At 58.4% G+C, this 96,887-nt stretch carries 95 protein-coding genes and 4 tRNA genes (1 of these 99 cut by a window edge); 72 read left to right on the plus strand and 27 right to left on the minus strand.

Annotation, left to right across the window (positions count from 1 at the left end):
• Window positions 1-164 carry the start of a peptide deformylase gene (gene def, locus OKC31_RS13455; protein WP_005357510.1) on the minus strand. 349 nt of this gene lie to the left of the window's left edge, so the window shows 164 of its 513 coding nt (coding positions 1-164); its start codon is at window positions 162-164; the stop codon falls past the left edge of the window.
• Window positions 165-272: 108 nt separating this feature from the next.
• Between def and OKC31_RS13460 the strand changes: the two genes are divergently transcribed.
• The 9 genes from OKC31_RS13460 to OKC31_RS13500 all read left to right on the plus strand — a co-directional run bounded on the left by OKC31_RS13460 (window position 273) and on the right by OKC31_RS13500 (window position 7,037).
• The gene (locus tag OKC31_RS13460; RefSeq protein WP_075116084.1) at window positions 273-1,364 is read left to right on the plus strand and encodes a LysM peptidoglycan-binding domain-containing protein; all 1,092 of its coding nucleotides are present in this window, start codon (window positions 273-275) and stop codon (window positions 1,362-1,364) included.
• A 1-nt stretch (window position 1,365) separates the two neighbouring features.
• Entirely contained in the window at window positions 1,366-2,481 is a 1,116-nt protein-coding gene (gene dprA / locus OKC31_RS13465; RefSeq protein WP_247823782.1) for a DNA-processing protein DprA, read from the plus strand.
• Window positions 2,474-2,947 (plus strand): DUF494 family protein, encoded by a 474-nt coding sequence (locus OKC31_RS13470; RefSeq protein WP_005339699.1) that lies wholly within the window; start codon window positions 2,474-2,476, stop codon window positions 2,945-2,947. The genes dprA and OKC31_RS13470 overlap by 8 nt, the downstream gene beginning before the upstream one ends.
• A 55-nt stretch (window positions 2,948-3,002) precedes the next feature.
• The gene (locus tag OKC31_RS13475; RefSeq protein WP_005339702.1) at window positions 3,003-3,560 is read left to right on the plus strand and encodes a DNA topoisomerase family protein; all 558 of its coding nucleotides are present in this window, start codon (window positions 3,003-3,005) and stop codon (window positions 3,558-3,560) included.
• Between the two features lie 74 nt (window positions 3,561-3,634).
• Window positions 3,635-4,138 (plus strand): 5-(carboxyamino)imidazole ribonucleotide mutase, encoded by a 504-nt coding sequence (gene purE, locus OKC31_RS13480; protein ID WP_005339704.1) that lies wholly within the window; start codon window positions 3,635-3,637, stop codon window positions 4,136-4,138.
• A 135-nt stretch (window positions 4,139-4,273) separates the two neighbouring features.
• On the plus strand, window positions 4,274-4,834 hold the full coding sequence (locus OKC31_RS13485; protein WP_247823783.1) for a Sua5/YciO/YrdC/YwlC family protein: 561 nt from the start codon (window positions 4,274-4,276) through the stop codon (window positions 4,832-4,834).
• A 112-nt stretch (window positions 4,835-4,946) separates the two neighbouring features.
• Window positions 4,947-5,855: an oxygen-dependent coproporphyrinogen oxidase gene (gene hemF / locus OKC31_RS13490; RefSeq protein ID WP_247823784.1), complete on the plus strand. Its 909-nt coding sequence runs from the start codon at window positions 4,947-4,949 to the stop codon at window positions 5,853-5,855.
• A gap of 103 nt (window positions 5,856-5,958) precedes the next feature.
• A complete protein-coding gene (aroE, locus tag OKC31_RS13495; protein WP_247823785.1) occupies window positions 5,959-6,780 on the plus strand; it encodes a shikimate dehydrogenase in 822 nt (273 codons plus the stop codon).
• The gene (locus OKC31_RS13500; RefSeq protein WP_005339708.1) at window positions 6,777-7,037 is read left to right on the plus strand and encodes a DUF1488 domain-containing protein; all 261 of its coding nucleotides are present in this window, start codon (window positions 6,777-6,779) and stop codon (window positions 7,035-7,037) included. The genes aroE and OKC31_RS13500 overlap by 4 nt, the downstream gene beginning before the upstream one ends.
• Window positions 7,038-7,813: 776 nt before the next feature.
• Here the strand turns inward: OKC31_RS13500 and yihA are convergent.
• Window positions 7,814-8,470, minus strand: a complete 657-nt coding sequence (gene yihA / locus OKC31_RS13505; protein ID WP_026034975.1) for a ribosome biogenesis GTP-binding protein YihA/YsxC — start codon at window positions 8,468-8,470, stop codon at window positions 7,814-7,816.
• 142 nt (window positions 8,471-8,612) lie between these two features.
• Between yihA and OKC31_RS13510 the strand changes: the two genes are divergently transcribed.
• The 4 genes from OKC31_RS13510 to hemN all read left to right on the plus strand — a co-directional run bounded on the left by OKC31_RS13510 (window position 8,613) and on the right by hemN (window position 12,583).
• A complete protein-coding gene (locus OKC31_RS13510) occupies window positions 8,613-9,230 on the plus strand; it encodes a c-type cytochrome (protein ID WP_005339710.1) in 618 nt (205 codons plus the stop codon).
• An 836-nt stretch (window positions 9,231-10,066) separates the two neighbouring features.
• Window positions 10,067-10,726, plus strand: coding sequence for a Der GTPase-activating protein YihI (gene yihI, locus OKC31_RS13515; RefSeq protein ID WP_270657079.1), 660 nt, complete (start codon window positions 10,067-10,069; stop codon window positions 10,724-10,726).
• Window positions 10,727-10,737: 11 nt separating this feature from the next.
• Window positions 10,738-11,178 carry a DUF2489 domain-containing protein gene (locus OKC31_RS13520; protein WP_076492627.1) on the plus strand — a complete coding sequence of 147 codons (441 nt, stop codon included), beginning with the start codon at window positions 10,738-10,740 and terminating at the stop codon, window positions 11,176-11,178.
• 31 nt (window positions 11,179-11,209) lie between these two features.
• The gene (gene hemN / locus OKC31_RS13525; RefSeq protein WP_247823787.1) at window positions 11,210-12,583 is read left to right on the plus strand and encodes an oxygen-independent coproporphyrinogen III oxidase; all 1,374 of its coding nucleotides are present in this window, start codon (window positions 11,210-11,212) and stop codon (window positions 12,581-12,583) included.
• 740 nt (window positions 12,584-13,323) lie between these two features.
• Here hemN and OKC31_RS13530 read toward each other — a convergent pair.
• From OKC31_RS13530 to OKC31_RS13540, 3 genes are all read right to left on the minus strand, one after another.
• Entirely contained in the window at window positions 13,324-13,689 is a 366-nt protein-coding gene (locus OKC31_RS13530; RefSeq protein ID WP_139405392.1) for a CopG family transcriptional regulator, read from the minus strand.
• A gap of 1 nt (window position 13,690) precedes the next feature.
• Complete coding sequence (locus OKC31_RS13535) at window positions 13,691-14,338, minus strand: AAA family ATPase (RefSeq protein WP_005339716.1); 648 nt, start codon at window positions 14,336-14,338, stop codon at window positions 13,691-13,693.
• Window positions 14,339-14,435: 97 nt separating this feature from the next.
• Window positions 14,436-14,612 carry a hypothetical protein gene (locus OKC31_RS13540; protein ID WP_005339717.1) on the minus strand — a complete coding sequence of 59 codons (177 nt, stop codon included), beginning with the start codon at window positions 14,610-14,612 and terminating at the stop codon, window positions 14,436-14,438.
• 747 nt (window positions 14,613-15,359) lie between these two features.
• On the opposite strand from OKC31_RS13540, the gene arcA reads away from it, so the two are divergent.
• The 4 genes from arcA to OKC31_RS13560 all read left to right on the plus strand — a co-directional run bounded on the left by arcA (window position 15,360) and on the right by OKC31_RS13560 (window position 20,183).
• Window positions 15,360-16,580 carry an arginine deiminase gene (gene arcA, locus OKC31_RS13545; RefSeq protein WP_005339718.1) on the plus strand — a complete coding sequence of 407 codons (1,221 nt, stop codon included), beginning with the start codon at window positions 15,360-15,362 and terminating at the stop codon, window positions 16,578-16,580.
• A 62-nt stretch (window positions 16,581-16,642) separates the two neighbouring features.
• Entirely contained in the window at window positions 16,643-17,569 is a 927-nt protein-coding gene (gene arcC / locus OKC31_RS13550; protein WP_108613530.1) for a carbamate kinase, read from the plus strand.
• 79 nt (window positions 17,570-17,648) lie between these two features.
• Complete coding sequence (argF, locus tag OKC31_RS13555; RefSeq protein WP_005339721.1) at window positions 17,649-18,653, plus strand: ornithine carbamoyltransferase; 1,005 nt, start codon at window positions 17,649-17,651, stop codon at window positions 18,651-18,653.
• Window positions 18,654-18,776: 123 nt separating this feature from the next.
• The gene (locus OKC31_RS13560; RefSeq protein WP_005339725.1) at window positions 18,777-20,183 is read left to right on the plus strand and encodes a YfcC family protein; all 1,407 of its coding nucleotides are present in this window, start codon (window positions 18,777-18,779) and stop codon (window positions 20,181-20,183) included.
• A 132-nt stretch (window positions 20,184-20,315) separates the two neighbouring features.
• Here the strand turns inward: OKC31_RS13560 and OKC31_RS13565 are convergent, their stop codons facing one another.
• The 5 genes from OKC31_RS13565 to OKC31_RS13585 form a co-directional block, all read right to left on the minus strand.
• The gene (locus OKC31_RS13565; protein WP_005339728.1) at window positions 20,316-20,807 is read right to left on the minus strand and encodes an arginine repressor; all 492 of its coding nucleotides are present in this window, start codon (window positions 20,805-20,807) and stop codon (window positions 20,316-20,318) included.
• Window positions 20,808-21,007: 200 nt separating this feature from the next.
• Window positions 21,008-21,472, minus strand: coding sequence for an aspartate carbamoyltransferase regulatory subunit (pyrI, locus tag OKC31_RS13570; RefSeq protein ID WP_005339730.1), 465 nt, complete (start codon window positions 21,470-21,472; stop codon window positions 21,008-21,010).
• Window positions 21,473-21,487: 15 nt separating this feature from the next.
• The gene (gene pyrB / locus OKC31_RS13575) at window positions 21,488-22,408 is read right to left on the minus strand and encodes an aspartate carbamoyltransferase (RefSeq protein WP_005339735.1); all 921 of its coding nucleotides are present in this window, start codon (window positions 22,406-22,408) and stop codon (window positions 21,488-21,490) included.
• Window positions 22,389-22,583: a hypothetical protein gene (locus OKC31_RS13580; protein ID WP_133249581.1), complete on the minus strand. Its 195-nt coding sequence runs from the start codon at window positions 22,581-22,583 to the stop codon at window positions 22,389-22,391. The genes pyrB and OKC31_RS13580 overlap by 20 nt, the downstream gene beginning before the upstream one ends.
• Before the next feature lie 99 nt (window positions 22,584-22,682).
• Window positions 22,683-23,225, minus strand: coding sequence for a hypothetical protein (locus OKC31_RS13585; RefSeq protein WP_247823788.1), 543 nt, complete (start codon window positions 23,223-23,225; stop codon window positions 22,683-22,685).
• 201 nt (window positions 23,226-23,426) lie between these two features.
• Between OKC31_RS13585 and OKC31_RS13590 the strand changes: the two genes are divergently transcribed.
• Window positions 23,427-23,503, plus strand: a tRNA-Trp gene (locus OKC31_RS13590).
• 144 nt (window positions 23,504-23,647) lie between these two features.
• Here OKC31_RS13590 and OKC31_RS13595 read toward each other — a convergent pair.
• Entirely contained in the window at window positions 23,648-24,520 is an 873-nt protein-coding gene (locus tag OKC31_RS13595) for a LysR family transcriptional regulator (protein ID WP_247823789.1), read from the minus strand.
• A 100-nt stretch (window positions 24,521-24,620) separates the two neighbouring features.
• Between OKC31_RS13595 and OKC31_RS13600 the strand changes: the two genes are divergently transcribed.
• Window positions 24,621-25,118: a lactoylglutathione lyase family protein gene (locus OKC31_RS13600; RefSeq protein ID WP_247823790.1), complete on the plus strand. Its 498-nt coding sequence runs from the start codon at window positions 24,621-24,623 to the stop codon at window positions 25,116-25,118.
• Window positions 25,119-25,325: 207 nt separating this feature from the next.
• Window positions 25,326-27,197, plus strand: a complete 1,872-nt coding sequence (locus OKC31_RS13605) for a methyl-accepting chemotaxis protein (protein ID WP_270657080.1) — start codon at window positions 25,326-25,328, stop codon at window positions 27,195-27,197.
• A 65-nt stretch (window positions 27,198-27,262) separates the two neighbouring features.
• Here OKC31_RS13605 and OKC31_RS13610 read toward each other — a convergent pair whose 3' ends face one another.
• Both OKC31_RS13610 and OKC31_RS13615 read right to left on the minus strand, forming a co-directional pair.
• Window positions 27,263-27,775, minus strand: a complete 513-nt coding sequence (locus OKC31_RS13610) for a lipocalin family protein (protein ID WP_247823792.1) — start codon at window positions 27,773-27,775, stop codon at window positions 27,263-27,265.
• A gap of 17 nt (window positions 27,776-27,792) precedes the next feature.
• Complete coding sequence (locus OKC31_RS13615; RefSeq protein WP_201943568.1) at window positions 27,793-28,695, minus strand: AraC family transcriptional regulator; 903 nt, start codon at window positions 28,693-28,695, stop codon at window positions 27,793-27,795.
• Window positions 28,696-28,852: 157 nt separating this feature from the next.
• Between OKC31_RS13615 and yqhD the strand changes: the two genes are divergently transcribed.
• The 8 genes from yqhD to OKC31_RS13655 all read left to right on the plus strand — a co-directional run bounded on the left by yqhD (window position 28,853) and on the right by OKC31_RS13655 (window position 39,523).
• Window positions 28,853-30,016 (plus strand): alcohol dehydrogenase, encoded by a 1,164-nt coding sequence (gene yqhD / locus OKC31_RS13620; protein WP_201943569.1) that lies wholly within the window; start codon window positions 28,853-28,855, stop codon window positions 30,014-30,016.
• Window positions 30,017-30,523: 507 nt separating this feature from the next.
• Window positions 30,524-32,050, plus strand: a complete 1,527-nt coding sequence (pntA, locus tag OKC31_RS13625; RefSeq protein WP_040070064.1) for a Re/Si-specific NAD(P)(+) transhydrogenase subunit alpha — start codon at window positions 30,524-30,526, stop codon at window positions 32,048-32,050.
• 11 nt (window positions 32,051-32,061) lie between these two features.
• Window positions 32,062-33,546, plus strand: a complete 1,485-nt coding sequence (gene pntB / locus OKC31_RS13630) for a Re/Si-specific NAD(P)(+) transhydrogenase subunit beta (RefSeq protein WP_005339759.1) — start codon at window positions 32,062-32,064, stop codon at window positions 33,544-33,546.
• A gap of 98 nt (window positions 33,547-33,644) precedes the next feature.
• Complete coding sequence (locus OKC31_RS13635; protein WP_139747685.1) at window positions 33,645-34,424, plus strand: substrate-binding periplasmic protein; 780 nt, start codon at window positions 33,645-33,647, stop codon at window positions 34,422-34,424.
• A 147-nt stretch (window positions 34,425-34,571) separates the two neighbouring features.
• Complete coding sequence (locus tag OKC31_RS13640; protein WP_040070061.1) at window positions 34,572-35,240, plus strand: helix-turn-helix transcriptional regulator; 669 nt, start codon at window positions 34,572-34,574, stop codon at window positions 35,238-35,240.
• A gap of 21 nt (window positions 35,241-35,261) precedes the next feature.
• Entirely contained in the window at window positions 35,262-36,563 is a 1,302-nt protein-coding gene (locus OKC31_RS13645) for an L-cysteine desulfidase family protein (protein WP_203119773.1), read from the plus strand.
• Between the two features lie 133 nt (window positions 36,564-36,696).
• The gene (locus OKC31_RS13650; protein ID WP_005356325.1) at window positions 36,697-38,097 is read left to right on the plus strand and encodes an L-cystine transporter; all 1,401 of its coding nucleotides are present in this window, start codon (window positions 36,697-36,699) and stop codon (window positions 38,095-38,097) included.
• A gap of 97 nt (window positions 38,098-38,194) precedes the next feature.
• Complete coding sequence (locus tag OKC31_RS13655) at window positions 38,195-39,523, plus strand: CoA-disulfide reductase (protein ID WP_247823793.1); 1,329 nt, start codon at window positions 38,195-38,197, stop codon at window positions 39,521-39,523.
• 136 nt (window positions 39,524-39,659) lie between these two features.
• Here the strand turns inward: OKC31_RS13655 and OKC31_RS13660 are convergent, their stop codons facing one another.
• On the minus strand, window positions 39,660-40,415 hold the full coding sequence (locus OKC31_RS13660; RefSeq protein ID WP_101530913.1) for an outer membrane protein assembly factor BamD: 756 nt from the start codon (window positions 40,413-40,415) through the stop codon (window positions 39,660-39,662).
• Between the two features lie 117 nt (window positions 40,416-40,532).
• On the opposite strand from OKC31_RS13660, the gene rluD reads away from it, so the two are divergent.
• The 3 genes from rluD to clpB all read left to right on the plus strand — a co-directional run bounded on the left by rluD (window position 40,533) and on the right by clpB (window position 45,111).
• Window positions 40,533-41,513: a 23S rRNA pseudouridine(1911/1915/1917) synthase RluD gene (gene rluD, locus OKC31_RS13665; protein ID WP_005339771.1), complete on the plus strand. Its 981-nt coding sequence runs from the start codon at window positions 40,533-40,535 to the stop codon at window positions 41,511-41,513.
• Window positions 41,514-41,625: 112 nt separating this feature from the next.
• The gene (gene pgeF, locus OKC31_RS13670) at window positions 41,626-42,363 is read left to right on the plus strand and encodes a peptidoglycan editing factor PgeF (RefSeq protein ID WP_247823794.1); all 738 of its coding nucleotides are present in this window, start codon (window positions 41,626-41,628) and stop codon (window positions 42,361-42,363) included.
• A gap of 174 nt (window positions 42,364-42,537) precedes the next feature.
• A complete protein-coding gene (gene clpB, locus OKC31_RS13675) occupies window positions 42,538-45,111 on the plus strand; it encodes an ATP-dependent chaperone ClpB (protein WP_247823795.1) in 2,574 nt (857 codons plus the stop codon).
• A gap of 286 nt (window positions 45,112-45,397) precedes the next feature.
• On the opposite strand, the gene asnA is transcribed toward clpB, so the two are convergent.
• Window positions 45,398-46,390 (minus strand): aspartate--ammonia ligase, encoded by a 993-nt coding sequence (asnA, locus tag OKC31_RS13680; protein ID WP_005339781.1) that lies wholly within the window; start codon window positions 46,388-46,390, stop codon window positions 45,398-45,400.
• Window positions 46,391-46,544: 154 nt separating this feature from the next.
• Between asnA and asnC the strand changes: the two genes are divergently transcribed.
• Entirely contained in the window at window positions 46,545-47,006 is a 462-nt protein-coding gene (gene asnC / locus OKC31_RS13685) for a transcriptional regulator AsnC (protein ID WP_216979927.1), read from the plus strand.
• Between the two features lie 7 nt (window positions 47,007-47,013).
• Here the strand turns inward: asnC and OKC31_RS13690 are convergent, their stop codons facing one another.
• Window positions 47,014-47,790 carry a substrate-binding periplasmic protein gene (locus OKC31_RS13690; protein ID WP_247823796.1) on the minus strand — a complete coding sequence of 259 codons (777 nt, stop codon included), beginning with the start codon at window positions 47,788-47,790 and terminating at the stop codon, window positions 47,014-47,016.
• Window positions 47,791-47,876: 86 nt separating this feature from the next.
• On the opposite strand from OKC31_RS13690, the gene OKC31_RS13695 reads away from it, so the two are divergent.
• Window positions 47,877-48,413 carry a DUF2301 domain-containing membrane protein gene (locus OKC31_RS13695; RefSeq protein ID WP_005357578.1) on the plus strand — a complete coding sequence of 179 codons (537 nt, stop codon included), beginning with the start codon at window positions 47,877-47,879 and terminating at the stop codon, window positions 48,411-48,413.
• On the opposite strand, the gene OKC31_RS13700 is transcribed toward OKC31_RS13695, so the two are convergent.
• Window positions 48,410-48,814 (minus strand): CBS domain-containing protein, encoded by a 405-nt coding sequence (locus tag OKC31_RS13700; protein WP_005356342.1) that lies wholly within the window; start codon window positions 48,812-48,814, stop codon window positions 48,410-48,412. The two genes, OKC31_RS13695 and OKC31_RS13700, sit on opposite strands and share 4 nt — an antisense overlap.
• 166 nt (window positions 48,815-48,980) lie before the next feature.
• On the opposite strand from OKC31_RS13700, the gene OKC31_RS13705 reads away from it, so the two are divergent.
• Entirely contained in the window at window positions 48,981-49,685 is a 705-nt protein-coding gene (locus tag OKC31_RS13705; RefSeq protein ID WP_247823797.1) for an SDR family oxidoreductase, read from the plus strand.
• On the opposite strand, the gene OKC31_RS13710 is transcribed toward OKC31_RS13705, so the two are convergent.
• Window positions 49,611-50,186: a 2-amino-4-hydroxy-6-hydroxymethyldihydropteridine diphosphokinase gene (locus tag OKC31_RS13710; protein ID WP_270657081.1), complete on the minus strand. Its 576-nt coding sequence runs from the start codon at window positions 50,184-50,186 to the stop codon at window positions 49,611-49,613. The genes OKC31_RS13705 and OKC31_RS13710 overlap by 75 nt on opposite strands.
• 124 nt (window positions 50,187-50,310) lie before the next feature.
• Between OKC31_RS13710 and cydH the strand changes: the two genes are divergently transcribed.
• From cydH to OKC31_RS13730, 4 genes are all read left to right on the plus strand, one after another.
• The gene (cydH, locus tag OKC31_RS13715) at window positions 50,311-50,403 is read left to right on the plus strand and encodes a cytochrome bd-I oxidase subunit CydH (RefSeq protein ID WP_005339800.1); all 93 of its coding nucleotides are present in this window, start codon (window positions 50,311-50,313) and stop codon (window positions 50,401-50,403) included.
• Between the two features lie 103 nt (window positions 50,404-50,506).
• Window positions 50,507-51,907 (plus strand): sensor histidine kinase, encoded by a 1,401-nt coding sequence (locus tag OKC31_RS13720; RefSeq protein ID WP_042657344.1) that lies wholly within the window; start codon window positions 50,507-50,509, stop codon window positions 51,905-51,907.
• Entirely contained in the window at window positions 51,904-52,431 is a 528-nt protein-coding gene (locus OKC31_RS13725) for a hypothetical protein (RefSeq protein WP_421298738.1), read from the plus strand. Before OKC31_RS13720 ends, OKC31_RS13725 begins: the two co-directional genes overlap by 4 nt.
• Window positions 52,428-53,708: a sigma 54-interacting transcriptional regulator gene (locus OKC31_RS13730; protein ID WP_005339807.1), complete on the plus strand. Its 1,281-nt coding sequence runs from the start codon at window positions 52,428-52,430 to the stop codon at window positions 53,706-53,708. Before OKC31_RS13725 ends, OKC31_RS13730 begins: the two co-directional genes overlap by 4 nt.
• Before the next feature lies 1 nt (window position 53,709).
• Here OKC31_RS13730 and OKC31_RS13735 read toward each other — a convergent pair whose 3' ends face one another.
• A complete protein-coding gene (locus OKC31_RS13735; RefSeq protein WP_005339809.1) occupies window positions 53,710-54,192 on the minus strand; it encodes a DUF1097 domain-containing protein in 483 nt (160 codons plus the stop codon).
• A 368-nt stretch (window positions 54,193-54,560) separates the two neighbouring features.
• Here OKC31_RS13735 and msrP point away from each other — a divergent pair, with 368 nt between their 5' ends.
• Together msrP and msrQ are read left to right on the plus strand one after the other, a co-directional pair.
• Window positions 54,561-55,562 (plus strand): protein-methionine-sulfoxide reductase catalytic subunit MsrP, encoded by a 1,002-nt coding sequence (gene msrP, locus OKC31_RS13740; protein WP_247823799.1) that lies wholly within the window; start codon window positions 54,561-54,563, stop codon window positions 55,560-55,562.
• The gene (msrQ, locus tag OKC31_RS13745; protein WP_005339821.1) at window positions 55,553-56,179 is read left to right on the plus strand and encodes a protein-methionine-sulfoxide reductase heme-binding subunit MsrQ; all 627 of its coding nucleotides are present in this window, start codon (window positions 55,553-55,555) and stop codon (window positions 56,177-56,179) included. Before msrP ends, msrQ begins: the two co-directional genes overlap by 10 nt.
• On the opposite strand, the gene OKC31_RS13750 is transcribed toward msrQ, so the two are convergent.
• On the minus strand, window positions 56,176-56,424 hold the full coding sequence (locus OKC31_RS13750; protein WP_013724184.1) for a PepSY domain-containing protein: 249 nt from the start codon (window positions 56,422-56,424) through the stop codon (window positions 56,176-56,178). The two genes, msrQ and OKC31_RS13750, sit on opposite strands and share 4 nt — an antisense overlap.
• Before the next feature lie 63 nt (window positions 56,425-56,487).
• On the opposite strand from OKC31_RS13750, the gene OKC31_RS13755 reads away from it, so the two are divergent.
• From OKC31_RS13755 to OKC31_RS13770, 4 genes are read left to right on the plus strand one after another with little or no spacing between them, the layout of a single operon-like run.
• The gene (locus tag OKC31_RS13755; RefSeq protein ID WP_005339825.1) at window positions 56,488-56,826 is read left to right on the plus strand and encodes a PepSY domain-containing protein; all 339 of its coding nucleotides are present in this window, start codon (window positions 56,488-56,490) and stop codon (window positions 56,824-56,826) included.
• 21 nt (window positions 56,827-56,847) lie between these two features.
• The gene (locus tag OKC31_RS13760; RefSeq protein ID WP_005339826.1) at window positions 56,848-57,504 is read left to right on the plus strand and encodes a response regulator transcription factor; all 657 of its coding nucleotides are present in this window, start codon (window positions 56,848-56,850) and stop codon (window positions 57,502-57,504) included.
• Entirely contained in the window at window positions 57,501-58,850 is a 1,350-nt protein-coding gene (locus OKC31_RS13765; RefSeq protein WP_005339828.1) for a sensor histidine kinase, read from the plus strand. Before OKC31_RS13760 ends, OKC31_RS13765 begins: the two co-directional genes overlap by 4 nt.
• A 41-nt stretch (window positions 58,851-58,891) precedes the next feature.
• Window positions 58,892-59,353: a hypothetical protein gene (locus tag OKC31_RS13770; RefSeq protein ID WP_247823800.1), complete on the plus strand. Its 462-nt coding sequence runs from the start codon at window positions 58,892-58,894 to the stop codon at window positions 59,351-59,353.
• Window positions 59,354-59,435: 82 nt separating this feature from the next.
• On the opposite strand, the gene torA is transcribed toward OKC31_RS13770, so the two are convergent.
• Window positions 59,436-61,916, minus strand: a complete 2,481-nt coding sequence (gene torA / locus OKC31_RS13775) for a trimethylamine-N-oxide reductase TorA (protein WP_270657083.1) — start codon at window positions 61,914-61,916, stop codon at window positions 59,436-59,438.
• 23 nt (window positions 61,917-61,939) lie between these two features.
• Window positions 61,940-63,070: a NapC/NirT family cytochrome c gene (locus OKC31_RS13780; RefSeq protein ID WP_005339847.1), complete on the minus strand. Its 1,131-nt coding sequence runs from the start codon at window positions 63,068-63,070 to the stop codon at window positions 61,940-61,942.
• Between the two features lie 276 nt (window positions 63,071-63,346).
• Between OKC31_RS13780 and OKC31_RS13785 the strand changes: the two genes are divergently transcribed.
• The 3 genes from OKC31_RS13785 (at window position 63,347) to OKC31_RS13795 (ending at window position 67,908) form a co-directional block, all read left to right on the plus strand.
• On the plus strand, window positions 63,347-65,314 hold the full coding sequence (locus tag OKC31_RS13785; protein ID WP_247823802.1) for an ATP-binding protein: 1,968 nt from the start codon (window positions 63,347-63,349) through the stop codon (window positions 65,312-65,314).
• Window positions 65,315-65,369: 55 nt separating this feature from the next.
• On the plus strand, window positions 65,370-65,867 hold the full coding sequence (locus OKC31_RS13790; RefSeq protein WP_139710651.1) for a response regulator: 498 nt from the start codon (window positions 65,370-65,372) through the stop codon (window positions 65,865-65,867).
• A gap of 67 nt (window positions 65,868-65,934) precedes the next feature.
• Window positions 65,935-67,908 (plus strand): DNA topoisomerase III, encoded by a 1,974-nt coding sequence (locus OKC31_RS13795; RefSeq protein WP_247823803.1) that lies wholly within the window; start codon window positions 65,935-65,937, stop codon window positions 67,906-67,908.
• 40 nt (window positions 67,909-67,948) lie between these two features.
• Here the strand turns inward: OKC31_RS13795 and OKC31_RS13800 are convergent, their stop codons facing one another.
• Complete coding sequence (locus OKC31_RS13800; protein WP_110304110.1) at window positions 67,949-68,389, minus strand: DUF417 family protein; 441 nt, start codon at window positions 68,387-68,389, stop codon at window positions 67,949-67,951.
• Window positions 68,390-68,402: 13 nt separating this feature from the next.
• The gene (locus OKC31_RS13805; RefSeq protein ID WP_247823804.1) at window positions 68,403-68,936 is read right to left on the minus strand and encodes a carboxymuconolactone decarboxylase family protein; all 534 of its coding nucleotides are present in this window, start codon (window positions 68,934-68,936) and stop codon (window positions 68,403-68,405) included.
• 101 nt (window positions 68,937-69,037) lie between these two features.
• Here OKC31_RS13805 and OKC31_RS13810 point away from each other — a divergent pair, with 101 nt between their 5' ends.
• Complete coding sequence (locus OKC31_RS13810) at window positions 69,038-69,868, plus strand: AraC family transcriptional regulator (protein WP_247823805.1); 831 nt, start codon at window positions 69,038-69,040, stop codon at window positions 69,866-69,868.
• Between the two features lie 40 nt (window positions 69,869-69,908).
• Here OKC31_RS13810 and OKC31_RS13815 read toward each other — a convergent pair whose 3' ends face one another.
• Together OKC31_RS13815 and OKC31_RS13820 are read right to left on the minus strand one after the other, a co-directional pair.
• Window positions 69,909-71,264, minus strand: a complete 1,356-nt coding sequence (locus OKC31_RS13815) for a TrkH family potassium uptake protein (protein ID WP_247823806.1) — start codon at window positions 71,262-71,264, stop codon at window positions 69,909-69,911.
• Complete coding sequence (locus OKC31_RS13820) at window positions 71,261-71,914, minus strand: potassium channel family protein (RefSeq protein ID WP_005339863.1); 654 nt, start codon at window positions 71,912-71,914, stop codon at window positions 71,261-71,263. Before OKC31_RS13820 ends, OKC31_RS13815 begins: the two co-directional genes overlap by 4 nt.
• A 127-nt stretch (window positions 71,915-72,041) precedes the next feature.
• On the opposite strand from OKC31_RS13820, the gene murB reads away from it, so the two are divergent.
• Together murB and birA are read left to right on the plus strand one after the other, a co-directional pair.
• Window positions 72,042-73,079 carry a UDP-N-acetylmuramate dehydrogenase gene (murB, locus tag OKC31_RS13825; RefSeq protein WP_247823807.1) on the plus strand — a complete coding sequence of 346 codons (1,038 nt, stop codon included), beginning with the start codon at window positions 72,042-72,044 and terminating at the stop codon, window positions 73,077-73,079.
• Window positions 73,076-74,041, plus strand: coding sequence for a bifunctional biotin--[acetyl-CoA-carboxylase] ligase/biotin operon repressor BirA (birA, locus tag OKC31_RS13830; protein WP_247823808.1), 966 nt, complete (start codon window positions 73,076-73,078; stop codon window positions 74,039-74,041). The genes murB and birA overlap by 4 nt, the downstream gene beginning before the upstream one ends.
• Before the next feature lie 81 nt (window positions 74,042-74,122).
• On the opposite strand, the gene coaA is transcribed toward birA, so the two are convergent.
• A complete protein-coding gene (gene coaA / locus OKC31_RS13835; RefSeq protein ID WP_005339877.1) occupies window positions 74,123-75,061 on the minus strand; it encodes a type I pantothenate kinase in 939 nt (312 codons plus the stop codon).
• A 263-nt stretch (window positions 75,062-75,324) separates the two neighbouring features.
• On the opposite strand from coaA, the gene OKC31_RS13840 reads away from it, so the two are divergent.
• From OKC31_RS13840 to gmhB, 22 genes are all read left to right on the plus strand, one after another.
• Window positions 75,325-75,409, plus strand: a tRNA-Tyr gene (locus OKC31_RS13840).
• Between the two features lie 38 nt (window positions 75,410-75,447).
• A tRNA-Gly gene (locus OKC31_RS13845) sits at window positions 75,448-75,522 on the plus strand.
• 168 nt (window positions 75,523-75,690) lie between these two features.
• Window positions 75,691-76,875, plus strand: coding sequence for an elongation factor Tu (tuf, locus tag OKC31_RS13850; RefSeq protein WP_005339879.1), 1,185 nt, complete (start codon window positions 75,691-75,693; stop codon window positions 76,873-76,875).
• Between the two features lie 53 nt (window positions 76,876-76,928).
• Window positions 76,929-77,005, plus strand: a tRNA-Trp gene (locus tag OKC31_RS13855).
• Window positions 77,006-77,065: 60 nt separating this feature from the next.
• The gene (gene secE, locus OKC31_RS13860; RefSeq protein WP_005306322.1) at window positions 77,066-77,437 is read left to right on the plus strand and encodes a preprotein translocase subunit SecE; all 372 of its coding nucleotides are present in this window, start codon (window positions 77,066-77,068) and stop codon (window positions 77,435-77,437) included.
• A 9-nt stretch (window positions 77,438-77,446) separates the two neighbouring features.
• Window positions 77,447-77,998: a transcription termination/antitermination protein NusG gene (gene nusG / locus OKC31_RS13865; protein WP_005306318.1), complete on the plus strand. Its 552-nt coding sequence runs from the start codon at window positions 77,447-77,449 to the stop codon at window positions 77,996-77,998.
• A gap of 134 nt (window positions 77,999-78,132) precedes the next feature.
• The gene (gene rplK, locus OKC31_RS13870) at window positions 78,133-78,561 is read left to right on the plus strand and encodes a 50S ribosomal protein L11 (RefSeq protein ID WP_005339887.1); all 429 of its coding nucleotides are present in this window, start codon (window positions 78,133-78,135) and stop codon (window positions 78,559-78,561) included.
• Between the two features lie 4 nt (window positions 78,562-78,565).
• The gene (gene rplA / locus OKC31_RS13875; protein WP_005339888.1) at window positions 78,566-79,267 is read left to right on the plus strand and encodes a 50S ribosomal protein L1; all 702 of its coding nucleotides are present in this window, start codon (window positions 78,566-78,568) and stop codon (window positions 79,265-79,267) included.
• A gap of 256 nt (window positions 79,268-79,523) precedes the next feature.
• Window positions 79,524-80,024 (plus strand): 50S ribosomal protein L10, encoded by a 501-nt coding sequence (gene rplJ, locus OKC31_RS13880; RefSeq protein WP_005339895.1) that lies wholly within the window; start codon window positions 79,524-79,526, stop codon window positions 80,022-80,024.
• Window positions 80,025-80,075: 51 nt separating this feature from the next.
• On the plus strand, window positions 80,076-80,441 hold the full coding sequence (gene rplL / locus OKC31_RS13885) for a 50S ribosomal protein L7/L12 (protein ID WP_005306304.1): 366 nt from the start codon (window positions 80,076-80,078) through the stop codon (window positions 80,439-80,441).
• 224 nt (window positions 80,442-80,665) lie between these two features.
• Window positions 80,666-84,694: a DNA-directed RNA polymerase subunit beta gene (gene rpoB / locus OKC31_RS13890; protein WP_005339897.1), complete on the plus strand. Its 4,029-nt coding sequence runs from the start codon at window positions 80,666-80,668 to the stop codon at window positions 84,692-84,694.
• 91 nt (window positions 84,695-84,785) lie between these two features.
• A complete protein-coding gene (rpoC, locus tag OKC31_RS13895; protein ID WP_005339899.1) occupies window positions 84,786-89,090 on the plus strand; it encodes a DNA-directed RNA polymerase subunit beta' in 4,305 nt (1,434 codons plus the stop codon).
• A 194-nt stretch (window positions 89,091-89,284) separates the two neighbouring features.
• Entirely contained in the window at window positions 89,285-90,001 is a 717-nt protein-coding gene (locus OKC31_RS13900) for a helix-turn-helix transcriptional regulator (protein WP_005339902.1), read from the plus strand.
• A 24-nt stretch (window positions 90,002-90,025) separates the two neighbouring features.
• Window positions 90,026-90,406: a RidA family protein gene (locus OKC31_RS13905; protein ID WP_005339904.1), complete on the plus strand. Its 381-nt coding sequence runs from the start codon at window positions 90,026-90,028 to the stop codon at window positions 90,404-90,406.
• Between the two features lie 84 nt (window positions 90,407-90,490).
• Window positions 90,491-90,883, plus strand: coding sequence for a sulfurtransferase complex subunit TusD (tusD, locus tag OKC31_RS13910; RefSeq protein ID WP_247823809.1), 393 nt, complete (start codon window positions 90,491-90,493; stop codon window positions 90,881-90,883).
• An 8-nt stretch (window positions 90,884-90,891) separates the two neighbouring features.
• On the plus strand, window positions 90,892-91,251 hold the full coding sequence (tusC, locus tag OKC31_RS13915) for a sulfurtransferase complex subunit TusC (protein ID WP_021229316.1): 360 nt from the start codon (window positions 90,892-90,894) through the stop codon (window positions 91,249-91,251).
• Between the two features lie 7 nt (window positions 91,252-91,258).
• On the plus strand, window positions 91,259-91,537 hold the full coding sequence (gene tusB / locus OKC31_RS13920; protein WP_247823810.1) for a sulfurtransferase complex subunit TusB: 279 nt from the start codon (window positions 91,259-91,261) through the stop codon (window positions 91,535-91,537).
• Between the two features lie 182 nt (window positions 91,538-91,719).
• Window positions 91,720-92,094 (plus strand): 30S ribosomal protein S12, encoded by a 375-nt coding sequence (gene rpsL / locus OKC31_RS13925; RefSeq protein WP_005306278.1) that lies wholly within the window; start codon window positions 91,720-91,722, stop codon window positions 92,092-92,094.
• A 93-nt stretch (window positions 92,095-92,187) separates the two neighbouring features.
• Entirely contained in the window at window positions 92,188-92,658 is a 471-nt protein-coding gene (gene rpsG, locus OKC31_RS13930) for a 30S ribosomal protein S7 (RefSeq protein WP_005339911.1), read from the plus strand.
• Window positions 92,659-92,733: 75 nt separating this feature from the next.
• A complete protein-coding gene (fusA, locus tag OKC31_RS13935) occupies window positions 92,734-94,839 on the plus strand; it encodes an elongation factor G (protein ID WP_021229318.1) in 2,106 nt (701 codons plus the stop codon).
• Window positions 94,840-94,893: 54 nt separating this feature from the next.
• Window positions 94,894-96,078, plus strand: a complete 1,185-nt coding sequence (gene tuf / locus OKC31_RS13940; protein ID WP_005339879.1) for an elongation factor Tu — start codon at window positions 94,894-94,896, stop codon at window positions 96,076-96,078.
• Window positions 96,079-96,191: 113 nt separating this feature from the next.
• Window positions 96,192-96,734, plus strand: a complete 543-nt coding sequence (gene gmhB, locus OKC31_RS13945; RefSeq protein WP_216959730.1) for a D-glycero-beta-D-manno-heptose 1,7-bisphosphate 7-phosphatase — start codon at window positions 96,192-96,194, stop codon at window positions 96,732-96,734.
• Window positions 96,735-96,887 lie beyond the last annotated feature (153 nt).

Consider the following 96,887-nt stretch of genomic DNA (forward strand, 5'->3'; position numbering starts at 1 on the left):
TGAATGTCGACCTGAGTCGCGGCCAGGCCAATGCCTTCCTCCGCGTACATGGTTTCGAACATATCATCTACAATCTGTTGTAACTCGGGTGTAAAGGTCTCGACAGGGGCTGCAACGGTGCGCAGGCGCTCATCGGGAAAACGCAATACATCTAGAATGGCCATAGTTTTTTCTTTAGTTTCGTATAAATGCAGTCAATATTGGCGTAATTCTAGTCATTTACGCCGACAAAAAACAGCAACACTTTGCGTACAGAAGTAACAGGGAGTGTTATGTATCTGAAGCAAACCATCCTCGCCTGCCTGCTGGTGACCGTGAGTCAGGCAGCACTGGCCGATCAGCTGAGGCTGAAAGCGGGTTACCCCGAAAGCTATGTAGTGCAAAAAGGCGACACCCTGTGGGATATCTCCGGCAAGTATCTTTCCGAACCCTGGCTCTGGCCCCGTCTCTGGAACATCAATCCGCAGATAGCCAATCCTCACTGGATCTACCCCGGTGATGTACTGCATCTGAGCTGGGTCAATGGTGAACCCCGGCTCGGCAAGGCGATGCAGGGTAGCAAGCAAGTTATCCGTCTCGGCCCGAAAACCCGTTACGAAAACAAAGCCAATCCCATTCCGACCCTGCCTATCAGCGAGATCGGCCCCTTCCTGCAAACCGACCATATTCTGGCTGACAGCCAGCAGCAGAAAACCTTGCCCTATCTGCTGGGGTCGGATCAGAAACATATTGGCATGCTGGAGGGGGACACCCTCTATGTGCAGGGCTCCCTGACGCCGGGGCAGGTTTATGGCATTTATCACCCTGGAGTGGTCTACAAGGATCGCGAAACCGGTGAACTGCTGGGCCAGGAGGCGATCTTTGCCGGTGTGGTGCGGGCCGTGGCGCGTCTTGATGGCGATCGGACCGAAGTGACTCTGACTCATAACCAGCGCGAAGTGCTGCAGGGCGACAAGGTGATGCCGCTGCCCGCTCAGGAGAACATGCCCGCCGTCTTCACACCGAAAGCGGCACCTGCCATCACGCCGGGCTATATCATCGATTTGCCGAACAAGACCCGGGGCGGTGGCAAGTTTGATGTGGTGCTGATCAACCGGGGTGGCCGCGATCAATTGGTCGCCGGGGATGTACTGGATGTCAGACGGCCCGGTGCTGCTCTGGTCACCAAGAATGGCGATGTACAGTACAAGGAACTCTCGTCGGTTTTTAACCGGGTGTTTTACAGCAGTAACAAGAAGGCACCACTGCCCTCTGAAGCGATTGCCCGTGTCATGTTGTTCAAGGTGTATGACAAGCTGAGTTACGGTCTCATCATGCAGAGTAACGACATGGTGAGTGCGGGCTATCAGGTCACTCACTTCTGACGTGAACTACCCCGACGCGCGTCTGGCGCTCTGGCTAACTCTCGATGCGGTCACCGGTATCGGTCCGATGACCGCTGCACGTCTGTTGGAGCGGGCCGGGGGAAGTATTGAGACCCTGTTCCAGAGCGATGAAGCGCAACTGCATGGTATGGGGTTATCGTCAGAGCAGATCAAACAACTGCGCTGGCCCTCGCCAGTGGTTGAGCAGAGCCTGGCTTGGGCCGCTTTGCCTGACAATCTCCTTATTCCGCAAGATCACCCGACTTATCCACCCTTGTTGCGAGAAATTCCCGCGGCCCCCCTGTTGCTCTACTGTCGTGGCGATCTTGCTGCGCTATCGCGACCCCAGCTGGCAATGGTGGGGACACGCCATCCTACCTATGCAGGCAAAGATAATGCCTCCCGCCTCTGTAGCGAGCTGGTTGGATGCGGGTTAGCCATCACTTCGGGCCTTGCGCTCGGTATCGATGGTGTTTGCCATCAGCAGGCGCTGGCTGATGGCGGTATCACTCTTGCCGTGTTGGGGTCCGGGCTGGATTGCCTCTACCCCAAACGCCATCAGGGGCTGGCAGGCCAGATTCTGGAGAAAGGTGGCTTGCTTATCTCCGAGCTGGCGCCGGATAAAGGGCCGCTGGCTGAACATTTTCCTCGTCGCAACCGTATTATCAGTGGTCTGTCGCTGGGAACTCTGGTGGTGGAGGCGACCGAGCAGAGCGGTTCGCTGATCACAGCTCGCTATGCACTTGAGCAGGGGCGCGAAGTGTTTGCGGTACCCGGCGCCCCGCAAAATGCCCAGGCGATAGGGTGTAACAGATTAATTCAGCAGGGGGCCAAACTTGTGCTGAGTGCGGCCGATATAGTGGAAGAGCTGCCAGAGTGGGTCGCACGGCCAGATCCGTCGGTTACATCATCTGAGCAACCGCATAATAGCGAATTGCCTTATGCCGATTTGTTGGATAACGTAGATTATGAGACCACGAGCGTGGATACCGTTGCCGAGCGGGCCCAGCTTCCTGTCGAAGTAGTATTGGGCAGGTTGGTAGAGCTGGAGCTGGCCGGTGCAGTGATGGCGGTAGCCGGTGGATACGTCAGAGCGAGGAGGGCGAATCATGTTTGATGTATTGATGTACCTTTTCGAGACCTACATCCACAGCGATGCAGATGTGATGGTCGAGCAGGATGAGCTCACCGACGAGTTGAGCCGGGCCGGTTTCGATAAAGAAGAGATCGACAAGGCGCTCGACTGGCTGGAGCGACTGGCCAATCTGCACGACAGCGAGCGGGAGGTCTATGTCACCGCCAGCGCGCAAGGTTCGATGCGTATCTATGCTCCGCAAGAGCTGGCACGCCTTAGCACCGAGTGCCGCGGCTTCCTGCTCTTTCTGGAACAGGCCCAGGTGCTGAATGCCGAAACCCGCGAGATCTGTATCGAGCGCCTGCTCGAACTGGACAAGCCGGATATCGAGCTGGATGACCTTAAGTGGGTCGTCATGATGGTGCTGTTCAACGTACCGGGCAGTGAAAATGCCTACCAGCAGATGGAAGAGCTGGTGTTTGATGAGTCAGACGGCGTCATTCACTGACAGTCCGGTGCCGCGCTGGTAGAATTCAGGCCATCTGGATTTCAAGGCGCGGCCCATGTCAAAAATCGATCATCACCTCTTTTCAGCCCACGAACATGCCTTCGAGCGCGAGCCGTGCCCGCAGTGCGGGGCCGAGCTGGTGATCCGCCAGGGCAAGCATGGCCCCTTTCTCGGCTGTTCTGCCTATCCTGCCTGTGATTACATACGCTCCCTGACGCCATCCGGCCGCGACATCGAAAAGGTGCTCGAAGGCTCTGCCTGTCCCGATTGCGGAGAGCCGTTGGCGATCAAGAAGGGGCGTTACGGTCTGTTTGTCGGTTGCACCCAGTATCCGGCCTGCCAGCATATCGAATCCCTGCAGGAGAGCGATGATACCCAGATCCTCTGCCCCGAGTGCGGCAAGGGGCATCTGGTGAGCCGTACCTCCCGCTACGGCAAGCAGTTTTACTCCTGTGATGGCTATCCCCATTGCAAATATGTGGTGAACGACAAGCCGATCCCCATGCCTTGTCCCGCGTGTGGCTGGGGCATCATGGTAGAGAAAAAAGTGAGGGGAACGCTGCGTTGGGTCTGTCCGCAAAAGAAATGCGGCCACCAAAGTGAGCAGGTATAATCCCGCCGCCGCAACCGGATTGAAACGTTTTCGGTGAACTTCAACCCCCCACTTGGAGTAAGGAAATTCCCACCATGAATAAACCCTTTGTTGCCGTATTGATGGGCTCTGATTCTGATTTCCCCGTGATGCAGACCACCCTCGAGGTGCTCAAGTCATTTGATATCGCAGTGGAAGTCAAAGTCACCTCCGCGCACCGCACGCCGGCTGCGACCCATCAGTATGTGACCGATGCCGAGGCCCGTGGCTGCAAGGTCTTTATCTGTGCTGCCGGTCTGGCTGCGCATCTGGCGGGTGCCGTAGCCGGCATCACGACTCGTCCCGTGATTGGGGTGCCCATCGATGGTGGCCCGCTCAAGGGGCTGGATGCGTTGCTCTCCACCGTGCAGATGCCGGGTGGTGTACCGGTGGCGACCGTGGCGATCGGCAAAGCCGGTGCCAAGAACGCAGGTTATCTGGCAGCCCAGATGCTGGCAGTAGCCGATGATGAACTGGCGGCCAAGGTGCGGGCCGAACGCCAGAAGAATGCCGAAGAGGTGATGGCCAAGGATGCCGCCCTGCAGGCTCAACTCAAGTAAGTGAACGGGTGGCGATCCGGATGTGTCGTATTTTTCCTGTGCTACAGCAAAACGTCACTTTGTTGTGGTCGCCGCCGTATGGATTCAACTTGCTACTAAGTGACGAGGCGGCAGCCAGGCTGCCGCATTTTTCCTATGCCAAATGAATTTGAACAGGCAGTTGCCGCCCTCCAACAGGAAGGGGTGATTGCCTATGCGACCGAGGCCGTGTTTGGTCTGGGGTGTGATCCCGACTCCGAAGTGGCGGTGCAGCGACTGCTGGCCATCAAGCAGCGTCCGGTAGAGAAGGGGTTGATCCTGATTGCTGCCGATTTGACGCAATTGCAGGATTACATCGATCTGAGCCAGCTTAGCGGTGAACAACTTGCTCGGGTTGAAGCCAGCTGGCCCGGTCCTTTTACCTGGATCATGCCTGCCCGTGCAACGACGCCGGCCTGGCTGACCGGGCAGTTCGAGACCATCGCGGTACGCGTGACGGCTCATCCTCAGGTGCAGGCGCTGTGTCGCGCCTTTGGCAAGCCGCTAGTCTCTACCAGCGCCAACCTGACTGGTGAGGTGCCTGCCCGTCGGGTAGCCGATATCGGTGAGCGGCTGGCAAGCAAGTTAGCCTATATCCTTCCCGGTGAAGTGGGTGGTCAAGCCAACCCATCAGAGATCAAGGACGCCCGAACCGGCGCCATTATTCGCCCCTCCTGAGCAGGCGGATACGTCATGATTTGCTATCAATCCGCTGAGCGGTGAGCTCGTCTGATTGATTTAACTATAAAAATGGACAGGGCGTTCACGATCCTGCCTGACTGGAGACAAGATGAGCAAACCGGATGTGGCCCAGGTCAAGGCCTTCCTGTTGCAGTTGCAGGACGAGATCTGCCGTGGTCTGGAGCAGGCCGATGGCAGTGGACACTTTGTGGAAGATGCCTGGAGCCGTGAAGGCGGTGGCGGTGGTCGCACCCGTGTGCTGCGCCACGGCGCGGTGATCGAGCAGGGGGGCGTCAACTTCTCCCATGTCTATGGCGATGCCATGCCTGCCTCTGCTACAGCCCATCGGCCAGAGTTGGCCGGTCGCAAGTTCGAGGCGATGGGTGTGTCGCTGGTGATCCATCCGCACAACCCCTATGTGCCGACCAGCCACGCCAACGTCCGTTTCTTCATCGCCGAGAAAGAGGGTGAAGAGCCTATTTGGTGGTTTGGCGGTGGCTTCGATTTGACGCCCTTCTACCCGTTTGCCGAGGATGTCCAGCATTGGCATCAGGTCTCCCGTGATCTCTGCCAGCCCTTTGGTGATGAGATCTACCCCGAGTTCAAATCCTGGTGCGATCGCTACTTCTTCCTCAAGCACCGCAACGAGACGCGAGGGGTGGGCGGTCTCTTCTTCGACGATCTGAATCGCTGGCCTTTTGCCGACTGCTTTGCCTTTATGCAGGCGGTAGGTCGGGGTTATCTCGATGCCTACCTGCCGATCATCGAGCGACGCAAGGCACTGCCCTATGGTGAGCGGGAGCGGGAGTTCCAGCTCTATCGTCGCGGTCGTTATGTGGAGTTCAATCTGGTGTATGACCGTGGCACCCTGTTCGGGCTGCAGACCGGCGGACGTACCGAGTCGATCCTGATGTCGATGCCACCGTTGGCACGTTGGGAGTATGACTGGCAGCCGGAGGCGGGCACTCCTGAAGCCTTGCTCTACACCGATTACCTCAGGCCGCGAGAATGGCTGTGACCCGAGGGACCATGATGGTCCCTTTTTACTGGCCGTTATTCGGCTTGTTCCCGAGAGTGAAAACCCGTTAAATCGGAATATTGCCCTCTGATGGAACTCTTTGATGGATCGTTATCTGGTTTTTGGCCACCCGGTGCGCCACAGCAAGTCCCCCTTCATTCACACCCTGTTTGCCAGACAAACCCAGCAAGAGCTGGAGTATGGGCTGGCTGAACCCGCCGTCGACGAGTTTGCCCAAGCCCTGCGCACCTTCTTTGACCAAGGGGGCAAGGGATGCAATGTCACCGTTCCCTTCAAGGAGCAGGCATTTACTCTGGTCGATCGCTTGAGCCCAAGGGCCAAGCGGGCGGGCGCGGTCAATACCATCAAGCTGACCGATGATGGCGTGTTGCTGGGGGATAATACCGATGGCGCCGGTCTGGTCGCCGATCTCAAGTCCCATGGTGTGACGCTGGCGGATAGCCGGATCCTGCTGCTGGGTGCCGGTGGCGCGGCTCGCGGTGCATTGGCGCCGCTACTGGCCGAGTTGCCGAACGAGCTGGTGATCGCCAACCGCACCCACGCAAAAGCGCAACAGTTGGCTGCCGAATTCTGCGATCTGGGGCATGTGACTGCCCAGACCTATGAGCAGTTGGCAGGGTCATTCGATCTCGTCATCAACTCTACCTCCGCCAGCCTGCAAGGGGAGCTGCCGCCGTTGGCTCCCGCCCTGATCCACACGGATATTGCCATCTACGACATGATGTATGGCGCCTCGGATACGGCCTTTATCAGTTGGGCCAAACAGCATGGGGCCCGTCAAACCATGGATGGACTCGGCATGCTGGTGGAACAGGCCGCCGAAGCGTTTACCGTGTGGCGCGGAATTCGTCCCGGGACTAAACAGGTATTGAGAGAGTTGAAGCGTAACTTGGGGGTGATATGAACCAGGGTATTCTGTTTCCCGACCTGATGGAGTGGCAGGCTGACGAACAGCGGGTGCGTTTTCCTGCCCAGCAGATGGGGGCGCTGATAGATTGTTACATCAGCCAGCGGCGACTGGAGAGAATGACCGGTCTGGCGCTGACGAGGGAGGATGATATCGTCAGAGCCTTTGAAAGTGTGCGTTTTGACATTGAAGATCTGGCTGAAAAACTCATTGAAGAACAAGAGTTTGCTGAAGATGGTGCTATCTACCTCTGATTGTTCAAAGTTTTTTTGTTTTGTAGCGGAACTACTTTGAAATGGCGCTGACTAACTAGATAGTTGAGGAAGTGCTAGCTAGTCACCTTTATAACTCCCCGGTATTCGTACTGGGGATTTTTTTATCTACATGAAAGTAAAGGGTTTTTTATTAGTCTGTAAGTTGTGAAACTAAATTACATAAATTACTTTCACTTTCTGCTGCTTTGCTGTACAGTTGTCTGCGTAGGGTACAGAGGTAAGATGTTCTATCTTTCAGACCTTTTATTTCACGTAATTGAATGTGGCTGAATAGCTGCCCCGATGAGGTTCTCGTCGGGGTGTTTTTTTATGCGCATCATTTAGAGTAAATGCTTTAAATTAGCGATGCATTTGATAGAATGAGGCTGCTTCTTGAGGAATACCTGTCGTCTGGTACTCAAGATTCAGCTTCTTCCCAATTTTTTGAACTTATTATTTCAGGCTGGATGGCATCACTGTCGTCCGGCCTCATTTTTATCCCTTTCGGTTAGAGTTTGTAATTAAATTTCATTCTTGTCTCTTTTTGTAATTCTTGTTCGTTTTGAAAGAACGAATTTGAAAACGCTATCAACGCCTACTTAAGTTAATTATTTTTGTGAATTAACTGCCTATCTATATGAACTTTAAGCAGTCTTGGATATAGCAGGGGAGGCGAATGCGGGGTATTTGTCGTGAGGCAGGTGAAAGCGGCAATCTGAAACCCTTTCAATCAGCGGAGGAGTGCTCCGCCAATTGCAAGGAGAGCGAGGAGTAGATTACTCCTCGGCAGGTTGTTGTTCATCAGCGTCCAGCAGGTCGGTATCGTCACCACTGACGTACCATTCGGTCAGGGTTTGCGCCAGCTTCTCCACACCGATATTGGTGAGGGAGGAGAACGCTTCGACCTGGATCTGGGAACCGAGGTTGGCAACGGCCTGGCGCACCTTGATCACCTGGTTGTTGCGCGGGCCGGGGCTCAATTTGTCAGCCTTGGTCAGCAGCAGCATGACGGGCAACTGACGGTGCGAGCTCCACTCCAGCATGTTCATGTCGGTATCTTTGAGCGGGTGGCGGATGTCCATCAGGATCACCAGACCTTTCAATGACTCACGGCGCTGCAGATACTCTGCCAGTGACTTTTGCCACTTGAGCTTCATTTCCAGCGGAACTTGCGCATAACCATAACCCGGCAAGTCGACCAGACGCTTGCCCGGTTCCAGCTCAAACAGGTTGATCAGCTGGGTACGACCGGGTGTCTTACTGGTGCGTGCCAGGTTCTTGTGTTTGGTTAAGGTGTTCAATGCAGATGACTTACCGGCGTTGGAACGGCCGGCAAACGCGATCTCGACACCCCCATCATTTGGCAGGTGACGGATGTCGGGTGCGCTGGTCACAAAATGCACCTTATTGAAATTCAGAGTTTGTGTATCCAACGTAAATTCCCCATGGAGATAGAGGGTTATAGAGTTACTTTTTTGTAAAATGGTGTAAAATAGCGTCGCTTAAACGCGTTTATTTTAACATGCCTTCAGCGGCATGGGATCTGGAAGCCTAATAACGAAAAGTTGGAACGCCATGAAGAACCTAGTCATTACTCTTGCTCTGATGGTTGGCGTAACGGGGATGGCACAAGCCAAGGGCGATGCCGCTGCGGGACAGACCAAGGCTGCCGTTTGTGCGGCTTGTCATGGACCGGACGGAAACAGCCTGGTTGATATGTACCCCAAAATTGCTGGTCAGCACGCATCATATATCAAAAAGCAGTTAGTTGAACTGAAGGCTGCCGCTTCTGGTCAAATTGGCCGGGTTGCGCCAGTGATGGGGCCGATGGCGTTACCTTTGTCGGAACAGGACATGGATGACCTGGCGGCTTATTTCTCCAGCCTGAAGGTTACCCCTATCGCTGTCCCTGACGACGTGGTCGAAGCGGGCAAGGCACTCTATATGGGTGGTGACATGAGTCGCGGTCTGGCAGCTTGTACGGCTTGCCATGGTCCCCGTGGCTCGGGTGTCGAACAGGCGAAGTATCCAAACCTGTCCGGCCAGCATCCTGCCTATATCAAGGCTCAGCTCACCGCATTTCGTGCCGGGACGCGTGACAACGATCCGAATGGCATGATGCGGGACGTTGCCAAGAAACTGACTGATCAGGATATCGAAGCCCTCTCCAAATATGTGGCGGGTCTGCACTGATATAGTCGATACGGTCGATTTGAGTTGAAACGGGGAGCCTGGGCTCCCCGTTGTTTTTATGGCTTTCAGATAATTCTCGGTTTAATCCCCCCGTTCTGTAAGAGATCTCCCATTCTCAAGGCAGGCCAAGGCTCATAAAATTGCATAAAATATTAAATAATCATTATTTATCAATAGATTATATAAATATTGATATTTTTCGACATGTTGAGAATGTTTTGAGTGGATTGAGCCGCTTTATAGAGTTGGTACAGTAGGCTTAATGGATTCACCCACGGATTGGGTGGCGGTTTCACGACAGGGTATTGTGAGCAGAGGATGGCTGGCGTGGCGGGATGCCATGGGCTCGGATGAGCTGGCAAAGGATTGAAGGATCAGGATGGTGACCATCTCCGGAGCGGGATGGGGTTGCGGGATGCAGACTCCCCGGCACGATGGCAGGATGCGGTCGAGACGGGTCAAACAGGCACACGCACATTCAGGAACGACCAATATAAGGTCAGGATGACCACACAACGATATGATGCGGCGACAAGTTGTCACGGAGAGGACGAAACAGATTGTTTTGCCATTCAGGATGGCGCACGCATGAACATATCAAGGCAGCTTCGGCTGCCTTTTTTCTTTTGGGTCATTAACCCGATTAGCCATTCTGTGTCAAAATACCAGCAACATGCCCAGAGGATACCGATCCTGCGGTGTTCAGTGGCCTGATTGGGCCGGATTGGTGCGGGATCCTGCTCTTGTTCCAGCCTTACTGTTCCTCGCATCGTATCCCACCGGGTGAAATCATCCCGGGTACGGGTCAAACCAGTTATTTTCGGAGTTAGCCATTCATGTCTGCCAAACAACCCACTCGCAAGCCTACTGGCAAGCGCAAAGAATCTGATGTCAGTGCTCAGGAAGGCCGTGAGCGTAAACGGGCTGCCAAGCGCAAAGGCCTGAAGGCTGGTTCTCGTCAGCAAGTTGAACAGCCGAAGAACAAGTCTGGCAACAGCCAGTCCAAAGATCCGCGTATCGGTTCCCGCAAGCCGGTAGTACTGGTGGTTGATGACAAACAGAAGAAGCCGGCAGCCCCCAAGGCGGTGAAAGAGAAGAAGCTGGTGATGACGCCCGAGCAGGAGCTGGCTTCCATCGAAAACGATGACCGCTTGAATGATCTGCTGGATCGTCTTGATGCCGGTGAAACCCTGGAAGCGGCCGAGCAGGCCTGGGTTGATCAGCGCGTCGACCGTTATCAGGAGCTGATGGATGAGCTGGGCATCATCGATAATGACGATAATGACGATAATGACGATAATGACGATAATGACGATAATGACGATAATGACGATAATGACGATAATGACGATGATGAAGATGACGATCTGCCGTTTGATGATGGCGATGATGCCGAGTTCGACGAGCAGAAACCGGCCTCCGAAGAGGAGTTGTGGGACCGTTTCAACCAGGTCGATTTCAAGCCGGAACCCAAGCCTGAGCCGAAGAAAAAGTGATGAGTGGATGGATGCTGGCCGCCCTGTTGGGCGGCCTGATTTTGTCAGGGTTGGCCATCTATGCAGGCATGCTGCTGGCCAGACTGAGACGACAGCAAGCGATGCAGTTGCAGGCTATTACAGCTCGCAATGAACGAATTCTGGAGAGCGTGCGGGTCATTGCCCATGCGGTGCAGGAGGGGCAGTGCGATTACTCCGAAGGCGCCATTCGGCTGACCAATCTGCTGGATGCGTTACAGATCAAGGGGGGGCGGGCGTTCGTTGCCGAGTTCCCGGGTCTGTATGGGTTGTATGAGAAGGTGAAAGATATGCCGACTCATGAGGCCAGACGTGCCCTCAAGCGCAATGAAGTGATGAAGATGGATCTCGAACGCAGCGGCTACGAGGCCGAGCTGGAGGCTCAGATCCTCAAGGATGTGGCCCAGCTGAAGGATTTTCAGTTAGGTCGGTGAGCCAACAATAACAACAAGAGAGGAAGCGAGCGTGCAAGCAGAACAGATTGTGTGGGATCAGGCCCTGATCGAAAAATATAACTACAGTGGCCCGCGATACACCTCTTATCCCACTGCGCTGGAGTTCAACGAGAGCTTCGGCTATCCGGATTTTGTCCGCGCTGCCGGCCAGTATCCCGAGCGCAATCTGTCGCTCTACGTGCACATCCCTTTCTGTCACAAGCTCTGCTACTACTGCGGCTGCAACAAGGTCATTACCCGCCATCAGCACAAGGCTGACGAGTATCTCGACTACCTGGAGCAGGAGATCAAGGCGCAAGCCCCGCTCTTCAAGCACCGTCTGGTCACCCAACTGCACTGGGGTGGCGGTACACCCACCTATCTGGATGAAGCGCAAACGCGCCGCCTGATGGCCATGCTGCGTGAGCATTTCCATTTCGCCGAAGAGGGGGAGTTCAGCATCGAGGTCGATCCGCGCGAGATTGCCATTACCATGCTGGATGTGCTGCGAGACGTCGGCTTCAACCGCATCAGCCTTGGGGTGCAGGATTTCAACAAGGATGTGCAGGTTGCGGTCAACCGCGAGCAGGACAACGACTTTATTAAAGCCATGTTGGAACGGGCCCGTGAACTTGGCTTCCGCTCGACCAACCTCGACCTTATCTATGGCCTGCCGAATCAGGATCGTGCCAGCTTCCACCATACGCTGGAAGAGGTGCTCAAGACGGATCCGGCGCGCCTCTCCATCTTCAACTATGCCCATCTGCCGAGCCGCTTTGCCGCCCAGCGCAAGTTGAAAGAGGTGGATATGCCTGCGCCGCAGGAGAAACTGGCCATGCTGCAGGACACCATCGCCTTCCTCACCGGTCAGGGTTACCAGTTCATCGGCATGGACCATTTTGCCAAACCAGATGACGAACTGGCGGTCGCGCAGCGCGAGGGCAAGCTGCACCGCAACTTCCAGGGCTATACCACACAAGGTGATTGCGATCTGCTGGGATTGGGGGTCTCCTCCATCAGCATGATCGGTGATGCCTACTCCCAGAACCAGAAAGAGCTCAAGGCCTATTACGCTCAGGTTGCAGAGCTGGGTCATGCCCAGTGGAAAGGCTGCTCGCTCAATCAGGATGACCTGATCCGCCGTGAGGTGATCAAGCGGCTTATCTGTGATTTCCGTCTGAACTTTGCCGCTGTCGAACAGGCGCACGGTCTCAATTTCAGCGAGTATTTTGCCGACGATCTCAAGCTGCTGCAGACCTTCATCAACGATGGATTGGTGCGTATGACGGAGGATGGTCTGGAGGTCTCCTCCACGGGGCAGCTGCTGATCCGCAATATCTGCATGTGTTTCGACGTGTACTTGCGCAACAAGGCGCGTCAGCAGCAGTTCTCTCGCGTGATATAAGCTTGTTTGCCGATTAGAAAACAGAGAAGGGCGCCATTGTGGCGCCCCTTTCATATGTATTTTTGCTTAAGCAGCGGGTCGGGAAGGTTCTGGTAAGACGTCTCTGCGCTGAGGCAAGCAATTGAGAGCCAAGCAAGGGGATGGTGAAATGCAGATAAAAAGATGGGGGCGACTTGCGTCGCCCCCGGTAGTCGTATCGCTCAGATCCTTGAACGAAGTTGCTCCCTGCAATCCCTGACTGTTTACCTCTTCCTTTAGGTTTCCCCTTCCCAATCCTTTGGGGTGTCCTTTAGCCATCTTGGCCTGACGAGTCATCCTGTCCCGTCGCACTTTCTCCGTCCTGGGAGGTGTCCTTTACCACATCCTGTGGTGAGTCCATTTGCCCAACCCTGGCAGCCAGCCTTCCTGACCGACTTCATTGCGTCCGTGCATGAGTAACTATAAGGATTTTCTAACCGGCTACAACGCCAGATTGGAAAACGTTTTTGTCATTAGCTATTTCGAAAGTTATGGGTTTCGATTTTTTCATTTATAAACAGCTGGTTAAGTTAATCATCTTCATGTTTTAAGATCTTATCTTCCGATTATCTCGGGGATCTTTTCGGCTGTTGGCTTACATCTGGAATGGCAGATCTCTTACACGGCGTTTTGGTTGCTTCAGAAACAGATTTTGCCGTCTGATGATGGTCATTCGAGGTGAGTGGGCGAGGCACACAAAGAGCGGCTGAATGGAGAAATTATTAGCGCTGGTTGAGCCGCTCATAGATGGTCTGGCGTTCTTCAGGAGTCAGCGAAGAGAAGTAATGGGTAAAGAGGCGCAGCAACAGGGACTTGTTCATGCCATCTTGCTGGGTCAGATTACCCAGCTCGTCGATGGCCACCGTGCTCATGGAGAAAGTGGCTTTTTTGTAGCTGGGCTTCAGGTGCTCGCCACTCTCGATAAAGGCCAGCGCCGACAAGGCTTCATCACGATGCAGACCCAGTTCAAGGCTGACCACCTTGGGTTTGCCCTTGGCGTAGAACTCCGCATCTTCGATAAATTCGTCGACGGTGAACTTCTTCTGGTGATGCAACTGGTGCTTTTTCTTCAGATCGGCCAGACCCATCTCACACCCCCACTTGCAGGAACTCTTTGGCGATGGCCCGGATCTCTTCGGCGGATTTGCCATCCGGCTCGATCTCCATCACCGACAGTCCCTTCTCTTCGCTGTCGTCATAGACGTTGCGGCCATAGGTGATGGCGTTTAGGACGTCGACACCGAACGAGGAGCAAACCTCTTTCGCTTCCAGAATGCGTTTTACCTGATTGGGCAGGGCGGGGCACTGGGTCAGCACTACGGCTGCATTGAGGGTCGGGTTGACCATCTTGCAGGTGGTGATGAGATCTTCCATGTGGGGCAGGGTCTTGAGGTCGCGACGTTTCGGGCGCAAGGGGATCAGGGCGTGGGTGGCGACAGCCATGGTAGAGCGCAGCGCCCGGTTGTCTTGCCCGCCGCAATCGACGATGACGTAGTCGTAGCGGTTTTTCAGGCTGAGCAGGTCGTTGCGAATATTGCCATAGAGCTGTACGCAGTTGATTTGTGGCAGCTCCGGATTGTCATTGCGCTCCTGAATCCAGTCAGAGGTGGTGCGCTGCGGGTCGCAGTCGACCAGTAACACCTCCCCCTGAAATTGGGATCTGAGGTAGACCGCCAGATTTTGTGCCAGGCAGCTCTTGCCACTCCCCCCCTTCTCTCCACCGACCAACAAGATCATGACGTTCCCCTATCCATGAGAAAACCGCTGATTTCAGTATAGGAGGGGCCAGTCTCATCACAAGGCGAGAGGAGTGATGCTCCTCTCGTTGTTTCGACTAGTAATGAACGCTGCCTCCCTGCCAGCGGCAGACATAGTCAGGCACCAGCATTTGAGGGGCCTTGTCGACATGGCATACCACCATGGGCATGGCAGGGGCTCCTTCAGCCTGACTGAGGGTGGGGAGCGCAGAGAGCAGCAAAGTCGCGAGCAACAGCATGGGTTTCATCTTCATAACAACTCCTTGGTAGTGCCATTCCTGTGTGATCTGGATCACTTTCTGAGTTAAGTCGAGGTTGGCGCCAGCGCAAGGTGAGACGAATAAATTCAATTAATGAAAAAAGTATCAAAAGGCGTTGTGATGACCGACGAGGATGGCTGCCCACCTTGATGCGGACTTTGTGCATATTAAGTTGAACTGCACAAAGAGGTGATGACTTATAAGGCCGAGCCTGATGGGGTTGGCATCAATGCCATGATCTGGAACAAGAAAAGATTTATGCAGTGAATGTGGTCGATGTGAGTATTTATTTCTCCCGCATTCCTCCCGTCACGGCGATGTATTCAATACCTAGGGAGTAATATTCAAATTCTATTTGTAAAGTTATTTACAGTAATGATTTTTAACGGTTTTTGTTATTTGCATTTAATCACTCCAGTGAACTGGCATGAATAAAAAATGAATCAATCTGAAATATAGCAGGGTGGTTTTGCATGGTTATTCGGTGCTATTTGTTTGGAAAATGCGCAATTTGCTACCGGGGTCATAGATTGGATGGTGAATATATTCAGTTCTGAGTGAATGTGATCAATGTCTAAGTTTGTCGCGATTTGCAGGGCTAACCTCGGTCTCGAAAGGCAAGGGCAGGATAGAACATAAGCCGATTACCCTACATAAAGAATATCCCGCCTTAGCCACGAGCATGAATAGAAGGAATCTATTCAATCACTCGCAGGGACCACTGCTAGACGGAATATAATCATGAGCAAATTTTATGTAGGTTCTGAAGTTGGCCAATTGCGCCGTGTCATGTTGCACCGCCCCAACCTCAGTCTGAAGCGTCTGACTCCTTCCAACTGCCAGGATCTGCTGTTCGATGACGTCCTGTCAGTTGAACGCGCCGGTCAGGAGCACGACAAATTCGCTCAGGTACTGCGCGATCAGAATGTCGAAGTTTTCCTGCTGACCAATCTGCTGGCGGAAACCCTGGATGTGCCGGAAGCCAAAACCTGGCTGCTGCAACATCAGGTCTCCGACTACCGCCTCGGCTCTTCTTTTGCCAACGACGTGCGCTGCTTCCTGGCTGACATGCCGCATCGCGAATTGGCCCGCATTCTCTCCGGTGGCCTGACTTACTCCGAGATGCCCTACAGCGGCGTCAACATGGTAGTGGGCATGCACGCTCCGACCGATTTCATCATCGAACCGCTGCCCAACCACCTCTTCACCCGTGACACCTCCTGCTGGGTTTACGGTGGCGTCTCCATCAACCCGATGGCCAAGCCGGCTCGTCGCCGCGAGACCAACCATGTGAAGGCTATCTACCGCTGGCACCCGATGTTTGCCGGTCAGGACTTCATCAAGTACTTCGGTGACGAGGAGCGTGACTACGACAACTCCACCATCGAGGGTGGCGACGTACTGGTTATCGGCCGCGGCGCCGTGCTGATCGGTATGTCCGAGCGCACCACCCCGCAAGGTGTCGAGCATCTGGCTCGTAGCCTGTTCAAACATGGTCAGGCCAAACAGGTCATCGCCATGGAGCTGCCGAAACACCGCAGTTGCATGCACCTGGATACCGTCATGACCCACATGGATATCGATACCTTCTCCGTCTATCCGGAAGTGATCCGCAAGGACGTGCAGTGCTGGAGCCTGACTCCGGGCGGCGCTACCGGCATGAACATCAAGGAAGAGGGTTACTTCGTCACCGCTATCGAGAAAGCGCTGGGCGTGGATCAGCTGAAGATCATCACCACTGGTGGTGACAGCTTCGAAGCCGAACGCGAGCAGTGGAACGACGCCAACAACGTGCTGACCGTACGTCCCGGCGTGGTGGTGGGTTACGAGCGCAATACCTACACCAACGAGAAGTACGACAAGGCCGGTATCACAGTTCTCTCCATCCCGGGTGATGAACTGGGCCGTGGCCGTGGCGGCGCCCGCTGCATGAGCTGCCCGATGGAACGCGACAGCATCTGATGAGACGGCGTGGCGCCGGCAGAAGCTGGCGCCACACAGAACCAAACTCGAGATTAACCACTATGAAAAAACCAACTGTCGTCGTCGCTCTGGGTGGCAATGCACTGCTCCGTCGTGGTGAGCCACTGGAAGCGGATATCCAGCGCAAGAACATTGCAACTGCCGCCAAGACCATCGCCCTGATCGCTCAGGAGTACAACGTGGTGCTGGTGCATGGCAACGGCCCGCAAGTCGGCCTGCTGGCCCTGCAAAACAGCGCCTACACCAAGGTATCCCCCTATCCGCTGGATGTGCTGGGTGCCGAGTCCCAGGGCATGATCGGCTACATGCTGATCCAGGAACTGAAAAACCTGATGCCGAGCCGCAACGTCACCGCGCTGCTGACTCAGGTGCAGGTCGATCCCAAGGATCCGGCATTCGCCAACCCGACCAAATTTATCGGCCCCGTCTACGAAGAGGCTGAAGCCCGCACCCTGGCAGAAGAGAAGCACTGGGTGGTCAAGGCTGACGGCAAGTTCTTCCGCCGCGTAGTGCCATCCCCGCTGCCCCAGCGCATCGTCGAAGGCGACGCCATCGAAACCCTGATTGCCCAAGGCCACCTCATCATCTGTACCGGTGGTGGCGGCATCCCTGTGACCTGGGATGGCCAGAGCCTGACCGGTATCGAAGCCGTCATCGACAAGGACATGTCTGCCGCCTATCTGGCCAAGCAGATCAAGGCCGACGCCCTGCTGATCCTGACCGATGCCGATGCCGTCTATCTGGATTGGGGCAAACCGACCCAGCACCCGCTGCGGGTCACCAGCCCGGACGAGCTGGCCGGGGTCAAGTTCGATGCAGGTTCCATGGGACCAAAAGTCGAAGCCTCCTGTGAATTTGTCAAAGCGACCGGCGGTATGGTCGGCATCGGCTCGCTGGAAGATGGCCTCGCCATCCTCAAGGGTGAAGCCGGCACCAATATCGTCGCCACCCGCACCGTACATGCGTAATTACCGACATCTGTACTGAGAATGCGTAGTCAACACTACTGCCCGAACTGGTCTGAAACATATATAGAGAGAACTCATCATGGCTTTTAATCTGCGTAACCGTAACTTCCTGAAACTGCTGGACTTCACCCCGCGCGAAATCCAATACATGATCGACCTGGCCATCGACCTGAAAAAAGCCAAATACGGTGGCTACGAGCGCAAGCATCTGGTCGGCAAGAACATCGCCCTGATTTTCGAGAAGACCTCCACCCGTACCCGTTGTGCGTTTGAAGTGGCGGCCTTCGACCAGGGCGCACAAGTCTCCTACCTTGGCCCAAGCGGTTCCCAAATCGGTCACAAGGAGTCCATGAAGGACACCGCCCGTGTACTGGGTCGCATGTATGACGGTATCGAATACCGCGGCTACGGTCAGGAGATCGTCGAAGAGCTGGGTGCCTACGCCGGTGTCCCGGTCTGGAACGGCTTGACCAACGAATTCCACCCGACCCAGATCCTGGCCGACTTCATGACCATGCTGGAGCACGGCAAGGGCAAGCGTCTGGATCAAATCAAGTTCGCCTACCTGGGTGATGCCCGCAACAACATGGGTAACTCCCTGATGGTCGGCGCCGCCAAAATGGGCATGGACATCCGTCTGGTCGCGCCGAAAGCCTTCTGGCCGGAAGAGGAGCTGGTTGCCAAGTGCCGCCTGATCGCCGAAGAGACCGGCGCACGCATCACCCTGACCGAAGATGTGAAAGAGGGTGTGCTGGGTGCTGACTTCCTCTACACCGACGTCTGGGTATCCATGGGTGAAGCGAAAGAAGCCTGGGATCAGCGCGTCAAACTGATGACCCCGTATCAGGTCAACATGGATGTCATCAACGCCACCAAGAACCCGGATGTGAAGTTCATGCACTGCCTGCCGGCGTTCCACAACGACGAGACCACCATGGGCAAGGAAGTGGCTGACAAATATGGCATGAAAGGCCTGGAAGTGACCGAGGACGTGTTCGAATCCGAGCACAGCATCGTGTTCGACGAGGCCGAAAACCGGATGCACACCATCAAGGCAGTGATGGTTGCTACGCTGGGCGACTAAGGTCGCAGTAGTGGTGCCGGGGGGCGACCCCCGGCTTTTCGACCATGTGACAGCGGCATAATACCTCTAACCCTACAACCCGCAGCCTGCATGGATACCACACCCACAGAAGGAAGCTGGACCATGACCAAATTCAAGTTCCCGTCAGCCTACACGATACTGTTTGTGCTGATCGCCCTGGTGGCCGCCCTGAGCTGGATAGTGCCGGCCGGCAAATACGAGATGACCATGAACGAAGCCCTCGGCAAAGAAGTGCCGGTGGCGGGTACCTACAAACTGGTGGAGGGGAATCCCCAGGGGATCGTCGACGTGCTGCTGGCACCTATCGATGGCCTCTACAACCACGACACCTATGAGGCAGGCGCCATCGACGTCTCCCTCTTTATCCTGATCATCGGTGGTTTTCTTGGCATTGTGACCAAGACAGGTGCCATCGATGCCGGTATCGAACGTGTGACCGACCGTCTGCGTGGCCGTGAAGAGTGGATGATCCCGATCCTGATGGCGCTGTTCGCCGCAGGCGGCACCATCTACGGCATGGCCGAAGAGTCGCTGCCTTTCTACACCCTGCTGGTGCCGGTGATGATGGCCGCCCGCTTCGACCCTGTGGTGGCAGCGGCAACCGTATTGCTGGGCGCCGGTATCGGTACTCTCGGTTCCACCATCAACCCGTTTGCGACAGTGATTGCCGCCAACGCCGCCGGTATCTCCTTCACCGATGGTATCTGGCTGCGCGTTGCCATGCTGGTCGCCGGTTGGCTGCTCTGTGTTGCCTACGTCATGCGTTACGCCAAGATGGTGCGCAGCGATCCGAGCAAATCTCTGGTGGCTGACAAGTGGGAAGAGAACCGTGCCCACTTCCTTGGCAACAAGAGTGACCAGATGCTGGAGTTCACCCTGACCCGTAAAATCGTGCTGGGTATCTTCGTCGCCGCCTTCGCCGTGATGATCTACGGTGTGGCCGTGCTGGGCTGGTGGATGGCGCAGATCTCCGGCGTGTTCCTGGCTGCCGCCATCATCGTTGGTCTTATCTCCCGCATGAGCGAGGAGGAGCTGACCTCCAACTTTATCGACGGTGCCCGCGACCTGCTGGGTGTGGCGCTGATCATCGGTATCGCCCGCGGTATCGTGGTAGTGATGGATAACGGCATGATCACTCACACCATTTTGCACAGTGCAGAAGGGATCGTGACTGGCCTCTCCACCATCGTCTTTATCAACGTGATGTTCGTGCTGGAAGTGGTGCTCTCCTTCCTGGTGCCGTCCTCCTCCGGTCTGGCCGTACTGACCATGCCGATCATGGCGCCGCTGGCCGACTTCGCCAACGTGGGCCGCGATCTGGTGGTGACTGCTTACCAGTCTGCCTCCGGTCTGGTGAACCTGGTGACCCCGACCTCCGCCGTGGTCATGGGCGGTCTGGCCATCGCCAAGGTGCCTTATGTGCGCTGGCTGAAGTGGGTGGCTCCGCTGCTCGGTATCCTGACTGTGCTGATCGTGGTCTGCCTGAGCCTGGGCGCTGTGCTCTCCTGAGGGATAACAAGCAAGATAAAACGGGAGCCTGTGGGCTCCCGTTTTTTATGGGCGCAAGAAGTGATGAACACAAAATAGCAAGCAACAAAAAGGCGACCCGCGGGTCGCCTCGATGTATTTAGGGGAAATAGCTTAGCGTGCCTGCGCCAGCGTGCGCACCACGGCGGCATGGGCCTGACGGGTACGGCTGATATGGCGCGGCGCGACCAGCACCACGTCATTGCCTGCGACGGCGCCCATGATCTCGGGATTGGCGTTGCGATCCAGCAGGCGAGCCACCACGGTGGCGGCCCCCGGAGTGGTGTGGATCAGCACCATCTGCTGGTTGTGTACCACTTCGCGCACCATGTCGTGGATCGAGCGGGTACTGCCGGCGGGTTCCAGCTGCTCATCGACCAAGGTGTAGACCTTCTTGCCGTTGGCATTCTGCGCCTTGGCGACGCCGAGGCGGCGCAGCAGGCGGGAGATGGTGGACTGGCTGATGTCGGCAAAGCCGCGCTCCGACAGCTCGCGGCGGATCTCTTCCTGGGTGCTGTAGCAGTGCTGACCGATGATCTGGCGACAGGCATCCAGCTGGGCCAGATCGGGCTCTTGGGCAACGGGACGACTGAGGGTTTTGACCACGGCGAATTCCTTTGATGATGACCGGAGGTAAACGCGCGATATCTGCCATAGCAGTCAGTTATCAGGCAAAAACACTGATAATCCATCTATATGCAGGGAATGAACGGGCATTACCATCTTGTGATGGCAAATTATAGCTGACTGGAAATTCGGTGATGTGACAGGGTTCAAAAATGGGCCCCGCAGGGCCCAATCAGATATCAGTAACGCTCGCTGACGATGTCCTGAGTGAAGGACTTCTCGCAATATTTGCACTTCATCCGCACCACGCCTTTCACTTCGCGCACCCGGAAGTAGCTGTCCACCGGCTCGTTGTGGGAGATGCAGTTGGAGTTGGGGCAGTGGAACACCCCGGCGATGAACTCCGGCAGCTCCAGCTGGTGCTTCTTCACCACATTGAAGTCTTCGATGATGTTGACGGTCGCTTTCGGGGCGAACAGCGCCAGCTGGTTGGCCTGTTGCTCGGTCAGACGGGTGTTCTCAATCTTGATGAGATCCTTCTTGCCCAGCGCGCCGGATTTCAGGTTGAAGCCGACGGTGATCCGCTCCTGGGTTTCGACCAGCTGGAACAGCTTGAGGATCTTGATGCCCTGGCCAGCGGGGATGTGATCGATGACGGAGCCGTGACGGATGGCTTCGACTTGCAGTTGGTTCTTGTCAGACATGATATTCCCCTAAGCTCAGACAGTTTCGTTCAGTACCAGTGCCAGCAGCGCCTGGCGTGCATAGACCCCGTTCTCCGCCTGCTGGAAGTAGCAAGCGTGGGGAGTCTTGTCGACCGCTACATCGATCTCGTCGACGCGGGGCAGGGGATGCAGGATCTTCATGGTGGGCTTGGCCCCTTCCAAGGTCGCCAGCTCCAGAATGAACTTGGCAGCCATGTGCTTGTATTCGGTCTCGTCGAAGCGCTCTTTCTGGACGCGGGTCATGTAGAGGATGTCCAGCTCCGGCATCACCTCTTCCATGGTCTGGTGGACGCTGAACTGGATGCCTTTCTCTTCCAGCTCTTCACAGATGTAGTCCGGCATCGCCAGCGCTTCCGGGGAGATGAAGAAGAAGCGGCAGTTGAACAGGCTGAGGGCCTGGGCCAGCGAGTGCACGGTGCGGCCATATTTCAGGTCACCGACGAAGGCAACGTTGAGGTTGTCCAGACGGCCCTGGGTCTCATGGATGGTGAACAGGTCGAGCAGGGTCTGGCTCGGATGCTGGTTGGAGCCGTCGCCGCCGTTGATGACCGGCACGCGGGAGAATTCGGAGGCTAGACGGGCCGCACCCTCTTTCGGGTGGCGCATCACCACCGCATCCGAGTAGGAGCCGATGATCTTGATGGAGTCAGCCAGCGTCTCGCCCTTCTTGGCGCTGGTGTTGCCACCGTCGGCGAAGCCGATGATGTTGCCGCCAAGGCGCTGTACCGCGGTCTCGAAGGAGAGGCGGGTGCGGGTGGAGGCTTCGAAGAAGCAGCTGGCAACCAGCTTGTCTTTCAACAGGCTGGTGTCAGGTTCAGCCTTCAACCGTTGTGCGGTTGAGACTACCAGTTCCATTTCTGACCGGGTCAGGTCCGAAATGGAGATGACATGTTTCTTATAGAGTGGATTGGTCATCGTCTGCATTCCCTTTGACATCATTGGAGGTTTTTCGGGCACAAAAAAAAGCCCCTGAAACAGGGGCTTTTTTTAAAAATAACTGGGGATCTTTGGGGTGGGAACCGGAAACAACGGGGCCGCTCTGGTGCGCACCACCCGTCTGCAAGGCTGTTTTCTGAATCAAAAACTGCATCGTTTCGTCCCGACCTTTTTCAAAACCGGACAGATTATAGGGCCGCTTTTTTAATTGTCAAAATTTTATTTACGATGCCAATTTCAGCATGAAAAACGTTTAAGTGACGGAAACATGACGACAAATCCACACCTTGTGCGTCTCTTGCAGCGATTCCCCATCGCGGGCCATGGCGCGCAAATAACCGAGTCTGTGGTGTCCTTCCAGCAGGCAGTAGGGGCGGGGTAGGGGATGACCGTTCGGGTAGCTGGCTCCCTCTTCCAGCACCAGCACGATGACAGGTTCGGGCCAGGTGCCGTCGTTTAGCATCTTCTCGCCGAGCCAGGAGCGGCGGACATAGCGGTTGCTGCGCAGCATCTCGCCCCAGCGCTCGATCACCTCCATATGGCGGGAGTCTATCTGCTCGATAATCTGCGCGGTGGGCCAGCTTTCGCATGCGAACTGGTGGCTGGCGAGATCGATAAAGCTCCAGTTGGACTCAAAACCGCGCCAATGACGGTAAATCCACTGGGAAAGCACATTTTCGGGGATGAAGGGCACCAGCGGGGCGACCCGGGCCAGGTAGTCGGGCAGGGACTCTGTTTTGCGTTCGTCCCTGAAGTTGAGGGGCGCAAGTTGTTGGAGCAGTCGGTAATTGAGCATAAGTGGCCTCCCGGTACCTGATTTCACCCTACCCCCATTTATGCCCCATTCCTACCCCGCTGAGTCTGGAAATACAGCAAGTTACCCCTCGTTGCTGCACAAATCGGCGCGACTTGTTCGGGATTTGTGCAATCGCATTAAAAGTGTGAAAAAAGCCTTTACCTTTGAAACCCGCTTTGTATACTACGCCTCGTTTGTTGCAGGGGCGTAGTTCCAATTGGTAGAACAGCGGTCTCCAAAACCGATGGTTGCGGGTTCGAGTCCTGCCGCCCCTGCCATTTTCAGAAAGGCCAGCTCATTGAGCTGGCCTTTCGCATTTCCGGCGTTCGCCCATTTATCCACCTCTCCTTTCTCTTCTCCTTCTTGCCGCTAGCCCTCGGTGACTGTGGCCACATTGATCTCGATGTCTGCCGCAAGAGCGTTCAGTGTGCAGCAACCCGCTGTTTCAGGACGGTGACCAGCCGCTGGTGGCGGGCGGGGAGCGGCCACTCGGCGCGGTAGATCAGCCAGAGGGTGTCGATCACCTCAATACTGCTCTGGATCACCCGGATCTTCTCCTGGTGGGCAAAGGCGGTGACGGCGAAGCGGGGCAGCACGGTAAAGCCGAGGCCGCGGGCGACCGGCTCCAGGATCAGGCCGATCTGGTTGGTAAAGCCGCGCAGCGGGATCTCGTCAACGCGCTGGCCGGGGTAGCGTCGTCCCAACAGGCGTTGTGCCATGCTGCGGCCATCCGGATGGTCGATAAAGCCGAGCTGACAGAGGTGCTGCCAGCTCTGCTCCTCGCCGTCGTTGGGCACCACCAGACAGAGGGGTTCGCGGGCGAAGGGCTCGGCGGCGATGCTGGGGTGCTCCGGCGGTTGATCCACCAGTCCCAGATCGCTACGCCCTGCCAGTACCGCCTGCACTATGTCGGGGGTGGGGGCAAAGCGGTGCTGGATAGTGAGTCCGGGGTGCTCCTGTTGCTGGTCGAGCAGCAGGGGATAGAGCAGCAGACCAATGCTGCCCGGGGTGGACAGGGTGATGGCGCCGTGGTGAGGGTCGTCGTCCGAGAGGCGCGCCCGCAGCTGTTCGGCGGCCTGCGCCTGCTGGCGGGCGAAGTCGAGCAGCACCAGCCCGCGCGGAGTGAGCTCCAGCTGACGCGGCTTGCGCAGCAGCAGGGGGCCAAATTCGGCCTCGAGACGCGAGATATGCTGACTGACGGCGGCCTGGGTGAGATCCAGCCGCTCGGCGGCGCGGGTAAAGCTGCCGGTTTCATGCACCACCACCAGGGTGTGGAGCCAGAGTGGATTAACCATAAATTTAATTTATGCATTCCATTAGTTTGACCTTATTTTTCATTATGTCGCCCCTTCCTATCATGTCACCTGTTTCCCACACACAATTTCAAGGTGACGTATGACCTATCCACGCAACTTCTCCCACATCGGCATCACGGTGACTGGCCTCGACAAAGCGGTCGAGTTCTATACCAAGGTGATGGGCTGGTATCTCATCATGCCGGCCACCACCATCACCGAGGATGACTCTGCCATCGGCGTGATGTGTAACGACGTGTTTGGCCCGGGTTGGGGCTCCTTCCGCATCGCCCACCTCTCCACCGGCGACAAGATTGGCATCGAGCTGTTCGAGTTCCCCAACAGCGAGCAGCGCGAAAACAACTTCGAATTCTGGAAGACCGGAGTGTTCCACTTCAGTGTGCAGGATCCGGATGTCGAGGGGCTGGCGGCGCGCATCGTCGCGGCGGGCGGCAAGCAGCGGATGCCGGTGCGCGAGTACTACCCGGGCGAGAAGCCCTACCGCATGGTCTACATGGAAGATCCCTTCGGCAATATCGTCGAGATCTATAGCCACAGCTATGAGCTGACCTACTCCGCCGGTGCATATCAGGGGTAGGTGACAGGCCGCCTTCGGGCGGCCTGCTGCTTTGTTGTTACAAGAGTCAGTAGCATGGAATAGCGATCTGGTTCACACGAATAGCGCGTTCTGTTGTTGATAGATGGGAAAATATACAGATTCACTAAAGTCTGTTCATATTGCGGCCGATAGCCTTTGATACATCAGGGTTTTCCCTGCCTGACACAACAACAAGGATTCGTCGTCATGACCCTCTCTCTGCGCGGCAAGCTGCTGGCCACCAGTCTTGGCGTAGTGCTGCTGATGGCATCACTGCTCGGCATCGTTGCCTTTCACACCCTAAAATCCCGCACCATTAGCGCCATCCAGAGCGAGGCGGTCAACTATGGCCACGCCTACTCGGTCGCCATCGGCGAATGGATGACGGATCGCAAGAACACCGTCCATGCGCTGGTCAACCTGATCAGCGATAACCCCCAAGCCGAGCTGGTGCCGCACCTGAAGCAGGCCTACACCTCCGGTGGGTTCGGGCTCACCTATTTTGGCTCCGCGCAGGGGGTGATGACCCGGCAGGATCCCTCCCTCAACACCGGCAACTATGACCCACGCGAGCGCCCCTGGTATCAGGATGCGGTGAAGGCGGGGCAGCTCATCGTCACTGCCCCCTATGTCAGCGTCACCATGCAGAAGCTGGTGGTCACTCTTTCCGAGCCGGTACGCCATCAGGGCGAGCTGGTCGGCGCCGTGGGGGCCAACCTGGCGCTCGACAAGCTTATTGACGAAGTGCTGGCGATGAAGGTGCAGGGTGAGGGCTACGCCATGCTGCTCGACAGCAGTGGCCTCATCGTCGGCCATCCGCAGAAGGATCTTGCACTCAAGCCCATCGCCGAGCTGGCGCCGGGACTCTCTGCCGCCACCTTCCAGCAGTGGGGCCGCGAAAACAACGAGCTGCACGCCGCTACCCTCGACGGGCGCGACGTGCTGCTGGCGGTACAGCCGGTGCCGGGCACCGACTGGCTGCTGGCCATGGTGATGTATCGCGACGTGCTGGAGGCACCGCTCGCCTCCCTGCTGTGGCAGCTGGTGGGGCTGACGCTGGTGCTTATGCTGGTGTTCAGCGCCCTGCTCACCGCCATGTTCAAGTATCTATTTGCCGATCTGGGCCGGGTCGCGCACGCCCTGCACGATATTGCCCACGGCGAGGGGGATCTCACCGTTCACATCAACACCCACAGCAAGGATGAGGTGGGTCAGCTGGCCCAGAACTTCAACCAGTTCGTGGCGCGGCTGCACGGTATCGTCAGCCGGTTGCGGGATGTCACCGTCGAGCTGGCGGCCCAGTCCCGTGCTCAGGCGGCCGGCGCCCACTCCCGCAGCCAGCGGGTGCGTCAGCAGCAGGACGAGATCGTGATGGTGGCGACCGCGGTGACCGAGATGGCCTCCGCCACTCAGGAGATCGCCGGTAACGCCGAGTTTGCCGCCACCACCGCCACCGATGCGGTCGCACTGGCGGTCGCCGGCCAATCTCAGGTTGGCCAGAGTCAGCGCAGCATTACCGGTCTGGCGGACGAAGTGGCCGATGCCAGCCAGATCATCAACGAGCTCGACAGCCATGCCCAGAAGATCAGCGGCATCGCCGAGCAGACCAATCTGCTGGCGCTCAACGCCGCCATCGAGGCGGCCCGGGCCGGTGAGCAGGGCCGCGGCTTCGCGGTAGTGGCGGACGAGGTGCGGGTGCTGTCGCGCCGTACCCACGACTCCACCGACGAGATCCAGCAGATGATCGAAACCCTGCAGCAGACCACCCGCCGCGCCGTGGTTGGCATGGAGACCAGCCGTCAGCTGGCGAGTACCAGCGTCGAGGATGCGGAAGCGGCCAACCAGAGCCTTGCCCGGATCAACGAGGCGATCGGCTCCATCAGCGACATGGCGACCCAGATCGCCGCGGCGGCCGAGGAGCAGACTTCGGTGACCGGTGAGATCAGCCGCAATACCGAAAATATCCGCCACGTCTCGCAAGAGCTTGCCGAGCAGGCGGGCAACGAGGCGGCGCAGGCGGCCGAACTCAAGTCGCTGACCGAGCGGCTGGAGCAGGAGATCGGCCGCTTCCGGCTCTGATCCTCCGCCTACTCTCCATGAAAAAGGGCAGCCCGCGGGCTGCCCTTTGTCATTTCACGACTGGCTTAAGGGTTCTGCTTGACCCAGATAAGCTGGTCGGTGGCAAAGCCCAGCGACTTCGCCTTGGCGACCAGCGCATCCACCTTTGCCTTGGGCGGGTTGGGTGAGCGGGAGAGGATCCAGAGATAGTCGTGGTTGTAGCTGGTCACCAGCGAGAGCTGGTAATCGGGATCGAGGTCGATGACGTTGTAGCCGCCGTAGAAGGGGCCGAAGAAGCTCACCTTGAGCCGCGCCTCGTCAGGACTATCGATGAAGTAGGCCTTGCCCTCGGCTTCGCGCCAGCTGCCATCGCTCTGCTTGCCGCGGTTGAGCACCTTGACGCCACCATCGTCCCGCAGGCTGTAGGTGGCGCTCACCTGCTCCAGCCCCCGCTCGAAGCTGTGGTCGAGGCGGGCGATTTCGTACCAGGTACCGAGATAACGATCGAGCTGGAAGCCGGTAACGGGGCGAATGCCGTCGGCAATCCCGGTACAGGCCGTCAGCAGCAAAGCGGTGAACAGGCAAAGCAGTGAACGCATAAATAATCCCTCTCTTGTTATCCCTCGATGATGCGCAGCTGGCCATCCCGGAAGCGGGAGGCCTGATCCGTCGGCGTGCTGCCGAAGAAGCGCTTGTACTCCCGACTGAACTGGGAGTTGCTCTCGTAACCGACTCTGGCCGCCGCGGTGCCCGCCTTGATGCCGTCGTGCAGCATCATCATCCGCGCCTTGTGCAGGCGAAACGACTTGATGTACTGCAGCGGCGAGGTAGCGGTGACCGCCTTGAAGTGGTGGTGAAAGGCGGAGACGCTCATGTTCACCTCCCGCGCCAGCTCCTCCATGGTGAGGTTGTCGGCATAACGGGACTCTATCATACGCAGCACCCGGGCGATCTGGCCCACATGGTTGTGGCGATTGGCGAGCGCCTGCAGCGCCGGGCCGCCCCCTTCGGTGAGAGCGTGGAACAGCATTTCCCGCACCGTCTGCGGTCCCAGCACCCTGGCGTGCAGCGGGTTGTCCATCAGCTCGATCAGTCGCTCGGCGGCGCAAAACATGGTTTCCGACAGGGGGACCGAGTGGACGCCGCTCTTTTGTGGTGCGGGGGCGGGCAGGGCATCGCCCAGCTCCAGCAGCAGCTCTTGCAGGGTTACCAGATCGATCTCGATGGTAAAACCGATAAGCGGCTGCTCGGGGGAGGCGAAGCACTCGCACTCGCAGGGGAGCGGCAGGGTCATCAGCAGGTAGTGGTTGGGGTCGTAGCGAAACACCTGATCCGCCAGATAACCCACCTTGTGTCCCTGCAGGATAACGATCATCCGCGGTTGGTAGAGCACCGGGGTGCGGCCATGGTGCTCGGTGGTATAGATGAGGTTGACCTGTTTCACCGGTGATGGGGTGATGCCGGGTGCGGTGACGTGGCAGGTCAATCTGGCGGCGAGGTCGCTGTAACGGTTTTGCATGGGTGCTCTTTGATTCGATAGTTCCGGTTTTTGCTGCTTTGTAGAAATAGGCAAGAATCAAGCAGGATGTTGTCTTGATGGTAGGATGCTTCTGGAGAAAAATGCAATCACGATTTCGCGGCCAGGCCGCCCTGACTATCAGAAGAAGGCAATGTCGATGAACAACTTTACTCTCCATACCCCGACCAAAATCCTGTTCGGCCAAGGGCAGATCGCCCAGTTGCGCGAGCAGTTCCCGAGCGATGCCCGCGTCATGATCACCTATGGCGGCGGCAGCGTGGTACGCAGCGGCTTGCTGGAGCAGATCCGCAACGAGCTGGCTGGTATGACCCTGTTTGAATTTGGCGGCATCGAACCGAACCCGGCCTACGAGACCCTGATGGGGGCCGTGGAGCTGGCCCGTGCCGAGCGGGTCGACTTCCTGCTCGCCGTTGGTGGTGGTTCCGTGCTCGATGGTACCAAGTTTATCGCCGCTGCCGCGCACTACGATCTGGCCAAGGATCCCTGGCACATTCTCGAGACCGTCGGCAGCGAAGTGCGCTCCGCCATCCCGCTCGGTTCCGTGCTGACCCTGCCGGCGACCGGTTCCGAAATGAACATGGGTGCTGTCATCACCCGTCGCAGCAGTGGCGACAAGGTGCACTTCTTCTCGCCGTTCGTGATGCCGCGCTTCGCCGTGCTGGATCCGGTGCTCACCTACACCCTGCCCGAGCGTCAGGTGGCGAACGGGGTAGTGGATGCGTTCGTCCACATCGTGGAGCAGTACCTCACCTATCCGGTCAATGCCAAGGTGCAGGATCGCTTCGCCGAAGGCTTGCTGCTGACCCTGATCGAAGAGGGCCCCAAGGCGCTGGCCGAGCCGCACAACTACGAGGTGCGCGCCAACATCATGTGGAGCGCCACCATGGCGTTGAACGGCCTGATCGGCGCCGGTGTGCCGCAGGATTGGGCCACTCACATGTTGGGTCACGAACTGACCGCCCTGCATGGCCTCGACCATGCCCAGACTCTGGCGGTGGTGCTGCCTGCCCTGCTGCAGGCCAAGCGCAAACAGAAACATGCCAAGCTGCTGCAATACGCCGAGCGGGTGTGGGGTCTGAACAGCGGCAGCGAAGCGGAGCGCATCGACGATGCCATCGCTGCGACCCGCGACTTCTTCGAGCGGATGGGGGTCAAGACCCGACTGCGCGACTACGGTCTCAAAGATCTGGGTATCGACACCCTGATCGGCAAGCTGGGTGAGCACGGCATGACCCGTCTGGGCGAGCACAGCGATATCGATCTGGTGCAGAGCCAGCATATTTATGAAGCGGCCTGGTAAGGGCCGCCAATCGGCGCCAAACGGGCGAAACGATTGAATTGTCGGGGCCCTCTCCCGCCTTCTGGCGGCTGAGTGGCCCCGCTTTTGTTGGGAAAATGTTACTTTTCGGCGTTTCGCTGCGAGAAGTGAGACGAAAGCGGATTTCGTAAGAACAAAAAACGCTAAGATAGAGGGCCGGTAAAACATTTTTTTTGACTGGTTGGATCACTTTTTTCAGCCGTTTTTACTGGTATAAGCCTCTAATTTGGTTTGTTTTTTTTAATCGTAGCCAGGGATGGGCTGAATTCTGTACGAGTGCCGTCGGGACTGCGGTTGTAATAAAACTCCAAAATTTGATACTAATCACCTTCGCGCCTGAAAAGCGGGGGCCTGACCATGACAGGAGGTTGAGGTAAAGCCTACTGATTTTCATAACAAAGAGCCCTGGACCTGCACTTTGGTCATGTCTTGTTTCGTCAGAAGTGAGACACTGGGCAGCGATTGTTTATTAACCATCAGGGAATAGTCATGCAGATTGGAATACCGAGAGAGAGTCTCGCCGGTGAGACCCGGGTCGCAGCGACCCCGGCTACCGTCGAGCAGCTGAAAAAGCTCGGCTTCGAGGTCGCCATCGAGACCGGCGCAGGCCTGTCGGCCAGCTTCGATGATGCCGCCTTCGAGGCTGCCGGTGCCAGCGTGGTGCCGAATGTCTGGCAAGCCGACCTTATCTTCAAGGTCAATGCGCCGACCGATGCCGAGATCGCACAAATTAAAGATGGCGCCACTCTGGTGAGCTTCATCTGGCCTGCCCAGAACCCTGAGCTGGTCAAGAAGCTGTCCGAGCGCAACATCAATGTGATGGCGATGGATATGGTGCCGCGGATCTCCCGTGCCCAGTCCCTCGATGCCCTCTCCTCCATGGCCAACATCGGTGGCTATCGCGCCGTGGTTGAAGCTGCGCACCAGTTCGGTCGCTTCTTCACCGGTCAAATCACCGCAGCCGGTAAAGTGCCGCCTGCCAAGGTACTGGTGATCGGTGCCGGTGTGGCCGGTCTGGCTGCCATTGGTACTGCCGGTTCCCTCGGTGCCATCGTGCGTGCGTTCGATACCCGTCTGGAAGTGGCCGAGCAGATCGAATCCATGGGTGGGGAATTCCTCAAGCTGGACTTCGGTGGCGAAGACGGTGCATCCAGCGATGGTTACGCCAAAGTCATGTCCGATGAGTTCATCAAGGCCGAGATGGAGCTGTTCGCCCAGCAGGCCAAAGAGGTGGACATCATCATCACCACCGCCCTGATCCCGGGCAAGCCGGCTCCCAAGCTGATCACCAAAGAGATGGTCGACAGCATGAAGCCGGGCTCCGTCATTGTGGACATGGCCGCTCAGGCTGGCGGTAACTGTGAATACACAGTGCCGGGCGAACTGCATGTCACTGCCAACGGCGTCAAGGTGATCGGTTACACCGATCTGCCGGGTCGCCTGCCTGCCCAATCCTCCCAGCTCTACGGTACCAACCTGGTCAACCTGATGAAGCTGATGTGCAAGGAGAAGGACGGCAACGTTGCCATCGACTTCGAAGACGTGGTTCAGCGCAACATGACGGTGATCCAGGCCGGTGAAGTGACCTTCCCGCCGCCCGCCATCTCCGTCTCTGCCGCTCCGCAGAAACCGGCCGCCGCCAAACCGGCCGCCAAGAAGGAAGAGGCCAAGCCCTCCAACAAGAAGTTCGTGTTCGGTGCCCTCGGCATCGCCGCCTTCGGCTGGATCGCCTCCGTTGCCCCGGCAGCCTTCCTCTCCCACTTCACCGTATTCATCCTGGCCTGTGTGGTCGGTTACTACGTGGTGTGGAACGTCTCGCACGCCCTGCATACGCCGCTGATGTCGGTCACCAATGCCATCTCCGGCATTATCGTGGTCGGTGCCCTGCTGCAGATCGGGCAAGGGTCGACCCTGGTCACCGCGCTGGCGTTCATCGCCGTGCTGATTGCCAGTATCAACATCTTCGGCGGCTTCACCGTCACTCAGCGCATGCTGAAGATGTTCCGTAAGGATTAAGGGGGTTTAACGTGTCTCAAGGACTGGTAACAGCATCCTATATCGTTGCCGCCGTGCTCTTCATCCTCAGTCTCGCGGGACTGTCGAAGCAAGAAACGGCCAAGCATGGCAACCTGTTCGGTATCGCGGGTATGGCTATCGCCCTGCTCGCCACCGTATTCAACCCGGAGACCAGTGGCGTTCACTGGATCATTCTGGCCATGGTGATCGGCGGTGCCATCGGCGTGCGTCTGGCACTCAAGGTCGAGATGACCGAGATGCCCGAGCTGGTGGCCGTGCTGCACAGCTTCGTGGGTATGGCGGCAGTACTGGTGGGCTTCAACAGCTTCATCGATCTGCACCCCTCTGCACCTGCTGAGGTCGTCGTCTCCGTCGGTTCCAATCTGGATGCCACTCTGGCAGCCGCCCGTGCGGCGTTCGAGCAGGCCAATAGCGTCGCCCAGGTCGAGCACCTGACCGGCGCCATGCTGAACATCCACCTGGTCGAGATCTTCCTGGGCGTCTTCATCGGTGCCGTAACCTTTACCGGTTCCGTGGTTGCCTTCGGCAAACTGCGCGGTCTCATCTCCTCCAAGCCGCTGATGCTGCCGCATCGCCACAAGCTGAACCTGCTGGCCGTGGTCGCCTCGCTGGCGCTGATGGTCTACTTCGTCAACGCGGGCGGCTCTACCTTCGCCCTGCTGGTGATGACCCTGATCGCCTTCGCCTTCGGCTGGCATCTGGTTGCCTCCATCGGTGGCGCAGACATGCCGGTCGTGGTCTCCATGCTGAACTCCTACTCCGGTTGGGCGGCAGCGGCGGCGGGCTTCATGCTCTCCAACGACCTGCTGATCGTCACCGGTGCGCTGGTAGGTTCCTCCGGTGCGATCCTCTCTTACATCATGTGTAAGGCGATGAACCGCTCCTTCATCTCCGTGATCGCCGGTGGCTTCGGCTCCGATGGCGTGGCCTCCACGGCTGATCAGGAGATGGGTGAATACCGCGAAACCAGCGCCGAGGAAGTGGCTGACCTGCTGAAGAACTCCAGCTCCGTCATCATCACCCCGGGCTATGGCATGGCGGTGGCACAGGCCCAGTATCCGGTGGCTGAAATCACCCAGAAGCTGCGTGACCGCGGCGTCAAGGTGCGTTTCGGTATCCACCCGGTTGCCGGTCGTCTGCCTGGCCACATGAACGTGCTGCTGGCGGAAGCGAAAGTCCCGTATGACATCGTGCTGGAAATGGACGAGATCAACGACGACTTCGCCGATACCGACACCGTGCTGGTGATTGGTGCCAACGACACCGTTAACCCGGCCGCGATGGAAGATCCGGGCAGCCCGATCGCCGGTATGCCGGTGCTGGAAGTGTGGAAAGCGCAGAACGTCATCGGCTTCAAGCGCTCCATGAACACTGGCTACGCCGGTGTCCAGAACCCGCTGTTCTTCAAAGAGAATACCCAGATGCTGTTTGGCGATGCCAAGGCCAGCGTCGAGGCAATCCTGAAAGCACTGTAAGTGCCATTCAGAGACTGGATATCAAGGAGGCTTCGGCCTCCTTTTTTATTGCTCATCCCTTGTATATCCTCAATCCATACGGACCATGAGGGATCTCCATGATGTGGTGTCAGGGTTGGCGAAGGATCGGGTTGTACGGTTGGCTGCTGGCCTCCCTGTTTGGTGCTGGTTCGGCTGTGGCGACAGACGAGCCGCCGACTCTGACGCTGCTGACCGAGCTGTGGCCCCCTTATGTGATGCGTGGTGACAATGGCGAGCTGGCCGGCGCCGATCTCGATCTGGCCTGTACCGTGTTGCGCCAGATGGGTTATCGCACTGAAATCAGGGTGCTGCCCTGGAAGCGGGTTCTGCAGCAGGCCCGTCTCAGGCAGGGGGATGCGGTGCTCGATGTCTTCTTTGAACCTTCCCGCCAGCACTGGCTCCACTACCCCGAAGAGCCGCTCTCTTACAGCGGCGAAGTGCTCTTCTATCCATCGGCCCGTCCGGTGGATTTCAAACAGCTCTCCGACCTCAAGGGTCTGCGGATAGGTATTCAGGAAGATTATGCCTACAGTCCCGATTTTCTGATCGATCCCGGGGTGATCCGGATGCCGATGACGGGGGAGGGGAATGCCATCAAACAGCTGCATCTGATGATGGCAGGTCGGCTGGACGGGGTAGTGCTCAACGAGCGGGTCGGTCGTTATCTGCTGCATACCCAGGGGTTGCAGGATCAGGTGAGCCACGGCTCGCGCCTGCTGACCGACGACAACCGCAACTTCCTCGCGTTTACCCACAAGCCCGGCCACGACCAGTTGGCTATCCGCTTCTCCTCTGCCCTCAAGGCGTTCAAACAGACCCCCGCCTACAAGCAGCTGCTGGCTCGCTATCACCTCTGAGTTGCCGCCCGGCTGTGCGCCGCTTCACAATTTGTCGCACTTTGTTAAAAGGTGGGCATAATGGCGAGCAAAAAGGGGATGCCGCTCAACATTAGTTGATCTTGTTGATAGTAGAATCAACTGCGGTTTACTCAAAGTTACTCATATATGTCCACAGCAGCCACCACTGACCAGATCAATTCGTTAACGGATGAAGAACGTCATCTGATCGCCAGTTTCGAGCCCGCGGTCGAGGCGCTGGCCGCGCTGTTTGGCGCAGGGTGCGAGGTGGTGTTGCATGCGTTCGATACGCTGGATGCATCGGTCATCAAGATTGCCAACGGCCATATCACCGGTCGTCGGGAGGGGGCGCCGGTCACCGACTTTGCCCTCAACCGCTTGCAGGGGGAGGCGGGCAGCCAGTGGAGCAGCTACTTCAGCCGTACCCGCGACGGGACGCTGATGAAGTCCTCCTCCATCACTATCAGCAACCGGCAGGGCAAGCCCATCGGCATGCTCTGCGTGAACTTCAGTCTGGATACCTCCCTTGGCAGCTTGCTCGATACCTTTGCGTTGCCAGCGGCACCGGCGCCGCTCAACAACGAGACCTTTGCCAGCTCGGTGGACGATCTGGTGACCCAGGTGATTGAGAAGGTGGATCGGGATGATTCGCTCTCCTGCACGGTGCGCAACAAGGAGATAGTGACCCGGCTCTTCGACATGGGGATCTTCGAGATCAAGGAGGCGGCCCAGCTGGTTGCCCGGATGCTCGGCATCTCCCGTCATACTGTTTATCTGCATATCCGTAATCACAAGGCGGATCTGAACAAGCAATAACTGCCTGCGGGCACCCTGAACATGAGAAACACTGCGATGAAAGCACAATGGACCGACTTTATTACCCTGCTCAAGCGTGAAGTGGTGCCGGCCCTGGGCTGTACCGAGCCGATGTCGGTGGCGCTGGCGGCGGCCAACTGCCGCAAGCTGCTGGGGGAGACCCCGACCCGCATCAGCGTCTGGGTCAGTGGCAATCTGTTCAAGAACGGCATGGGAGTCGGGGTGCCGGGCACCGGCATGATCGGTCTGCCGGTGGCCGCTGCGGTCGGCATCACCGGCGGCAATCCCGATGCCGGGCTGGAGGTGCTCAAGACCCTCACGCCAGAACAGGTGGAAGCGGCCAAGGCGCTGCTGCCGGTGATCAAGGTGGATGTGAAGGATGTGCCGGATGTGCTCTACGCCGAGGTGCTGGCCGAAGTGAGGGGTCATAGTGCCCGGGTGGTGATCTGTACCGACCACACCCGCATCATCCTGATGGAGAAGGATGGCGAGGTGCTGATGGAGCAGGCCAGTGCCCCCGGTGTGCAGATCCAGCCAGCCAAATCCGCCAAACCGGCCATGACCCTGCGGGAGATCGTCGATTTTGCATTGGAAGTGCCGCTGGCGGAGATCGACTTTATCCGCGAGGCCGCCACCATGAATCAGGCGCTGGCAGATGAAGGATTACAGGGTTACGGCCTGAAGATCGGCAAGATCCTCACCGAACAGGTGGAGCGCAAGCTGCTCTCCGATGACCTGATGACGCTGGCGATGCGCCTCTCCTCCGCTGCCTCCGATGCACGGATGGATGGTGCCATGCTGCCCGCCATGTCCAACTCCGGTTCCGGCAATCAGGGCATTGCCGCCACCATGCCGGTGGTCGCGGCTGCCCGCTTCCTCAAGGCGAGTGACGAGCAGCTGACCCGGGCACTGGTGATGAGCCATCTGGTGGCCATCTACATCAAGACCTATCAGAACAAGCTGTCGGCCCTCTGCGCCGCCAGTACCGCCGCCATGGGGGCCGGTGCCGCCATCACCTGGCTGCTGGGCGGCCAGTATCAGCAGATCAGCCACTGCATCAACAACATGATTGGCGATGTCTCCGGCATCATCTGCGACGGCGCGGGCAGCGCCTGCTCCATGAAGGTCTCCACCTCCACCTCAGCGGCGGTAAAGTCCTCGCTGATGGCCATCAACAACCTGCATGTCCCCCAGAGCGAGGGGATCGTTTCCGACGATGTGGACCAGACCATCGCCAATCTGGGCCGCCTCTCCAAAGAGGGGATGCTGGATACCGACATCGAAATCATCAACATCATGCGAGCGAAACAGCAGAAGCAGTGAATCTGTGACAAGGGGGCGATAGACCCCCTTGTTCTTGTCACGACGGCGAAGACCGTCTGACACGGTTGTCAGGGCAAGCATGGCGCTTGCTCTTGTTTCTCGGGCGCAAGCCCGCTTTTTGGGGAGTCATACCATGACATTTAGCGTTATCGGCAATCTGGCCATCGCCGCCATCTTGCTGTTCTTTCTCTACCGGTTACAGGAAAAACATGTGAGCTTCACCCGCCGGGTATTTGCCGGTCTGGGGCTCGGTATTCTGTTCGGCGCCGCGTTGCAACTGCTTTACGGTGCAGGCTCGCCCGTCATTGTTCAGACCATCGACTATCTGGATATCGTGGGTAGCGGCTATGTGAAGCTGCTGCAAATGATCATCATCCCGCTGATCATGGTCTCCATCATCAGCGCTATCTTGAAGCTCAATGGCGGCACCGCGCTGGGCAAGATCAGTGCCATGACCATAGGCGTGCTGATCTTCACCACCGCCATCGCCGCCGGGGCGGGCATCTTGATGTCCAACCTGTTTGGCCTGACCGCTGAAGGGCTCACCTCCGGGGCCGCCGAGAGCGCCCGTGGCGCCGCGCTACAGACCACCCTCGGCAGCGTCGAGAGCATGTCTTTCGCCAAGATGATGCTGGAGTTCATTCCTGCCAACCCCTTCCTCGACATGACCGGGGCGCGCAAGACCTCCACCATCGCCGTGGTGATCTTCTCCATCTTCATCGGCCTCTCTGCCACCGGCATCGCCCGCAAGAAGCCGGAGATCTTCGCCAGCTTCAGCCACTTCGTGGCCGTGGCGCATGCCATCGTAATGCGGATGGTGACTCTGGTGCTGCGCCTGACCCCGTTTGGCGTACTGGCGCTGATGGCCAAGGTGGTCTCCGGTTCCAACTATGCTGACATCCTCAACCTGCTCAGCTTTGTGATGGCCTCTTACGGCGCCATCGCCATCATGTTTGTCGTGCACCTGCTGCTGGTGAGCATGGTCGGCATCAACCCGCTGCGCTTCCTCAAGAAGATCACGCCGGTGCTGGCGTTTGCCTTCACCTCGCGCACCAGTGCGGGCTCCATTCCGATGAACGTGCAGACCCAGACCAAGTCGCTGGGTATTCCTGAGGGGATCGCCAACTTCGCCGCCTCCTTCGGTTCCACCATCGGCCAGAACGGCTGCGCCGGTATCTATCCGGCCATGCTGGCCGTGATGATTGCCCCGACCGTCGGGGTCAACCCGATGGATCCCGGCTTTATCATGACCCTGATCGCCATCATCACCGTCAGCTCCTTCGGGGTGGCCGGGATTGGCGGCGGCGCCACTTTTGCCGCGCTGATCGTGCTCTCCGCGCTGGACTTCCCGGTGGCGCTGGCCGGTCTGCTCATCTCCATCGAGCCGCTGATCGACATGGGTCGTACCGCGCTCAACGTCTCCGGCTCCATCACCGCAGGGACTGTCACCAGCCGCCTGATGGGCGAGACCGACATGCATGTGTTCAACAGCGATCACGAAGTGAGTCTGGACGGCGAAGAGTCCACCGTCTGATTTGCGTCGGTTGATCTGCCTGTGGAAAGGGGCGACCCTTTCCCGTCATAGACCGCAGGGAGGGCATGCCCTCCCTGCGCCATTGAGAGGAAAAACAATGAGAATTCTGATCATCGGTGGCGAAGCCGCCGGTATGAGTGCGGCGGCCAAGGCCCGCCGTCTGGCCAAAGATGCCGACATCGTGGTGTATGAGGCCTCCGAGGTGATCTCTTTCGGTGCCTGCGGCCTGCCCTACTTCGTCGGCGACGAGTTTCAGGAGCCTGGCTACATGGCCGAGTTCACCCCCGAGCAGTTCGCCGCCAAGGGGATCGAGGTCAAGATTGGCCATCGGGTATTGAGCGTTGACGCAGCTGCCCAGACCTTGCAGGTGGAGCACAACGGCGACACCTTCACCGATCGCTACGATCGGCTGATGATTGCCACCGGTGCCCGCGAAGTGATGCCCCCCATCCCCGGTTTGCAGCAGCAAGGGGTATTCGGTCTGCGCCGGATGGCCGACGGACTGGCGCTGAAGGCGGCGGTGCAAGACAAGAACAATCGCCGCGCAGTGGTGATTGGCTCCGGCTTTATCGGGCTGGAAGTGGTCGAGGCGCTGGTCCATCAGGGCAAAGAGGTGCGTCTCATCGAGCTGGCGGATCGAGTCATCCCCGATGCGTTTGATGGCGAGATCACCCAGCACATCGAAACCGAACTGCGCGAGCAGGGGGTCTCTCTCCATCTGGGTGAGCGAGTTGAAGCACTGCTGGGGGATGGTCGGGTGACCGGCGTGCGCACCAGCCAGGGCGAGTACGAGGCCGATATCGTGGTGGTCTGCACCGGGGTCAAGCCCAATACCGAGTTTCTGGCCGATACCGGCATCGAGCGGCTCGGCAACGGCGCCATCAAGGTGGATCGTCAGGGACGCAGCTCGCTCGCCAACGTCTGGTCGGCCGGTGACTGTGCCAGCGTCTGGCACAGCGTAAAGCAGCAGCAGGTCTATGTGCCGCTCGCCACCATCGCCAACAAGCTGGGGCGCATGGTGGGCGAGAACCTGGCGGGGGCCGAGCAGGAGTTCCCGGGTACCCTCGGTTCTGCGGCGCTCAAGGTGTTGGGGCTGGAGGCGGGCCGTACCGGCCTCTCCGAGCAGGAAGCCAAGGCGATGGGCATCGACTATCGCACCGTGGTGATCAAGGACAAGTGCCACACCAACTACTGCCCGGGTCAGTCCGACATTCACGTCAAACTGGTCTATGAGGCGGGCAGCAAGCGGCTGCTGGGTGGTCAGATCCTCGGTCGCAAGGGGGCGGTACACCGCATCGACGCGCTGGCGGTGGCCATCACCATGGGGGTGACCACTGAGCAGCTCGGCATGCTGGACTTTGCCTATGCGCCGCCCTTCTCCCGCACCTGGGATGCCCTGAACGTGGCGGGTAACGTCGCGAAGTAAGCGTTGCGATGACTGCGTCGTTACGCAGATTCTGCTCTGCAGAGCAATCTGCGGGTAATAGCTGAGGGTAAATTGCAGCGATAAAAAAACCGATGCCAAGGCATCGGTTTTTTTATTACCGGTTTATCCGTATCACTCAGCCACGGCCGAGGCGGTTCTCCGGGTAGTTCTTGGCCAGCACTTCGCGGGCATGCTTGGCCAGCTGCGGCATCTTCAGAGAGTCGTAAGACTCGACCATGATCTCCAGTGCCTTCTCGGTTTCGGCTGTGTCGGGGTAGGTTTCGACAATCAGCTTGGCCCGGTTGGCGGCCGCGACCAGTGCATCACGCTTCACGTAATACTCGGCCACGCTCAGGTCATATCGGGCCAGACGATTCTTCAGGCCAATCATGCGCGCACGGGCATCGGCGGCATAGACGCTGTTGGGGTAGTTCTGCAACAGGGTCTTGAAGTCCTGGAATGCCTGACGGGCATAAGCAGGGTCTTTGTCGTCCCGATCGATACCGAACAGGCTTTGGAAGAAGTTGTAATCCGCCGCCATGTTGGTCAGGCCGCGCATATAGAAGACGTAATCGATATTTTTATGCGCCGGATTGAGGCGGATAAAACGGTCGATATTGGCGATCGCCTGAGCGGTATCATCCTGCTTGTAGTAGGCATAGATGAGGTCAAGCTGCACCTGATTGGAGTAGGCACCGAACGGGTAGCGAGAGTCCAAAGCCTCCAGCAATTCAGTGGCTTGCACGTAATTGCCAACGTCCAGTTTGAGGCGTGCTTTCTGGTACAGGGTCTCCGGCGGTTCGTCGGGTACCTTGGGTTTGGTGCTGGAACAGCCTGTGATCAAGGTAGCGACCAAGGCGAGCGACATCAGCAGGTGAGACTTCTTTCCCATCAACAACATCCGGTCCATTTCCACGAAATTGGCAAAGTATCCGTTATGCTTGGCTAAAAGAAAAGCTAGAATACCCGGATTATTTCGAATTGATACCCCCCGCTCAAGAGACCATACATGAGCCAGCATATTGAACTGACAGGCGAATTCCAGGATCACCAATTCGGGCAGCGACTCGACCAGGCCCTGGCCGAATTGTTTCCAGACTACTCCCGCACCCGCATCAAGGAGTGGATTTTACAGGACAGAGTGACCCTGGACGGTCAGGTTGCCAACACCCCGCGCGAGAAGATTCTCGCCGGGCAGCAGGTGCATGTGAATGTCGAGCTGGAAGATGATACTCGCTGGGATGCCCAGGATATCGAGCTCAACATAGTTTACGAAGATGAACACATTCTGGTGATCGACAAACCGGCCGGTCTGGTGGTTCACCCGGGCGCAGGTACGCCGGATGGCACCATCCTCAACGCCCTGCTGCACCGCTACCCCGGCATTGCCGAGGTACCTCGCGCCGGTATCGTGCACCGTCTGGATAAAGACACCACAGGTTTGATGGTGGTTGCCAAAACCGTACCCGCCCAGACCCATCTGGTGGAAGCGTTGCAGGCGCGCCAGATCACCCGTGAGTACGAAGCGATCGCCATCGGTCACATGACCGCAGGTGGTACGGTTGATGCGCCCATAGGCCGTCACCCGACCCAGCGTACCCATATGGCCGTGGTGCCCAATGGTCGTCCTTCCGTGACTCACTACCGGGTTCACGAGAAGTTCCGTGGCCACACCCGTCTGCGTCTGCGTCTGGAGACCGGCCGTACCCACCAGATCCGTGTCCACATGGCGCACATCAAACACCCGCTGGTGGGTGATCCCGCTTACGGTGGCCGTCTGCGCCCGCTGCGCAACGCGACCCCCGAGCTGACTCAGGCACTGCGCAACTTCAACCGTCAGGCGCTGCATGCCACTATGCTGCAACTGGCTCACCCCATCACGGGGGAAGTGATGCAGTGGCACTCAGCTACACCGCAAGACATGGTGGAGCTGATGGAAGTGCTGCGCGCGGATACTCTCGCCAATCCGGATGATCTGGTCTGGAACTGATGTGATAGGGCCTGCTGCGTCGGTTTCTGGCGTCATCCGGCCCGAACAGATGCCAAACGGGGTTCCCTTGCAGGAGCCCCGTTTTTATATCGGTGAATTGAAGGAGTCACAGATGAAATGGATCGAACCCGACTGGCCAGCCCCGGCGTGTGTCAGGGCGTTGTCGACCACCCGGGATGGTGGTGTTAGCGAAGGGGTCTTTGCCGGTCTCAATCTGGGCGCCCATGTGGGGGATGAACCGGTGCGAGTCGAGGCCAATCGGGCCCGGCTGCAGCAGGCGGCCGCCATCCCGGGGCCCCTTAACTGGCTCAATCAGGTGCACGGCACCGTGGTTCATCCAGTCAGCAGCCATTATGAGCAGGCGCCGGATGCCGATGCCGCCTGCGCCCATGAGGCGGAGCTGGCCTGCATCGTGATGACCGCCGACTGTCTGCCGGTGTTGTTCTGCGATCGGGCCGGTACCGTGGTGGCCGCCGCCCACGCAGGCTGGCGTGGACTGAAAGAGGGCGTGCTGGAGGCGAGCATCGCCGCCATGGGCTGCGAGCCGGGCGAGGTCCTGGTCTGGATGGGCCCGGCCATTGGCCCCACTGCATTTGAAGTGGGGGGAGAGGTGCGCGAGGCCTTTATGGCGGAGCAGGTTGAAGCAGAAGCGGCGTTCGTCCCCTCGTCCAATGAGGGGAAATGGCTGGCAGATATCTACCAGCTGGCGCGGTTGCGCCTTGTCCGTGCCGGCGTCACCGCTGTCTATGGTGGCGAATACTGCACCTTCAGCGACAGCGAGCAGTTCTACTCTTATCGTCGCGATGGCCAGACCGGCCGCATGGCCTCCATCATCTGGTTGGCGTCCTGATGACGCTCCCCGCCCTGCATCTGGCAAGGGCGGGGATCCTGCTCTCGCCCCCTCTTGCAGAAAAAATAACCAGTATCGCCCCTTGAAATAGCCCGTACGGGCCTCATCTTTCATCTCAGAAAGTTATGTTGTTTGCCGCGCAAGCGGCGTCTGCCTGTTTGAAGGGGGAGTGCAATGCGCCTCGATCGCCTTACCAGCAAATTCCAGATTGCTATTTCCGATGCCCAGTCTCTTGCGCTGGGTCGTGACCACCAATTTATCGAACCCGTCCATCTGATGACCGCACTGGTCAATCAGGATGGCGGCTCCATCCGTCCGTTGCTCACCCTGACCGGGATGGATATCAACGCCCTGCGCTCCCGTCTCGGTGAGGAGCTGGATCGCCTGCCGCGCGTCAGCGGCGTGGAAGGGGACGTGCAGCTCTCCAACGGCCTCGGCCGCCTGCTCAACGTCTGCGACAAACTGGCCCAGCAGCGCAAGGATCAGTTCATCTCCTCCGAGCTGTTCGTGCTGGCTGCCCTCGACGACAAGGGAACGCTGGGTGAGCTGCTGCGCGCCCAAGGGCTGACCAAGGAAAAACTCGAAGCGGCCATCGACAAGGTGCGTGGTGGCAAGAAGGTGGAGGATGCCAACGCCGAGGAGAACCGTCAGGCGCTGGAGAAGTACACCATCGATCTGACCGAGCGGGCCGAAATCGGCAAGCTCGACCCGGTGATCGGCCGTGATGACGAGATCCGCCGTACCATTCAGGTACTGCAACGCCGTACCAAGAACAACCCCGTGCTGATCGGTGCTCCCGGTGTCGGTAAAACCGCCATCGTCGAGGGGCTGGCCCAGCGCATCATCAACGGTGAAGTGCCGGAAGGGCTGAAGAACAAGCGGGTGCTGTCGCTGGACATGGGGGCGCTGGTGGCCGGTGCCAAGTATCGCGGCGAGTTTGAAGAGCGGCTCAAGGCCGTACTGACCGATCTCGCCAAGGAGGAGGGCAACGTCATCCTCTTTATCGACGAGCTGCACACCATGGTCGGCGCCGGCAAGGGCGAAGGGGCAATGGACGCGGGCAACATGCTCAAACCTGCGCTGGCCCGCGGCGACCTGCACTGCGTCGGCGCCACCACCCTGGATGAGTACCGTCAGTACATCGAGAAAGATGCTGCGCTGGAGCGCCGTTTCCAGAAGGTGCTGGTGGAAGAGCCGAGCGTGGAGGACACCATCGCCATTCTGCGCGGCCTGAAAGAGCGTTACGAGCTGCACCACCATGTGCAGATCACCGACCCCGCCATCGTGGCGGCGGCCCAGCTGTCGCACCGCTATATCGCGGATCGCCAGTTGCCGGACAAGGCTATCGACCTTATCGACGAGGCGGCAGCCAGCATCCGGTTGCAGATCGACTCCAAGCCCGAGGCGCTCGATCGTCTCGAGCGGCGCATCATCCAGCTCAAGCTGGAGCAGCAGGCGCTGATGAAGGAGGACGATGACGCCAGCCGCAAGCGTCTGGAGCTGATCAATCAGGAGATTGGCGAGAAGGATCGGGAATACAACGAGCTGGACGAGGTATGGAAGGCCGAGAAGGCCGCCCTTGCCGGCACCCAGCATATCAAGGCTGCGCTGGAGCAGGCCCGTCAGGATCTCGACGTGGCGCGCCGGGCAGGCGACCTGGGCCGGATGTCCGAGCTGCAGTACGGCCGCATTCCGGAGCTGGAGAAACAGCTGGATCTCGCCACCCAAGCCGAGATGCAGGAGACCAGCCTGCTGCGCAACCGGGTCACCGACGTGGAGATTGCAGACGTCTTGGCCCGCTGGACCGGTATTCCGGTCGCCCGCATGCTGGAAGGGGAGCGCGACAAGCTGCTGCGGATGGAAGATCAGCTGCACAGCCGGGTGATTGGTCAGGAGGAGGCGGTCGATGCGGTCTCCAACGCCATTCGTCGCTCCCGTGCCGGTCTCTCCGATCCGAATCGCCCCATCGGCTCCTTCCTGTTCCTGGGACCCACCGGGGTGGGCAAGACCGAGCTTTGCAAGGCGCTGGCGGAGTTCCTGTTCGATACCCAGGATGCCATGGTGCGGATCGATATGTCCGAGTTCATGGAGAAACACAGTGTGGCCCGTCTGGTGGGGGCGCCTCCCGGATACGTGGGTTACGAAGAGGGTGGTTATCTGACCGAGGCGGTGCGCCGTCGTCCCTACTCGGTGATCCTGCTGGACGAGGTGGAGAAGGCGCATCCCGATGTCTTCAACATCCTGTTGCAGGTGCTCGATGATGGCCGCCTGACCGATGGCCAGGGTCGCACCGTCGATTTTCGCAACTCGGTGGTGATCATGACCTCCAACCTTGGTTCGGATCTGATTCAGGAGCACCACTCCGAGAAGGATTACGACGAGATGAAGGCCATGCTGATGGATGTGCTGACCCGCAGTTTCCGACCGGAGTTTATCAACCGGATCGACGAGACGGTGGTGTTCCATCCGCTTGGCGAGGATCACATCAAGTCCATCGCCCGCATCCAGCTCAAGAGCCTGATGGGGCGACTGGAGGCTCAGGGTTACGAGGTGGAGGTGAGCGAAGCGCTGCTCGAGAAGCTGGTGCATGCCGGGTTCGACCCCGTCTACGGGGCGCGGCCTCTCAAACGGGCGATCCAGCAGAAGGTGGAGAACCCGCTGGCGCAGGCCCTGCTCTCCGGCCGCATTGTGCCGGGCAAAAAACTGCTGCTGGGGGCCGACAACAACGGCCTGACCATGACCCAGTAACTAGTCTCGCATCTATATTTGCAGCGCCAGCCCTCGGGCTGGCGTTGTCGTATCTGGTGGCGGGGATTCGGGCGCAAAAAAACGGCAATCCGAAGATTGCCGGGAGGAATGTAGTGAAGCGACCTGACGTGGGTTGAGCGGGTCGCAGGGGCAAGCCCCCGATTGCGAAACAAAGCCGCTTACGGCCTTGCGTCTTACAGCCTGCCGGGGATGCGCTCGCTCAACCCCGACGGCCACCTGCCTGTTGCCATACCGGCTGAGATGGCGCCGGCATGGCCTTCATTCGTTACAGCATGCCTTGCACGGCAGCTTTCATCTCGGCTGGCCAGACGCCGACTTGGACCTGACCGATGTGCTCTTTTTGCAGCAACAGCATGGCCAGACGGGATTGGCCGATGCCGCCGCCGATGGTCTGCGGCATCCGTGCGGCCAGCAGATCCTGATGCCAGTCGTACTGCAGGCGATCCTCGTCGCCTGTGATGGCCAGCTGGCGGCGCAGTGCCTCGGCATCGACCCGGATCCCCATGGAGGAGATCTCGAAGCTGTCTTGCAGCACCGGGTTCCACACCAGAATGTCGCCGTTCAGACCCGCCAGACCCAGCTCGCTGTGGCTACTCCAGTCGTCGTAATCCGGGGCGCGCACATCGTGGCGCTCACCGTGGGAGAGCGCACCGCCGATACCGATCAGGAACACGGCCCCCAGCTCTTTGGCGATGGCGCGCTCGCGCCCCTTGGCATCGAGATCCGGGTAGCGGGCCAGCAACTCTTCGCTGTGCAGGAACTGGATCTCGGCTGGCAGGAAGGGGGTCAGCTCATGCTCGGCACAGACCGCGCGCTCGGTGGCCTTGATGGCGGCCCAGATGCCGCGCACGGTTTCCTGCAGATAGGCCAGATCGCGGCGCTCGCTCGGCATCACCTTCTCCCAGTCCCACTGATCCACGTAGACGGAGTGGATGGGGGTGAGCTTGTCTTCATCCGGACGCAGTGCCTTCATGTGGGTGTAGATCCCTTCGCCCGGGCCGAAACCGAAGCGACCCAGGGTCTGGCGCTTCCATTTGGCCAGTGAATGGACCACTTCGTAGCTGTGATCCGGCAGAGTTTTTACTTTGACCTGCACTGCATTCTCATGGCCAGAGAGGTTGTCCTGAGTGCCATCACCGACCCGGCTCAGAATGGGGGCTTGCACCTCCATCAGACCCAGTTGCTGGGCGAGTTGGCGGGAGAACATCTCTTTGACGAAGCTGATCTGCTGTTGGCTGCGAATGTAGTGCTGTTTCATGCTGAATTCCTGTTTCAAACCCCGTTGGATGTGGTGATTCTTCAACGGATTGCCAACTAAATTCAATATTCGATAATAGAAATAGGCTTTGTTCGTTTTTTTCTTCAAAATAAGGATGTTTTTAATGACGTATCGCTAACGGGAGGGTAAAAAAATGCCGGAAAATTACCGGATCGATAATCTCGATCAAGCCATCCTCTCCGCTCTGATGGAGAATGCGCGTATTCCTTATGCCGAACTGGCCAAGCAGCTGGCGGTCAGCCCGGGCACCATCCATGTGCGGGTGGAGAAGATGAAACAGGCGGGGATCATCGAGGGGACACGGGTGCAGGTTAACCCCAAGAAGCTGGGTTACGACGTCTGCTGCTTTATCGGGATCAATCTGAAGAGTGCCAAGGATTACCCCTCGGCACTGGCCAAGCTGCAGGCGCTGGACGAAGTGGTGGAGGCCTACTACACCACGGGCCACTACAGCATCTTCATGAAGGTGATGACCCGCTCCATCGACGAGCTGCAGATAGTGCTGATCAACAAGATCCAGACCATCGACGAGATCCAGTCCACTGAAACCCTGATCTCGCTGCAAAACCCTATCCTGCGGGATGTGAAACCCTGACCCCTGATCAGGGTTCGATATAGGGGATGGCGTACTTGTCGTAGAGGGCCTTGAGGCTGCCGTTTCGCTTCATGCGCAGCAGTTCGGCATCGTAGGCCGCCATCAGGGCTGGGGTCTGTGCATCCGCTCGTGCGCGGGCCCAGGTGTTGAAGTAGGGGCTGCTCTTGAGCGGTTTGGGCAGGTAATCGACCTTGCCTGTCAGCCCCTCCTCCTTGATCTGGGTGAAGGCGGTGACCAGCGGCATCGGCACGGTATCGATCCGTCCGGCCAGCAGTTTGCGCAGTTGCAGCTGGTTCATGGTGATCTCCTGAAACTGATAGGCCGGGTCGGTCATGGCCGCTGCCAGTTCAGGGGTGTAGGAGAAATCCTTGGTCACGCCGATGCGCCAGGGTTTGAGATCGGCCAGCGTTTCGTAGCGGATCTTCATCAGGTCCGCCTTGCGTACAAAGAAGTGCCAGCTGTGGCGAACGTGGGCCTGCTGGGGGTAGAGGAGATAGCGCTCGCGTGCGGCATTGTAGGAGTGGGTCAGAACCATATCGCAGAGACCGGTTTCGGCATTGCGGGTGAGGCGGGCGCCGGAGTCGATCAGTTCGATTCGGACAGGGATCCCCAGCTTGCCGAAGATGGCGGTGATGATGTCGATATCGAGGCCGCGGGGCTGTTTGTCTGCATCAAGATACTTGAAGATAGGCTCGGGGATGCCACAGAGAACAAGCTCTTTGGCGGATAGGGCGAGCGGAAACAAGAGTGGAAAGAGTAGCCACAATCGCTGGATCACACGCAAACTACCTCTCCTGAATCCATTATGCCTATTGCATCGTCGGGCCCCAGTATATTGGGTTGTGCATCATAAGTAAGGGGGGATTCGTTATGGCAAATCCTGAAATCGAGAGCCCGCTGGACGGGATCGACAAGTTGACCGTCTCGCTCTACCGCCTTGGCTTGAGTGCGGCAGCCTTGTTGCTGCTTTGCCGCGGTGCGGCGCTGCTGAGCGGGATGGCACTGCTCCCGTCGGCACAATGGTTGATGTCACTTGCAGTGGCAAGCGCAATCTGCGGCTTCTCGCTGCATATCTACGACAAGCGGATTCGCCTGATTCTGCAGGGGTTTGGTTGGGGCGCACTGGCCCTGGCAGCGGTGGGGGCACCGGATGCGCTGGTGCTGGGGGCGGCGTTGGCGACCCTCTCCGGGCTGGCGTTCAAGGAGCAGTTTTGCTTCGCCATTCCCGGCATCAAGCTGGTGCCCGTATTGTTGCCGGCGTTATGGCTGCTGGAGTGGTTGCGGGTGGAGTGGGCCGCCGCATTGGTGGCGCTGGTCTGCGGCGCCCTGTTGACCTTGCTGGCGCTGGCCAAGTGGCGGATGCCCCTGCACTTCGATATCGGTGACAAGGGGCGTTACCAGATCTAGGTCTGCTGGCACACCTTCATCTGCTGGTTGAGGGCCTGCATCACCTGACGGCGGCTGATGATGCCGATCACCTTGCCCTGTTGCAGCACCGGGTAGATCTTGGGCTTGGCATCGGCCATCTGGCGAGCCAGATCCAGAATGCTCTCATCCGGCCCGACCGAGAGGGGCGAACGGTTCATCAGATCCTCCACCCGGGTGCGGGTATCGCAGTGGTAGCTGCCGGTGAGCAGGCTGGGGATGCAATCTTGTTCGGAAAGAAAGCCGATCAGCCGTTTCTGCTCATCCAGCACCGGCAGGCCGCCAAGACCCGATTGATGCAGGCGATCCAGCGCTTCTGCCAGGCCGAGTCCAGCAGTGAGGGAGTGGGTCAGGCGACCCATGTGGTGGTGTACTTTCAGCATTGTGGTGACTCCGCAAGAGGGGGGGGGATGCCGCCACTATGACGCGGGCGGGTAGCTCGCGACCAATGGCTTGTGCCGCAGGGATTGATAGGCACAAGCCATCGGCGGTGATCCGCTGGCAGGCGGGCTTCGTTCATGCAAGACCATGAAAGGGAAAGGAGATCGTATGCGTGCATTGGTTACGGGTTGCGGCCGTCGACTCGGATTTTATCTCTGTGAACAGCTGGTGGCGGCGGGTTGGCAGGTGACGGGCAGTTATCGCAGCGAGCGGCCGGAGCTGGCCACGCTGGCTGCATTGGGGGTCGAACTGGTGCAGGCTGATTTTGGCCGGGAAGAGGACGTTGGCAAGCTTATCGCTCTGCTGGCAGCCCATCAGGATCTGGCGCTGGTGATCCACAACGCTTCGGCCTTCGAGCCGCAGGCAACTGATCCGGCGGCGCAACTGGCCCAGTTCGAACAGTTCTACCGGGTGCACATGGCGGCCCCCTTCCAGCTAAACCGGGCGCTGGCCCCCCGGCTGGCCAGCAATCCCAACGCCAGCATCATTCACATCACCGATATCTATATCCATGCCCCGGCCCCCCGTTTTGCCAGCTATGTGGCCACCAAGGCGGGAGCCCATTCGCTGGCCATGAGTTTTGCCCGCGAACTGGCCCCGGCAATCCGGGTCAACACCATAGAGCCGGGCCCCATCCTGTTTCTCGACGAGCATGACGAGGCATGGCGCCAGCAGGTGTTGGCGAAAACACCGCTGGCGCGGGAGGGGGGACTGGAGCCCATCTGGCAGGCGGTGCAGTTACTGATGGGGAACAGTTATATGACGGGGGCCAGCATCAAGGTAGATGGCGGACGCGCGCTGGCCACTCTCTGAAGATTTGCCAAGCACCAACGGCTCCAGCCCGACCTGCCGTGTCAGCAAGCCTTTGCCGGGTTTGAGCTTGCCCGACGGGGCGGAGAGCGTCACTTGCAGCGCCACCTTGGGGTCATGCACCTCGCCATGGCCATAGAGCTCGGCCAGCAGCTCCGCAAGATAGGAATCGACCTCTGTCGAGGCAAAGTCACCGCTCCTGTTGCTGGCCAGAATATCGATGTCGAGCGGCCGGTCGTGCACCTTGCAGAGCGGATCGCTGCGATCCCGGCCGTGAGCCACTTCGAGGGCGACAAAGTACTGCTTGAGGCGGGCGGCATCGAGCGGGCTCTCCACCACCAGCAGGCAGTTGAGAAAGTCGTGGCTGGAGTGCATTCCCACCGGCTTGGTGCGGATCACCGAACTCAGCCGCAGGGGGCCGACGTTCGCAAGCAGCTCGGCCAGCACCCGGCTGACATGGATATGCGGGTCAAGATTGGAACCAATGCTACACAGATAGAACATGCTCACCTTCCCGGGGTTGGGCTCATCTGAAATGTATACGCAGCTCACGGTTATCGGATTAACTATGGCTTAACATTGTCTTATCTATTGTGATCCGGCACTGATTGGCAGAAAGGAGGTTTGCATGAGTGTGGAGCTGAAATGGGCGCTGTTGACCGCCTCGGGCGCGCTGGCGATGATCATGATTATCTGTCTGGCCTCTGTCGCGTTGGCGTGAATCACCACAATCCAGATAATACAAACCGGCCTGTTGGCCGGTTTTGTTTTTTGGGGCGGTGCGGCTATGCTGGCGCACCGGTGAGAATGCAAGAGAAGAGATGATGACCAAGGTTCGCCCACGCTCCCTGCTGCAGGTGGTATTGATGGGATTTGTGCTGGTATTGATGCCGCTGGGCGGCATGATCTGGCACAACAGCACCTCCCTTGCCCACCTCAGTCAGCTCACCAGCGACGAGATGGAGCGGGCGGTCAAAGATACCCGCCGCGCCACCCTGCTGACGGCGCAAGCCATCGATATCGAACGCACCTTGCGCCGCTTCGCGGTGTTGGGGGATCGCCGCAGTCTCACCAGCTACCAGCAGCAACTCGACGGGTATCGGGTGTTGCTGGCGGAACATCGCAACTCCATCACCGACGGCCAGCTCTACAGCGGGCTCGATCAGGGGCTGGCCTGGCTCGACAGCCTGCAGGATGCCGCGTTGGCCCGGGCGGCGGTAGCGGGAGACAAGCTCGAGCAGTTCAACGATGCCAACAAGCAGCTCGAAATAGTCACCCGCAGCCGGGTTGACGAACACATGGATCGGGTGCAGCTCACCATCGCCGGACTGACCAGCGAGCTCTGGTGGGTGAGTGGAGCGGTGGCGGCGCTCAGCCTGCTGATGGTCTTTATCTTCACCTACCTTATCATCCACCCGGTACGACAGATTGAGTCGCGCATCTTGAGTCTGGGGGCCGGGGTCGAACCCGATCCCAAGCCGGTTGACGGCCCTGCCGAGCTGGTATTGCTGGGGGAGCGGATCGTCTGGCTGCACGACAAACTCAAGGAGCTGGAGCTGCAGAAATACCAGTTCCTGCGTCATGTTTCCCACGAGCTGAAGACCCCGCTGGCGGTGCTGAGGGAGGGGACGGATCTGCTCTGCGAGCAGCTGGTCGGGCCTTTGACGCCGGATCAGCTGGAGATCTGCCAGATGCTCGACGAGAACAGTCGGCGTTTGCAGACCCTGATCGAGCGGCTGCTCGACTTCAACCGGCTCAGTCAGCAGGAGGCCTTCGAACTGGAGCCCGTCCCCCTGCTGCCGATGTTGTCGGAACTTTCTGCCGAGTACCGGCTGGCATTGGAGTCCAAGCAGATCCGTGTACACTTGCCGACCGTGCCGGTTACCCTGTGGGCGGAGCCCTACCGGCTACGACTGATCCTCGATAACCTTTTCTCCAACGCCGTCAGTTACGGCGCCAGCGGAGGCAATATCTGGATCAGGGCAGGGCAGAATGAACAGATAAGCTGGCTGGAAGTGGCCAACGAGGGGCCCAAGATCCCCGTGGCCGATCAGCAACGCATTTTTGAACCCTTCGAGCAGGGCAGCACTGTGCGGCAAGGTCTCTTGAAAGGCTCGGGCATGGGCCTCTCCATCGCCCGCGAGTCTGCCAACAGCCTGGGGGGGGAACTGGTTCTGGTAGAGGATGAACAGGCGGATGTCTGCTTCAGGTTGACGTTGAAATGAGGACTATGAAGATACAACGCGTATTTCCAGCTCTGATGGCAGGGCTGCTCGCGGGTTGCTCCTTGCTGCCGCAACAGGCACAGCGGGAGTCCTCCGATATCGCTTTTGCCAAGCGAATGGATTTTGCCAACAAGGAGATGCAGGTGCGTCTGCAATACTCCGACTGGCTGCTGGCCAGTCACCCCCAGCAACGGGTGCAGGAGCGTCAGCGTCTGAAAGGGGCCGACGATCTTGAGAGTCGGGTCAGTCTGGCGATGGTGGACTCCCACCCCGCCGAGTCGGTGGCCAATCGCACCGCCGGTCTGGCGCGCCTGAAGCAGATGTTGCCCGAACTGGGTCTCGATGCGCAGGCCTTTTTACGTAGCTGGATCGCCCTCGGCGAGCAGTTGCTGGCTCGCGACAGCCGTCGCGATGACCAGAGTCAGGAGATCCAGCGGCTGCGCCGCCAGATCGAGCAGCTGACCGCTATCGACGACCAGCTCAACCAGCGCAAGCTGAACGAGAATCGTGAGGTAATACCATGAGCCGGATCCTGTTGGTGGACGACGACGTCAGCCTGCTCAAACTGATGAGCATGCGGCTGCGCAGTCAGGGTTATGAAGTGGATACTGCCGACAGTGCGGAAGGAGCCCTCGACCGGTTGCGTCAGCAACGGGCCGATCTGGTGCTGAGCGATCTGCGGATGGCCGGCATGGACGGTCTGGCGCTGTTCGAGCGGATCCAGGCCCAGTGGCTGGGGTTGCCGGTGATCATCATGACCGCTCATGGCACCATCCCGGACGCCATTCAGGCGACCCGCTCCGGCGTATTCAGCTTCCTGACCAAACCCATCAACAAGGATGAGCTGTTCGCCACCATCGAACATGCGCTGAGTCTGACCCGGCCGAAACAGCAGCAGGAGTGGCAGTCGCTGATCCTGACCCGCAATCCCCAGCTGGAACAGCTGCTGATCCAGGCCCACAGCATTGCCACAATGGAGGTGCCGGTGCTGATCATGGGGCCGTCAGGCTCCGGCAAGGGGGCGATGGCGCAGGCGCTGCATCAGGCCAGCCAGCGGCGCGACAAGCCGCTTCATACCATCAACTGCGCCGCCATTCCGTGGGCGTCACTCGACTTGCAGCTGTTTGGTGAAGATGGCCAGTCCGGCCTGTTCGAGCAGGCCAAGGGGGCGACCCTGTTTCTCGACGAGATTGGCAGTCTCTCCGAATCCCTGCAGGCCAAGCTGCTGCAGGTGATGGAGGAGTATGGTCAGGGTACGCCGGAGGTGCGGGTGCTCAGCTCCAGCCATCAGGATCTGGTCAAGGCGATGGAGGAGGGGCGCTTTCGGGAAGATCTCTTCTATCGTCTCAACGTTGCCAATATCACCTTGCCGTCTCTCAGTGCCCGCAGTGAGGATATCCCCCTGCTGGCCCGTCAGGCGCTCGATGATTACCGCAGCCGCCACAGCGACTGCGCCGCCATGGGTTTTTCGCCCGAGTCGCTGGCGATGCTGGCGGCCGCTGCCTGGCCCGGCAACGTGCGCCAGCTCTGCAACGTGGTGGAGCAGCTCGCCAGCCTCTGTTGCAGTCCGGTGATCGGGGTCTCCATGGTGGAGTCCGCCCTGAGCGGTGGTGGCGGCGGCATCCCCTCGTTCAACGAGGCGCGGGCCGAATTCGAGAAGGAGTATCTGATCCGTTTGCTGCGCACCACCGAGGGCAACGTGACCCTGGCGGCCAACATGGCGGGCAGAAACCGTACCGATTTCTACAAGTTATTGAATCGGCACGGTATTGAAGCAGCAAACTTCAAATCGAAGGGATAAATCAGGCGGGATCAACCACCGCCGGAGCGGCATCGGCTTTTTGAGTTTTATGGGAGAGCCAGAGGCCGCTCGCCTTCATCAGGTAACCGAACAAGGCGCCAATGATGAGGGAGGGCAGGATCAGCCGCCACTCGCCAGCCGCCCCGAAGGTGGCACAGCAACCGGCAAAGGTGCCGGGAATGTAGCCGAGCCACTGCTGCTTGGCCTGTACGCACATCAGGGTGGCGACCACCCCCGTCATCACATAACCCGCCACACCCGCTCCCCACAGACTGTCGCCATGGATCAGCAGCAGTGCCCACAGCATGCCGCTGGTGTTGCAGAAGATGGTCTGCAGCAGCGCCTTGTAGCCACCGCTTGACGCGAAATAGCTGGTGCAGCCGAGAAAGCCGACCCAGGAGATAAGGCCGAACGCGACGGCAATCCAGCCCCAGACGGCGGAGAGAATTCCAGTGGTGATGGCGATGGCGATCAGTGGGCTCATGGGGCGACTCTTCAGTTGGCTTCGCAAAATGGGCAGCCTACCCCCGGTAATCGGGGCGGCAAGCGGGGGCCGAATTGTGTGTGATCTTCATCACCCTTTTCAACTCAGGAATACGCTTGCGCTCGCGAAAAAAATTCATTGGTGACCGGCCTGACAGTCGGCCATAGTTAGAGGCCCTGTCCTGCTCATGGAGTGAGTCTGATGGCGCCAAATGTGATCGTTCCCCTGCTGGTGTTCGTAGTCCTGTTTCTGGTCGGCACCATGGCCAAGGCACTGCCCCTGCACCACATGATGTAAATTTGTGTGAAATAAAAATCTGCCGGGGCGGGTCTTATCCATACTGCCTCACTCAGCCCCGGGAGTTTTTCATGTTGATCAAGCGTCGTACCGCCCACCCCCTCACCGAACAGGATGTCACCCCGGAAGCCGTCTATCAGGACCGCCGCCTTATTCTCAAGGGGCTGGGTCTGGGCGCGGCCACCCTGGCGTTTCCCACTCAGGCCGGTGTACTCGATCTGCTGCGCGGTAAAGAGGATGCCCCCCAGTTAGCCACCAAACCGCTCAACAGCAAGCCTGCCGAGCGCCCGACCAATCTGGTGCTGACACCGGAAGAGAAGGCCACCAGTTACAACAACTTCTATGAGCTGGGCACCGACAAGTCCGACCCGGCTCGCAACGGTCATTACCTCAAGCCCGAACCCTGGACCCTCAAGGTGGAGGGGGAGGTGGCCAAGCCCTTTACCCTCGATGTGTGGGACCTCATCAACAAGAGCGAGCTGGAGGAGCGGATCTACCGACTGCGCTGTGTCGAAGCCTGGTCCATGGTGCTGCCCTGGAACGGCATCTCGCTGGCGGAGATCATCCGCCGTGCCGAGCCCACCAGTCGCGCCAAGTTTGTTGCCTTCGAAACCCTGTTTGATCCGAAACAGCTGCCGGGGCAGGCCTCCAGTCTGGGGGGCGGCATCGAGTATCCCTACGTCGAAGGGCTGCGTATCGACGAGGCTATGCACCCTCTCTCTTTCCTTGCGATGGGGCTCTACGGCAAGAGCCTGCCCGCCCAGAATGGCGCGCCGATCCGGTTGGTAGTGCCGTGGAAGTACGGCTTCAAGAGCATCAAGAGCATTGTCTCGATCCGGCTGGTGGAGGAGATGCCGCCGACCACCTGGAACCTGCTGGCTCCCAACGAATATGGCTTCTACGCCAACGTCAATCCGCAGGTGGATCACCCGCGCTGGAGTCAGGCCAGCGAGCGCTTTATTGGCGAGGGTGGAGTATTTGGTGCCAAGCGTCAGCCGACCCTGATGTTCAACGGCTATGGTGACGAAGTCGCCTCGCTCTATCAGGGGATGGATCTGCGCCAATGGTACTGAGATTGAAACCGGCCCATATCAGCGGCTTGCGGGCGCTGGTGCATCTGGGCTCCCTCGGCTTCCTGCTCTGGCTGGTTTTTGCCATTCCGGCAGGTCTGCTGGGGGGCGATCCTGTGCCCGAGCTTATCCACTACCTCGGCAAGGGGGCGCTCAATCTGCTGCTGCTCACCCTGCTGGTGTCGCCGCTGGCCAAGCGCTGGCGGCAGGGGCAGCTCATCAAGCTGCGCCGCCCTCTCGGGCTCTGGTGTTTTGCCTGGGCGCTGCTCCACTTCATGGCGTGGCTGGGGCTGGATCTGCAGTTTGACTGGGGGCTGATTGGCGGCGAGCTGGTCAAGCGCAGCTATATAGTGGTGGGGATGGTGGCATTGCTGCTGCTGGCCGCCCTCAGCATCACTTCGCTGCCCGCATTGCAGCGCCGCATGGGCGCCGCATGGCAGAAGCTGCACAACTGGGTCTATGCCATCGCCCTGCTGGTGCCGGTGCACTATTGGTGGTCGCTCAAGAGCGGTTGGGGTGAGCCCCTCATCTACCTGCTGCTGGCCTGCGCCCTGCTCTGGCCGAGACGGGAGAAACTGCTGCGCCCCATGCGGGGACGCTGGAATGCAAAAGAGGCCTAATCGGCCTCTTGTTGTTTTATCTCGCCAGTGTAGGCATCGACGATGAGATGCACCTTCTGATCCTGGCGATTGAGGGTTTTGACCTCGAATTTGTCCCCTTCCAGCTCCACTTCCCGAATGTCGTGATACCCTTGCGCCAGCAACAGTTTGACCAGCCCGGCCATGTCGAGACGGCTCTGGGCCGCCCAGCTTGTGGCACTCAACAGGCAAAGGATCAGCAGGAAACTGCGCGGGATCATATTCATTCCGGATTCATGGCTGGCAGACTATAAACGCCATTATGTTAGGTTTTTGGAGATGAATCATCCATGAATAGAGCGCTCCCTCTGCTTGGGTTATTGCTGCCGTTGCTGGCACAGGCGGTCACGCCTGATGAAGCCATGCTGCAGCAAGCTGTCCATGAGGGACGGGTTCGGCCCTTCCATGAAATGATGGAGGTGGCGGCCAGATTGCCGGTGCGGGTGTTGCGGGTGGATCTGGGGGAAGAGGATGGTATCTGGCTCTATGAACTGCGAGTCATCGATCGGGAAAACAGCGTGATCAAGGTAGCCTATCGGGCTGACAACCTTGAGCTGGTGTGGGCCAAGGGCCACCATCTGGAGCGGCTGTTCGAACCGCCAAAGCCCCCGGTCGAGGATGATGAATAACCCCTGTGTGGAAGCCTGTTCATGCGAATTCTGATTGTTGAAGACGAAAAAATTCTGGCTGGCCAGCTGGCCGAACAGCTGCGCCTCTCCGGCTTTGTCACCGACCTCTGCCACGACGGCAACGAGGCCGGTTTCCTCGGTGAGACCGAACCCTACGATGCCATCATTCTCGACCTCGGCCTGCCGGGGCGCGATGGCCTGAGTGTGCTGAAGGAGTGGCGCAGCAAGGGGATCGATACCCCGGTGCTGGTGCTGACCGCCCGTGGCCAGCTGCACGAGAAGATCGAGGGGCTCAACGCCGGTGCCGATGACTACCTCACCAAGCCGTTCCAGGTAGCCGAGCTGGTGGCGCGGGTCCATGCGCTGGTGCGCCGGGCGGCGGGTAACGCCAGCTCCATTCTGGAGATTGGCGGGGTGCGCCTCGACATGGCTGCGTCGCAGGTGTGGTACGAAGGGACCCCCATCAAGCTGACCGCCCACGAGTTCCGGGTGCTGGGTTACCTGATGCAGCATCGGGGCAAGGTGGTGTCGCGCAGCGAGCTGATCGACCACATCTATGCTCAGGATTTCGACCGTGACTCCAATACCGTGGAGGTGTTCATCGGCCGGATCCGCAAGAAAACCAACCCCGATCTGATTGAGACAGTGCGCGGCCTCGGGTACCGGATCAACGAATGAGGCTGGTCAGAACCCTGCGGGGGCGGCTGGTCGCCATCGCGCTGGTGTGGTGCGGGCTGTTTCTGTTCGCCACCGGTTTCAGCCTGCAGACCATGATGCGCAACTACTGGCAGGAGGCGGAGGCCGATGGCCTTCGCCTGCAGCTCTATGATCTGCTCTCCCGGCTGGAAGTGGCCAAAACCGGCCTGCCGGTGGTCACCGGCTCCCTCTCCGATCCCCGCTTCAATCAGCCCTACTCCGGCTACTACTGGCAGCTGGAACTGGGCCGCGATGTGGTGGGGCGCTCCCGCTCCCTGTGGGATACCAACCTGAAGAGCGACGGCCTCAAGTCGGCGTTTGGCGATCCAGACCTCTTCGTCGGCAAGGGGCCCAACAAGGAGCCGCTGCTGATCATGACCCGTACCGTGCTGCTGCCCGGTTCGGATCGGGTCTTCACTCTGGTGATGGCCAAGGACAGTAGCGCCCTGACCCAGACCCTCAACAAGACCCGCATCAGCCTGTTCCTCGGTCTCGGCTTTGCCGCCGCCGGTCTGGTGCTCGGCTTCATGTTCCAGATCGTCTACGGCTTGCGGCCGCTGCACCTGCTGCGCCGCGAATTGGGGCGGGTTCACGAGGGTCATCAGGAGGGGTTCCGGCTGCGCTATCCGCTGGAGATCCAGCCGCTGGTGGAGGATATCAACCGGCTGCTGCACCACTACGGCGAGCTGCTTCAGCGGGCGCGCTCCCACACCGGCAATCTGGCTCATGCCCTCAAGACGCCGCTCAGCATCATGCGCAATCAGGTGGCCCAGTTGCCGCCGGAGGATCAGGCCGCCATCGGCGAGCAGCTCGACCAGATCCAGCGCCATATCGATTACCACCTCGGCAAGGCACGGGTGACCGGCGCCGCCAAGATCCTCGGGGTCTCGACCCCGGTGCGGGCGCGGGTGGAGTATATCTGCCGCGCCTTCTCCCGCCTCTATCCGGGCAAGACGGTGGACCTGCAGGTGCCCGCCAATCTGGCAGTCGGGGTGGAAGAGCAGGATTTCGACGAGATGGTGGGCAATTTGCTGGAGAACGCCTTCAAGTGGTCTGCCAGCGAGCTGCGCATCTCCAGCGCCGAGCTGGGAGGCTGGATCACCTTGCGTATCGAGGATGACGGCCCCGGCATGAGCGAGGATCAGATCGCCAAGGCGGTGCTGCGCGGGGTGCGGCTCGACGAGAAGGTGCCGGGCTCGGGCCTGGGTCTCAACATCGTCTCCGATCTGGCGGAAGCCTATCGGGGCAGTTTCATCATGGGCCGCGCCGAACTGGGCGGTCTGGCCGCCTCCCTCTCGTTGCCCAAGGTGGCAAGAGTCGAGAGCTAGGCATAACATATGGCATTTGTTTTAGCCTGAGGAAGAGAAGCATGACCGACGATCCGTGGGCACTGTGTCACCTTGACGATTCGTTTGATGCCTCTGTGCTGGGGGTCAAGGGCGCCCAGATCCAGTGGTTTGAAGACAGGGATGGCCTGACCGCGTTCCTTCTGGAAGATTTTGTCGACTTGCTGGCCGATGTGGGCGAGCTGGACGAGGAGCAGACCGAGCAGGCGCGCGAGCGCTTCACCCTGCTGGTGGAGCAGAGCTTTGACGATCGCACCCTGATGGATGCCATCAACGATCTCGCCTCCGGCCTGCGCCGCATCGCCTGGTTGGGGCCGCTCTCGGAGCTGGCCGAGATCAGCGACGACTTTGCCTCCGGCCTGCGCCGCTATTTCTGGAGCCAGTACGACGGGGACGAAGATGACCCGGACGCATGGGTGCCGGAAGAGCTGTGGCCGCAATTGGTGGAGTGCGCGCAGGAGTATATGGAGGAAGGGGAGTTCTAAACCCATCCCCATGCCTGAGCTTTGGCAGACAGATAAAGAAACGGCGCCTTGATGGCGCCGTTTTTATTGGGTGGCAATCGCCTTAGCCGTTGGCCGGTACCGCGTGGGCGGTGTTGGCCAGCACCGGGCCTGTGTACTTCTCGATCTGCAGCTGGGCCATGTGGCCGCAGTTGCCCTGCGCCAGGCTGGACGAGCCTTCGTCGAAGGTGAGGCAGTTGACGTTGCCGTTCTTGCAGATGCTACCCGCTTCGCCCGGCTTGGCCGGGTCATACCAGGCCCCTTCGCAGATCCGCACCACGCCTTGGCGCACATCCTCGGATAGCAGGGCGCCTACCAGGATCTGGCCGCGCTCGTTGAAGGCGCGCACCAGATCCCCCTGGGCGATGCCACGGGCCTTGGCATCCAGCGGATGGATCATGATCGCCTCGCGGTCGGCGATGGCGAACTTGTCCCGCAGCGGGGTGTTGTCGAGCTGGGAGTGCAGCCGCTGGGTCGGGTGGGAGGTGTTGAGCGACAGCGGATAGCGCGCTGCCACCTCGCTCTTCACCCACTCCTTGGGCTCATACCACTTGGGATGGCCGGCACAGTCGGCGTAACCCATCCCCGCCACCGTGTTGGAGAAGATCTCGATCTTGCCAGACGGGGTGCCGAGCGGGTTGAGCAGCGGGTTCTCGCGAAAATCGGCGTGACGGATCCACTGGCGGTTGGCCTCGGGGATCGGGAAGCGGATGTAGTTGTTGGACTCCCAGAACATGTTGAACGGCGGCAGCGCCACGCGGGCGCCGCGGGCCTGCGCCGCCATGCCGTCGTACATCTGCTTGAGCCACAGCATCTCATCCTTCCCTTCAGTGTACTGCTCCTGCACGCCCAGCTTGGCGGCGATGGCGCTGAAGATGTCGAAGTCGTTGCGGGCTTCAAACTGGGGCGGCACGCACTGATGCATCGGGAACACATAGCGCTGGGAGTAGTCGCCACCCATCTCCAGGTCGTTGCGCTCGTAGCTGGTGGTGACCGGCAGCACGATATCGGCGTGCTTGGCGGTGGCGGTCCAGTAAGGCTCGTGAACGATCACGGTCTGCGGCTTGCGCCACGCCTGCAGCAGGTTGTTGGTGTCCTGATGGTGGTGGAAGGGGTTGCCGCCTGCCACGTAGACCAGCTTGATGTCCGGATAGGTCACCTTGCGGCCGTTGAAGTCGATGGTCTTGCCCGGGTTGGCGAGGCAGTCGGCGATGCGGGCCACCGGGATCGGAGCCGGGCTGTTCTTCGGTGCGTTGCCGGCGGAGATACCCGCCAGAATGCCGCCCTTGGCGGTGGGGCTGCCACCGGAGGAGTAGTGGTAGCTGAAGCCGTAGCCGCCGCCCGGCAGGCCGATCTGGCCCAGCATGGAGGCCAGCGTCACCAGCATCCAGTTCGGCTGTTCGCCGTGCTGCTGACGCTGCATCCCCCAACCGGCCATGATCATGGTGCGTTTGGCGGCCATGTCGAGGGCCAGCTGGCGGATCACCTTGGCATCGACGCCGCAGACGGTGCTCGCCCATTCGGCGCTCTTCGGTTGGCCGTCATCCTTGCCGAGCAGGTAGTTCAGGAACTTGTCGAAGCCGACGGTGTAGCGATCGAGGAAGGCCTGATCGTGCTTCTTCTCGCTGTAGAGGGTGTGGGCCACACCCAGCATCATGGCCACGTCGGTGTAAGCGTTCGGCGCAATCCACTCGGCGCCGACCATCTTGGCGGTCTCGTTGTAGATGGGGTCGATGCTGATGACGCGGGGGCCCTTCTCTTTCAGCGCCATGAAGCCGGCCTGACCTTCGTGATCCGGCATGTTCCAGCTGTTCTTCAGGGTCACCTGAGCATTGACCCCCCACAGCACCACCAGTTCGGCGTTCTCCACCACGTTGGGCCAGGCGGTCTGCTGCTCGTACACCTCGATGGAACCCATCACGTGGGACATGATCACCTGGGCCGCGCCGGTGGAGTAGTCACCGGCATAACCGGTGAAGCCGCCGGAGAGGTTCATCAGGCGGTGCAGCAGGGTGCGGCTGTTGTGGAACATGCCGACACTCTTCCAGCCGTAGGAACCGGCGTGGATCGCCTGCGGGCCGAAATCAGACTGGACGCGCTGGATTTCACCGGCCACCAGTTCGATCGCCTTTTCCCAGCTCACTCGCACCCACTCGTCGGCGCCGCGCAGCTCGGGTTTGGCGCCCGGGCCATGCTCCAGCCAGCTCTTGCGTACCATGGGGTACTTGATGCGGTTCTTGGCGTGGACCTGGAACGGCGCCATGTCGATGAGATCGTTCGGCGCCGGATCATCGGCCACCGGCTGGACGCGCACCATGCGGCCATCTTCGACGATCGCCTCGAAAGCACCCCAGTGGGCGCCGGTTAGAATGCCCTTCTGGGCGGGCACCAGAGTCGGGAACTGACTCAATGCGGTGCTGATGGCTTGCGCCAGCGCACTCTTGGGAAAAATACCGCCGAGCAGGGGCAGGGCTGCGCAGGCGCCGAGCCCCTTGAGCAGGTTGCGGCGGGACAGATTGGTCTTCTTGTCATTGAAAAAAGTCATAACGGTTATCCTCTGTGCCAGCCTTAGTGGGCCGCGCTCATGTCACTGGCGTGTTTCTGGACATACTGGGTCAACATGCGAGCCTGTTCCGGGGTCAGGGAGGTACGAGATTCCATCCCCTTGATGACGCCGATCCACTGGTTGGCATTGAAGTGATCCAGCGCGGTGAGGCCGTGGCAGCCGGTACAGTTGTTGGACATCAGGGTGGAGGCGTATTGCCACAGCTTGCCCTGATCGCCGATGAGCTGGCTTTGGTCGACCCAGGCGGTCAGCTTGACCTGATGCCAGGTGAGGTTGGTGGCGCTGTCGGTTTCGCTCTGGCCGGTGACCAGTGCTTTCTTGGCGGCATCGCCGACCAGTACGCTGAGGATCCGTTTGCCCGGTGCGGCGTAGAACACTTCGCTCACGCCATCCTGTTGCCAGCCTTCGATCTGCACCTTGGCGCGGCCGTTTTCGTTGGCCAGCACTTCCACCTTGGTGGAGGGCATCAGGGTGCCTTCGTCGGTCTTGGCGGCAGCATCGAGGAACAGCGGGGTGGTAGCGATGGCGTAACGGGTGGTGACGTTGGCCGGGGTCTGGGCCGCAGCCTGCGCCAGCTCGCTGGCACCGGCGGCAGCCAGGCCGCTCATGTCAGGCATGATGTGGGCGACACCACGGTGGCAGTCGATACAGGTCTGGCCTTCCTTGATGGCGACCGGGTGCTCGGCACGGGCATTGGGGCGCTGGGCCAGAATGTCCATCGCCTCGTAGCTGTGGCAGCTGCGGCAGGTGGCGGAGTCGTTGGCTTTCAGCTCGTCCCAGACGGACTGGGCCATCCGCAGCTTGTGGGCTTCATACTTTTCCGGGGTATCCAGTGTGCCGATCGCCTCGTGATAGATATCCTTCACGGCGCGGATCTTGGTCCACAGGTAGGAGGTGGGGTCGCCCGGGATGTGGCAGTCGGCGCACTCGGCGCGGATCCCCTTGGTGTTCTGGAAGTGGACACTGCCCTGATACTCGGCGAGCGGAGTCTGCATGGAGTGGCAGGAGACGCAGAATTCGGTGGAGCTGGTCTTGTGCAGCACAGTCACGGTGACACCCAGTGCCGCGACACCCAGCAGGGCCCCGAGCAGCAGGAGCCAGAACCAGGTTTTTCTTATCAGTTTTCCAATCATGGCGGCGTTTTCCTACGGTCAATAATTACCTACATAGTACTAGTCCAATAGTAGTAGTAATGATAGGGATAAGGCGTTGACCTCCATCATGGTTTATATTTTTGATTGTTGTCACATTTTGTCTTTTGTTTTATTATTGACAGATTTATCGAATTAAGTTCAGTTGTTTTCTGTTTTATCTATTTTTGCACTTTCCGCGACAGCTGTTAGCCCCCTCGCAAAACCCCACAAGATTCGCTGATATAGTGAGCAGTGAGCCTCAACGGAGTGTCGCTGATGAGCCCTTTCTCACTGCTGTGTGTCGCCGCCAACGTGCAACTGCTGGCCGAATTCGAACAGGAGTTGGCTCCGCTGCTCGGCCATTTCGCGCTGGTGGTGGTGGTCGGTCAGGGGTCGGCGGAGCTGGCCTTGGACGAGCTGGATCGCAAGGGGCAGCCACCCGCCGTAGTGGTGTGTGACAGCGAGCTGGGGGATGGGCGAGGGGCCGATTTTCTGATCCGTCTCGGCAGTCGTCACGAGGCGTGCCGCAAGATCCTGCTGGGCAGCCAGCCGGAAATGAAATCGATCATCGAGGCGGTGAACCTCGGTCGTCTCGACTACTACCTGCAACGCCCCTGGCGCGATGGTAGCCTGCGCCGGGCGGTGATCGAGCAGGCGAGCCACTTTGTATTGCAGCGTCCCGAGGCGGACCTGCTGAGCTATGCCGCCGTGCTCGACAACCAGAAGCTGCTGCGAGCCCACGTCGATCGCCAGTTGGCTGCCTATCGGCAGGGCTTTATGGATTACACCCACTGCAGCGATGAAGAACTCTCCCGGGTGGTGATCGACGGCCTCTATCAGTTTTTCGAGTGCAATGACGAGGAGCGGGTCTGCCGCCACTACAGCCCGGGCCATGTGCTGACCCGCGAGGGGGAGCCCAACAGCTTTCTCTGGTTTATTGCCAAGGGGGAGGTGGTGCTGCGCAAGCGGGACGAGCAGGGGATCGATCAGGAGGTGGTGCACTACCGTACCGGCTCGCTGGTGGGGGGCATGTCCTTCGTCACCGGCGAACCCGCCTTCACCACCGGCGTGACCCTGACCGGCGCCGAGGTGATCAAGCTCGACAAGCTGCAATTCTCCCGGGTGATGCAGGCGCGCAGCGAACTGCTCCCCTCCTTTACCAACCTGCTGCTGCGCCACTTCAACCGTCGCCTGCAAAACAGCATCCGCACCGAGATGCGGCTGCAACAGACCCTCAACTCCCTCGATGCCGCTCACGCCCAACTGGTGGAGAGCGAAAAAATGGCGATGCTGGGTCAGCTGGTGGCCGGTGTCGCCCACGAGCTGAACAACCCGGTGGCGGCCATTATCCGTGGCAGCGAGACCCTGCGGGCCGCCATCCCCGATCTGGTCAATCTCGAACTGCCCGCCTCCATCAAGGGGCTGGGCAACCAGACCCTCTGTCAGGCGCTCTCTTCCCAGCCGGTTTCGACCAGCGAGATCCGTGACAAGACCCGGCAGGCTGAGGGGCGCTTTGGTGATCGCCAGCAGGCGCGGCTGGCGGTACAGATGAATCTGGATGACGAGCTGAACTGGCAACGCTGGTTTGCCAGCCGCACTGCCGACGAGCGGGAGGCGCTGCTCTCCCGGCTGGAGCTGTTCCAGCAGACCGGCAGCTTCCTGCGCAATATCGAAGTGTGTGCCCGTCGCATCGGCGATCTGGTCAAGAGCCTCAAGCAGTATGCCCGGCAGGATCGGGCCGAGCCCTCGCTGGTAGACCTGCACGAGGGGCTGGAAGATACCCTGATGATTTTCGAAAACCGCCTCAAGCAGCATGAGCTCTGCAAGGAGTACCAGCCGCTGCCGCTGGTGCGCTGTCACCCCATCACCCTGCAGCAGGTGTGGACCAACCTGATCGCCAACAGTCTGGATGCCATGAGCGGCCCGGGGCGACTCACCATTCGCACCGGGTTGCTGGATCCCGAGTGGGTCATGGTAGAGATCGAGGATAGCGGTTGCGGCATCGAGCCCGAGCTGTGGCAGCGGATCTTCGATCTCAACTTCACCACCAAGCGGGAGGGCCATTTCGGCCTCGGGATTGGTCTGAGCGTTTCGCTGCAGATAGTGCAACAGCACCACGGCCGGATTGAGGTGGCCTCCGAACCGGGCCGTTACACCCGGATGCGGGTCTGTCTGCCGCTGGACGGCATGGGGCAGGCCGGTTACGGGGGCGAACCTCATCACAACAAGGAGCATGCGGCCTGAGCCGTCGCCAGCATCAATCGCGCGGCGTGCCAAACCATGTCGCCAAGGAGGAGCAATGAACAAACACTATCTGATCCTGTGTGTGGACGATGAGCGTGAGGTGCTGGATGCGGTGATCCACGATCTCGCCCCGTTCCGTTCCCACTTCGAACTGGAAGCCGCCGAGAGCGTCGATGAGGCGCGAGCGGTGGTGGAGGAGTGGGAGAGCGACGGCAACAAGCTGGCGCTGATCCTCTGTGACCACATCATGCCGGGAACCCTGGGGGTCGATTTTCTGGTGGAGCTGAACCGCCGAGCCTCCACCCGGGCCAGCCGCAAATTGCTGCTGACCGGACAAGCGGGGCTGGAGGCCACCGTCGAGGCGGTCAATCGCGGCGGGTTGCACTACTACCTTGCCAAGCCGTGGAAGCTGGAGACCCTGCAAGAGGCGGTGCGCGAACAGCTGACCGACTACCTGCTGGCGGAAGATGGCGAAAATGCCTTCCACTATGCGCCGCTGCTCAATCAGGCGCGGCTGTTTGCCGCCATCCACGATCACCCGTTCGACGAGTAGAGGCAGTTGGGCTTTCGCGGTGGCAGTTGTATACTGTCTGCATATACAGTATTGCGGGTAGCCACCGATGCGACTCTTTATCGCCGAGAAGCCCACGCTGGGCCGTGCCATTGCCGATGCCCTGCCCAAGCCCCACAAGAAGGGCGACGGTTTTATCGAAACAGCCCAGGGGGATGTGGTCACCTGGTGCATCGGCCATCTGCTGGAGCAGGCCGAGCCCGATGCCTATGACGCCGCCTTCAAGCAGTGGCGGATGGAGCATCTCCCCATCATCCCCGCCCAGTGGCAGCTGGTGGCCAAGCCCAAGACCAAAACCCAGCTCACCGTCATCAAGCGACTGATCAAGCAGGCGGACTGTGTGGTCAACGCCGGTGACCCGGACCGGGAAGGACAACTGCTGGTGGATGAGGTGATCGACTTTCTCGGCTACCCGAAAACCAAGCCGGTGCAGCGCTGCCTCATCAGCGATCTCAACCCGCCTGCAGTGCGCCGTGCCCTAGACAAACTGAGGGATAACAAGGAGTTCGTGCCGCTGGCGGTTTCCGCACTGGCCCGCAGTCGGGCCGACTGGCTCTACGGCATCAACATGACCCGCGCCTATACCCTGCTCGGGCGCAAGGCCGGTTGCAGCGAGCTGCTCTCGGTCGGTCGGGTGCAGACCCCGCTACTCGGGCTGGTGGTGCGGCGGGATCTCGAGATCGAGGCCTTCGTGCCCAAACCCTTCTACGAGGTGCTGGCCCATCTGCTGACCGATAGCAACGAGCGCTTCACCGCCAAGTGGCTGCCGTCCGAAGCCTGCCTGCCGTGGCAGGATGAGGAGGGGCGGGTGCTCAATCGGGCGCTGGCCGACAAGGTGGTGAGCCGGATCAACGGCCAGCCCGCTCAGGTTGAATCGGTGGAGGAGCAGGCCCGCAAGCAGGCGGCGCCGCTGCCCTATAACCTCTCCAGTCTGCAGATCGATGCCGCCAAGCGCTTCGGCATGGATGCCAAGCGGGTGCTCGATATCTGCCAGAGCCTCTACGAGCGTCACAAGCTCATCACCTATCCGCGCTCCGACAGCCGCTATCTGCCGACCGACCACTTCAAGCGGGCCGAGCAGGTGCGTGGCGCCATCGCCGCCACAGCGCCTGCGCTGGCCAAGGCAGTTGCCGAGGCGGACGGCAAGATCCGCAGCAAAGCGTGGAACGACAGCAAGGTGGATGCCCACCACGCCATCATCCCCACCGAGAAACAGGGCAACCCCGCTACGCTGGGTGCCGACGAGGCGAAGCTCTATGGCCTGATTGCCCGCCAGTATCTGCTGCAGTTCTATCCCCCGTTCGAATACAACGACAGCAAGGTGCTGCTGCGCATCGCCGGTGGTCTGTTTCAGGCCAAGGCACGGCGCATTCTCAAAGCGGGCTGGAAGGCGCTGCTCGGGGTGGAGGAGGATGACGACGAAGAGAAGGCGGGCACGCTGCCTGCCTTGAAAGAGGGAGAGCAACTGCTCTGCGAGCGGGGCGAACTGCTGGAAAAGATGACCCAGCCGCCCAAATCGTTCACCGATGCCACTCTGCTGGCGGCCATGACCGGCATCGCCCGTTATGTGCAGGATCCCGAGATCCGCAAGACCCTGCGCGATACCGACGGTCTCGGCACCGAGGCGACCAGGGCGGGCATTATCGACCTGCTGTTCAAGCGCCGCTTTCTGGTGCGTCAGGGCAAGAGCATCAAGGCGACCCCGACCGGGCGCGCGCTGGTTCAGGCGTTGCCAGCCACCGCTACCACGCCGGATATGACGGCGCTGTGGGAGCAGAGCCTCGGCCAGATCGCCGAGCGCCACGGCAGCTACCAGCAGTTTATGGGGCCGCTCACCGAGCAGCTCAACGGTCTGATTGAAGGGGCGCGACAGGATTCCGGCGCCAGCTTCAGCACCCTGCCCAAGGAGGCGCCGGGTGTCGGCAAGCGGCGTTTTACCAGGCGCAAGAGTCCGGCGGCCAGCACGACTGGCGGGCCCCGACCGCGCAAGACGGCCAGCAAGCGCCAGACCAGGGCGGCATAACGAAAAAAGGCGCCCATCCCGGGCGCCAAAGGCATTGTTGTCAGGCTGCCTGAGTGGACAAGCTGGCACGGATCCTGTGCTGGTAGTGCAGAACCACACCGAGAAACACCAGATCCTTGAACAGGAAGAACTCGGTGACTGGCACGCCGTCAACAATCTTCCAGACACCTGTCAGGGTCAGCAGGAAGCTCAGCGTCGCCAGGAAGGTGACGATAGCCCCCATGCTGCACCAGTAACCGATGCGAGGTTGCCACAGACCCACGACCAGCCCGATGGCGATCACTATCTCGACCACCCCGATCAGGTTCGATACGCTCTGTTCCGACAGGGGGCCATAGAGCCAGCTCATCAAGGGGTGGCTGGCTACCAGTGGTTTGATGGCGGCTGCCTCTGTCGGGGTAAACTTGAAGACGCCGATCCAGAGCAGGGTCAATACCACGCCCGCCAGGGCGACCAGAAAGCCTTTGTCATGTTGCTGCATGGGGGCTCCTTGTTTAAGGGGTCAGAGTGACGGGCGGGAAGTCGATCTCGGTCGCCGCCAGGTGGTTGCCATAGTTGGTCAGGGTATTGACCACCACCTGGCCGAGCACCTCCAGCAGTAGCTCGTCATCTACGCCTGCGGCACGGGCGCTAGCAAGCTGCTCGTCACTGATCACCCCGCGCTGGTTGACCAGCGCCGTTGCCAGTTGCAGCAGGGCGTGATCAAGGGGAGCCGAGGCCTGGCCGAGTCGGGCAGCCCGGATCTCCTGGGCCGAGAATCCGGCCTTGCCCGCGAGCAGTGTGTGAGCAGAGAGGCAGTATTGGCAGGCGTTGGCTTGACCTATGGCCAGTGCCAGCAACTCCCGTTGTGGGGCAGTGAGACGCCCCTTGCCAAGCGCCTCGGCAAAGGCCAGGAAGCCATTGAGCAGGGCTGGCGAGTGGGCCAGGGTAGCGTAGAGGTTGGGCACCATACCCAGATTGCGTTGCAGGGTGGCCAGGGTCGGGGCGGCTGCGGGTTGCGGTTGGGATACGGGTTGGATACGGCTCATGATCTTCTCCTGTGGTAGTGAAGGTACGGGAGACAGTGTGCCGTCATTTGTGATACGGTTTATCACTCATCGTCTGCAAATAAATACTATTCGTCTCAAATATGGATCCGCTCTCTGCCCTGTTGGTTCATGCCTCCCCCGAAGCCAAGATCTTCTTCGCCGGCAACCTGTGCCAGAACTCCTCCAGTGATGATTATCCGAGTGGCGGACATCTTCATCTGCTGCGCAGTGGCGTCGTCATGTTGCGTGAAGAGGGGGGAGCAAGCTTGCTGCTCGAGGAGCCGACCCTGATCCTGTTCCCTCGGGGACGTCCTCACAAGCTTGAACCCAGAACGCTGGGGGGTTGTGATTTGGTGTGCGCCAATGTCGCATTCGGCAAGGGGGGCGCATCGCCGTTGCAGCTGGCATTACCGGGCTCGCTGGTGCTGCCGCTACGTGAGTTGCCTGCCCTGACGCCGGTGCTGAACCAGCTGTTTGACGAGGCGTTTCACCCCCGCTACGGGCAGGATCCGCTGATCTCCCGCTTGCTGGAGGTACTGTTGATCCTGCTGCTGCGTCATCTGGTCGAGCAAGGGGTGTGTCAGCAGGGGATGCTGGCAGGTATTTCCGATCCCCAGTTGGCCAAGGCGATCTCGGTGATGCATCAGCGTGGGGATGAACCCTGGACGGTGGCCACGCTGGCGCGGGAGGCCGGCATGTCGCGAGCCCGCTTTGCCGCGAGGTTTCAGGAGCGGGTTGGTCAAGCGCCGCTTGGTTATCTGACCCACTGGCGCATGGCGCGAGCCTGCCAGCAACTGCTGGCGGGGGAACCCATGGTGCAGGTGGCGCTGGGGGCGGGGTACAGCAGCAGTGTTGCCTTTGGTCGGGCATTCGAGCGGGAGCTGGGGGTGAGCCCGGGGCGCTGGCTCAAGGCGCAGCAACAAGCCGAATAAAAAACGGGGCAGCCAGTGGCTGCCCCGTTTTCATAACCGGTCAGCCGGTATAGACGTTCTCTTCCGGATAACGGATGCGGGTCTCGACCGGGCGGGCCAGCATAAAGGCCAGGGTCAGGGGGCCGAGACGGCCGCAGATCATCACCAGCACCAGGATCAGCTTGCCCGGCTCGCTCAGGGAGGCGGTGATGCCGGTGGAGAGGCCGACGGTGGCAAACGCCGAGATGGTCTCGAACATGATTTTGTCGAACGGCAGATCCTCGGTCACCATCAGCAGGAACATCGCCAGCATCAGCACCATGGTGCTGACGATGATGATGGCCAGCGAGCGTGTCACGATCTGGGGCGACAGGGTGCGGCCAAAAGCGGTGACATGAGGTCGTTTGGTCAGAAACGCCTTGGTCGCCAGCAGCACAACCGCGAAAGTGGTGACTTTGATACCGCCACCGGTCGAGGTGGCACCGGCACCGATAAACATCAGCATCATCAGAAACAGCAACGCCGCCGGGGTCATCAGCCCGATATCTATGGTATTGAAACCGGCGGTACGGGCACTGGCAGACTGGAAGAAGGCAGCCAGCAGCTGGCCACCGAGGCCGGCCTTGCCGAGGGTGCCCGGGTTGTTGTGTTCCAGCAGCCAGAACATCAAGGTACCGGCCAGCAGCAGCGCCGGGGTCATCAGCAACATCAGCTTGCTGTGCAGCTTCAGCTTGCGCCAGCGGCGGTTGCGCACCAGATCGACGATGACGGTAAAGCCGATCCCCCCCAGGATCAGCAGACCGGCGATGGTCAGGCTGATGATGGGGTCGTCCCTATAGTCGATGAGGTTGTTGGCAAAGAGCGAAAACCCGGCGTTGTTGAAGGCTGATACCGCGTGGAAGAAGCTGACATAGAGGCCGTGCACCCACCCCATCTCGGGCACCCAGCGGATCGCCATGATGCCGGTGCCGATCAGCTGGGCAATAAAGGCGAACAGCACGATCCGTTTGACCAGCTGGATGATGTTGACCGAGCCTTCCTGTCCCAGCGCCTCCTTGGCCAGCACCTGTTGGCGCAGACCGACCCGCTTGCTGAAGATGGCGATCAGCAGCAGGGTCATGGTCATCTGGCCCAGACCGCCGATCTCCATCAGCATCAGCAGGAAAATCTGCCCCTGCAGGGTGAAGGCGGTGCCGGTATCCACCACGCCAAGACCTGTCACGCTGATGGCCGAGGTGGCGGTAAACAGGGCGTTGACGAAGGTGACCTCGCCATTGTGGCTGGAGGGTTGCACCAGAAAGATGGTGCCAATCAGCAGAATGATCAGAAAGCTGCCGAGGATCAGCCGGGCTTCGCTCCAGCGAGAGTCCTGCTCCCGATGGAGGGCGAAGGCGTAGCTGCTGCGCCAGTTGATCATAGGGTTTCGAGCCAGTGGTCGATGGCGTGCTTGTTGCCCGCCAGGATCAGGATGTCGCCCAGTTGCAGCTCCATCTTGCCGGTCAGCACGTTGTGCAGCACATCACCACGCTTGATGGCGAGCAGCTGGAAATCGCTCTGTTGCAGCAGGTGGAAGTCTCCCAGTTCCCGGCCGTTCTGTTGCAGGCCAATCACGAACTCGGTCAGCACCATGTCGTGACCCAGCTCCAGATAGTCGAACAACCGGTTGTCCAGCATGCTCTGGGCGACCCGGCGGCCCATGTCCCACTCCGGGTTGATCACCTTGTCGGCGCCCACTTTCTGCAGGATCTTGGCGTGGAACTTGTCGCGCGCCTTGACCCACACCTTCTTCACGCCTGCCTCTTTCAAGACGAGGGTGGTGAGGATGCTGGTCTCCAGGTTGTCACCGATGGCAACGAAGACGATATCGAAATTGGCCAGTCCCAGCTCGGCCACGGTGGCCTCGTCGGTGGCGTCGGCCACGATGACGTGATTGCAGAGGGCGGCGATTTGCCGGGTCTTGCTCTCGTCGATATCGATGGCCAGTACTTCGGCATCTTGCCGTTGCAGCTCTTCGCACAGCGCGCTGCCAAACAGGCCCAGGCCGATGACGGCAAACTGGTTGTTCATGAGTTATTCCTCAGCAGTTGAAGTCGCCTACTCTAAACCACTGCTATTCCCCCGAAAAGGGCTCGGGTTTTTCGTCATGGGGTAACTTGAGGTAGACTGCGCCCTTGCACCAAGCCGGGATAGACCGATGAAACTGAATGCCAACGCCTCCTTGTTGAAGCTCAACACCCTTGCCCTCGATGCGTACTGCCTCTGGCTGGCCGAGGTAGAGCAGGTTGCCGATCTGGCAACCCTGCGTGCCGATCCGCAGCTCAACCAGTTGCCTCGCCTCAATCTGGGCGGCGGCAGCAACATGCTCTTCACCACCGATTTTCTCGGTCTGGTGGTGCTCAACCGGCTCAAGGGGATTACCGCTGAAGATGGTGGCGATCACTGGTTGCTCCATGTGGCGGCCGGTGAAGATTGGCATCAGCTGGTGCGCCATACCTTGCAACAGGGCTGGTTCGGGCTGGAGAATCTGGCGCTCATTCCCGGTACGGTCGGTGCAGCGCCGGTGCAGAACATCGGTGCGTATGGCGTTGAGCTGGCCGACTTCTGCGCCTATGTCGAGGCGTTCAACTGGCAGAGTGGCGAGATTGAACGGATCGCGGCGGCAGAGTGCCGTTTCGGTTATCGCGACAGCATCTTCAAGCACGAGTATCAGGATTCCCACCTGATCACTGCAGTCGGGCTCAAACTGCCCAAGGCGTGGCAACCGGTGCTGGGCTATGGCCCGCTGGCGGCGCTCGGTGACGCGCCTTCGGCGCAGGCCATCTTCGATACCGTCTGTGCCACCCGCATGGCCAAACTGCCGGATCCTGCGGTGCTCGGCAATGCGGGCAGCTTCTTCAAAAATCCGGTGGTGCCTGCCGCGCTGGCGGAGTCGCTCAAGGCGCGCTACCCGCAGATGCCCTGCTATCCGGCCGGAGAAGGGCAGGCCAAGCTGGCGGCGGGCTGGCTCATCGATCAGTGCGGTTTGAAAGGTTTTGCCATTGGCCGTGCCGCTGTTCATCAGGAGCAGGCGCTGGTGCTGGTCAATCTGGGGGGCGCCAGTGCCATGGAGCTGATCGCGCTGGCGGCTCATGTCCGTGACAGCGTGGAGCAGACGTTTGGCGTGGTGCTGGAGCACGAGGTGCGTTTTATGGGTGCGCACGGTGAAACCTGGCTCGACGAGGTGCTCTCATGACGTTGACTCCCATCAGACAGACCCTGATCACCCTGCTTAGTGACGGCCAGTTTCACTCCGGCGAACAGCTGGGCGAGCAGCTCGGCATCAGCCGGGCGGCGGTGAGCAAACACATGGCGGCGCTCAAGGAGCTGGGGCTGGATCTCTTTAGCCTGACCGGCAAGGGTTACCGGCTGGCGGTGCCGATGGCGCTCTATGACGAGGCGCAGCTGCAGGCACTGGCCCCGATGGCGCCGGTGCACTGTTTTCCGGTCATTGGCTCGACCAACCAATACCTGCTGGATCGGGTTAATGAGCTGCGCTCCGGTGAGAGCTGTCTGGCCGAGTGTCAGACAGCCGGGCGCGGTCGTCGTGGCAAACCCTGGATTTCGCCGTTCGGTTGCCAGCTGATCCTCAGCATGTACTGGCGACTCGAACAAGGCATGGCGGCGGCCATGGGGCTGAGTCTGGCGGTCGGCGTGGCAGTGGTTGAAGCGCTGGAGTCCCTTGGTTATCAGGGGGTCGAGCTCAAGTGGCCGAACGACCTCTACTATCAGGGCCGCAAGCTGGCGGGCATTCTGGTAGAGATGAGCGGTAGCGCCGGGGCCAGCTGTCATCTGGTGATCGGCATCGGTCTCAATCTGGCGATGCCTGCCCGCGAAGGTGAGAAGATCGATCAGGCCTGGGCTGAGCTGCGTCACATCAATCCGGAACTGGTCGATCGTAATCAGTTGGCGGCCCGGATGATCGTCCATCTGCAGCGGGCGCTGCACACCTTTGAGCAACAGGGGCTGGCAAGCTTTGTCGATGACTGGAACCGGCTCGATCACTTTGCCGGTCGCCCGGTGCGCTTGTTGATGGGGGATCAGGAGATCCGCGGCATCGCCCGTGGCATCGACGATCGCGGCGCCCTGCGACTGGAGACAGGTGAAGGGATCAAATTCTATCTGGGGGGCGAACTCTCCCTGCGCCGGGGCGACTGAGGGTCAGTAAGGCCGCTCATGATACCAAACAAGAAGAGGGGGCCCGCGGGCCCCCTCTTCGTTATCCGGCAACCGACGTCATCATTTGCGCAGCTTGATCTGCTCGATGGCGTGCTCATGGCCCTTGGTCATGATCAGGTTGGCACGCTCACGTGTTGGCAGGATATTCTCTTGCAAATTCAGATAGTTGATATCTTGCCAGATGTTGCTCGCGATCTGGGTCGCCTCACTCTCCGCCAGTTTGGCGTAGTTATGGAAGTAGGAGTCGGGATCCGAGAAGGCGCCGCTGCGGAATTTCAGGAAGCGTTCGATATACCAGGTACGCAGCAGTTCGGCATCGGCATCCACATAGATGGAGAAGTCGACGAAGTCCGACACGAAGACCCGATGGGGCTCCTGAGGGTAATCCATGCCGCTTTGCAGCACATTGAGCCCTTCCAGGATCAGAATGTCCGGCTGCTCCACCACCTTCTTCTCATCGGGAATGATGTCGTAGATAAGGTGGGAGTAAACCGGCGCTTCGACCTTCTCGTGACCGGCGCGGATATTGGCGACAAACTCCACCAGATGGCGGATGTCGTAGGATTCCGGGAACCCCTTGCGGCGCATCAGGCCGCGCTCTTCCAGTACCTTGTTGGGATAGAGGAAGCCGTCGGTGGTGACCAGTTCCACCCGCGGGTGTTCCGGCCAGCGCTCCAGCAGGGCCTGCAGAATACGGGCCGTGGTGCTTTTGCCCCCCGCCACACTGCCGGCAATGCTGATGATATAGGTGCCCTTGCCACGGGACTGGCCGAGGAACTGCTCCAGCACCCGGCTGCGACGCTGTTTGGCTTTGACATAGAGATTGAGCAGGCGGGAGAGAGGCAGATAGATCTCTTCCACTTCCCGCAATGACACCTTCTCGTTGATCCCGCGCAGGGTCTGCAGATCGTGTTCGGTCAGGGTCAGGGGGACCGAATCGCGCAATAACGCCCATTGTTCGCGGGTGAATTGCAGATAGGGGTTATGCTCTGTCGTCATGGTGTCATCACTGTTTCTTGGGCACGGCGACCATACACCAAGGGTGGGGGAGCGACAAGGGACGCAGCAGGATTGGCTTGTTTGCCCCCGCTTTTTTGCAAACTTCCCAGCAATAAAGCATATTTTGCCGGGTTCAATGGTTGCATCCCCCAAAACCTTACAATAAAATGCGCGACGCTTGACTGTCTGTCGTCTATTTGCCGTGCAAAAGCGATAAACACAACGGGTGCAAGCAGAATTACCGTTGTGACAATCTGGCGTCTGGAGGGGTTCCCGAGCGGCCAAAGGGATCAGACTGTAAATCTGACGGCTCTGCCTTCGAAGGTTCGAATCCTTCTCCCTCCACCATATTTCTCTGCGGTTTGAGTTCTTTGGGTTAGAGAAATGCGGGCATCGTATAATGGCTATTACCTCAGCCTTCCAAGCTGATGATGCGGGTTCGATTCCCGCTGCCCGCTCCAAGATGCTGATATGGCTCAGGCGTTAGCAGAGCCGCACCCTAGGGTGAGTTCGGCAAGCGAACCAGCCATCAGTACCTCTCTCTTTCCCATCAGATTCAAATCCATCATATAAACTGTTCTGTGGTTAGCTTGCCACCGCGTACTCAGCGTTAGTTTAGAGGGACGATCATGTCTAAAGAAAAATTTGAGCGTAATAAACCGCACGTTAACGTGGGTACCATCGGCCACGTTGACCACGGTAAAACCACCCTGACTGCAGCTATCACCAACGTGCTGGCCAAGCACTTCGGTGGTAAAGCTTTCGCCTTCGACCAGATCGACAAGGCACCGGAAGAGCGTGAGCGTGGTATCACCATCAACACCTCCCACGTAGAATACGACACCGCTACCCGTCACTACGCCCACGTAGATTGCCCGGGTCACGCCGACTACGTTAAAAACATGATCACCGGTGCTGCCCAGATGGACGGCGCGATCCTGGTAGTAGCAGCGACTGACGGCCCGATGCCGCAGACTCGTGAGCACATCCTGCTGGGTCGTCAGGTTGGTATCCCGTACATGATCGTGTTCATGAACAAGTGTGACATGGTTGATGACGAAGAGCTGCTCGAACTGGTTGAGATGGAAGTTCGTGAACTGCTGACCGAGTACGACTTCCCGGGTGATGACCTGCCGGTAGTTCGTGGTTCCGCACTGAAAGCGCTGGAAGGCGACGCTCAGTGGGAAGAGAAGATCATCGAGCTCGCTGGCCACCTGGATACCTACATCCCGGAGCCGGAGCGCGCGATTGACCAGCCGTTCCTGATGCCTATCGAAGACGTATTCTCTATCGCTGGCCGTGGTACTGTAGTTACCGGTCGTGTAGAGCGCGGTATCGTTAAAGTAGGTGAGACTGTAGAAATCGTTGGTATCAAAGATACCGTTTCTACCACCTGTACCGGTGTTGAAATGTTCCGCAAGCTGCTGGACGAAGGTCGTGCAGGCGAGAACATCGGCGCGCTGCTGCGTGGTGTTAAGCGTGAAGACGTAGAGCGTGGTCAGGTACTGGCCAAGCCGGGTTCTATCAAGCCGCACACCAAGTTCGAATCTGAAGTGTACGTACTGTCCAAAGAAGAAGGTGGTCGTCATACCCCGTTCTTCAAAGGCTACCGTCCGCAGTTCTACTTCCGTACTACCGACGTGACCGGTACCATCGAACTGCCGGAAGGCGTAGAGATGGTAATGCCGGGCGACAACATCAAAATGGTTGTTACCCTGATTGCTCCGATCGCGATGGACGACGGCCTGCGTTTCGCTATCCGTGAAGGTGGCCGTACCGTAGGTGCCGGTGTTGTAGCCAGCGTAATCGCTTAATCTTTGGCTTACATAAATAAAGCAAAGCCCCTATAATAGGGGCTTTCTTGTGTAGGGGCGTAGTTCGAATTGGTAGAACAGCGGTCTCCAAAACCGATGGTTGCGGGTTCGAGTCCTGCCGCCCCTGCCATATACCTCGTCTCGTACGGGGCTTTTGTGTCTTTGGTTACGTCAGATACAGGTGGGTTGTATGAGTGTTAGTTCTGAGAGCCAGGGCGGAAGCAAGGATACCCTGCTTTGGGGCCTGGTTTTCATTATCCTGGCGGCCGCTGTAGTGGGTAATTACCTGCTCAACGATGTTGTCGCTGCCGTCCGCGCCCTGGGTGTGGTCGTTGTCATTGCTGCTGCTGGTGCAGTAGCCCTGCAAACCACCAAGGGAAAGGCAACACTGGCATTCGCCCGTGAGTCTCGCCTGGAAGTCCGCAAGGTCGTATGGCCGACCCGTCAGGAAGCCATTCAGACAACCCTGATTGTGCTGGCGGTGACCGCCGTGATGGGGCTGCTGCTGTTCGTTCTGGACGGTGCCTTGGTCTGGTTGGTCAACCTGATTACCGGTGTGTAAGGATAAGCCATGACTGAACAACGTGAACAACGTATGAGATGGTATGTCGTGCAGGCTTTTTCCGGCTATGAAGGCCGTGTAGCCAAGTCCCTGCGTGAACATATCAAGATGCATGGCATGGAAGACATGTTCGGTGAAGTACTGGTCCCGACCGAAGAAGTGGTCGAGATGCGTGCTGGCCAGAAGCGCAAGAGTGAGCGCAAGTTTTTCCCGGGTTATGTCCTGGTCCAGATGATCATGGATGAAACCACATGGCACCTGGTGCGTAACGTACCGCGCGTCATGGGCTTCATTGGCGGTACTTCCGACCGTCCGGCACCGATCTCCGACAAAGAGGCTGATGCCATCCTGAACCGTCTGCAGGATGCCCACGACAAGCCGCGTCCGAAAACCCTGTTTGAACCGGGTGAAATGGTGCGGGTTGCCGATGGTCCGTTTGCCGACTTCAACGGTACCGTTGAAGAGGTCGATTATGAGAAGAGCCGCGTGAAGGTCTCTGTACTGATCTTCGGTCGTTCTACTCCTGTTGAACTGGATTTTGGTCAGGTCGAAAAGGGCTGATCGAATTCTGTACGTTTAACGGTTGTCAGGGGCAGCGAATATCTCTATAATTCGCTGCCCCTTTATTAGTTGGGGAGCCGTTTGCAGGAGCAAGTCTCCGAGGCGCTAGAACCCATTTTTGAGGTATTTTCCTAATGGCTAAGAAAGTCACAGCTTATATCAAGCTGCAGGTTGCTGCTGGTGCAGCCAACCCGTCTCCTCCCGTTGGTCCTGCACTGGGTCAACACGGTGTTAACATCATGGAATTCTGTAAGGCGTTCAACGCTCGTACAGAGAAGCTGGAAAAAGGTTCACCGACTCCGGTCGTGATCACCGTTTACAGCGACCGTTCCTTCACCTTCGAAACCAAGACTCCGCCTGCTTCCTTCCTGCTGAAGAAAGCTGCTGGCATCAAGTCTGGTTCTTCCAAGCCGAACAAAGACAAGGTTGGTAAGGTGACCGTTGCCCAGCTGCAAGAAATCGCCAAGACCAAAGAGCCGGATATGACTGGTGCCGATCTGGATGCAAAAGTACGTTGCATCGCAGGCTCCGCTCGTTCCATGGGTCTGGTAGTGGAGGATTAAGACAATGGCTAAACTTTCCAAGCGTATGCGCGTTATTCGCGAAAAAGTTGACGGTACCAAAGAGTACTCCATCAACGAAGCCATTGCCCTGCTGAAAGAACTGGCTACCGCCAAGTTCGTTGAAAGCGTTGACGTTGCTGTCAACCTGGGTATCGACGCTCGTAAATCTGACCAGAACGTACGTGGTGCTACTGTACTGCCGCATGGTACCGGTCGTGATGTACGCGTCGCCGTATTTACCCAAGGTGCCAACGCCGAAGCAGCTAAAGCTGCCGGTGCTGACCTGGTAGGTATGGATGACCTGGCCGATCTGGTTAAGAAAGGCGAGATGAACTTCGATGTAGTTATCGCATCCCCGGATGCAATGCGCGTTGTTGGTCAACTGGGTCAAATCCTGGGCCCGCGCGGCCTGATGCCGAACCCGAAAGTTGGTACTGTAACTCCTAACGTTGCCGAAGCTGTCAAGAACGCCAAGGCTGGTCAGGTTCGTTACCGTAACGACAAGAATGGTATCATCCATACCACTCTGGGTAAGGTTTCTTTCAACGAAGTTCAGCTGAAAGAAAACTTGGAAGCTCTGCTGGTTGCCCTGAAAAAAGGCAAGCCCTCTTCCGCCAAAGGTCAATTCATCAAGAAAGTCAGCATCTCCACCACCATGGGTGCCGGTGTTGCCGTAGACCAAGCTTCTCTGGAAGCTCAGGCCTAATTGATGGGTTTTACAAGGCGCAAAATTTAATCTATAATTTTGCGCCTTGATTGGTTGGGGGTTTCGACCTCCGTCCAAGACCGCAGGAGGCTGCAAAGCCTTAATGTTTCCTGCGTAGACGGTGCCGGAAACCCAGCGAGAAAGATTCTTTCTCTTCTGGAATCCTGCTACCGCATCGTTCCCCTCTGTTGTAAAGGTAGGGGGGATGTGTCAGTACTGGGTCAATAGACCCGGATTCAATCCAGGAGTTAAGCCAATGGCATTGGGACTCGAAGACAAAAAGGCAATTGTTGCTGAAGTCAACGAAGCTGCCAAAGGCGCTCTTTCTGCAGTTGTTGCCGATTCTCGCGGTGTAACTGTAGACAAGATGACCGTCCTGCGTAAAACCGCTCGTGAAGCCGGTGTGTACATGCGCGTTGTGCGTAACACCCTGCTGCGTCGCGCGGTAGAAGGTACCGAATACGAGTGCCTGAACGACGCATTTACCGGTCCTACCTTGATTGCTTTCTCTAACGAACACCCGGGCGCTGCTGCTCGTCTGTTCAAAGAGTTTGCCAAAGCGAACCAAAAGTTCGAAATCAAGGCTGGCGCTTTTAACGGTGAGTTTATCGCCGCAGCACAAATTGATCGTCTGGCCACGCTGCCGACTTACGAAGAAGCAATTGCGAAGTTGATGGCGACTATGAAAGAAGCCTCTGCTGGCAAGCTGGTTCGTACTATCGCTGCTGTTCGCGACCAGAAACAAGCTGCTGCTTGATTCTCGCCTATCTAGGCTGTTTGAGTTTATTCAACATCAGGAATTTTTGTCATGTCTATCACTAAAGACCAAATCATCGAAGCCGTTGCTTCCATGTCCGTAATGGAAGTTGTTGAGCTGATCGAAGCTATGGAAGAGAAGTTCGGTGTTTCTGCCGCTGCTGCCGTAATGGCTGGCCCGGCTGCTGCTGAAGCAGTAGAAGAGAAGACCGAGTTCGACGTAGTTCTGACTGCTGCTGGCGCCAACAAAGTTGCCGTTATCAAAGCCGTTCGTGGCGCTACCGGTCTGGGCCTGAAAGAAGCCAAAGATCTGGTAGAAGCTGCTCCGGCTAACCTGAAGGAAGGCGTGTCCAAGGACGAAGCTGAAGCTCTGAAGAAAGAGCTGGAAGCTGCCGGTGCTTCTGTTGAGATCAAATAATCTGCATTTATGTAGATTAGCCTGATAAAACAGGCTAGGGCTGGTGAATTTTTGTTCACCAGCCTTTTTGCGCTGTAGACTGAGAGCATTTCACACCGTTTACGACTCTCGGTGCACCAGCAATCCGGACTGTCTTCTTTCGTCCGGGCCAACACAAAACGGTGTTGAGACAGAGCTGTCCCGCGGGACAGAGTGGGTCACTTATCAGCGAGCTGAGGAACCCTATGGTTTACTCTTATACCGAAAAAAAACGCATTCGTAAGGACTTCGGTAAGCGAGACCAGGTACTGGACACGCCTTATCTGTTGTCCATTCAGCTGGACTCCTTCAAGCAGTTCATCGAGGCTGACCCGGAAGGTGAATATGGCCTAGAGGCCGCTTTCCGTAGCGTTTTCCCGATCACCAGTTACTCCGGTAGTGCTGAGCTTCAGTATGTCAGCTATCGCCTGGGTGAGCCGGTATTTGACGTAAAAGAATGCCAGATCCGTGGAGTGACCTACTCCGCGCCGCTGCGTGTCAAGCTTCGTATGGTTCTGTACGACCGTGAAGCAGCTGCCGGCACCGTCAAAGACATCAAGGAACAAGAAGTATACATGGGCGAAATTCCGCTCATGACCGAGAACGGCACCTTTGTTATCAATGGTACCGAGCGGGTTATCGTCTCCCAGCTGCACCGCAGCCCGGGCGTCTTCTTCGACCACGATAAAGGCAAAACTCATTCATCCGGTAAGGTACTGTATAACGCTCGCGTTATCCCCTACCGTGGCTCCTGGCTGGACTTCGAGTTTGATGCGAAAGACAACCTGTTTGTCCGTATCGACCGTCGTCGCAAACTGCCAGCATCCATTATTCTGCGCGCCCTGGACTTCACTTCCGAACAAATCCTGGCCACCTTCTTCGAGACCATCGGTTTTGAAGTAAAAGATGGCAAGTTGATGATGGATCTGGTGCCGGAGCGTCTGCGTGGTGAAACTGCGACCTTTGACATCGTGGCCAATGGCGCCGTGGTGGTTGAGACCGGTCGTCGTGTGACTGCGCGTCACATCCGTCAGTTGGAAAAAGATGCCGTTACCCAGATTGAGGTACCGGTTGAGTATGTTGTTGGCAAAGTTGCTGCCAAGGACTACGCACATCCGCAAACTGGCGAGATGGTCGTGACCGCCAACCAGGCGCTGAGCCTGGAAGCGATCGCCAACCTGTCCCAAGCCGGCTTCAAGCATTTCGAGGTTCTGTTCACCAACGAACTGGATCACGGTGCTTACATGTCCGAGACCCTGCGTGTCGACTCCAGCTCCAACCGTTTGGAAGCGCTGGTCGAGATCTATCGCATGATGCGTCCGGGCGAGCCGCCTACTCGCGAAGCTGCAGAACAGCTGTTCGAAAACCTGTTCTTCTCCGCCGAGCGTTACGACCTGTCTACCGTAGGTCGGATGAAGTTCAACCGCCGTCTGGGTCGTGAAGACGAGACTGGCGCTGGTGTACTGACCAAAGACGACATCGTCGATGTGATGAAGCGCCTGATCGACATCCGTAACGGTAACGACGAAGTGGATGATATCGACCACTTGGGTAACCGTCGTATTCGTTCTGTCGGTGAAATGGCTGAAAACCAGTTCCGCGTCGGTCTGGTGCGTGTCGAGCGTGCGGTCAAGGAGCGTCTCTCCCTGGGCGACCTGGACACCCTGATGCCGCAGGATCTGATCAATGCCAAGCCGATCTCCGCCGCAGTCAAAGAGTTCTTTGGTTCCAGCCAGCTGTCCCAGTTTATGGACCAGAACAACCCGCTCTCCGAAGTGACCCACAAGCGTCGTATCTCCGCGCTGGGCCCGGGCGGTTTGACTCGTGAGCGTGCCGGCTTTGAAGTCCGAGACGTACACCCGACCCACTACGGTCGTCTGTGCCCTATCGAGACTCCTGAAGGTCCGAACATCGGTCTGATCAACTCTCTGTCCGTGTACTCTCGTACCAACGAGTACGGTTTCCTCGAGACCCCGTACCGTAAGGTCATTGACGGTGTGATCACCGACGAAGTGGACTACCTGTCTGCTATTGAAGAAGGCAAGTACGTGATCGCACAGGCTAACGCCGCGACCACCGAAGATGGCCGTCTGAAAGATGAATTGATCCCGTGCCGTCACAAAGGTGAATCCACCTTTATGAACGCCGACCAGATCCAGTATATGGACGTGAGCCCGCAGCAGATCGTATCTGTGGCAGCGGCTCTGATCCCGTTCCTGGAACACGATGACGCGAACCGCGCATTGATGGGTTCAAACATGCAACGTCAGGCTGTACCGACTCTGCGTGCTGACAAGCCGCTTGTAGGTACCGGTATGGAACGCGCTGTGGCCGTTGACTCCGGTGTAACCGTAGTGGCCAAGCGTGGCGGCGTAATCGACTATGTCGATGCCTCCCGTATCGTCCTGAAGGTCAATGAAGATGAGCTGATGCCAGGCGAAGCCGGCATCGACATCTACAACCTGACCAAATACACCCGTTCCAACCAGAACACCTGTATCAACCAGCGTCCTTGCGTGATGTTGGGTGAGCCGGTCATGGCTGGCGACGTACTGGCTGACGGCCCGTCCACCGATCTGGGTGAACTGGCGCTGGGTCAGAACATGCGCGTCGCGTTCATGCCGTGGAACGGTTACAACTTCGAAGACTCGATCCTGGTGAACGAGCGTGTTGTTCAGGAAGATCGCCTGACCACCATCCATATCCAGGAACTGGCCTGTATCTCCCGTGACACCAAGCTGGGTCCGGAAGAGATCACTGCTGACATCCCGAACGTGGGTGAAGCCGCTCTGTCCAAGCTGGACGAGTCCGGTATCGTCTACGTGGGTGCTGAAGTGAAGGGCGGCGACATTCTGGTCGGTAAGGTAACCCCGAAAGGTGAAACCCAGCTGACGCCGGAAGAGAAGCTGCTGCGCGCCATCTTCGGTGAGAAGGCGTCCGATGTGAAGGACTCCTCCCTGCGTGTACCGAACGGTGTGTACGGTACCGTGGTTGACGTGCAAGTCTTTACCCGCGATGGCGTGGAAAAAGACAAGCGCGCCAAAGAAATCGAAGAGATGCAGCTGAAGGAAGCGAAGAAGGACTTGACCGAAGAGTTCAAGATCCTGGAAGACGGCATTTTCGGCCGCTCCCGCAACCTGCTGCTGGCCGCCGGTTACAGCGAAGATCGTCTGAACAAGCTCGATCGCTCCAAGTGGTTTGAACTGGCCATCGAAGACGAAGGCAAGCAGACCGAACTGGAACAGATCGCTGAACAACACGTTGAGCTGAAAGCCGAGTTCGACAAGAAATTCGAGAACAAGCGTCGCAAGATTATCCAGGGTGATGATCTGGCGCCGGGCGTACTGAAAATCGTCAAGGTTTATCTGGCAGTCAAGCGTCGCATCCAGCCGGGTGACAAGATGGCGGGCCGTCACGGTAACAAGGGTGTTATCTCCAAGATCTGTCCGGTCGAGGATATGCCTCATGACGAGTTCGGCCGTCCGGTCGACATCGTACTGAACCCGTTGGGCGTACCATCCCGTATGAACATCGGTCAGATCCTCGAAGTGCACCTGGGCCTTGCGGCCAAGGGTATCGGCGAGAAGATCGATCGCATGGTCAAAGAGCAGCGCGAGCTGCACGAGATGCGCAATTTCCTGCAACAGGTCTATGACCTGGGCGAGAAGGACACCCAGCAAGTGAACATCGCCGAACTGTCTGACGACGACGTACGTACCCTGGTTGGTAACCTGCGTAAGGGTCTGCCGGTTGCTACTCCAGTGTTTGATGGTGCCAAAGAGCGCGAAATCAAAGCCCTGCTGAAGCTGGCCGATCTGCCGGAATCCGGTCAGATTGATCTGTTCGATGGCCGTACCGGTAACCGCTTCGAGCGTAAAGTAACTGTTGGTTACATGTACATGCTCAAGCTGAACCACTTGGTCGACGACAAGATGCACGCGCGTTCTACCGGTTCTTACAGCCTGGTTACCCAGCAGCCGCTGGGTGGTAAGGCTCAGTTCGGTGGTCAGCGTTTCGGTGAGATGGAAGTGTGGGCCCTGGAGGCTTACGGTGCGGCATATACCCTGCAGGAAATGCTGACCGTCAAGTCTGACGATGTGAATGGCCGTACCAAGATGTATAAGAACATCGTGGATGGCGACCACCGTATGGAGCCGGGCATGCCCGAATCCTTCAACGTATTGCTGAAGGAAATCCGCTCTCTGGGTATCAACATCGAGCTGGACGAAGAGTAAGAGCTCGCTCTTATTGTTCGAGAATTGACGTGGGCGCCCCGCTGTTTTGGCAGCCGGGGCGCCGAGGTTAGACTCCTGACAGGGGAAACACGTGAAAGACTTACTCAAGTTTTTGAAGGCTCAGACCAAGACCGAAGAGTTTGACAGTATCAAGATCGGTCTGGCCTCTCCTGACATGATCCGCTCCTGGTCATTCGGTGAGGTCAAAAAGCCTGAGACCATCAACTACCGGACTTTCAAGCCGGAGCGTGATGGTCTGTTCTGCGCCCGTATCTTCGGACCGGTGAAGGACTACGAGTGTCTGTGCGGCAAGTACAAGCGCCTGAAACACCGTGGTGTGATCTGTGAGAAGTGCGGCGTTGAAGTGACCCAGACCAAGGTCCGTCGTGAGCGTATGGGCCACATCGAGCTGGCCAGCCCGACTGCCCACATCTGGTTCCTGAAGTCCCTGCCGTCCCGTATCGGTCTGCTGCTGGACATGACCCTGCGCGACATCGAGCGCGTGCTCTACTTCGAATCTTTCGTCGTAATCGAGCCGGGCATGACCAACCTCGAACGCAGCCAGATGCTCTCTGAAGAGCAGTACCTGGATGCGCTGGAAGAGTGGGGCGACGAATTTGACGCCAAGATGGGTGCCGAAGCAATCCTGGCATTGCTGCGCGCTATCGATCTGGAAGGTGAAGTCAAAACCATGCGTGAGGAGCTGGATCAAACCAACTCCGAGACCAAGCGCAAGAAGACCACCAAGCGTCTGAAGCTGATGGAAGCTTTCCTGCAGTCCGGCAACAAGCCGGAGTGGATGATCATGACAGTGCTGCCTGTGCTGCCACCGGACCTGCGTCCGCTGGTACCGCTGGACGGCGGCCGTTTCGCGACTTCCGATCTGAACGATCTGTACCGTCGCGTGATCAACCGTAACAACCGCTTGAAGCGTCTGCTGGATCTGGCTGCTCCGGACATCATCGTGCGCAACGAAAAGCGTATGCTGCAAGAGTCCGTCGATGCGCTGCTGGATAACGGCCGTCGCGGTCGTGCCATCACCGGTTCCAACAAGCGCCCGCTGAAATCCCTGGCCGACATGATCAAGGGTAAGCAGGGTCGTTTCCGTCAGAACCTGCTCGGTAAGCGTGTCGACTACTCCGGTCGTTCCGTTATCACCGTAGGCCCGACTCTGCGTCTGCATCAGTGCGGTCTGCCGAAGAAGATGGCGCTGGAACTGTTCAAGCCGTTCATCTATGGCAAGCTGGAAACCCGCGGTCTGGCGACCACTATCAAGGCCGCCAAGAAGATGGTGGAGCGTGAGGAAGCTGTCGTTTGGGATATCCTGGACGAAGTGATCCGCGAGCACCCGGTTCTGCTGAACCGTGCACCGACTCTGCACCGTCTGGGTATCCAGGCATTCGAACCGACTCTGGTCGAAGGCAAGGCAATCCAGCTGCACCCGCTGGTTTGTGCTGCGTATAACGCGGACTTCGATGGTGACCAGATGGCGGTCCACGTACCGCTGACCCTGGAAGCCCAGCTGGAAGCGCGTGCGCTGATGATGTCTACCAACAACATCCTGTCGCCTGCCTCCGGTGAGCCGATCATCGTTCCTTCTCAGGACGTGGTCTTGGGTCTGTACTACATGACCCGTGCCCGTATCAACGCCAAAGGCGAAGGTATGGTGCTGGCCGGCCCGAAAGAAGCCGAGAAAGTATATCGCGCCGGTCTGGCCGATCTGCATGCTCGTGTGAAAGTACGCATTACCGAATACCTGCGTCAGGAAGACGGTTCTCTGCGTGAACACACCGAGATGAAGAACACCACCGTTGGTCGTGCGATCCTGAGCCTGATCCTGCCGAAAGGTATGGAATACGCCCTGATCGACGAGCCGAAGGTGCTGACTGCTGCAGAACAGGCTGATCTGGATGCCAATCCGCAGAACTGGATCAAGTGCGTATCCAACAAGGCGCTGGGCAAAAAGCTCATCTCCCGTCTGCTGAACACCTGCTATCGCAAGCAGGGCCTGAAGGACACCGTTATCTTCGCTGACCAGCTGATGTATACCGGTTTCCACTACGCGGCCCTGTCCGGTGCTTCCGTTGGTATCGATGACATGGTCATCCCGGATGCCAAGAAAGACATCATCGCAGCAGCCGAAGCCGAAGTTGCCGAGATCCAGGACCAGTTCCTGTCAGGTCTGGTAACTGCGGGCGAGCGTTACAACAAGGTTATCGATATCTGGGCCAGCGCCAACGAGCGCGTCTCCAAGGCCATGATGGAGAACTTGTCCAAAGAGCGTAACGTCAACTCGCTGGGTGAAGAAGAAGAGCAGGCCTCGTTCAACAGCATCTTTATGATGGCCGACTCTGGTGCGCGTGGTTCCGCCGCCCAGATCCGTCAGCTGGCAGGTATGCGTGGCCTGATGGCCAAGCCGGATGGCTCCATCATCGAGACCCCGATCATCGCGAACTTCCGCGAAGGTCTGAACGTACTGCAGTACTTTATCTCTACCCACGGTGCTCGTAAGGGTCTGGCGGATACTGCACTGAAGACTGCGAACTCCGGTTACCTGACTCGTCGTCTGGTAGACGTGGCGCAAGACATGGTGATCACCGAGGACGATTGCGGCACTACCGACGGTCTGTGGATGACTCCGCTGATCGAGGGTGGCGACGTGGTCGAGCCGCTGCGTGAGCGCGTGCTGGGTCGTGTGGTGGCAGAAGATGTCATCAAGCCGGGTACCGAGGACGAGATCCTGGTTGCTCGCAACACCCTGCTCGACGAGCAGCTGTGTGACCTGCTGGAGCGTAACTCCGTTGACCGTGTGAAGGTACGTTCTGCCATCACCTGTGAAACCGACTTCGGTAACTGTGCTCACTGCTACGGCCGTGATCTGGCCCGTGGTCACCTGGTTAACAAGGGTGAGGCTGTCGGTGTTATCGCCGCCCAGTCCATCGGTGAACCGGGTACCCAGCTGACGATGCGTACTTTCCACATCGGTGGTGCTGCATCTCGTGCCGCTGCTGAAAGCAGCATCCAGGTCAAGAACACAGGTACCATCAAGCTGCAGAACGCCAAGTTCGTTCACAACAGCGATGACAAACTGGTTATCACCTCACGTTCTACCGAACTGACCATCATGGACGACATGGGCCGTACCAAGGAAAGCCACAAGCTGCCTTACGGTTCCGTGCTGGAAGTGAAGGACGGCCAGGCCGTGAGTGCTGGCGAGACCGTTGCCAACTGGGATCCGCACACCCACCCGATCATCACCGAAGTGGCAGGTCGCCTGCAGTTCGAACACATGATCGATGGCGTGACCATCACTCGTCAGACCGACGAGCTGACCGGTCTCTCTTCTATCGTTGTTCTGGACGTCAACGAGCGTCCGAGCGCCGGTAAAGAGATGCGTCCGACCGTTAAACTGGTCGACCTGAACGGCAAAGACGTGATGATCCCGGGTACCGATGTAGCCGCCCAGTACTTCCTGCCGGGCAAGGCGATCGTGAACCTGGAAGATGGTGCCAACGTGGGCGTGGGTGACGCGGTAGCGCGTATCCCGCAAGAGTCCGGCGGTACCAAGGACATCACCGGTGGTCTGCCGCGCGTTGCGGATCTGTTCGAAGCACGTCAACCGAAGGAACCGGCAATTCTGGCCGAGATCTCCGGTACCATCTCCTTCGGGAAAGAGACCAAGGGCAAACGCCGTCTGGTCATCACCCCGACCGATGGTGGCAACGTCTACGAAGAGATGATTCCGAAGTGGCGTAACCTGAACGTGTTCGAAGGTGAAAAAGTTGAGAAGGGTGAAGTGCTGGCGGACGGTCCTGAGTCTGCTCACGACATCCTGCGTCTGCGCGGTATCAGCCCGGTCGCCAACTACATCGCCAACGAAGTGCAGGACGTATACCGTCTGCAAGGCGTTAAGATCAACGACAAGCACATCGAAGTCATCGTTCGTCAGATGCTGCGCAAGTGCGAGATCCTGAGCGCTGGCGATACCGATCTGATCGAAGGCGAACAGGTTGAAGTGGCTCGTGTGAAGATTGCCAACCGTAAGCTGGTTGCCGAGGGCAAGACCCCTGCGACCTACCGTCATGTTCTGATGGGTATTACCAAGGCATCTCTGAGCACCGAGTCCTTCATCTCCGCGGCTTCCTTCCAGGAAACTACTCGCGTTCTGACCGAAGCTGCCGTTGGTGGTAAGCGTGATGAACTGCGTGGTCTGAAAGAGAACGTCATCGTGGGTCGTCTGATCCCGGCTGGTACCGGCTTTGCCTACCACCACAGCCGGATCAACCAGCGTGCTGCCGCAGCTCGTGCTGTTGGCACCCCGCAGGTGACCGCTGATGAAGCGGAGCAGAACCTGGCGGATCTGCTGAACGCAGCCGGTAGCTTCGACGAAGAGTAACTCGTCATCCGTGATTAAAAAGGGCTCCTTCAAGGAGCCCTTTTTGTTGGCCAATTCCTCGGCAAAGGTAGACGCAGCGCGGGTTTCAGGATGATCCAGAGCAAAGTTGTAGAGTAAAAAATCAAAAAAAGTTGACTTTACTCCCCTGCAATTTAAAACTCGGGAAAGTTGAATGGTTATTACAGGGGTAGAACATGACTGTCGGTATCGAGGAAGCCATGCTTCCCGAAGAACAGCTGATCAGCCGCACTTTTACAGATGAAGACAGGGAATTGTTGCGCTCATACGATGGGCTCATCGATGGCTTGGCCGAGCTGTTCGGCAAGCATTGTGAAGTGGTACTCCACTCCCTGGAAAATCTGCACGAGTCGGTGATCAAGATCGCCAACGGCTTCAATACCGGACGCACCCTCGGGGCGCCCATCACCGATCTCGCCCTGCGCATGCTCAAGGATATCGAGAGCACCGGCCAGGATTACACCCAGAGCTATTTCGCTCGCAGCCGTACCGGCGCGCTGATGAAGTCGAGCACCATCGCCATTCGCAACAGCGAGCGGCAAGTAGTGGGGCTTATTTGCATCAACCTGCACATCAATGCGCCTTTCCACGAGTTCGTGGCCGAATTTTTCCCGACGCCCCAGCAGGCGGCGCGTCAGTCACCAGAGACCTTCGCCAATAGCGTGGAAGAGCTGGTTGCACAGACGGTGGATAACACCATCGACGAGATCAACCGCGATCCCACCGTGGCCAACAATGCCAAGAACCGTTTCATCGTGACCCAGCTGTTCGAGAAGGGCATTTTCGACATCAAGGATTCGATCAATCTGGTGGCGGACAAACTCAATATTTCAAAACATACCGTTTATCTTTACATCCGACAGCGCAAGCAGGGTGAAGATGAGAACGAGTAACTCATTCCAGAAGGGGATAGATGAATGGCTAAAGAAGTGATTGCAACCGACAAGGCGCCTGCAGCGATTGGTCCGTATGTTCAGGCTACCAAGGTTGGCGAGATGATCTTCACCTCCGGGCAGATCCCGCTCGATCCTGCCACCATGGAAATCGTGGCTGGCGGCATCGAAGAGCAGGCCGAACGGGTGATGAAGAATCTGGTTGCCGTGTTGCACGCTGCGGGTGCTGATGCCAGCAAAGTGGTCAAAACCACCTGCTTCCTGAGTGACATGAACAACTTCGTTGCCTTCAATCAGGTCTATGCCCGCTACTTTGGCGATGCAGCACCAGCCCGTTCCTGCGTGGAGGTGGCTCGTCTGCCGAAAGATGTGCTGGTCGAGGTCGAGGCGATAGCCCATCTCTGATCAGCAGATCGAATCAAGCCCCTCCTGGCAGGGGCTTTTTTGTTTTTGGCGTAAAATGGACCGGGTCAGCACAGGAGTCCTGCTATGAGTCTGAGTTTTGCCATCCTGGTCACGGGGCCTGCCTATGGCACCCAATCGGCCAGCACAGCCTATCGTTTTGCCCGCACCCTGTTGGCACAGGGGCATTCCTTGTCCCACCTGTTCTTCTATCAGGACGGGGTCTGCAACGGCAACGGTTTGCATCTGCCTGCATCCGATGAGACTGACCTGGTGCGTCTGTGGCGAGAGCTGGCAGAAGAGCAGGGGATCCGTATCGACGTCTGCGTCGCTGCCGCCATGCGACGCGGTGTGCTCGATGAACAGGAAGCCAAGGGGGCAGGGCAGGTACACTTCAATCTGCAACCGCCATTTTGTCTGAGCGGTCTGGGCCAGTTGGCCGAGGCGGCGCTCACCGCCGATCGACTGGTTCAGTTCTAGGGGGAGTCATGAACAAGAAAATTGCCTTTATATGCAGTCGTGGCCCCCATGGCCATGCCGCCGGCCGGGAAGGACTGGATGCCCTGCTGGCCACCTCGGCCATGACCGATGAACTGGCCCTCTTCCTGATTGGGGACGGCGTGCTGCAACTGCTCAAGGAGCAGCAGCCTGCCGCCATTTTGCAGCGCCACTACGCGCCCACCTTCAAAATGCTGGAACTCTACGACATCGAAGAGGTCTATGTTTGTGCTGACTCGCTGGCAGAGCGTGGCGTGACAGTGGATGATCTGCTGATCCCCGTCGAGAGTCTGCCGCGCCAGGAACTGGCTCGGCGCTGGGCACAGTGTTCGACTCACATCAGCTTTTGAGGTCTCCATGTTGCATCTGATATTGAACTCTCCCTTTCAGAGTCAGGCTCTGGCAGAGGCGCTCTCATACCTTCAGCCCGAGGATGAGCTGGTACTGATGCAGGATGCCGTGATTGCGGCATCGGTTCCCCAGTGGAGCGCGCGGCTGGCGGGTCTCCCGCTTTATGTGATGCAGGAAGATCTGCAAGCTCGCGGTTTGCAGCATCGGGTGGGTAATGTGCTCGATATGGCGGATCTGGTGGCTCTGATTGCGCAAAAAGGTTCCCCGCGCACCTGGGGTGGCTGAGAAGCATATTTTCAAGAAAATTCAAGGTGATGTCGTGAAAGCAAACGGATCCGAATTGCCCTTTTGTGACGCAAATTGTATAAATCTTGACTCCCCAGACAACAGGGCATAAAATTTCGCGTCCCCGTATCTGCGGGGAGGATTTTCCACACGTTTATGAAGTCATTATCAGGAGCCTTTTGATGGCAACTATTAACCAGTTGGTTCGCAAGCCACGCATCAAGCTCGTTGTGAAAAGCAACGTGCCGGCGCTGGAAGCGTGCCCTCAGAAGCGTGGCGTATGCACTCGTGTATATACCACCACCCCGAAGAAGCCTAACTCTGCACTGCGTAAAGTGTGCCGTGTACGTCTGACCAACGGCTTCGAAGTCACCTCCTACATCGGCGGTGAAGGTCACAACCTGCAAGAGCACTCTGTTGTTCTGATCCGTGGCGGTCGTGTAAAAGACTTGCCAGGTGTTCGTTATCACACCGTTCGTGGTGCGTTGGACTGTGCCGGTGTTAAAGACCGTAAGCAGGCTCGCTCCAAGTATGGCGTGAAGCGTCCTAAAGCTTAATGGTTCTCCGTTAAGTAAGGCCAAACGTTAATTCGTTTCTAGTTAGATAGCTTTCTAGTTTTGGGTAATCCCTGAAGTTACGGAGAATTTGAAATGCCAAGACGTCGTGTTGTTGGTCAGCGTAAAATCCTGCCAGATCCCAAGTTCGGATCAGAGCTGCTGGCTAAATTTGTCAACGTAGTAATGGTTGACGGTAAGAAATCTGTTGCAGAAGCCATTGTTTATGGCGCCCTGGACATCATTGCCACCAAATCTGGCAAAGAGCACCTGGCCGTATTCGAAGAAGCTCTGGATAACATTCGTCCGGCGGTCGAGGTTAAATCTCGTCGCGTCGGTGGTGCAACCTATCAGGTGCCGGTAGAAGTTCGTCCGGTACGTCGCAATGCCCTGGCAATGCGCTGGTTGGTTGATGCCGCTCGTAAACGTGGTGAAAAATCAATGGCTCAGCGTCTGGCTGGCGAGCTGCTGGATGCCGCTGACAATAAGGGTTCGTCTGTCAAGAAACGTGAAGACGTTCACCGTATGGCTGAAGCGAACAAAGCCTTCGCTCACTTCCGCTGGTAATCCGCTTGCGCAGGGTCTTTTGACTCTGCGCACCTTTAATTATCTAGGGACAAGTGCCTTAGTAAGAGGATGACAATGGCTCGTACAACCCCCATTGAGCGTTATCGTAACATCGGTATCTCCGCTCACATTGACGCCGGTAAGACTACTACTACCGAGCGCGTACTGTTTTACACCGGTGTAAGTCACAAGATCGGTGAAGTTCACGATGGCGCTGCCACCATGGACTGGATGGAACAGGAACAAGAGCGTGGTATCACCATCACCTCCGCCGCGACCACCGCTTTCTGGTCCGGTATGGGTAAACAGTTCCAACCGCACCGTATCAACATCATCGATACCCCGGGCCACGTTGACTTTACTATCGAAGTAGAGCGTTCAATGCGTGTTCTGGACGGTGCCGTGATGGTGTACTGTGCCGTAGGTGGCGTACAGCCACAGTCTGAAACCGTATGGCGTCAGGCTAACAAGTACAAGGTTCCCCGTATCGCGTTCGTCAACAAGATGGACCGTACCGGTGCCAACTTCCTGCGCTGCGTTGAGCATATCAAGACCCGTCTGAAGGGTACTCCGGTTCCCCTTCAGCTGAACATCGGCTCTGAAGAGAACTTCAAGGGCGTTGTTGACCTGGTCAAGATGAAAGCCATCAACTGGAATGAAGCTGATCAGGGCGTATCCTTCGATTACGAAGACGTCCCGGCCGAGTTGCTGGAACAGGCGCAAGAAATGCGCATGAATCTGGTTGAAGCCGCTGCTGAAGCGTCTGAAGACCTGATGGAAAAATACCTGGGCGGCGAAGAGCTGACCGAGGAAGAGATCAAAGGTGCTCTGCGTCAGCGCGTGCTGAACAACGAAATCATCCTGGTAACCTGTGGCTCCGCGTTCAAGAACAAGGGCGTACAGGCAATGCTGGATGCCGTGATCGAGTACCTGCCGGCTCCGACCGACGTTGCTGCTATCGACGGCCTGAAAATGGACGGCGAGACCAAAGACGAGCGTCACGCTTCTGATGACGAGCCGTTCTCTGCTCTGGCGTTCAAGATCGCTACCGACCCGTTCGTTGGTAACCTGACCTTCTTCCGTGTCTACTCTGGCGTGATCAACTCCGGTGACACCGTGCTGAACTCCGTCAAGGACAAGCGCGAGCGTTTTGGCCGTATCGTTCAGATGCATGCCAACAAGCGTGAAGAGATCAAAGAAGTACGCGCTGGTGACATCGCTGCTGCCATCGGTCTGAAAGACGTGACCACTGGTGACACCCTGTGTGACCCGAACGCACCGATCATCCTCGAGCGTATGGAATTCCCGGAGCCGGTAATTTCTATCGCGGTTGAGCCGAAAACCAAGGCTGACCAGGAGAAGATGGGTCTGGCTCTGGGCCGTCTGGCTCAGGAAGACCCGTCCTTCCGCGTATGGACTGACGAAGAGTCAGGTCAAACCATCATCGCTGGTATGGGTGAGCTGCACTTGGACATCATCGTTGACCGTATGCGTCGCGAGTTCAAGGTTGAAGCCAACGTAGGTAAGCCGCAGGTTGCCTACCGTGAAACCATCCGTACCACCGTTAAAGACATCGAAGGCAAGCATGCCAAGCAGTCTGGTGGTCGCGGTCAGTACGGTCATGTTGTTATCGATATGTACCCGCTGGAAGAAGGCAAAGCCTACGAATTCGTCAACGACATCAAAGGTGGTGTCATTCCTGGTGAATTCATCCCGGGTGTTGATAAAGGTATCCGTGAGCAGCTCAAATCTGGTCCGCTGGCTGGTTACCCGGTTATGGATCTGGGTGTGCGTCTGCACTTCGGTTCTTACCACGATGTCGACTCTTCCGAACTGGCGTTCAAAATCGCTGCTTCCATGGCCTTTAAGGCTGGCTTCATGAAAGCCAACCCGGTTCTGCTCGAACCGATCATGAAAGTAGAAGTTGAAACTCCGGAAGATTACATGGGCGACGTTATCGGTGACCTGAACCGTCGTCGTGGCCTGATCGAAGGTATGGAAGATGGCCCGTCCGGCAAGATCGTACGTGCTCTGGTGCCGCTGGCCGAAATGTTCGGTTACGCAACTGCACTGCGTTCCGCTACCCAGGGTCGTGCTTCCTACGCCATGGAATTCGCCAAGTATCACGATGCACCGACCAACGTTGCACAAGCCGTGATCGAAGAGCGCAAATCCAAGTAATTTAAGATTCCCCGCCTACGACGGTAGGCGGGTTTAACCTAGAAGGACTACGTCGTGTCTAAAGAAAAATTTGAGCGTAATAAACCGCACGTAAACGTCGGCACCATCGGCCACGTTGACCACGGTAAAACCACCCTGACTGCAGCTATCACCAACGTGCTGGCCAAGCACTTCGGTGGTAAAGCTTTCGCCTTCGACCAGATCGACAAGGCACCGGAAGAGCGTGAGCGTGGTATCACCATCAACACCTCCCACGTAGAATACGACACCGCTACCCGTCACTACGCCCACGTAGATTGCCCGGGTCACGCCGACTACGTTAAAAACATGATCACCGGTGCTGCCCAGATGGACGGCGCGATCCTGGTAGTAGCAGCGACTGACGGCCCGATGCCGCAGACTCGTGAGCACATCCTGCTGGGTCGTCAGGTTGGTATCCCGTACATGATCGTGTTCATGAACAAGTGTGACATGGTTGATGACGAAGAGCTGCTCGAACTGGTAGAGATGGAAGTTCGTGAACTGCTGACCGAGTACGACTTCCCGGGTGATGACCTGCCGGTAGTTCGCGGTTCCGCACTGAAAGCGCTGGAAGGCGACGCTCAGTGGGAAGAGAAGATCATCGAGCTGGCTGGCCACCTGGATACCTACATCCCTGAGCCGGAGCGCGCGATTGACCAGCCGTTCCTGATGCCTATCGAAGACGTATTCTCTATCGCTGGCCGTGGTACCGTAGTTACCGGTCGTGTAGAGCGCGGTATCGTTAAAGTAGGTGAGACCGTAGAAATCGTTGGTATCAAAGATACCGTTTCTACCACCTGTACCGGTGTAGAAATGTTCCGTAAGCTGCTGGACGAAGGTCGTGCAGGCGAGAACATCGGCGCGCTGCTGCGTGGTGTTAAGCGTGAAGACGTAGAGCGTGGTCAGGTACTGGCCAAGCCGGGTTCTATCAAGCCGCACACCAAGTTCGAATCTGAAGTGTACGTACTGTCCAAAGAAGAAGGTGGTCGTCATACCCCGTTCTTCAAAGGCTACCGTCCGCAGTTCTACTTCCGTACTACCGACGTGACCGGTACCATCGAACTGCCGGAAGGCGTAGAGATGGTAATGCCGGGCGACAACATCAAAATGGTTGTTACCCTGATTGCTCCGATCGCAATGGACGACGGCCTGCGTTTCGCTATCCGTGAAGGTGGCCGTACCGTAGGTGCTGGTGTTGTAGCTAGCGTAATCGCCTAATCGATTCGTTATATACAAACATGAAAAGGGGTGGCTTCGGCCACCCCTTTTATTTTTGGGGCTATTTATGGCCTGTGAGATACTGGGCAAAACCATTGATAGAGGTAGTTTCCGTGAGCAACCCCGCCATTTTTCTGGATCGTGACGGTGTCATCAATGAAGACACTGGCTATGTCAGTCAGGTCGATGATTTCCATTTTCTGCCCGGAGTCATAGACGCCCTGCAGCTCCTCAAAAAGAAAGGCTATCTGCTGGTCGTCGTCACCAACCAGTCCGGAATCGCCCGCGGCTACTTCAGTGAAGATGACTTCATGAATCTGACTGAATGGATGGATTGGTCACTGGCTGATCGGGATGTGGATCTCGATGGCATCTATTTCTGCCCCCATCATCCGGATCACAGCGCCCCCTGTGATTGCCGCAAACCGGAGCCAGGCATGCTGCTGTTGGCGCAACAGGAACTGGGGATCGACATGAGTCGTTCCTATATGGTGGGTGACAAGCCTTCCGATCTAAAAGCTGCTGTCAATGCTGGTGTCGGTCACAAGATCATGGTCAGAACCGGTAAGCCGGTGACCGAAACGGGTAGTGCGCTGGCCGATGCTCTCTATGACAATCTGCACGATTTTGCTGTTGCGGTGCCTGCAGTGAGCTGATTTCGCCGGTTTAATATGCCAATTGGTGGCTTTGTGAGCGAACAAACAGCGAAAGCCATCTTTTTGCAATTATCTGCTTGCCAGAAAGAATCTGTTCCCTATAATGCGCCTCCATCGACAGGGCAAGCGGCAACGCAAACAACCTCGTCGATA

This window comes from Aeromonas sp. Y293-4 (genome assembly GCF_027705905.1).
Taxonomy (GTDB): domain Bacteria; phylum Pseudomonadota; class Gammaproteobacteria; order Enterobacterales; family Aeromonadaceae; genus Aeromonas; species Aeromonas veronii.

Coding starts and splice junctions, on each gene's coding strand:
- OKC31_RS13460 (WP_075116084.1), top strand. CDS start 273: ATGTATCTGAAGCAAACCATCCTCGCCTGCCTGCTGGTGACCGTGAGT.
- OKC31_RS13470 (WP_005339699.1), top strand. CDS start 2,474: ATGTTTGATGTATTGATGTACCTTTTCGAGACCTACATCCACAGCGAT.
- OKC31_RS13475 (WP_005339702.1), top strand. CDS start 3,003: ATGTCAAAAATCGATCATCACCTCTTTTCAGCCCACGAACATGCCTTC.
- purE (WP_005339704.1), top strand. CDS start 3,635: ATGAATAAACCCTTTGTTGCCGTATTGATGGGCTCTGATTCTGATTTC.
- OKC31_RS13485 (WP_247823783.1), top strand. CDS start 4,274: ATGCCAAATGAATTTGAACAGGCAGTTGCCGCCCTCCAACAGGAAGGG.
- hemF (WP_247823784.1), top strand. CDS start 4,947: ATGAGCAAACCGGATGTGGCCCAGGTCAAGGCCTTCCTGTTGCAGTTG.
- aroE (WP_247823785.1), top strand. CDS start 5,959: ATGGATCGTTATCTGGTTTTTGGCCACCCGGTGCGCCACAGCAAGTCC.
- OKC31_RS13500 (WP_005339708.1), top strand. CDS start 6,777: ATGAACCAGGGTATTCTGTTTCCCGACCTGATGGAGTGGCAGGCTGAC.
- OKC31_RS13510 (WP_005339710.1), top strand. CDS start 8,613: ATGAAGAACCTAGTCATTACTCTTGCTCTGATGGTTGGCGTAACGGGG.
- yihI (WP_270657079.1), top strand. CDS start 10,067: ATGTCTGCCAAACAACCCACTCGCAAGCCTACTGGCAAGCGCAAAGAA.
- OKC31_RS13520 (WP_076492627.1), top strand. CDS start 10,738: ATGCTGGCCGCCCTGTTGGGCGGCCTGATTTTGTCAGGGTTGGCCATC.
- OKC31_RS13530 (WP_139405392.1), bottom strand. CDS start 13,689: ATGGGTCTGGCCGATCTGAAGAAAAAGCACCAGTTGCATCACCAGAAG.
- OKC31_RS13535 (WP_005339716.1), bottom strand. CDS start 14,338: ATGATCTTGTTGGTCGGTGGAGAGAAGGGGGGGAGTGGCAAGAGCTGC.
- OKC31_RS13540 (WP_005339717.1), bottom strand. CDS start 14,612: ATGAAGATGAAACCCATGCTGTTGCTCGCGACTTTGCTGCTCTCTGCG.
- arcA (WP_005339718.1), top strand. CDS start 15,360: ATGAGCAAATTTTATGTAGGTTCTGAAGTTGGCCAATTGCGCCGTGTC.
- arcC (WP_108613530.1), top strand. CDS start 16,643: ATGAAAAAACCAACTGTCGTCGTCGCTCTGGGTGGCAATGCACTGCTC.
- argF (WP_005339721.1), top strand. CDS start 17,649: ATGGCTTTTAATCTGCGTAACCGTAACTTCCTGAAACTGCTGGACTTC.
- OKC31_RS13560 (WP_005339725.1), top strand. CDS start 18,777: ATGACCAAATTCAAGTTCCCGTCAGCCTACACGATACTGTTTGTGCTG.
- pyrI (WP_005339730.1), bottom strand. CDS start 21,472: ATGTCTGACAAGAACCAACTGCAAGTCGAAGCCATCCGTCACGGCTCC.
- pyrB (WP_005339735.1), bottom strand. CDS start 22,408: ATGACCAATCCACTCTATAAGAAACATGTCATCTCCATTTCGGACCTG.
- OKC31_RS13580 (WP_133249581.1), bottom strand. CDS start 22,583: ATGCAGTTTTTGATTCAGAAAACAGCCTTGCAGACGGGTGGTGCGCAC.
- OKC31_RS13585 (WP_247823788.1), bottom strand. CDS start 23,225: ATGCTCAATTACCGACTGCTCCAACAACTTGCGCCCCTCAACTTCAGG.
- OKC31_RS13595 (WP_247823789.1), bottom strand. CDS start 24,520: ATGGTTAATCCACTCTGGCTCCACACCCTGGTGGTGGTGCATGAAACC.
- OKC31_RS13600 (WP_247823790.1), top strand. CDS start 24,621: ATGACCTATCCACGCAACTTCTCCCACATCGGCATCACGGTGACTGGC.
- OKC31_RS13605 (WP_270657080.1), top strand. CDS start 25,326: ATGACCCTCTCTCTGCGCGGCAAGCTGCTGGCCACCAGTCTTGGCGTA.
- OKC31_RS13610 (WP_247823792.1), bottom strand. CDS start 27,775: ATGCGTTCACTGCTTTGCCTGTTCACCGCTTTGCTGCTGACGGCCTGT.
- OKC31_RS13615 (WP_201943568.1), bottom strand. CDS start 28,695: ATGCAAAACCGTTACAGCGACCTCGCCGCCAGATTGACCTGCCACGTC.
- yqhD (WP_201943569.1), top strand. CDS start 28,853: ATGAACAACTTTACTCTCCATACCCCGACCAAAATCCTGTTCGGCCAA.
- pntA (WP_040070064.1), top strand. CDS start 30,524: ATGCAGATTGGAATACCGAGAGAGAGTCTCGCCGGTGAGACCCGGGTC.
- OKC31_RS13635 (WP_139747685.1), top strand. CDS start 33,645: ATGATGTGGTGTCAGGGTTGGCGAAGGATCGGGTTGTACGGTTGGCTG.
- OKC31_RS13640 (WP_040070061.1), top strand. CDS start 34,572: ATGTCCACAGCAGCCACCACTGACCAGATCAATTCGTTAACGGATGAA.
- OKC31_RS13645 (WP_203119773.1), top strand. CDS start 35,262: ATGAGAAACACTGCGATGAAAGCACAATGGACCGACTTTATTACCCTG.
- OKC31_RS13650 (WP_005356325.1), top strand. CDS start 36,697: ATGACATTTAGCGTTATCGGCAATCTGGCCATCGCCGCCATCTTGCTG.
- OKC31_RS13655 (WP_247823793.1), top strand. CDS start 38,195: ATGAGAATTCTGATCATCGGTGGCGAAGCCGCCGGTATGAGTGCGGCG.
- OKC31_RS13660 (WP_101530913.1), bottom strand. CDS start 40,415: ATGGGAAAGAAGTCTCACCTGCTGATGTCGCTCGCCTTGGTCGCTACC.
- rluD (WP_005339771.1), top strand. CDS start 40,533: ATGAGCCAGCATATTGAACTGACAGGCGAATTCCAGGATCACCAATTC.
- pgeF (WP_247823794.1), top strand. CDS start 41,626: ATGAAATGGATCGAACCCGACTGGCCAGCCCCGGCGTGTGTCAGGGCG.
- clpB (WP_247823795.1), top strand. CDS start 42,538: ATGCGCCTCGATCGCCTTACCAGCAAATTCCAGATTGCTATTTCCGAT.
- asnA (WP_005339781.1), bottom strand. CDS start 46,390: ATGAAACAGCACTACATTCGCAGCCAACAGCAGATCAGCTTCGTCAAA.
- asnC (WP_216979927.1), top strand. CDS start 46,545: ATGCCGGAAAATTACCGGATCGATAATCTCGATCAAGCCATCCTCTCC.
- OKC31_RS13695 (WP_005357578.1), top strand. CDS start 47,877: ATGGCAAATCCTGAAATCGAGAGCCCGCTGGACGGGATCGACAAGTTG.
- OKC31_RS13700 (WP_005356342.1), bottom strand. CDS start 48,814: ATGCTGAAAGTACACCACCACATGGGTCGCCTGACCCACTCCCTCACT.
- OKC31_RS13705 (WP_247823797.1), top strand. CDS start 48,981: ATGCGTGCATTGGTTACGGGTTGCGGCCGTCGACTCGGATTTTATCTC.
- OKC31_RS13710 (WP_270657081.1), bottom strand. CDS start 50,186: ATGTTCTATCTGTGTAGCATTGGTTCCAATCTTGACCCGCATATCCAT.
- cydH (WP_005339800.1), top strand. CDS start 50,311: ATGAGTGTGGAGCTGAAATGGGCGCTGTTGACCGCCTCGGGCGCGCTG.
- OKC31_RS13720 (WP_042657344.1), top strand. CDS start 50,507: ATGACCAAGGTTCGCCCACGCTCCCTGCTGCAGGTGGTATTGATGGGA.
- OKC31_RS13725 (WP_421298738.1), top strand. CDS start 51,904: ATGAGGACTATGAAGATACAACGCGTATTTCCAGCTCTGATGGCAGGG.
- OKC31_RS13730 (WP_005339807.1), top strand. CDS start 52,428: ATGAGCCGGATCCTGTTGGTGGACGACGACGTCAGCCTGCTCAAACTG.
- OKC31_RS13735 (WP_005339809.1), bottom strand. CDS start 54,192: ATGAGCCCACTGATCGCCATCGCCATCACCACTGGAATTCTCTCCGCC.
- msrP (WP_247823799.1), top strand. CDS start 54,561: ATGTTGATCAAGCGTCGTACCGCCCACCCCCTCACCGAACAGGATGTC.
- msrQ (WP_005339821.1), top strand. CDS start 55,553: ATGGTACTGAGATTGAAACCGGCCCATATCAGCGGCTTGCGGGCGCTG.
- OKC31_RS13750 (WP_013724184.1), bottom strand. CDS start 56,424: ATGAATATGATCCCGCGCAGTTTCCTGCTGATCCTTTGCCTGTTGAGT.
- OKC31_RS13755 (WP_005339825.1), top strand. CDS start 56,488: ATGAATAGAGCGCTCCCTCTGCTTGGGTTATTGCTGCCGTTGCTGGCA.
- OKC31_RS13760 (WP_005339826.1), top strand. CDS start 56,848: ATGCGAATTCTGATTGTTGAAGACGAAAAAATTCTGGCTGGCCAGCTG.
- OKC31_RS13765 (WP_005339828.1), top strand. CDS start 57,501: ATGAGGCTGGTCAGAACCCTGCGGGGGCGGCTGGTCGCCATCGCGCTG.
- OKC31_RS13770 (WP_247823800.1), top strand. CDS start 58,892: ATGACCGACGATCCGTGGGCACTGTGTCACCTTGACGATTCGTTTGAT.
- torA (WP_270657083.1), bottom strand. CDS start 61,916: ATGACTTTTTTCAATGACAAGAAGACCAATCTGTCCCGCCGCAACCTG.
- OKC31_RS13780 (WP_005339847.1), bottom strand. CDS start 63,070: ATGATTGGAAAACTGATAAGAAAAACCTGGTTCTGGCTCCTGCTGCTC.
- OKC31_RS13785 (WP_247823802.1), top strand. CDS start 63,347: ATGAGCCCTTTCTCACTGCTGTGTGTCGCCGCCAACGTGCAACTGCTG.
- OKC31_RS13790 (WP_139710651.1), top strand. CDS start 65,370: ATGAACAAACACTATCTGATCCTGTGTGTGGACGATGAGCGTGAGGTG.
- OKC31_RS13795 (WP_247823803.1), top strand. CDS start 65,935: ATGCGACTCTTTATCGCCGAGAAGCCCACGCTGGGCCGTGCCATTGCC.
- OKC31_RS13800 (WP_110304110.1), bottom strand. CDS start 68,389: ATGCAGCAACATGACAAAGGCTTTCTGGTCGCCCTGGCGGGCGTGGTA.
- OKC31_RS13805 (WP_247823804.1), bottom strand. CDS start 68,936: ATGAGCCGTATCCAACCCGTATCCCAACCGCAACCCGCAGCCGCCCCG.
- OKC31_RS13810 (WP_247823805.1), top strand. CDS start 69,038: ATGGATCCGCTCTCTGCCCTGTTGGTTCATGCCTCCCCCGAAGCCAAG.
- OKC31_RS13815 (WP_247823806.1), bottom strand. CDS start 71,264: ATGATCAACTGGCGCAGCAGCTACGCCTTCGCCCTCCATCGGGAGCAG.
- OKC31_RS13820 (WP_005339863.1), bottom strand. CDS start 71,914: ATGAACAACCAGTTTGCCGTCATCGGCCTGGGCCTGTTTGGCAGCGCG.
- murB (WP_247823807.1), top strand. CDS start 72,042: ATGAAACTGAATGCCAACGCCTCCTTGTTGAAGCTCAACACCCTTGCC.
- birA (WP_247823808.1), top strand. CDS start 73,076: ATGACGTTGACTCCCATCAGACAGACCCTGATCACCCTGCTTAGTGAC.
- coaA (WP_005339877.1), bottom strand. CDS start 75,061: ATGACGACAGAGCATAACCCCTATCTGCAATTCACCCGCGAACAATGG.
- tuf (WP_005339879.1), top strand. CDS start 75,691: ATGTCTAAAGAAAAATTTGAGCGTAATAAACCGCACGTTAACGTGGGT.
- secE (WP_005306322.1), top strand. CDS start 77,066: ATGAGTGTTAGTTCTGAGAGCCAGGGCGGAAGCAAGGATACCCTGCTT.
- nusG (WP_005306318.1), top strand. CDS start 77,447: ATGACTGAACAACGTGAACAACGTATGAGATGGTATGTCGTGCAGGCT.
- rplK (WP_005339887.1), top strand. CDS start 78,133: ATGGCTAAGAAAGTCACAGCTTATATCAAGCTGCAGGTTGCTGCTGGT.
- rplA (WP_005339888.1), top strand. CDS start 78,566: ATGGCTAAACTTTCCAAGCGTATGCGCGTTATTCGCGAAAAAGTTGAC.
- rplJ (WP_005339895.1), top strand. CDS start 79,524: ATGGCATTGGGACTCGAAGACAAAAAGGCAATTGTTGCTGAAGTCAAC.
- rplL (WP_005306304.1), top strand. CDS start 80,076: ATGTCTATCACTAAAGACCAAATCATCGAAGCCGTTGCTTCCATGTCC.
- rpoB (WP_005339897.1), top strand. CDS start 80,666: ATGGTTTACTCTTATACCGAAAAAAAACGCATTCGTAAGGACTTCGGT.
- OKC31_RS13900 (WP_005339902.1), top strand. CDS start 89,285: ATGACTGTCGGTATCGAGGAAGCCATGCTTCCCGAAGAACAGCTGATC.
- OKC31_RS13905 (WP_005339904.1), top strand. CDS start 90,026: ATGGCTAAAGAAGTGATTGCAACCGACAAGGCGCCTGCAGCGATTGGT.
- tusD (WP_247823809.1), top strand. CDS start 90,491: ATGAGTCTGAGTTTTGCCATCCTGGTCACGGGGCCTGCCTATGGCACC.
- tusC (WP_021229316.1), top strand. CDS start 90,892: ATGAACAAGAAAATTGCCTTTATATGCAGTCGTGGCCCCCATGGCCAT.
- tusB (WP_247823810.1), top strand. CDS start 91,259: ATGTTGCATCTGATATTGAACTCTCCCTTTCAGAGTCAGGCTCTGGCA.
- rpsL (WP_005306278.1), top strand. CDS start 91,720: ATGGCAACTATTAACCAGTTGGTTCGCAAGCCACGCATCAAGCTCGTT.
- rpsG (WP_005339911.1), top strand. CDS start 92,188: ATGCCAAGACGTCGTGTTGTTGGTCAGCGTAAAATCCTGCCAGATCCC.
- fusA (WP_021229318.1), top strand. CDS start 92,734: ATGGCTCGTACAACCCCCATTGAGCGTTATCGTAACATCGGTATCTCC.